The organism is Mesorhizobium sp. P2_E10, assembly GCF_056404235.1.
In genome coordinates this window covers 1-111,573 of the sequence record NZ_JBFUEK010000002.1, presented here as the reverse complement: position 1 = coordinate 111,573, position 111,573 = coordinate 1, and the positions used below count along the sequence as shown (strand labels likewise).

Annotated in this window: 112 protein-coding genes, 2 pseudogenes and 1 riboswitch (1 of these 115 only partly in view); of the genes and pseudogenes, 51 read left to right on the top strand and 63 right to left on the bottom strand. The window is 63.4% G+C overall.

Going from position 1 to position 111,573, the window contains the following annotated elements; genetic code table 11:
- Positions 1-401, bottom strand: partial view of a glycosyl hydrolase gene (locus AC1D0N_RS05175; protein ID WP_477242109.1) — the start only. 958 nt of this gene lie to the left of the window's left edge; 401 of the gene's 1,359 nt are visible here — the first part of the coding sequence; its start codon is at positions 399-401; its stop codon lies off the left edge, out of view.
- 485 nt (positions 402-886) lie between these two features.
- Here AC1D0N_RS05175 and AC1D0N_RS05170 point away from each other — a divergent pair, with 485 nt between their 5' ends.
- Positions 887-1,888 carry a YihY/virulence factor BrkB family protein gene (locus tag AC1D0N_RS05170; protein ID WP_477242107.1) on the top strand — a complete coding sequence of 334 codons (1,002 nt, stop codon included), beginning with the start codon at positions 887-889 and terminating at the stop codon, positions 1,886-1,888.
- 561 nt (positions 1,889-2,449) lie between these two features.
- Here the strand turns inward: AC1D0N_RS05170 and AC1D0N_RS05165 are convergent.
- Positions 2,450-3,343, bottom strand: a complete 894-nt coding sequence (locus AC1D0N_RS05165; protein ID WP_477242105.1) for a PRC-barrel domain-containing protein — start codon at positions 3,341-3,343, stop codon at positions 2,450-2,452.
- Between the two features lie 252 nt (positions 3,344-3,595).
- On the opposite strand from AC1D0N_RS05165, the gene AC1D0N_RS05160 reads away from it, so the two are divergent.
- The 3 genes and pseudogenes from AC1D0N_RS05160 (at position 3,596) to AC1D0N_RS05150 (ending at position 4,870) form a co-directional block, all read left to right on the top strand.
- Positions 3,596-3,847, top strand: a complete 252-nt coding sequence (locus AC1D0N_RS05160) for a GlsB/YeaQ/YmgE family stress response membrane protein (protein WP_477242103.1) — start codon at positions 3,596-3,598, stop codon at positions 3,845-3,847.
- Positions 3,848-3,921: 74 nt separating this feature from the next.
- Entirely contained in the window at positions 3,922-4,185 is a 264-nt protein-coding gene (locus AC1D0N_RS05155; RefSeq protein ID WP_477242101.1) for a YMGG-like glycine zipper-containing protein, read from the top strand.
- Positions 4,186-4,241: 56 nt separating this feature from the next.
- A pseudogene (locus AC1D0N_RS05150) lies at positions 4,242-4,870 on the top strand (LolA family protein).
- Positions 4,871-4,903: 33 nt separating this feature from the next.
- Here the strand turns inward: AC1D0N_RS05150 and AC1D0N_RS05145 are convergent.
- The gene (locus tag AC1D0N_RS05145; RefSeq protein WP_477243089.1) at positions 4,904-5,380 is read right to left on the bottom strand and encodes a YciE/YciF ferroxidase family protein; all 477 of its coding nucleotides are present in this window, start codon (positions 5,378-5,380) and stop codon (positions 4,904-4,906) included.
- Positions 5,381-5,673: 293 nt separating this feature from the next.
- Between AC1D0N_RS05145 and AC1D0N_RS05140 the strand changes: the two genes are divergently transcribed.
- A complete protein-coding gene (locus AC1D0N_RS05140; RefSeq protein ID WP_477242099.1) occupies positions 5,674-7,701 on the top strand; it encodes an ABC transporter ATP-binding protein/permease in 2,028 nt (675 codons plus the stop codon).
- A gap of 154 nt (positions 7,702-7,855) precedes the next feature.
- A complete protein-coding gene (locus AC1D0N_RS05135) occupies positions 7,856-8,176 on the top strand; it encodes a hypothetical protein (protein ID WP_477242097.1) in 321 nt (106 codons plus the stop codon).
- Between the two features lie 60 nt (positions 8,177-8,236).
- On the opposite strand, the gene AC1D0N_RS05130 is transcribed toward AC1D0N_RS05135, so the two are convergent.
- Positions 8,237-8,842 (bottom strand): DUF6456 domain-containing protein, encoded by a 606-nt coding sequence (locus AC1D0N_RS05130; protein WP_477242095.1) that lies wholly within the window; start codon positions 8,840-8,842, stop codon positions 8,237-8,239.
- A gap of 140 nt (positions 8,843-8,982) precedes the next feature.
- Here AC1D0N_RS05130 and AC1D0N_RS05125 point away from each other — a divergent pair, with 140 nt between their 5' ends.
- Entirely contained in the window at positions 8,983-9,270 is a 288-nt protein-coding gene (locus AC1D0N_RS05125; RefSeq protein ID WP_477243088.1) for a DUF982 domain-containing protein, read from the top strand.
- A gap of 22 nt (positions 9,271-9,292) precedes the next feature.
- Here the strand turns inward: AC1D0N_RS05125 and AC1D0N_RS05120 are convergent, their stop codons facing one another.
- Both AC1D0N_RS05120 and AC1D0N_RS05115 read right to left on the bottom strand, forming a co-directional pair.
- On the bottom strand, positions 9,293-10,006 hold the full coding sequence (locus AC1D0N_RS05120) for a GcrA cell cycle regulator (RefSeq protein ID WP_477242093.1): 714 nt from the start codon (positions 10,004-10,006) through the stop codon (positions 9,293-9,295).
- Positions 10,007-10,090: 84 nt separating this feature from the next.
- Positions 10,091-10,288 carry a hypothetical protein gene (locus AC1D0N_RS05115; RefSeq protein WP_477242091.1) on the bottom strand — a complete coding sequence of 66 codons (198 nt, stop codon included), beginning with the start codon at positions 10,286-10,288 and terminating at the stop codon, positions 10,091-10,093.
- A gap of 262 nt (positions 10,289-10,550) precedes the next feature.
- Here AC1D0N_RS05115 and AC1D0N_RS05110 point away from each other — a divergent pair, with 262 nt between their 5' ends.
- On the top strand, positions 10,551-11,213 hold the full coding sequence (locus AC1D0N_RS05110; protein WP_477242089.1) for a LexA family transcriptional regulator: 663 nt from the start codon (positions 10,551-10,553) through the stop codon (positions 11,211-11,213).
- 141 nt (positions 11,214-11,354) lie between these two features.
- Positions 11,355-12,404 (top strand): tetratricopeptide repeat protein, encoded by a 1,050-nt coding sequence (locus tag AC1D0N_RS05105; RefSeq protein WP_477242087.1) that lies wholly within the window; start codon positions 11,355-11,357, stop codon positions 12,402-12,404.
- Positions 12,405-12,494: 90 nt separating this feature from the next.
- Here AC1D0N_RS05105 and AC1D0N_RS05100 read toward each other — a convergent pair whose 3' ends face one another.
- The 4 genes from AC1D0N_RS05100 to AC1D0N_RS05085 form a co-directional block, all read right to left on the bottom strand.
- Positions 12,495-13,493, bottom strand: coding sequence for an ABC transporter substrate-binding protein (locus AC1D0N_RS05100; RefSeq protein WP_477242085.1), 999 nt, complete (start codon positions 13,491-13,493; stop codon positions 12,495-12,497).
- A gap of 2 nt (positions 13,494-13,495) precedes the next feature.
- Positions 13,496-14,227, bottom strand: coding sequence for an ABC transporter ATP-binding protein (locus AC1D0N_RS05095; RefSeq protein WP_477242083.1), 732 nt, complete (start codon positions 14,225-14,227; stop codon positions 13,496-13,498).
- Complete coding sequence (locus AC1D0N_RS05090) at positions 14,224-15,033, bottom strand: ABC transporter permease (RefSeq protein WP_477242082.1); 810 nt, start codon at positions 15,031-15,033, stop codon at positions 14,224-14,226. The genes AC1D0N_RS05095 and AC1D0N_RS05090 overlap by 4 nt, the downstream gene beginning before the upstream one ends.
- A 46-nt stretch (positions 15,034-15,079) precedes the next feature.
- The gene (locus AC1D0N_RS05085) at positions 15,080-15,688 is read right to left on the bottom strand and encodes a YkoF family thiamine/hydroxymethylpyrimidine-binding protein (protein WP_477242080.1); all 609 of its coding nucleotides are present in this window, start codon (positions 15,686-15,688) and stop codon (positions 15,080-15,082) included.
- A riboswitch (TPP riboswitch) is annotated at positions 15,679-15,792 on the bottom strand. It overlaps the preceding gene by 10 nt.
- A 168-nt stretch (positions 15,793-15,960) precedes the next feature.
- Here AC1D0N_RS05085 and AC1D0N_RS05080 point away from each other — a divergent pair.
- The gene (locus tag AC1D0N_RS05080) at positions 15,961-16,311 is read left to right on the top strand and encodes a hypothetical protein (protein ID WP_477242078.1); all 351 of its coding nucleotides are present in this window, start codon (positions 15,961-15,963) and stop codon (positions 16,309-16,311) included.
- Between the two features lie 147 nt (positions 16,312-16,458).
- On the opposite strand, the gene AC1D0N_RS05075 is transcribed toward AC1D0N_RS05080, so the two are convergent.
- From AC1D0N_RS05075 to AC1D0N_RS05065, 3 genes are all read right to left on the bottom strand, one after another.
- Positions 16,459-16,707 carry a DUF2934 domain-containing protein gene (locus AC1D0N_RS05075; protein WP_477242076.1) on the bottom strand — a complete coding sequence of 83 codons (249 nt, stop codon included), beginning with the start codon at positions 16,705-16,707 and terminating at the stop codon, positions 16,459-16,461.
- A gap of 107 nt (positions 16,708-16,814) precedes the next feature.
- Positions 16,815-17,021, bottom strand: a complete 207-nt coding sequence (locus AC1D0N_RS05070) for a hypothetical protein (RefSeq protein ID WP_477242074.1) — start codon at positions 17,019-17,021, stop codon at positions 16,815-16,817.
- 77 nt (positions 17,022-17,098) lie between these two features.
- On the bottom strand, positions 17,099-17,407 hold the full coding sequence (locus AC1D0N_RS05065) for a DUF1236 domain-containing protein (protein WP_477242072.1): 309 nt from the start codon (positions 17,405-17,407) through the stop codon (positions 17,099-17,101).
- Between the two features lie 212 nt (positions 17,408-17,619).
- On the opposite strand from AC1D0N_RS05065, the gene AC1D0N_RS05060 reads away from it, so the two are divergent.
- A complete protein-coding gene (locus AC1D0N_RS05060) occupies positions 17,620-17,943 on the top strand; it encodes a DUF982 domain-containing protein (protein WP_477242070.1) in 324 nt (107 codons plus the stop codon).
- Positions 17,944-17,968: 25 nt separating this feature from the next.
- Here the strand turns inward: AC1D0N_RS05060 and AC1D0N_RS05055 are convergent, their stop codons facing one another.
- Positions 17,969-18,271 carry a hypothetical protein gene (locus AC1D0N_RS05055; protein WP_477242068.1) on the bottom strand — a complete coding sequence of 101 codons (303 nt, stop codon included), beginning with the start codon at positions 18,269-18,271 and terminating at the stop codon, positions 17,969-17,971.
- A 154-nt stretch (positions 18,272-18,425) separates the two neighbouring features.
- On the opposite strand from AC1D0N_RS05055, the gene AC1D0N_RS05050 reads away from it, so the two are divergent.
- Together AC1D0N_RS05050 and AC1D0N_RS05045 are read left to right on the top strand one after the other, a co-directional pair.
- Entirely contained in the window at positions 18,426-18,686 is a 261-nt protein-coding gene (locus AC1D0N_RS05050) for a hypothetical protein (RefSeq protein ID WP_477242066.1), read from the top strand.
- Between the two features lie 95 nt (positions 18,687-18,781).
- Positions 18,782-19,771: a glycosyltransferase gene (locus AC1D0N_RS05045; RefSeq protein ID WP_477242064.1), complete on the top strand. Its 990-nt coding sequence runs from the start codon at positions 18,782-18,784 to the stop codon at positions 19,769-19,771.
- A gap of 360 nt (positions 19,772-20,131) precedes the next feature.
- On the opposite strand, the gene AC1D0N_RS05040 is transcribed toward AC1D0N_RS05045, so the two are convergent.
- From AC1D0N_RS05040 to AC1D0N_RS05010, 7 genes are all read right to left on the bottom strand, one after another.
- Positions 20,132-20,221, bottom strand: a complete 90-nt coding sequence (locus AC1D0N_RS05040; RefSeq protein ID WP_477242062.1) for a putative RiPP precursor — start codon at positions 20,219-20,221, stop codon at positions 20,132-20,134.
- A 195-nt stretch (positions 20,222-20,416) separates the two neighbouring features.
- Positions 20,417-20,638: a hypothetical protein gene (locus AC1D0N_RS05035; RefSeq protein WP_477242061.1), complete on the bottom strand. Its 222-nt coding sequence runs from the start codon at positions 20,636-20,638 to the stop codon at positions 20,417-20,419.
- A 295-nt stretch (positions 20,639-20,933) separates the two neighbouring features.
- Positions 20,934-21,158, bottom strand: a complete 225-nt coding sequence (locus AC1D0N_RS05030) for a hypothetical protein (RefSeq protein ID WP_477242059.1) — start codon at positions 21,156-21,158, stop codon at positions 20,934-20,936.
- 225 nt (positions 21,159-21,383) lie between these two features.
- Entirely contained in the window at positions 21,384-21,791 is a 408-nt protein-coding gene (locus AC1D0N_RS05025; protein WP_477242057.1) for a hypothetical protein, read from the bottom strand.
- Positions 21,792-22,046: 255 nt separating this feature from the next.
- Positions 22,047-22,805, bottom strand: a complete 759-nt coding sequence (locus AC1D0N_RS05020; RefSeq protein WP_477242055.1) for a hypothetical protein — start codon at positions 22,803-22,805, stop codon at positions 22,047-22,049.
- A 259-nt stretch (positions 22,806-23,064) separates the two neighbouring features.
- On the bottom strand, positions 23,065-23,310 hold the full coding sequence (locus AC1D0N_RS05015) for a hypothetical protein (RefSeq protein WP_477242053.1): 246 nt from the start codon (positions 23,308-23,310) through the stop codon (positions 23,065-23,067).
- A gap of 119 nt (positions 23,311-23,429) precedes the next feature.
- Positions 23,430-23,873, bottom strand: coding sequence for a MarR family winged helix-turn-helix transcriptional regulator (locus AC1D0N_RS05010; RefSeq protein WP_477243087.1), 444 nt, complete (start codon positions 23,871-23,873; stop codon positions 23,430-23,432).
- Between the two features lie 352 nt (positions 23,874-24,225).
- Here AC1D0N_RS05010 and AC1D0N_RS05005 point away from each other — a divergent pair, with 352 nt between their 5' ends.
- The 3 genes from AC1D0N_RS05005 to AC1D0N_RS04995 all read left to right on the top strand — a co-directional run bounded on the left by AC1D0N_RS05005 (position 24,226) and on the right by AC1D0N_RS04995 (position 26,609).
- Positions 24,226-25,047: an alpha/beta fold hydrolase gene (locus AC1D0N_RS05005; RefSeq protein WP_477242051.1), complete on the top strand. Its 822-nt coding sequence runs from the start codon at positions 24,226-24,228 to the stop codon at positions 25,045-25,047.
- A gap of 139 nt (positions 25,048-25,186) precedes the next feature.
- On the top strand, positions 25,187-26,428 hold the full coding sequence (dinB, locus tag AC1D0N_RS05000; RefSeq protein ID WP_477242049.1) for a DNA polymerase IV: 1,242 nt from the start codon (positions 25,187-25,189) through the stop codon (positions 26,426-26,428).
- 91 nt (positions 26,429-26,519) lie between these two features.
- On the top strand, positions 26,520-26,609 hold the full coding sequence (locus AC1D0N_RS04995) for a putative RiPP precursor (protein ID WP_477242047.1): 90 nt from the start codon (positions 26,520-26,522) through the stop codon (positions 26,607-26,609).
- A gap of 197 nt (positions 26,610-26,806) precedes the next feature.
- Here AC1D0N_RS04995 and AC1D0N_RS04990 read toward each other — a convergent pair whose 3' ends face one another.
- Complete coding sequence (locus AC1D0N_RS04990; RefSeq protein ID WP_477242045.1) at positions 26,807-27,997, bottom strand: hypothetical protein; 1,191 nt, start codon at positions 27,995-27,997, stop codon at positions 26,807-26,809.
- Between the two features lie 232 nt (positions 27,998-28,229).
- Here AC1D0N_RS04990 and AC1D0N_RS04985 point away from each other — a divergent pair, with 232 nt between their 5' ends.
- Positions 28,230-29,588, top strand: coding sequence for a sensor histidine kinase (locus AC1D0N_RS04985; RefSeq protein ID WP_477243086.1), 1,359 nt, complete (start codon positions 28,230-28,232; stop codon positions 29,586-29,588).
- Positions 29,585-30,232, top strand: coding sequence for a LuxR C-terminal-related transcriptional regulator (locus tag AC1D0N_RS04980; RefSeq protein ID WP_477242043.1), 648 nt, complete (start codon positions 29,585-29,587; stop codon positions 30,230-30,232). The genes AC1D0N_RS04985 and AC1D0N_RS04980 overlap by 4 nt, the downstream gene beginning before the upstream one ends.
- Positions 30,233-30,324: 92 nt before the next feature.
- Here AC1D0N_RS04980 and AC1D0N_RS04975 read toward each other — a convergent pair whose 3' ends face one another.
- Positions 30,325-30,726, bottom strand: coding sequence for a hypothetical protein (locus AC1D0N_RS04975; RefSeq protein ID WP_477242041.1), 402 nt, complete (start codon positions 30,724-30,726; stop codon positions 30,325-30,327).
- Between AC1D0N_RS04975 and AC1D0N_RS04970 the strand changes: the two genes are divergently transcribed.
- Positions 30,716-30,988: a hypothetical protein gene (locus AC1D0N_RS04970; protein ID WP_477242039.1), complete on the top strand. Its 273-nt coding sequence runs from the start codon at positions 30,716-30,718 to the stop codon at positions 30,986-30,988. The genes AC1D0N_RS04975 and AC1D0N_RS04970 overlap by 11 nt on opposite strands.
- A 37-nt stretch (positions 30,989-31,025) precedes the next feature.
- On the opposite strand, the gene AC1D0N_RS04965 is transcribed toward AC1D0N_RS04970, so the two are convergent.
- The 8 genes from AC1D0N_RS04965 to AC1D0N_RS04930 all read right to left on the bottom strand — a co-directional run bounded on the left by AC1D0N_RS04965 (position 31,026) and on the right by AC1D0N_RS04930 (position 40,070).
- Positions 31,026-31,955, bottom strand: coding sequence for a sugar-transfer associated ATP-grasp domain-containing protein (locus AC1D0N_RS04965; RefSeq protein ID WP_477242037.1), 930 nt, complete (start codon positions 31,953-31,955; stop codon positions 31,026-31,028).
- A gap of 292 nt (positions 31,956-32,247) precedes the next feature.
- Entirely contained in the window at positions 32,248-33,882 is a 1,635-nt protein-coding gene (locus AC1D0N_RS04960) for an outer membrane protein (RefSeq protein ID WP_477242035.1), read from the bottom strand.
- Positions 33,883-34,329: 447 nt separating this feature from the next.
- Positions 34,330-35,211 carry an EamA family transporter gene (locus AC1D0N_RS04955; RefSeq protein ID WP_477242033.1) on the bottom strand — a complete coding sequence of 294 codons (882 nt, stop codon included), beginning with the start codon at positions 35,209-35,211 and terminating at the stop codon, positions 34,330-34,332.
- A 166-nt stretch (positions 35,212-35,377) separates the two neighbouring features.
- On the bottom strand, positions 35,378-36,499 hold the full coding sequence (locus AC1D0N_RS04950) for an ABC transporter permease (RefSeq protein WP_477242031.1): 1,122 nt from the start codon (positions 36,497-36,499) through the stop codon (positions 35,378-35,380).
- Positions 36,496-37,245 (bottom strand): ABC transporter ATP-binding protein, encoded by a 750-nt coding sequence (locus AC1D0N_RS04945; RefSeq protein ID WP_477242029.1) that lies wholly within the window; start codon positions 37,243-37,245, stop codon positions 36,496-36,498. Before AC1D0N_RS04945 ends, AC1D0N_RS04950 begins: the two co-directional genes overlap by 4 nt.
- Positions 37,214-37,831, bottom strand: a complete 618-nt coding sequence (locus tag AC1D0N_RS04940) for a Tgt2/MlaC family protein (RefSeq protein WP_477242027.1) — start codon at positions 37,829-37,831, stop codon at positions 37,214-37,216. Before AC1D0N_RS04940 ends, AC1D0N_RS04945 begins: the two co-directional genes overlap by 32 nt.
- Positions 37,828-39,054 (bottom strand): sulfotransferase family protein, encoded by a 1,227-nt coding sequence (locus AC1D0N_RS04935; protein ID WP_477242025.1) that lies wholly within the window; start codon positions 39,052-39,054, stop codon positions 37,828-37,830. The genes AC1D0N_RS04940 and AC1D0N_RS04935 overlap by 4 nt, the downstream gene beginning before the upstream one ends.
- Positions 39,054-40,070 carry a type III polyketide synthase gene (locus AC1D0N_RS04930; protein WP_477242023.1) on the bottom strand — a complete coding sequence of 339 codons (1,017 nt, stop codon included), beginning with the start codon at positions 40,068-40,070 and terminating at the stop codon, positions 39,054-39,056. Before AC1D0N_RS04930 ends, AC1D0N_RS04935 begins: the two co-directional genes overlap by 1 nt.
- Before the next feature lie 342 nt (positions 40,071-40,412).
- Between AC1D0N_RS04930 and AC1D0N_RS04925 the strand changes: the two genes are divergently transcribed.
- Together AC1D0N_RS04925 and AC1D0N_RS04920 are read left to right on the top strand one after the other, a co-directional pair.
- Positions 40,413-41,117: a class I SAM-dependent methyltransferase gene (locus AC1D0N_RS04925; RefSeq protein WP_477242021.1), complete on the top strand. Its 705-nt coding sequence runs from the start codon at positions 40,413-40,415 to the stop codon at positions 41,115-41,117.
- Positions 41,117-42,286: an NAD(P)/FAD-dependent oxidoreductase gene (locus AC1D0N_RS04920; protein ID WP_477243085.1), complete on the top strand. Its 1,170-nt coding sequence runs from the start codon at positions 41,117-41,119 to the stop codon at positions 42,284-42,286. Before AC1D0N_RS04925 ends, AC1D0N_RS04920 begins: the two co-directional genes overlap by 1 nt.
- A 76-nt stretch (positions 42,287-42,362) precedes the next feature.
- Here the strand turns inward: AC1D0N_RS04920 and AC1D0N_RS04915 are convergent, their stop codons facing one another.
- The 13 genes from AC1D0N_RS04915 to minC form a co-directional block, all read right to left on the bottom strand.
- Entirely contained in the window at positions 42,363-43,496 is a 1,134-nt protein-coding gene (locus AC1D0N_RS04915; RefSeq protein ID WP_477242019.1) for a substrate-binding protein, read from the bottom strand.
- A 68-nt stretch (positions 43,497-43,564) separates the two neighbouring features.
- Positions 43,565-43,837: a hypothetical protein gene (locus AC1D0N_RS04910; protein ID WP_477242017.1), complete on the bottom strand. Its 273-nt coding sequence runs from the start codon at positions 43,835-43,837 to the stop codon at positions 43,565-43,567.
- Positions 43,838-43,928: 91 nt separating this feature from the next.
- Entirely contained in the window at positions 43,929-45,506 is a 1,578-nt protein-coding gene (locus tag AC1D0N_RS04905) for an HD domain-containing phosphohydrolase (RefSeq protein ID WP_477242015.1), read from the bottom strand.
- Between the two features lie 82 nt (positions 45,507-45,588).
- A complete protein-coding gene (locus AC1D0N_RS04900) occupies positions 45,589-46,464 on the bottom strand; it encodes an aldose 1-epimerase (protein ID WP_477242013.1) in 876 nt (291 codons plus the stop codon).
- Between the two features lie 5 nt (positions 46,465-46,469).
- Complete coding sequence (locus AC1D0N_RS04895; protein ID WP_477242011.1) at positions 46,470-47,270, bottom strand: FadR/GntR family transcriptional regulator; 801 nt, start codon at positions 47,268-47,270, stop codon at positions 46,470-46,472.
- Positions 47,271-47,272: 2 nt separating this feature from the next.
- A complete protein-coding gene (locus AC1D0N_RS04890; RefSeq protein ID WP_477242009.1) occupies positions 47,273-48,274 on the bottom strand; it encodes an ABC transporter permease in 1,002 nt (333 codons plus the stop codon).
- Complete coding sequence (locus AC1D0N_RS04885; protein WP_477242007.1) at positions 48,271-49,794, bottom strand: sugar ABC transporter ATP-binding protein; 1,524 nt, start codon at positions 49,792-49,794, stop codon at positions 48,271-48,273. The genes AC1D0N_RS04890 and AC1D0N_RS04885 overlap by 4 nt, the downstream gene beginning before the upstream one ends.
- 75 nt (positions 49,795-49,869) lie before the next feature.
- Positions 49,870-50,853, bottom strand: a complete 984-nt coding sequence (locus AC1D0N_RS04880) for a substrate-binding domain-containing protein (RefSeq protein WP_477242005.1) — start codon at positions 50,851-50,853, stop codon at positions 49,870-49,872.
- A 25-nt stretch (positions 50,854-50,878) separates the two neighbouring features.
- Positions 50,879-51,655, bottom strand: a complete 777-nt coding sequence (locus tag AC1D0N_RS04875; protein WP_477242003.1) for an SDR family oxidoreductase — start codon at positions 51,653-51,655, stop codon at positions 50,879-50,881.
- A 5-nt stretch (positions 51,656-51,660) separates the two neighbouring features.
- On the bottom strand, positions 51,661-52,833 hold the full coding sequence (gene dgoD, locus AC1D0N_RS04870; RefSeq protein WP_477242001.1) for a galactonate dehydratase: 1,173 nt from the start codon (positions 52,831-52,833) through the stop codon (positions 51,661-51,663).
- Positions 52,834-53,492: 659 nt separating this feature from the next.
- Positions 53,493-53,765 carry a cell division topological specificity factor MinE gene (gene minE / locus AC1D0N_RS04865; protein WP_477241999.1) on the bottom strand — a complete coding sequence of 91 codons (273 nt, stop codon included), beginning with the start codon at positions 53,763-53,765 and terminating at the stop codon, positions 53,493-53,495.
- Positions 53,762-54,577, bottom strand: a complete 816-nt coding sequence (minD, locus tag AC1D0N_RS04860; RefSeq protein WP_477241997.1) for a septum site-determining protein MinD — start codon at positions 54,575-54,577, stop codon at positions 53,762-53,764. The genes minE and minD overlap by 4 nt, the downstream gene beginning before the upstream one ends.
- Positions 54,578-54,626: 49 nt before the next feature.
- Positions 54,627-55,358, bottom strand: a complete 732-nt coding sequence (minC, locus tag AC1D0N_RS04855) for a septum site-determining protein MinC (RefSeq protein ID WP_477241995.1) — start codon at positions 55,356-55,358, stop codon at positions 54,627-54,629.
- Between the two features lie 264 nt (positions 55,359-55,622).
- On the opposite strand from minC, the gene AC1D0N_RS04850 reads away from it, so the two are divergent.
- Positions 55,623-57,368, top strand: coding sequence for an adenylate/guanylate cyclase domain-containing protein (locus AC1D0N_RS04850; RefSeq protein WP_477241993.1), 1,746 nt, complete (start codon positions 55,623-55,625; stop codon positions 57,366-57,368).
- 52 nt (positions 57,369-57,420) lie between these two features.
- Here AC1D0N_RS04850 and AC1D0N_RS04845 read toward each other — a convergent pair whose 3' ends face one another.
- Both AC1D0N_RS04845 and AC1D0N_RS04840 read right to left on the bottom strand, forming a co-directional pair.
- Positions 57,421-58,518 carry a polyamine ABC transporter substrate-binding protein gene (locus AC1D0N_RS04845; RefSeq protein ID WP_477241991.1) on the bottom strand — a complete coding sequence of 366 codons (1,098 nt, stop codon included), beginning with the start codon at positions 58,516-58,518 and terminating at the stop codon, positions 57,421-57,423.
- A 310-nt stretch (positions 58,519-58,828) separates the two neighbouring features.
- Positions 58,829-60,595, bottom strand: coding sequence for an adenylate/guanylate cyclase domain-containing protein (locus tag AC1D0N_RS04840; RefSeq protein WP_477241989.1), 1,767 nt, complete (start codon positions 60,593-60,595; stop codon positions 58,829-58,831).
- Positions 60,596-61,275: 680 nt separating this feature from the next.
- On the opposite strand from AC1D0N_RS04840, the gene AC1D0N_RS04835 reads away from it, so the two are divergent.
- The 3 genes from AC1D0N_RS04835 (at position 61,276) to AC1D0N_RS04825 (ending at position 64,062) form a co-directional block, all read left to right on the top strand.
- Complete coding sequence (locus AC1D0N_RS04835; RefSeq protein WP_477241987.1) at positions 61,276-62,484, top strand: DUF6161 domain-containing protein; 1,209 nt, start codon at positions 61,276-61,278, stop codon at positions 62,482-62,484.
- A 220-nt stretch (positions 62,485-62,704) separates the two neighbouring features.
- On the top strand, positions 62,705-62,851 hold the full coding sequence (locus AC1D0N_RS04830) for a hypothetical protein (protein ID WP_477241985.1): 147 nt from the start codon (positions 62,705-62,707) through the stop codon (positions 62,849-62,851).
- Positions 62,852-62,883: 32 nt separating this feature from the next.
- The gene (locus AC1D0N_RS04825) at positions 62,884-64,062 is read left to right on the top strand and encodes a multidrug effflux MFS transporter (RefSeq protein WP_477241983.1); all 1,179 of its coding nucleotides are present in this window, start codon (positions 62,884-62,886) and stop codon (positions 64,060-64,062) included.
- 122 nt (positions 64,063-64,184) lie between these two features.
- Here AC1D0N_RS04825 and AC1D0N_RS04820 read toward each other — a convergent pair whose 3' ends face one another.
- On the bottom strand, positions 64,185-64,610 hold the full coding sequence (locus tag AC1D0N_RS04820; RefSeq protein ID WP_477241981.1) for a globin family protein: 426 nt from the start codon (positions 64,608-64,610) through the stop codon (positions 64,185-64,187).
- A 599-nt stretch (positions 64,611-65,209) separates the two neighbouring features.
- On the opposite strand from AC1D0N_RS04820, the gene AC1D0N_RS04815 reads away from it, so the two are divergent.
- From AC1D0N_RS04815 to AC1D0N_RS04790, 6 genes are all read left to right on the top strand, one after another.
- Positions 65,210-65,377: a hypothetical protein gene (locus AC1D0N_RS04815; protein ID WP_477241979.1), complete on the top strand. Its 168-nt coding sequence runs from the start codon at positions 65,210-65,212 to the stop codon at positions 65,375-65,377.
- Entirely contained in the window at positions 65,377-66,534 is a 1,158-nt protein-coding gene (locus tag AC1D0N_RS04810) for an acyltransferase family protein (RefSeq protein WP_477241977.1), read from the top strand. The genes AC1D0N_RS04815 and AC1D0N_RS04810 overlap by 1 nt, the downstream gene beginning before the upstream one ends.
- Positions 66,531-67,637: a glycosyltransferase family 2 protein gene (locus AC1D0N_RS04805; RefSeq protein WP_477241975.1), complete on the top strand. Its 1,107-nt coding sequence runs from the start codon at positions 66,531-66,533 to the stop codon at positions 67,635-67,637. The genes AC1D0N_RS04810 and AC1D0N_RS04805 overlap by 4 nt, the downstream gene beginning before the upstream one ends.
- A gap of 3 nt (positions 67,638-67,640) precedes the next feature.
- Positions 67,641-68,675: a glycosyltransferase family 2 protein gene (locus AC1D0N_RS04800; RefSeq protein ID WP_477241973.1), complete on the top strand. Its 1,035-nt coding sequence runs from the start codon at positions 67,641-67,643 to the stop codon at positions 68,673-68,675.
- Between the two features lie 9 nt (positions 68,676-68,684).
- Complete coding sequence (locus AC1D0N_RS04795; protein WP_477241971.1) at positions 68,685-70,469, top strand: ABC transporter ATP-binding protein; 1,785 nt, start codon at positions 68,685-68,687, stop codon at positions 70,467-70,469.
- Positions 70,470-70,814: 345 nt separating this feature from the next.
- Complete coding sequence (locus AC1D0N_RS04790; RefSeq protein WP_477241969.1) at positions 70,815-72,203, top strand: FAD-binding oxidoreductase; 1,389 nt, start codon at positions 70,815-70,817, stop codon at positions 72,201-72,203.
- A gap of 54 nt (positions 72,204-72,257) precedes the next feature.
- On the opposite strand, the gene AC1D0N_RS04785 is transcribed toward AC1D0N_RS04790, so the two are convergent.
- The 4 genes from AC1D0N_RS04785 to AC1D0N_RS04770 form a co-directional block, all read right to left on the bottom strand.
- The gene (locus AC1D0N_RS04785) at positions 72,258-72,509 is read right to left on the bottom strand and encodes a hypothetical protein (RefSeq protein ID WP_477241967.1); all 252 of its coding nucleotides are present in this window, start codon (positions 72,507-72,509) and stop codon (positions 72,258-72,260) included.
- Positions 72,510-72,881: 372 nt separating this feature from the next.
- The gene (locus AC1D0N_RS04780) at positions 72,882-73,556 is read right to left on the bottom strand and encodes a BA14K family protein (RefSeq protein ID WP_477241965.1); all 675 of its coding nucleotides are present in this window, start codon (positions 73,554-73,556) and stop codon (positions 72,882-72,884) included.
- 103 nt (positions 73,557-73,659) lie between these two features.
- Positions 73,660-74,778 carry a KamA family radical SAM protein gene (locus tag AC1D0N_RS04775; protein WP_477241963.1) on the bottom strand — a complete coding sequence of 373 codons (1,119 nt, stop codon included), beginning with the start codon at positions 74,776-74,778 and terminating at the stop codon, positions 73,660-73,662.
- A 121-nt stretch (positions 74,779-74,899) separates the two neighbouring features.
- Positions 74,900-76,603 carry a BTAD domain-containing putative transcriptional regulator gene (locus tag AC1D0N_RS04770; RefSeq protein WP_477241961.1) on the bottom strand — a complete coding sequence of 568 codons (1,704 nt, stop codon included), beginning with the start codon at positions 76,601-76,603 and terminating at the stop codon, positions 74,900-74,902.
- Between the two features lie 137 nt (positions 76,604-76,740).
- Here AC1D0N_RS04770 and AC1D0N_RS04765 point away from each other — a divergent pair, with 137 nt between their 5' ends.
- The 5 genes from AC1D0N_RS04765 to AC1D0N_RS04745 all read left to right on the top strand — a co-directional run bounded on the left by AC1D0N_RS04765 (position 76,741) and on the right by AC1D0N_RS04745 (position 82,614).
- On the top strand, positions 76,741-77,406 hold the full coding sequence (locus AC1D0N_RS04765; protein ID WP_477241959.1) for a peroxiredoxin: 666 nt from the start codon (positions 76,741-76,743) through the stop codon (positions 77,404-77,406).
- Positions 77,407-77,518: 112 nt separating this feature from the next.
- Positions 77,519-78,661, top strand: coding sequence for an NAD(P)/FAD-dependent oxidoreductase (locus AC1D0N_RS04760; RefSeq protein WP_477241957.1), 1,143 nt, complete (start codon positions 77,519-77,521; stop codon positions 78,659-78,661).
- Positions 78,662-78,807: 146 nt separating this feature from the next.
- A complete protein-coding gene (locus AC1D0N_RS04755) occupies positions 78,808-80,466 on the top strand; it encodes an acyl-CoA synthetase (RefSeq protein WP_477241955.1) in 1,659 nt (552 codons plus the stop codon).
- 274 nt (positions 80,467-80,740) lie between these two features.
- A complete protein-coding gene (locus AC1D0N_RS04750) occupies positions 80,741-81,634 on the top strand; it encodes a hypothetical protein (protein WP_477241953.1) in 894 nt (297 codons plus the stop codon).
- A 131-nt stretch (positions 81,635-81,765) separates the two neighbouring features.
- Positions 81,766-82,614, top strand: coding sequence for a class II aldolase/adducin family protein (locus AC1D0N_RS04745; RefSeq protein WP_477241951.1), 849 nt, complete (start codon positions 81,766-81,768; stop codon positions 82,612-82,614).
- Between the two features lie 38 nt (positions 82,615-82,652).
- Here AC1D0N_RS04745 and AC1D0N_RS04740 read toward each other — a convergent pair whose 3' ends face one another.
- On the bottom strand, positions 82,653-83,297 hold the full coding sequence (locus AC1D0N_RS04740; protein ID WP_477241949.1) for a TetR/AcrR family transcriptional regulator: 645 nt from the start codon (positions 83,295-83,297) through the stop codon (positions 82,653-82,655).
- Positions 83,298-83,434: 137 nt separating this feature from the next.
- Between AC1D0N_RS04740 and AC1D0N_RS04735 the strand changes: the two genes are divergently transcribed.
- The 3 genes from AC1D0N_RS04735 (at position 83,435) to AC1D0N_RS04725 (ending at position 88,563) form a co-directional block, all read left to right on the top strand.
- On the top strand, positions 83,435-84,568 hold the full coding sequence (locus tag AC1D0N_RS04735; protein WP_477243084.1) for an alpha-hydroxy acid oxidase: 1,134 nt from the start codon (positions 83,435-83,437) through the stop codon (positions 84,566-84,568).
- Positions 84,569-84,889: 321 nt separating this feature from the next.
- Positions 84,890-86,428: a winged helix-turn-helix domain-containing tetratricopeptide repeat protein gene (locus AC1D0N_RS04730; protein ID WP_477241947.1), complete on the top strand. Its 1,539-nt coding sequence runs from the start codon at positions 84,890-84,892 to the stop codon at positions 86,426-86,428.
- A gap of 281 nt (positions 86,429-86,709) precedes the next feature.
- Positions 86,710-88,563: an ABC transporter ATP-binding protein gene (locus AC1D0N_RS04725; protein ID WP_477241945.1), complete on the top strand. Its 1,854-nt coding sequence runs from the start codon at positions 86,710-86,712 to the stop codon at positions 88,561-88,563.
- Between the two features lie 115 nt (positions 88,564-88,678).
- On the opposite strand, the gene AC1D0N_RS04720 is transcribed toward AC1D0N_RS04725, so the two are convergent.
- From AC1D0N_RS04720 to AC1D0N_RS04700, 5 genes are all read right to left on the bottom strand, one after another.
- Complete coding sequence (locus AC1D0N_RS04720) at positions 88,679-90,301, bottom strand: ABC-F family ATP-binding cassette domain-containing protein (protein WP_477241943.1); 1,623 nt, start codon at positions 90,299-90,301, stop codon at positions 88,679-88,681.
- A 194-nt stretch (positions 90,302-90,495) separates the two neighbouring features.
- Positions 90,496-90,657, bottom strand: coding sequence for a hypothetical protein (locus AC1D0N_RS04715; RefSeq protein WP_477241941.1), 162 nt, complete (start codon positions 90,655-90,657; stop codon positions 90,496-90,498).
- A 52-nt stretch (positions 90,658-90,709) separates the two neighbouring features.
- Positions 90,710-91,207: a YciE/YciF ferroxidase family protein gene (locus tag AC1D0N_RS04710; RefSeq protein ID WP_477241939.1), complete on the bottom strand. Its 498-nt coding sequence runs from the start codon at positions 91,205-91,207 to the stop codon at positions 90,710-90,712.
- Between the two features lie 67 nt (positions 91,208-91,274).
- Positions 91,275-92,438, bottom strand: a complete 1,164-nt coding sequence (locus AC1D0N_RS04705) for an extracellular catalytic domain type 1 short-chain-length polyhydroxyalkanoate depolymerase (protein ID WP_477241937.1) — start codon at positions 92,436-92,438, stop codon at positions 91,275-91,277.
- A gap of 120 nt (positions 92,439-92,558) precedes the next feature.
- Complete coding sequence (locus AC1D0N_RS04700; RefSeq protein WP_477241935.1) at positions 92,559-93,302, bottom strand: 2OG-Fe(II) oxygenase; 744 nt, start codon at positions 93,300-93,302, stop codon at positions 92,559-92,561.
- Between the two features lie 137 nt (positions 93,303-93,439).
- On the opposite strand from AC1D0N_RS04700, the gene AC1D0N_RS04695 reads away from it, so the two are divergent.
- Complete coding sequence (locus tag AC1D0N_RS04695) at positions 93,440-94,195, top strand: bestrophin-like domain (protein ID WP_477241933.1); 756 nt, start codon at positions 93,440-93,442, stop codon at positions 94,193-94,195.
- Positions 94,196-94,349: 154 nt separating this feature from the next.
- Positions 94,350-95,603, top strand: a complete 1,254-nt coding sequence (locus tag AC1D0N_RS04690) for a GGDEF domain-containing protein (RefSeq protein WP_477241931.1) — start codon at positions 94,350-94,352, stop codon at positions 95,601-95,603.
- 46 nt (positions 95,604-95,649) lie between these two features.
- Here AC1D0N_RS04690 and AC1D0N_RS04685 read toward each other — a convergent pair whose 3' ends face one another.
- Entirely contained in the window at positions 95,650-96,177 is a 528-nt protein-coding gene (locus AC1D0N_RS04685) for a carboxymuconolactone decarboxylase family protein (protein ID WP_477241929.1), read from the bottom strand.
- A gap of 24 nt (positions 96,178-96,201) precedes the next feature.
- A complete protein-coding gene (locus tag AC1D0N_RS04680; protein WP_477241927.1) occupies positions 96,202-96,627 on the bottom strand; it encodes an OsmC family protein in 426 nt (141 codons plus the stop codon).
- Between the two features lie 286 nt (positions 96,628-96,913).
- Between AC1D0N_RS04680 and AC1D0N_RS04675 the strand changes: the two genes are divergently transcribed.
- Both AC1D0N_RS04675 and AC1D0N_RS04670 read left to right on the top strand, forming a co-directional pair.
- Positions 96,914-99,349 carry a putative bifunctional diguanylate cyclase/phosphodiesterase gene (locus AC1D0N_RS04675; RefSeq protein WP_477241925.1) on the top strand — a complete coding sequence of 812 codons (2,436 nt, stop codon included), beginning with the start codon at positions 96,914-96,916 and terminating at the stop codon, positions 99,347-99,349.
- Positions 99,350-99,463: 114 nt separating this feature from the next.
- The gene (locus tag AC1D0N_RS04670; protein WP_477241923.1) at positions 99,464-100,126 is read left to right on the top strand and encodes a phytochelatin synthase family protein; all 663 of its coding nucleotides are present in this window, start codon (positions 99,464-99,466) and stop codon (positions 100,124-100,126) included.
- Between the two features lie 34 nt (positions 100,127-100,160).
- On the opposite strand, the gene AC1D0N_RS04665 is transcribed toward AC1D0N_RS04670, so the two are convergent.
- The gene (locus tag AC1D0N_RS04665) at positions 100,161-101,654 is read right to left on the bottom strand and encodes an AMP-binding protein (protein ID WP_477243083.1); all 1,494 of its coding nucleotides are present in this window, start codon (positions 101,652-101,654) and stop codon (positions 100,161-100,163) included.
- A 39-nt stretch (positions 101,655-101,693) separates the two neighbouring features.
- On the bottom strand, positions 101,694-102,509 hold the full coding sequence (locus AC1D0N_RS04660; RefSeq protein WP_477241921.1) for a p-hydroxycinnamoyl CoA hydratase/lyase: 816 nt from the start codon (positions 102,507-102,509) through the stop codon (positions 101,694-101,696).
- 123 nt (positions 102,510-102,632) lie between these two features.
- Here AC1D0N_RS04660 and AC1D0N_RS04655 point away from each other — a divergent pair, with 123 nt between their 5' ends.
- From AC1D0N_RS04655 to AC1D0N_RS04620, 8 genes and pseudogenes are all read left to right on the top strand, one after another.
- Complete coding sequence (locus AC1D0N_RS04655; protein ID WP_477241919.1) at positions 102,633-103,085, top strand: MarR family winged helix-turn-helix transcriptional regulator; 453 nt, start codon at positions 102,633-102,635, stop codon at positions 103,083-103,085.
- A 208-nt stretch (positions 103,086-103,293) separates the two neighbouring features.
- Positions 103,294-104,019: a 3-keto-5-aminohexanoate cleavage protein gene (locus AC1D0N_RS04650; RefSeq protein ID WP_477241917.1), complete on the top strand. Its 726-nt coding sequence runs from the start codon at positions 103,294-103,296 to the stop codon at positions 104,017-104,019.
- Positions 104,020-104,352: 333 nt separating this feature from the next.
- Positions 104,353-104,862 (top strand): Lrp/AsnC family transcriptional regulator, encoded by a 510-nt coding sequence (locus AC1D0N_RS04645; protein WP_477243082.1) that lies wholly within the window; start codon positions 104,353-104,355, stop codon positions 104,860-104,862.
- Complete coding sequence (locus AC1D0N_RS04640; protein WP_477241914.1) at positions 104,859-106,022, top strand: saccharopine dehydrogenase family protein; 1,164 nt, start codon at positions 104,859-104,861, stop codon at positions 106,020-106,022. Before AC1D0N_RS04645 ends, AC1D0N_RS04640 begins: the two co-directional genes overlap by 4 nt.
- Positions 106,023-106,118: 96 nt before the next feature.
- Positions 106,119-106,907: an ABC transporter substrate-binding protein gene (locus tag AC1D0N_RS04635; protein WP_477241912.1), complete on the top strand. Its 789-nt coding sequence runs from the start codon at positions 106,119-106,121 to the stop codon at positions 106,905-106,907.
- Between the two features lie 87 nt (positions 106,908-106,994).
- The gene (locus AC1D0N_RS04630; RefSeq protein WP_477241910.1) at positions 106,995-107,672 is read left to right on the top strand and encodes an amino acid ABC transporter permease; all 678 of its coding nucleotides are present in this window, start codon (positions 106,995-106,997) and stop codon (positions 107,670-107,672) included.
- On the top strand, positions 107,669-108,343 hold the full coding sequence (locus tag AC1D0N_RS04625) for an amino acid ABC transporter permease (protein WP_477241908.1): 675 nt from the start codon (positions 107,669-107,671) through the stop codon (positions 108,341-108,343). The genes AC1D0N_RS04630 and AC1D0N_RS04625 overlap by 4 nt, the downstream gene beginning before the upstream one ends.
- Before the next feature lie 25 nt (positions 108,344-108,368).
- Positions 108,369-109,040 (top strand): annotated as a pseudogene (locus AC1D0N_RS04620) (amino acid ABC transporter ATP-binding protein); the annotation flags it as partial.
- 302 nt (positions 109,041-109,342) lie between these two features.
- Here AC1D0N_RS04620 and AC1D0N_RS04615 read toward each other — a convergent pair.
- A complete protein-coding gene (locus AC1D0N_RS04615; protein ID WP_477241906.1) occupies positions 109,343-110,536 on the bottom strand; it encodes an IS91 family transposase in 1,194 nt (397 codons plus the stop codon).
- 4 nt (positions 110,537-110,540) lie between these two features.
- The gene (locus AC1D0N_RS04610) at positions 110,541-111,446 is read right to left on the bottom strand and encodes a tyrosine-type recombinase/integrase (RefSeq protein WP_477241904.1); all 906 of its coding nucleotides are present in this window, start codon (positions 111,444-111,446) and stop codon (positions 110,541-110,543) included.
- Positions 111,447-111,573: the final 127 nt, after the last annotated feature.

The following is a 111,573-nucleotide window of genomic DNA, read 5'->3' as shown; positions in this document are numbered from 1 at the left end:
GGCTCGTTGTTGCCCTCGAACGCGAGCAGCGCGCCGGCTTCGGCAAGCACTTTACCTGTCTCGACCAGCTTCTTCACATCAGTCCCACCACTGACCAATCCCCAATTCAGGCGCACGCCGGTTTCGCGATGCAGATCGAGAAAGGTTTGGACGGTTGTGGGGCCGTTGTCGCTCAGGCCTTCTATTCCCGCCCTCACCCATCGAAAGCCGCAATAGCGGACCATTTCGATCGTCCTGGCCAACGGCTGGCCTCGATCGGGGAATGTGGAAACGACGCCGATGCTGTTGAGAAAGTCGTTCGTCGCAATGGCGGTTTGGGGCGCCGCAAGCGAATGGCCAGGGGGCACCACAGCCAGCGCCAACCACGCGAGGGAGCAAAACATTTTGGAAGGGGTGATCATCGCCTGGGACTTCAAGCCTCTCACATCTCGCCATAGCGCATGAGCCAGTGCTCGCGAAAGCTCACCTTCTGGCTGAGCGATAGACGGTGGTGTGTGTGCTTGACTGAAAAGATGGTGGCTTCCGCGGCGCCCGCTTGCGCAGGTCTCGACGCTTACCGACCATTAGCGGGGGACAACCGTCCGAACGGGGTTATGTTACAGAGTTGCTAATATTAGGGTCAGCCTTGGCCGGCTTGCCCCCCGAAAGAGACCCCCAAGCCGGTCAGGCCCGATGGCCCGTCGAACATACCCCAACAGGCTGTCGGGCCGCTGCCGTCCAGCGACCTCCTGTTGTCTTGCCTTCGCCAAGACGAGGTCGCGCCATGACGCCGCATCTCAGTTTTGAGAGGGGCTGCGAAACTCTTGCCGCTCTCGCCAATGGAACATCAGAAGTGCTGGCGCATTGCTAGTGAACGCCAATGTGGCTCACTGCCCACGGTCCCAAAATGCGACGCGCGATCACAGATGTATGGGAGTTGGTGCGAGAAAGCGTAGTTGGCTTTGTCAACGACAATGCTCTTAGTCATGGCGCAGCAATGGCTTTTTACGCCACAACCTCGTTGGCGCCAATTCTCCTCATCGTGGTCGCAATCGCGGGTCTCGCTTTCGGTCATGAAGCTGCGCAAGTGGCATTGTCTGCCCAAATCTCAGGGCTGATGGGTCCAGAAAGCGCCAGTCTTCTTCAGACCGCGCTAGAGAGCGCATCCGGCAAATCATCCGGCACCTGGGCGGCGGTCATTGGCTTCGTCACCTTGTTGGTGACCGCGTCTGGTGTCTTTGGCGAAATACAGCAGTCGTTGAACACGATATGGAAGGTCCAACCGCAGGGCAGTTCGTTGTCACGCCTGGTGCGCGCCCGTGCGGCAAGTCTGGGACTGGTCGGGGCACTTGGTTTCATGTTGCTCGTCTCTCTCGTCGCGAGCGCGGCGATCTCGGCACTGGGCAACATGATCAACGCTCAGTTGCCGTTCGGCACAATCGTCCTCAGCGTGATCAATGCGGTGGTTTCGTTTGTCCTGATCTCGGCGATGTTCGCCGCCATCTATAAGATCTTGCCCGATCGAACCCTGGAATGGCGCGATGTCGTGATAGGGGCCGTTGTGACCGCTGCGCTGTTCACATTCGGGAAATCGCTTGTCGGTTGGTATGTCGGCTCCAGCGCGATCGCGTCTTCATACGGGGCTGCCGGTGGGCTGCTCGTCATACTGCTCTGGGTCTACTACTCGTCGGAGATTTTTCTTCTCGGTGCGGAATTCACCCGCGCCTATGCCGTTCGACACGGCAGCAGATCCGATCTTGACGCGCTGGTTCACAGTGCCTCGCCTGCACAACTCGTCGTGCCAAATCGCGCTGAGCAGTCGAGTTCGGCTGGCGTTGTCGCGCTGTTAGCTGTGGCATGCGCGAGCGCAACGCTGACCAACCTGTTGCTCGGTCTTCGCCGCCCGTGATGGAGGCGGAGGGAAACTCGATCCTGAAATCGACAGCGCTTTCCGGCAAGGTTGCGGCTAGACCACGATAAGCCGCTTCCCTGAAGAGAGAAGCCCGCCGCACTCACGAACGACGGGCTTCGGCCTGCGCCACTGGAAAGCGCGGCCCGCAGCGCTCCCACTCACTGCTCACAGCGTAAACGAATAACCTCGGCGCGGGTTTCAAGAAAAAGCCGGCAGCACGAGCCAGTCGGTTCTGTGGACTTTGGAAGTTGCTAGTTCTTAGAAGGCGGCGATGCGATGAACGCTACGACTTTTCCAAGCAGCTCGCGCTTCACCAGCGTCGGTCGTTCATATGTCTTCTTCATAAGGATTCCCCAATTGCCCGATTGTTCGGACATGCCTTCGCCGGATATCGGCTGTCAAGCCAACGCTGATGCCAAGCCGGCTGGCCAGCGGGCTTTGGACGCGCGTTGCGTTTCAATTCAAGCTGCTGCCGGCAGATGACGCGCGCTGCGCAATCGAAACGCCCAGATCCAAGAATTTGGCCCGCGCCGGCCTCGGCGCGGGCCATTTCAACCATTACTGGCTGATGACGATCCGCTGTTTGTCGCGGTTCTGGGCATAGGTGCCCTTGTCATATGCGGTCTGCGCTTCCAGTTGGGCTTTGGTGAAGTTGGTGTAGAGATAGCGATTTCCATCCTTATCGGACATGAACTTCAACTTCTCCAGGCCGACGGCCACTTCCTTTTCGCCCATGCCCAGGAAGCCGCCAACGTCGACCACCACGGCATCCACCTTCTTGTCGCCGCTTAGCACAACGTCGCCGATCTCGCCGACCTTTGCATCGTCGGCGCCATAGACCGTGGTACCGATGAAGTCCTTGGCGCTGATCTTATCTAGTGGCACCTCGGTCAGCGTCGCCTTGTCGATAGCGGCGGTTGCCGTTTTGTCCGTCGTGGCTGGCGCCGGTTCGTTGCTGGCCGTGGTGGCCGGAGCCGGTTCATTGGTGGCTGCTGGAGCGGCAGCATCGTTCGAAGCCGTCGTCGTATCGTAGACCTTCAGGTCGAAATCGGGCTGCGCCTGGAGGTCTTCCTTGGTGGTCTTTGCCACCAGCCAGCGTTCACCCTTCTTCTCGACCCATTCAGCCTTGCTGAAGTCATACGCGACATTCTTTTCGCCGATGCCCAGAAATCCGCCAACACCGATGACGATGTATTTGGCTTTGCCGTCGTTGGAGAGAACGATGTCTCTCACATCGCCGATCTTCTCTGCATTATCCGCGGCGCTATCGTAAACGTCGGCGCCGATGATCTTGGTGGCCAGGCTGCCGTCAACCATTTTCGCCGGCGCCGCCGTTGTTGTCTGAGAGGTGCTGGCAGGCTTGGCAGTGTCTTCGGCCGAGGCAACTGTGGCCCAAACCCCGGCGGTCAGAAGCGTCGCTACAGCTGTGGTAGCCAAAAGTTTGCGGATCATGATACGTTTCCTTGTGCGTTAGTGTTGATGCACGCCGCGTTCGGCTTGACCATTCCACCGGTGGCTGAACGCGGCACCGTTTGCGATTTCACAACGAGCCGTGCGGGACGAAGTTCCATCATTTCGCAAGCAGAATGAGATGCTGCCACGAAGTCAGCAACTCGCTGAGATTGATCGTTTTTTCGCGGAACCTGTTTGACTTATGAACGTTTCCTCGGCGAACCAATTGCGGTTCGAGGAAAGGGGAAAACCATGCAGAATCCTGGCGTCGGTTGGATCGCTGCGATCATCATCGGCGGTCTCGCCGGCTGGCTCGCCGAGATGTTCATGAAAAGCAACATGGGCGTGCTCATGAACATCATTCTGGGGATCGTCGGCGCCGTTGTTGCCAACGTCCTTCTCGGGGCGCTCGGCATTTCGTTGGCCGGCTGGCTCGGCTATCTGGTCGCTGGCTTCATCGGGGCGTGTATCCTGATTGCCGTGGCCAGGATGATCAAGCGCTGATCAAACAGCAGGACGGATCAAAAGACGCAGTGGCGCATTTTATCTCCGGCTAATTAGAGCCCAGGAGAGAACGAATGAAAAAGTCACTGCTTCTTTTAATCCTATTGCTTCCGCTTGGTGCATGCTCCCGTACGGAGCAAGGTGCTGCAGTTGGCGGCTTGGGTGGGGCCGCGGTTGGTGCGGCTGTGGCCAACGATCCAGTGCAGGGAGCTGTCGTTGGCGGTGCAGTAGGCGCCATCGCCGGGGCGGTGATAGGCCACGCCAGCGAGGCCGGCCAATGCCGGTACCGCGATCGCCATGGCCGCGTCTATATCGCCCAGTGCCCAGACGGCTACTAATAGTCGAAGGCGCGTGATCTTGCGATCACGCGCCTTCCATTGGCCAGGATAATTCCATGCGCTGTAACCCTAAAAAACTGATTGGCTTCTGGTTCATCCTGGTCGCCGCTGCCGCCATCAATGCAGAACTTACGACCTCGCCGTCGGCAGCACCTTTAGACGCGCAGGAGATTGCCGATCACTTCTCATCGGTCAAATCGATGTCAGGGGACTTTGTTCAGTCAGGCCCGAAGGGGGAAAAGACCACCGGCAGGTTCTTTTTCCAACGCCCAGGCAGAATACGATTCAACTATGCGGGCCAATCAGGCGTCAGCGTAATTGCTGATGGCAAGTCGTTGGTCGTTTACAACAAGAAGCTCAAGACATCGCGGCTTTATGCGCTCGCGAAGACGCCGCTGAAGTTGCTCCTCGATAACAAAGTCGACTTCTCCGGCAGGCGCCTCAAAAGCACTAAGGAAGAAGGCAACCTGGTAACTGTCAGGCTCGCCGACAAGTCAGCCTTCGGCAATTCAGCTATCGCCGGAAAACGCTCGATTTGCGCAAATGGAGCCTCACCGACGAGAGAGGACTGACGACGACGATAACAATCTCAAACGTGAAGCAGGGCGTTCGCGTTGCCGATGGAACATTCAAGATCGATTATGCGGCGAACCGTGAATACAACACCCCTGCGAAATCGCGTTGAATTGATCGTACCCCTTCCGTCGCGGCGGATTCGTCAATTTGGCTTGTTGATCGACGTGACCGCGAGGTTCGTCAGTTTGTTGTTGGTCGCCTTCTCCTGGTCGAGTATTTCGCTGAGCAGCTTGTGCGCCTCGTCATGCCCGAGGTCTTTCGCCCATTCCCGCAGAGAGCCGTACCGGGAAATTTCATAGTGCTCGACTGCCTGGCACGCTGCCAGCAAGCCTGCTTCGAGAGCCGTCCCCGATGCTTCTTCCATCAGCCCGTCGGCTTCCTTGATAAGGCCCTCGATGGCGTCACACTTCTCGCCCGAGGCCGTCTTGCCTATCGACTTGAAAACCTGCTCCAGCTTCTTGATCTGCCCCTTGGTTTCCTCAAGATGGTCTTCCGCAGCCTTCTTGAGCTTGGCATCCTTCGCCGCCTTGGCCACCTTGGGCAATGCCTTGGTAATCGCGTTTTCGGCGTAATACATATCCTGAAGGGTATGCTCGAAAATATCGGCTAACGTTTTCATAGTGATCCTCCTACGCCTCAACTGGCTCCAGGAGAAAGAGCGGGCGAGGCGAATGGTTCCGAGCTTTTGCGCGAACCGGAGGGGTCTTCCTGATGGGCCGCCAAGCTGGGAAAAGGGAAGCGGAACTTGCGCGATCGGGACGCGTTGGATTTCCATCAGTCGATTCGGGCTGACACTACGCCCGAGAGAAGAATGAGCACCTCGCGGCGAGACCACGTGAGGCCCAGCTGGCAGTGGTATTCTTCGTCAGCGACATCATGAAACCTTTTGTTTTTTAAGCCGTTATGGGCCTTATGTCGGGGGCTAAATCCAAGCCGAAATCGGTCGACGGCGCCAAACCAGGGGGCGCCGAAAAGTCGCGCCGGAAAAAGGCATCGACTGTTGAAGCCGCGCCTGAGGTGGACGGCCAGCCCGCGCCGCCGCCGGAGGCCGTCGAGCCCGATCCGGATTTGACGCCCGAGCAGGCCGAGCAGGCACGCAAGAAATACCTACTGCGGCGTTTCTGGATCAGCGCGCGTGGTTACTGGAGCCGGCGCGGCGACCGGCTCGCCTGGCCATTCACGATCGGGGTGCTGCTGCTGATCTGCATCAACATCGGCTTCCAGTATGGCATCAATGTCTGGCACCGCTCGATGTTCGATGCCCTCGAGCAGCGCAACGCCCGCAGCGTCTATTTCCTCAGTGCCGTATTCGTGCCGCTCGTGCTCTGCAGCGGCAGCCTCGTCGTCGCGCAGGTCTACCTGCGCATGACGATCCAGCGCCGCTGGCGTTCCTGGCTGACCACCGCGGTCATAGCGCGCTGGCTGGCAAACGGCCGCTACTACCAGCTGAACCTCGTCAGCGGCGACCACCAGAACCCCGAGGCCCGCATGACCGAGGATCTGCGCATCGCCACCGAGTCGCCGGTCGATTTCATCGCCGGCGTGCTCAACGCGTTCCTGTCGGCCTCGACCTTCATCGTCGTGCTGTGGACTATCGGCGGCGCGCTCACCCTGCCGATCGGCGGCGAGAGCATCACCATTCCCGGCTTCCTGGTCATCACCGCGATGATCTATGCCGCCATCACCTCGACCTCGATGGTGGTCATCGGCCGCAATTTCGTCCAGCTCTCCGAACGAAAGAACCAGGCGGAGGCCGAACTGCGCTACACGCTGACGCGCGTACGCGAAAACGGCGAGAGCATCGCCTTGCTGGGCGGCGAGGAAGAGGAGCGCAGCGGCATCGACCGGAATTTCGGCCATGTGCTGAGGCAATGGGCGCTGCTGACCGGCCAGCACATGCGCACGGCGGCGGTGTCGCAGGGATCGAGCCTGTTTGCGCCGGTCGTGCCGATCCTGTTATGCGCGCCAAAATTCCTCGAAGGCTCGATGACGCTTGGCGAGGTGATGCAGGCAGCGTCTGCCTTTGGCATCGTGCAAGGCGCGTTCGGATGGCTGGTCGACAACTATCCCCGTCTCGCCGACTGGAACGCGTCGGCGCGGCGCATCGCTTCGCTGATGATGTCGCTCGACGGGCTCGAGCGCGCGGAACAGAGCGATGCGCTCGGACGCATCAACCGAGGCGAAACCGACGACGGCGCCATCCTCAGCCTCGATAATCTCTCAGTCACGCTCGACGACGGCACCTCCGTGGTCAAGGAAACCGAGGTCGCGATCGAACCGGGCGAGCGGGTGCTGGTGGCCGGTGAATCCGGCTCGGGCAAGTCGACGCTGGTGCGGGCCGTCGCGGGTCTGTGGCCGTGGGGCGGCGGCAGCGTCAACTTCCATACCGACAGGCGGCTGTTCATGCTGCCGCAGCGCCCATACATTCCCTCAGGCACGCTTCGCCGCGCCGTCGCCTATCCCGCCGCAGCCGACAACTGGTCGATCAAAGAGATCAAGGCTGCCCTCGACAAGGTGGGCCTCGCCTATCTCGCCGCCAAGATCGAGGAAGACGCGCCATGGGACCAGACCTTGTCGGGCGGGGAGAAGCAGCGGCTGGCCTTCGCGCGTCTGCTGCTGCACACCCCCGATATCGTCGTGCTGGATGAAGCAACCTCGGCACTGGACGAGAAGAGCCAGGACAAGATGATGGAGACTGTCATCCACGAACTGCCTGATGTCACCATCATCAGCGTGGCGCATCGCGCCGAGTTGGAAGCCTTCCACAGCCGCAAGATCACGCTGGAGCGGCGCAAGGGCGGCGCCAAGCTGGTCAGCGATATCGAGCTTGTCCCGCGCAAGGGCAAACGGAACCTGCTCACGCGCGCCTTGTGGGGCTCCGGCGCGCCGAAAGGCAGCATGACCTCGAGCAAAGCGACGCTGTCCCACACAAAAGATTGAAGTATGCCTGGTCGCTCGCCGCCGTCTCACTGCCCGCTGGAGCAGGCAGCCCCCAGTACGGCTCTCACCCTAAGGTCCATCACATCTCACAAATCTGTGGAACGCGTCCGCGCCTCAGGGGTTATATTAGGTCAACCTTGAAAAGGAGGTAGCGATGAGAAAGCTCCTGCTTGCCTCGGTTATCGCCATTGCTTCGGCGGCGGCGATGATCGCCCCCGCCAATGCACGCGACCGTGTCGTGATCGGATTCGGCATCGGCGGCTTCGGGGACAACTACTACCGCAATGACTGTTACGCCTATGGCGACTGCTACGGCGATCGCTATGTCTATCGCCCCTATTACCAATACGATGCCTACGACAATGGCTACAGGCCGCGCTATCATCACCGGCACCACCGTTGCCACATCAAGTACATCAAGCACTGGCGCCATCACCACAAGGTCGTGGAGGTGGTCCGCGTGTGCAGGTATTGACGAACTGATCCGGCCGGCTTCGGCCGGCCGGATCGGGTTGGTCGGTCATTTTGGGCTCGGTCACCGCGGCTTGCGCATCAGCATCATGCCGTAGTGCACGGCCAATATGTCGAGGCCGATCTTGAGCAGCTTGGTCACCACATCGCGCGGCTCGCCGGTCTGTTCGGCCAGGCTTTTCACCGAGTCTCCGGCGCAGCAGATTTTCTGCACCACGCCCTCCACCTCCCAATGGCCGAGCGCACGGGTGGCATCGGCATAGGAGCGGCCGGCGGAAAGAATGCGGTCGGCAACGCCGCCACCGAAGCGGCCGCCGTCGACCCGCTCAGTCCAGGTCATCGGCTTGACGCCATCCTGCTGACTGCTGCGAAAATCCTCGCGGTAGCGTATGCCCGCCTCGCGCTGCTGGCGCGACAGCGAGGTGATGCCGGTCAGCGGGTCGACATTGCGCACGCGTACGATGCCACCGGTCGAGGTGTAGCCGTCATTGGACACCTCATAGACGCGCCGCGCCTCCTCAGTGCCCGCCGCCAGCCGCTTGCGGCCGAAGGCGTCGTCCTTCAGCGCGAATTCATGGCCGATCTCCTTGCGGATGCGCACCTGCTCGGCCTCGCCCTTGGGCAGTTTCGGCAGCTTGGGCTTGGCTTTCTGCGCGGTTCTTTTGCTCATGGGAACTCCTGCGGAATAGGGGAACAAGGCAGTTTGGGAAGGCAGCGCCCGCGCCGCTCGATGCAACCGCCCGGCCTTGCCGCGCGTTGTTGGGGCGACAGCAAATGAAATCGACAGCGAGGTGTAACCCCGTGGGTACGATGCGAACCGGACGTCCGATCACAGTGAGCTTCGACGGCGAGACCTGGGTGATCGACAGCGTCAACGATGCCGCCGACTTTCTGCAGCGCTGGCCGGTCGACCGGCGCGGCCATGTCTACCGCAGCGCGCTCAACGCCTGCAGTGCGGCGATCGCGGCGCAAATCTCCACAGTCGACGCGCTGAAGGCGTTCACCGGCTTTGCCCGGGTGACCGGCATCCTCGTCGCCAATGACGACCCGGCCATGGTGTTCGAGCCCAAGAGCGTTCAAAGCCGGATGCCGAAATAGCGTCGACTGCGCCAGCGCCCAGTCATACCGCCTCCGCGACGGGCATCGGTCGGCAAAAGCGCGCCTGGTGATAGGCGCAGTAACTCTTCAACGCCCGGGGGCGCAGGCCGCAGCACAGCATGTCGGCTCCCGGCCGGCTGCCCGGCGCGTCGTTTTCCGGGTCTTCCTCCAGCGTCAGATCGAGCGGCGCGCGGCAGCGGCCGAACAGGCAGTCGATGAAGCGCATGGCGGCGACATGCGGCTGGCGCCGAACGGCGAGCGGGCGCGGCGCCGGCAGCTTGATGCGGTAGATTTCGCCATCCACCACCAGCCTCCCCTCGCCCGGGGTCGAGCGCGCCAGCCGGGCCGGCGACGAAAGCTTGGCTCGCGTCTGCGTGGTTGGCCTCGCGGCCGGCCTGACCGATTCCGCCTGCTTCGAAACTTCTGCTCGTCGTGCGGACTTGTCCGACTGAACCGGCAGATTTTTCCGGACCGTGGTTTTGCTGGCCGCATTCTCGTTCGCCGCAGCCTTCCTTGCCGCAATCTTCCTGGGCCGCCCGCCGGATCTGCCGCCCTTGGGATTGGCAAAGCCGATGGTCTTCAGGGCGGTGTTCCGGTGGACGATGCCGATGATGGCGTTGCGCGAGACAGGGCTGCCGCGCAGCGCCGTGAAGCGGATGGCGATCCTGGTGGCCGACAAGCCATCCCTGAGCCAGACGGCGATCTCCTGCAATTCGGTATCGGTATAGGCAGTCATGTCGGGATCCATTGATTGCGCGCAAAGGCAGGCGCTCCGCCTGAAGGCCGGAGCGAAAGGTTCAGAGCGTCTTGGTTGGTGTCGTCAGGCGGTGCTGGCGATCGGCACGGAGCCGGCGGCGAGGCGCCGCAACGCGGCTTCGGCGGCCACCTTGGTGAGGGCGGAAACCGCCCTGCCCGTCAGCCGGTCGAACAGGATAACGGTGCCGTCTTCGGTGCGGACGCAGGAGATGCCCTGTCCGCCGGAAGCAGCTCCTGGCGCGCCGGCGGCGCCATGGGGCAAGCAGGTGGCCGGAGCCGCGAGAGGAACGGCTCCGGCCGTTCCGGTCGTCGCCCGCGGTGACGACGGGGCGACCGGATCCGGAGCAAAAGCTCCGGTTTGCGTCCGGACCGGGGAGGAGGACAGCCCGGACGATTGGAGAAAGCTGGCGATGCCTGCGGAAACGCTTGCGGTTTGTTCGATCATGCGCTAAGCGTACGATATGTACGAAGCGCATGCAAGCGAAATCGTACGTATTGGACGATTGTTCAGGCAGTTTGTACGAATGCAGGAACCGAGGCACAGATTGCAGCAGGCGCGGGCGGAGGCGGGCTATGCCTCACCGAGCGACGCCGCGCGGGCATTGCGCGACATCAACAAGAACACGCTGATCAGCCATGAGAACGGCAATCGGCCGCTGTCGCGCAAGGCGGCGGAGAAATACGGCCGCCTGTTCGGCGTCGATCCCGGCTGGCTGCTGTTCAATGGCGATGGCGGCAGCCTTGCGAGCGGCCATTTCGGCTTCGACGATACAGGCAGGCAGATCCCGATGCCGTCCCTGGCCACTGTCGACGTGCCCATCGTCTCCTGGATCAGCGCCGGCGAACTCGGCGGCCAGGACATGGTGGTCAATCTCAGCGACTATCCGACCATCCCCACCACCGACCTCGAGCAGGGCGAATGGATTGCGCTGCGCGTCGACGGCCCGTCGATGAACAAGATCTCGCCGCCGGATTCGATCATCTTCGTCAATTTGCGCGACAAGCGGCTGGTGACCAATGGCTGCTATGTCATTTCAGACGAAACCGGCCAGGCCACCTACAAGCGCTATCGCCCCAACGAGAGCCCGCCCTTCCAGCCGGCCTCCTACATGGACATCCCGCCGCCGGCGCTGGAAGGCGCGATCACCATCATCGGCCGGGTGAAGCGCTCGATGATCGATATGTGAGGGGCTACAGCCGCGGCACCGCTTTGCCTTCGGCCTCGAAATCTGAACATTGCTCTTTCTCGACGCCGCAATTTCTGCTTGCATGGCAAGCAGCCGTCGGTGTCGGCCGAGGTCAATGGTTTTCGGGGGAGAACCGGCGAAATGACGAACCGGGAAGGCGTGGGCGAAAGCCGGCTGATACGGCTGGTACGAAAATGGCGCCTGCCGCTGTTGCTGCTGCTGACCGGCCTCGTCGCGGTGGACGTCCGCGGCGCGATGGGGATCGCCGCCAATCTCACCTATGCGGCCTGCATCGGCAATGCGGCCGACCCCAGCCGGCGGATCGAAGCCTGCACGCAAATCATCGATAACCAGGCCGACGCTCCTGACAAGCGTGCGACAGCCTACTTCAAGCGCGCCTACGCCTGGTCCATGGAAGGTGATCTCGACCGCGCCATCGCCGATAGCGACCAGGCGATAGGCCTCAATCCTGAATACGCATCCGCTTACTACAACCGAGGCTACGACTGGGCCACGAAAGGCGATTACGACCGGGCCATTGCCGATTATGGTCAGGCGATCGCCTTCGACCCGAAAAGCAGCGCTGCTTACAACAACCGAGGCCTTGCCTGGTCGTACAAGGGCGACAATGACCGGGCCATCGCGGATTACAACCTGGCGATCATCGCCGATCCCAAGAACGCATCCGCATACCTCAACCGGGGCGGCGCATGGGCGGCGGAGGGCGCCTTCGATCACGCCATCGCCGACTACAACCGGGCCATTGCCCTCGATCCGACACTCATCGGGGTCTATGAAAACCGTGGCCTGAGCTGGGGCGGCAAAGGCGACTACAACCGCGCCATCGCCGATTTCAACGTGGCTATCGGCCTCGATCCGAAACGCGCCTACGCCTACTACGGCCGGGGTCTAGCCTGGTCAAACAAGGGCGACGACGACCGCGCCATCGCCGACTACGACAAGGCCGTGGACCTCGACCCGAAGTTGGCCGATGCCTACTACGCGCTGGGCCTCGCCTGGGCGCACAAGGGCGACCACGACCAGGCCATCGTCGACTACGACCAGGCAATCGCGCTCAATCAGAAATCCGCCGATTTCTACAACGCCCGAAGCGCCTCCTGGAAGGCGAAGGGGAACCGCGAACGCGCCGAGGCCGACCGGAAGACGGCGGCAAGCCTCGGCGGGAAGTAGGTTGCCAGAAAGGAAGGTCGCGTTCCTTCGCACCCCCTCTGGCCTACCGGCCATCTCCCCCGCAAGGGGGGAGATCAGCAGTTCGAGCCCTTACGTCAGATACTCATTGCTGAAATACCCCTCGAAATCCGGGCGTTCTTTCAGCGCCTTGCCGTCGGCGTCGCGCAGGATGCCGGCGGTGAAGAGATAGGCTCCCATCGCCTCGATCTTGGCCTTGTCGATGGTGCCGATGACACCGCTCTGGCTGCGGAGGAAATGGCCGTCGACCAGCATCTTCAGCGAAGCGTGGATCAGCGCCGGATCGGTCAGGGCGTCCTTGTTGGACGCTATCAGTAGGTCGCCGGCTTCCTGCGGGTGGTCGACGGCGAACTGATACCCGCGCAGCGTTGCCTCGATGAAGGCAGAAGCCGCCTTCGGGTTCGCAGAAAGAAATGCATCGCTGGAGGCGATGAAGGTGGTGTGCTCGTCGGGCACGCCGTAATCGGCATAGCGGAAGGTGCGCTGCTTGACGCCTTGCAACGCGGCCTGGACGCCTTCCCAGGTCGAGACCTCCAGCGTGAAATCGACCGAGCCGTTGGCCAGCGCCTCATAGGCGGAGGTGCCGAGCGTCACCGTCTCGAAATTGCCCTTGCCGCCGTCATGGCGGATCATGGTCGAGATCAGCGTGTTTTCCCAGGCGCTGCCGAAGCCGCCATAGGTCAGGCCGTCGAGGTTTTTCGGGCTCTTGATGTCGCTGCGCGCGGCGTTGAACACAAGCCGGCCGGTCTCGGCCTGGACCACGGCATAGACCGCCTTGAGATCGGCGCCGGCGGCGCGCTGGGTGAAGAAGCCGGCACCGGCGATGCCGAAATCGGCGATGTGGTTGGCGACCAGCGTGCCAGCGCCGGTATCGCCATAAGGCAGGATTTCAGCCTGCAGCCCGGCCTCGGCATAAAAACCTTTGTCGCGGGCGACGAACAGGCCGATGTGGTTGGTGTTGACGGTCCAGTCGAGCGCGACGGTGACTTTTTGCGGCGCCGCGAAAGCGCGTAAGGGCAGTCCGGCGACGAGCGTCAGCAGCAGGGCCTGGCGGCGTGTCAGTGAAATCATGGTCATTCTCCTTGTGCAGGGTTGAGAAGCGTGTCGAGGATTTCGGCTTCGAGGGCAGCAGTGTCCGCGCCAGAGCCGCGCGGCGGCACCTTGATTTCGCGCACGATGCGGGCCGGGCGGGCCGACAGCACATAGATGCGGTCGGACAGGAACACCGCCTCGCGCACGTCATGAGTGATCAGCAGCGCCGTCCAGCGGTGGCGCCGCCACATGGCCTCCAGCCAGCGCTGCATGGCCGCGCGGGTCAGCGCGTCAAGCGCGCCGAACGGCTCGTCGAGCAAAAGCATGTCGCGCTCCTGCACCACGGTGCGCAAAAGGGCGGCGCGCTGGCGCATGCCGCCGGACAGTTCGGAGGGATAATGCCGCTCGAAGCCGGCGAGGCCGAATTCGGCAAACAGCGGTGCGACGCGGGCGCGGGCGGCCTTGCGCCCGACGCCCTGCACCTCAAGGCCGAGCGTGGTGTTGTCGAGGATGCGCCGCCATGGCATCAGCGCGTCACGCTGCGGCATGAAGGCAAAATGGCGGCCATGGTCGTCGAGCGGCGCGCCGTCGAAGATCATCTCGCCCTCGCCTTTCAGCGCACCGGTCAGCAGCTGAAAGATCGTCGATTTTCCGGCGCCGGACGGCCCGAGAATGGAGACGAATTCGCCGGCGCCCACGCTGAGCGAAATGTCGGCGAGCACATCGAGGTCGCCGAAGCGCTTCTTGACGTGGCGCAATTCGAGCCGGGTCATTGCGCTCCCCCGGCCTGTCTAACCCGCTCCCACGGCATGGCCAGTCGCTGGATCAACACCGTTGCGCCGAACAGGATCAGCGTCAGCGCCGCGCTGACGGCGACGGCGGCCAGCACCAGATCGGGGCGGAAATTGTTCTTGGCGTTGAGCATGTAGATGCCCAACCCTTTTGCCGCGCCGGCATATTCGGCGAAGATGGCGCCGACCACAGCATAGGTGATGGAGATGCGCAGACCGGCGAAGAAATAGGGCAGCGCCGAGGGCAGCCGTGCCGAGAGGAAGACGCGCCAGCGCCCTGCCCCCATGGCGCGCAGCATCTGGCCGATCTCTTTCTCGGTGGCGTCATAGCCCTCAACCAACGCCACCAGCATCGGAAAGAAGGTGACCAGCGCGACCAGCACGATCTTGGGCATCAGGCCGAAGCCGAACCACAGCACCACCAGCGGCGCGATGGCGATGAGTGGCAAGGTCTGACTGACGATGAGCAGCGGAAACAGCGCGCGGCGCAGCGGTGGCGAGAAATCGACCAGCACCGACAGCACGAAGGCGGCGCTGAGCGAACACGCAAAGCCGAAAAGCGTGGCGCGGATGGTGGGGATGGCATTCTCGACCAGTGCGTCGCGGTTCAGCAGCGCCTGTTCCAACACACGCGACGGCGCCGGCAATATCGTCGGTTTGATGCCGGACCACCGGGCATACAATTCCCAGGCCAGCAGCAAGAGGCCGACCGAGGCGATCGCCGGTGCGACCGTTGCGATGGCGGCGATGAAGCCCGCGAGCGGGCGCGAAGGGGCGGATGGGACCACTGAAATAACCTTTGACGGACGGGCGCGACAGGAGCGCGCAAAAAGCTCAGACAGCGGACGGGCTGTTGGCCGATACCGTGACGTCGAGGGTTACGTGGCCGGCGCCCGGCCCGAAGCGGCAGAAGGCCTCGTTCAGCGCCGCAAACACCGCGCCGGCATCGCCGCGCAATTTGGTGCAGAAGTGTTTGGAGCGGTCGTAGACGCCGGACTGTTTGAGGAAGTCGATACAGCCGTAGATCTCGTCCATGTGATCGTCGGTGCCCATCACATAGAGCGAGAATTGCGCCGCTGTCGGCTGGCCGGTGGCGCCGGCCTTGCGCACCGCGGCAATGGCCGCGTCCTTGCGGGGCCCAAGCGGTCCGACGGGTCTGCTGAGCACATCGGTGCGGCAGATCGGGTCATCCGGCTCGCCAGGGCAGCCACGCGAGATCGCCGCCGACAGCACGCAGTGCTTGCCGCTTGCCGCTGCCGCCACGAACAGATCGCGCATCGCCGAAAACAACACTTCGGGCGGCCCCACCAGCAAGGTCGAGATGTCGTCGGTCTCGATCCTGAGCCTGTCGCGCCAGGGATCGAGCGCACCGAGCGCGCCAAGGATGACGCCGACGAAATCGTCGGTCATGGGATACAGGGAAATCTGTGCGCCAGAAAACATAGCCCGCCTCGCTCCGCTGGTATTACCCAGATCAGCTTCTAGGGTCTGTGGGCTTGCCGCCCCCGTCTCAGCCCCGACCGTACGGAGCACCCCTGTGGATTGGCGCGTTAAAGCACTGTTCGAAGGATTGCGGAAGGGGGTTTTTTCGACACGTGGCGGGAAAGCGTTGCGCCAGCTCGCTGCCACAACGTGTCAAAGGAGCCGATTTCGTACAAAATGTATTGACCGTCATTCGTACATAAAGTACTATTGCCAACCCATGGGAGATCCGGATGAGCACCGCAAACCACGCCGGCTTCGCCGATCTCTCCCGCCCGCTCATCTCGACAGCATCGATCGAACATCGCGAGCGTCTGGCCGGCGCATGGCGCATGGCCAGCCAGGACATCGCCGACGACATCCGCTTCATCCGCCAGTATCTGAAAGTCATTGCCGAGAAAGAGGAGAGGCTGTCGTCAGGCACCCTCGTACACAGCCGCGTTTACACCGAGGCCTGCGCCGGCTGGCTACCACAGACGGTGGCGCGCTATTTGCGCAATCTACGCCAGATCACCGAATGCGAGTTGGCGATGACGGCGGCCGGCATCCGCTTTGCGCTCTCCAGCTATGCCTGGGACGCGTGAGGGGCGCCCTTCCGGCCCGCTAATCTCGCCGAGCCCGTCCCGCGGTCGTCGACTGTCTCCCGACGACGCCTTCGCGGCTGCTCGGCGCGCGGGCGCGGCTCCAAGCCGAGGCAGAACGCGCCTCACTGCATCATGGGTGAGAGGCGGTTAGCCCTTGCCTGATTTGGGTTTGGCCGCCTTGGCGGCGGCTGCCGGCTTCGGCGCCGCTTTGGGCTTGCTGACTTTGGCGGCAGCAGGCTTCTTTGCGGCCGGCTTGGCTTTCGGCTTGGCAGCCGCGCCGTCTATTTCGGCCGTGGCCTGGTCCCAATGCTGCTGATGCGCGCCTTCGGGCCGGCCCGCCTTTTCCCAGATCGCGTGCGCCCGTTGGCGAATGCGTTCATGCCTGTCGTCCGTCACTCCTGCCTCCATCGGTTCGATTCGAATCCCGTGAGCAGGCACTGTTTTAGCTGAAATTTCGAGCGCCGTCTTTGGTGTCAACGCGAAGGCATCATATCCATCGGCAGTCAGGTCCTGTCGGACAACACCGCAACGCCAAGGAGCGCCGCCTTCTTGGTGATCAGGGCTTCCAGATCCGCATCCGAGCGCTCGGTTCCGGTGCGCTCCCGCACCATTGCAATCACTGTCCTCATCGACAACAGCGCACTGCTCCGCTCGGCGAGCAGTTTGTCGACGGATTTGGCCACATCGGGCGACTCGGCATGCCGCAACATGAGGGGCTCCTTCGATATCCCCAGCTGGCACTGCCCTGCCTGCCGCCCCCGTTCGGGGACGACAGGGAAGGCAAGCGTCAGTCGATGACCTCTACGATCTTGTGGGTGGCAGGGTCGACCAGAACGGTATGGTCGCCGACGACAGCGTATCTGTACTGAACGTCGGGAACCTCGATCGGCTGAAGTTCGACGGTGTCAGGCAGAGTGGAGCCGACATTCAGTTCGACGCCGAGGAGATTGATCGAAGCCAATGGGTGCTTGTGCACATATTCGCGAATGACCGTCTGCTGTTGGGGCGAAACGACCACCACGTCTTCGGCCGCGGCAACGCCAATGCCAGCCAGTAGAGCCAGGCCGGCAGCGGCAGGAATCAGAAGGTTTTTCATCGTTCTCTCCTGTTGTTTGCAAGCTTCGCCCTGCCCCGCCTGATGCGAGGACTTTCATGGTTCGAGGTGGCGAGCTCTATAGGGGGCAAACGTCGGGGGAAGCCTGTTGTTCCCTGAGAAATGGCTAATTGATCGGGACTCATTGATCCGGGGAACCGCATGGCGCCGTTGCGCATTGAAGGCGCTGCAACGCTTTCCGGGAGGTCTTCGACATGGATGAAATGCTGTTTCACGCGCCTGTGGCCATCGCTGTGGGGGCTGGCTTCAAACGCGACATCGCCTCACTGGCGCAGATGCAGAATTTCCTGAAGGAATGGCCGCCGGCGCGGCGCGGTGCGATCCATGCCACTGCGCTGAAGGCATGCGACGCGGCGCGCGCCGGTCATCTCAGCGCCGACCAGGCGCGCCGGGCGTTCATCGGCTTTGCCGAAGCCGCCGGCATTCTGTGGACCGGCGTCGACCCGGTGACGGCGCTTCGCGAGGCAAAGTTAGCCAGGAACGCGCGCGGTGGAACCAGCAACAGCCAGGAGAATTGACGCCCGCCCGACCTCGGGGCAGCGCTTACTGCTTCGGAGGCTGCGCCGGCACCTCGCCGGGTTTGATCACCGGCGTCTTGCCTTCGTCGGGCGGCGTGATGACGCCCTGGTCGCCGGTGGGCGGCGGCTGCAACACGCCATCGCAAGGATCGAGTGTCTCGGATAGGCTTTCGTTGTTGGACTTCGTCTGCCCGTTCCCGTCTTGCGGCTGAGCCTGGCAAGGGGTGGATGGGGCAGGCGCTTGACCGGTCTGACCGTTTGTCTCCGCGGCCGCCGGGCTTGCCAGCGTCGCCATCAGCAAACAGGGCAAAAGAGCGAGTGTCTTCATGTCCGGCTCCTTTCAAGCTCAAGTCATGTCCTTGCAAAGCAGATTGGCGCCTATTGGTTCCCCGCGTGCGGGACGCGACTCGCGTCGAACGGAACCGGCGGCATAGTCATGAGTTCAACATCGGAGACTTGTTTCATAGACAGGGAAGCCAACGATGGAACCGCGCGGAAAGCCACGAAGCGACGACGAGGTTGAAGCTCCGACACGGGAGCAGCAGGACTGGGACGCCATCAAAGGCGCGAAAATCCTGCCTGACAGTGCGGAGGAAGACGGCATCGAGAAGGACCGCGAATTGCCTGACGAGGACGATGACAATGCCTATCAGGACAGCGATGACGCCCTGCCCGACGACGCCGAGGAAGCCGCTATCAAGCGCGATCCTGCCAGGCGTGGCGGTCCTTTCGACGAAGTCTAAGCGGAAGTAGTGGTTCTGACAATTTTACGCGTAGAGGCTGCAAAAGTCTTCGCAGTCGGCTATGGCTGCGGCTTCAGGGCCGGGGCCAATAGGACATGGTGCGCGAAAGCTACTCGATCATCGTCGAGATGGAGAATGCCAAGGCGATCGACTGGCACGAGATCGGCGTCGGTTTCGCGGCACTTGCCCGCGAGATCAGGGCTGCAGCCGATCTCGGATATGCGGCAAAGCCGCAAGTCATCTTCGTCCATTCCGGAGAAGCCTTGGACACACCGCTTTTGCAGGATGAGATTGCCGCCAGAGTGCCGGAGCTAGGCATGGCCGCGGCGCTGGCCCTCGCCGCCTTGCCCGACGGGCGCTATTACGAGCTGAAGAACCGCGGCATTGCCGAGGCGACGGGCGAGATCGTCATTCTTTGCGATTCCGACTGTGTCGTCGAGCCGGGCTGGCTGCCGGCTTTGCTGAAGCCGTTCGAAAATGCGCGCACGGTGGTGGTGAACGGCTACACCTATCTTGGCTATGATGACTTTGCCTCGCGGACCTTCGCGCTGCTGTGGTTCTTTCCGCTTCGCGACCATGACCAGCGCTTTGCCGCCAAGCGCGCGCTGAACGCCAACAACTGCGCGTTCAGGCGAAGCTGGCTAGCCGGTCATCCGTTTCCGCAAAGCAACGGTTTCAAGGTCTCCTGCACGCTGCTGACCAGGCAATTGCAGGCGGAGGGCCATGACCTGATGAGGGTCGCGGCGGTGGCCAGCCACTATCCACCGCGCGGACTGGGGTTCTTTCTGTGGCGCGCACTGGTCACCGGCCGCGACGCCGACCGCAAATATGCGATCCTGACCACCGCCTCACGTCCCCGGCGCGTGCTCAAGGCGCTGCGGCGCTGGGCCTCCACATCCTGGCGCGTGAGCTTGCGCATCGCCACTCAAGCACGCCAGACGGGCATGCCGGTCTGGCAGGTGCCTTTGGCCGTTGCCGCCGGCCTGGCTTTCAACAGCCTGGTGTTCGTCGGCCAGTTCGGCCTGGCGACCGGCCTGATGAGGGACGATGTCGAGCGGGTTCCGGCCTTTGTCGGACACAGCTGACTACAAGCTGAAACCGACAAACAATCCCCACTGACTGGGTCAGCGGAGGTGAACATTCGGCGCGTCTTGCCTGCGTGTGTTGCGCCTCGTCGGCGCGACCGCGAATATTCGCGACCGCCAGATGTGGCTACAACCAATTGGTCTTGCGCATCAATCCTGGTGCATAGAACCAAAAAAGCGCGATGCGCCTATTGGGGGATAGGTGAAGATAGCGCGATTACGGTTGAAAGCTTCTCGCGCTTGATCAGCACAGGCTTTTCGTAGGTTTTCTTCATTGCAATCATTCCTGCCCTCGTTTTCAACAATGCAACATCTCGCTGCGGCGACCGCAGATATTCGCGACCGCCAGACGCCGTGCGCTTATTGAGGGGGAGGTGAAACCTGCTGCGCGATTACGGTCGACAGCTTCTCGCGCTTGGTCAGTACAGGCTTTTCGTAGGTTTTCTTCATTGCAACCATCCTGCCCTCGTTTTCAACAATGCAACATCTCGCTGCGATAAGCGCATTGTCAACCCACGGGGCAGAGATCAGCGACACGTTGGAGCGCCCCTGTGTCCAAATCGACGCAGGGGCGCTCCAACGGTGCCTGGCTAATCGAAGCTCGCGGGTCATGCGCTCGTATTTTTCAGTTGTGGTGACCGGCTATCAATTCGACGTGGGCTCGCCCAGCGCTTCGGTCACGAAGGACGCGGCGATCAGATCGTCGGTGTCCAGGCCTAGGGAGCCGTCGTTGCTCCCCATGATGGCAGCGACCTTGTGGAAGGTTTTCATTTCATGTTCGGTAATCTGGGCGTTTCGCATCCTGGCTTTCAGATCGGCGACACGCATCCCCAAGGCAGGGGATGTTCCGATTTCTCGTTTCGACATGGTATGTTGCTCCTGCCCCAACCCGCTCTTGTTTTGCCGCCCCACCCTCTTCGCATGCCCGTGCCTGCCTATAAATGAGGCATCGCGAATAGGCCCGAACGTGGGTTGCGATGGATGGTTCCAGCGCCAGACGATCACGAAATAATACAGATGACGCCCAGCAGCGACACAGTAATAACTTGCGCGACAACCATCGGCTGCAAGGCACTTCCAGATCAGCTCAGTTGTTCGAGAAGTACACTGCCCCCAGGCTCCAGCAAGGTACCTGCGATTGCTGAACCGAGGCGGTCAAGTCCTATTGCGCATTTGTGTCGGAGCGGGCGCGGGTGCGGATCGAGGCGATCAGATCGTCGACACGCTGCACTACCGGGGCCGGTGGCCGGCGAACCGATCGCGCCTCCAGGTGATTGTCGTAAATCCGCCGCAGCACATCGCGGGCGACCTTGGCGCGCTCCCATGTGCGGCCGAGAAGGGCGCAGCCTCCCAGGCTGGCTGGCGCGTCGGCAACGTCACCCCACACCGTCCAGGTACCGGACGGCTCCGGGCGACAGCGAAATCTCGGTTGGCGATCTTCCATAAGGAGAAACGGCCGGCACGCCCGTTGGTTCGGTCCGGCATGGCGACGTGGTTAACGCTGTTCACGCCATCGGTGCGGCCGCCTGCGAGCAAGGATTGGCCCGCGCCTCCGAGGGAAGCGCGGGGCAGACAGTTTCGGCCACGCGCCGTGGCGTGGCCGGCAGTGGCCTCAGTGCGAGGCCGCCCGCACTCCCGAGGCCGAGCGCTCCGCCTCGGACGAGAAGACCACGACAGCGAAGATCAGCACGGCGGCGGCGACGATGAGCGAGCCGACTGCGACGATCGGCTCAAGCGCCGGGTTGCCCTGCAGCATCAGGTACAGAGCCGGCAACATCACCACGATGCCAAGCGTGTAGAGGCCGTAGTGGATCATGGCGAGCTTGCGTTCGGCCTTTGCCGGATTGAGCGCGTAGTAGCCGCCGAAGATGGCACTGGTTACCCATCCCAGCAGGTTGATGTGCGCGTGTGCCGGGAAGGCGCCGTGATCGCCCGAGATCGCCATCTGCAGACCGGCGGCTATGCCCAGAATGAGAAACACGATGGCTGTTTTGAAGAAGAGTTCTGAAACCCTAGGCATGTCTTGTCCTCCCAATGCCGTTTAAACCCCGACATCTGGAAGCCTATATCAGCAAATGCAGATACTCCATGCCTTACCGAGGGTTAGCAGCGCCTTTCCCCTAATTGATCGCATGCAGGAACATTGACGCCGGAGGGACAACGCGTCCCACTGCCAGCCGGGGGGAGATTGGCAGTTCCAACATGCCGTCAAAAAAGCCGCCGGGCGAACCCGGCGGCTTGATCGTCGACTGGGTCGTTTCAGCCGCGATGAAACTTACGGCGTCGCCGGAGCCAGCTTGGCGGCCATCTGGTCGATCTTGTCGGCAAGCACGCCGTTGGCCCAGTCCTTGACCTCATCGTCGACTGGCTTGTTGGCCATGTCGGCAAGGGCTGTGTCGAGCGATGGGATGTCGGCAGCTGCTGCGTCGGCTGCAGCCTGGGGATCGACCGCCGCCGCAGTGGCTTCGTCGAGCGCGGCCTGCGCGGCATCGAGCTCCTCTTGGGTCGGGACATCTTCGGGCAGGGTATTCGGGTCAGCCGCTTTCGCCTCCAGCGCGTCGAGCGCGGCCTGGGCGTCGTCGACCGCCTGATTGGCGGCATCTGCCGCGGCTTGAGCGTTCTTGGCTACTGCCGACTGTGTCACAAAAGCCTGGATCCCAGCGAACTTCTTGCTCTTGGAATTCATATAGGCGTTGATGTTGCGCTGTAGCGAGTTCAACCGGCCGAGCTTGGCATGGATATTCTTTTCCTTCGACACAGAAGCCGTCTGCTCAGTGTCGTCAACGCTTGCAACAGACGTTTCGGCCTTGCCCACGTGCCCTTTGGCTGATGCCGACTTGCCGTGCGAACCGCTTTTGCCGGAATTGCCACCGGAGTTGCCACCAGCATTGCCGTTTCCACCGCCATTGCCATTGCCGTTTCCGCCGCCGTGACCGTTGCCGCCGCCATTGCCGTGGCCGTTACCGGCCAACGCCGGAGACGCCAGAAGCGCGAACGCTGCGAGCGCAGCAAAAAGGGTCTTTCGGGATGTCATGATATTCCTCCGAGAATCGCCACCGCCAGCAACCGCTATAGAGGGAAGATATGAGAAATCGCTAATGCTATCGGTAAACTTTGGATAAATGTGGTTTCAATGCGCGAGCGAAGCAGTCGCCAACGAACGTTCCGAATCGGAGAACTCCTTCAACCCTTTGAAATATCAGCACTTTGCTAAATCGAATTCGGGTTTGGAGCCTTTGGAACGCAAAGGTCCTATGCCGATCAGACTAAGGTCCTAACCTGCCGCGACCGCCTCAACTCGACCAGGGCGCCCACGTGATGTCGGCCCCGGCCTGTTCGTCGAACAGCACCGCGCAGCCGCACTCCAGCGCCACTGCCGACAGCGCATTCGCCGCCGCTTCATCCGACGAGACGAAATCCCCTGTCAGCACCCGCAATTCCTCCACCGCCTTGGCCATCGACACGACCCGCCCGGCGGAGCGGCCGGTCGTGCAGGCGTCGACGATGCAGACAAGATCGATCATTTCAAAGTGGCCCATGTCAGGCCTCCCGCAAACAGCGTCCCATCACGACTATCAACGCGGCTGCGATCGACAATGTTCCCGCAAGAGGCGATCAATGGGCGACTTTGTCGTGGGCGCTTACGCGGCACCCGCGTTCAGGCTTTGTGGTGGTCTTCCAGGGCCTTGCGCAGAGCGACGATCTCGTTGCGCAGCCGGCCGAGCTCATCGCTCTTGAGGCCCGACGCTTCCAGGATGCAAGCGGGCACCGCCCTCGCCTTTTCGCGGATCGCCCATCCCTTGTCGGTCAGGCGCACCCGCACCTGGCGTTCATCGTCGGGATCGCGGGTTCGGCTGATGTGGCCCAACGCCTCGAGCCGCTTGAGCAATGGCGTCAGCGTGCTTGATTCCAGGAACAGCCTGTCACCGAGGCTGCCGACCGTCTGGTCATCGCGCTCCCAGAGCAGAACCATCGCCAGATATTGCGGATAGGTCAGGCCGAGCTCGTCGAGCAGCGGCTTGTAGACGCGATTGAAAGCGTGGTTGGCGGAGTAGACGGCGAAGCACAGGAACTCGCTCAGTCGCAACGCATCATCTTGCATCGACGCGTCTTGCGGTTTCGGCGCGGTTTTCTGGTCGGCCATAACGAACCTCATAAAGCGCTCGTGAACATATATCGTGCGCGATCTTATCGCAAGCGCTTGACACCAGCACATGCTTCAGCCTTTTATATCGCGCACGATCTAATCGCGCGATACAAACAAAGCAACCACACAGGAGGAAGCCGTGCCAGTCACCTCGCCCGACCAATTTCGGCCCACCGGCTCCATCTCGCGGCGGCAGATCATGCTCGCCGGCGCGGGCATGGCGACGCTGCCGTTGATTGCCGCACTCCCTTCCACCGCCGCCGGCGGCCAAATTTCCGCAACCTCTCATCAACAAGGAACAAGCCCTATGAGCATCATCACCACCAAGGACGGAACCGAGATCTACTACAAGGACTGGGGAAAGGGTCAGCCGATCGTCTTCAGCCATGGCTGGCCGTTGAGCAGCGACGCCTTCGAAGACCAGATGTTCTTCCTGGCATCGCATGGCTATCGCGCCATCGCCCATGACCGCCGCGGCCACGGCCGCTCCAGCCAGCCCTGGCACGGCAACGACATGGACACCTATGCCGACGACCTCGCCGAACTGGTGCAGCAGCTGGACCTCAAGGACGCGATCCATGTCGGCCACTCCACCGGCGGCGGCGAAGTTGCCCGCTACATTGGCCGCCATGGCACCGGCCGCGTGGCAAAGGCGGTGCTGATCGGAGCGGTGCCGCCGCTGATGCTGAAGACGGCGGCCAATCCCCGCGGTCTGCCGATCGATGTCTTCGACGGCATCCGCAAGGGTGTGCTGAGCGATCGCTCGCAGTTCTTCAGGGATTTGACCATGGCATTCTACGGCTACAACCGGCCCGGAGCGAAGGTCTCTGAAGGCGTGCGTGATGCCTTCTGGCTGCAAGGCATGATGGCCGGGATGCCTGCCAGCTATTTCTGCATCAAAGCGTTTTCGGAGACCGACCAGACCGAAGATTTGAAGAAGTTCGACAAGCCGACGCTGATCCTGCATGGCGACGACGACCAGATCGTGCCGATTGCCGACTCGGCGCTGCTGTCTTCGAAACTGGTCAAGGGCGCGACGCTGAAGGTCTACAAGGGCGGTTCGCACGGCATCTGCACCACCCAGAAGGATGAGGTGAACGCCGACCTGCTTGCCTTCATCAAAGGCTGATTGCCCGGCGCCGCGCCAGTCAAGGTGCGGCGCCGCATCTCCGCTTGACAAAGGGCACGATTTGTTCTGTATTTGTTCGGTAAAACGCCCCTCAAAATAGACGCGGCTAATGCTGCAGCGCCGCAAGGAAACGGTCGGGATGGAACCCACCATTCTCCATGCGGATCTCGACGCATTCTATGCCTCGGTCGAGCAACTGCTCGACGCCTCGCTTAGAGGCAAGCCGATCGCCGTCGGCGGCGGCGTTGTGCTCGCCGCTTCCTACGAGGCCAGGGTTTTTGGCGTGCGCGGCGGCATGCCTGGACGGCGCGCCCGGCAGCTCTGCCCGCAGTTGATCTTCGTCGGCGGCCATTTCAGCGACTACCAGCGGCTGGGCGACGCGGCAATAAAAGTGCTCGACGATTTTACGCCGCTGGTCGAGCGCATTTCCATCGACGAGGCCTTTGCCGATGTCGCCGGCTGCACGCATCTGTTCGGCTCGCCGGCGAAGATCGCCGCCACGATACGCCACTGGGTGCGGCAAGAACTCGGCCTGCCGATCTCGATCGGCGTGGCCCGCACCAAGCACCTGGCCAAGATCGCTTCGCAAGTGGCAAAACCTGACGGGCTGGTGGTGGTCGATCCCGCCGGCGAACTTGCCTTCCTGCATGATTTGCCGGTCGGTCTGATGTGGGGCGTCGGCCCGGCGACCAAAGCGCGGCTGGCCGAGATCGGCGTCGAGACCATTGGCCAATTGGCGAAGACGCACAGCGGCGCGCTGGAGCGACTGCTCGGGCCTGCCGCCGGCGAAAAGCTTGCCGCGCTGGCGTGGAACCGCGACCCGCGAAAACTGGTGACGCATCGGCGGGCGCATTCGGCCGGGGCGCAATCGGCGCTCGGCAGGAAACCGGCCGAGGCAAAAATCTTCGTGCCGGTGTTGCTGCATCTGGCCGACCGTGTCGCCAGCCGGCTCAGAGCCAAAGCGCGGCCCGGCCGCACGGTGACGGTGCGCGTCCGCTTTGCCGACCTCAGCGCCGTGACCCGCTCGGTCACCCTCGACCAGCCGATTTCGGCAACACTGATGCTGGCTGAGATCGCCGAGGAGCTGGTGCGCGGCGTGCTTGCCGCCTACCCCGGGGAAAAGACCATTTCACTGCTGGCGATCTCGGTATCGCATCTGGAGGAGAGTGCCGAGCTGCAGCTCGAACTGCCGCTTGGCCTTGTCGACGAGAAGCAGAGGCCGGGCACCCAAAAGGGCCTGGCGCGCTTTGGCGCCGACCGCGCCGTCGACAAGATCCGCCTGCGCTTTGGCAAACAGGCGGTCGGTTATGGCACGGTGGCGCTGGAAGCGGCGCGTTCCGTGCCCGATGCTTTCAGGGAACTAGCCGAGAAGGAACTGTGATAGGGGCATGCCGGACTTGGTCGCCGGCGCGGTGAGGTTGACTGCACCGAGCCATCTGGCATTATCGTGTTGCGTTGGAGGGTGGGAACCCATGAAGAAGACCTATTCAAAACCCGTGCTTGTCAAAAAAGGCAAGCTTTCGCAGGTTACGGCGGAAAACGGGACGAATTCGCAGCGCTAAACGGCGGCGAACAGCTGTTTTGAGTCGGCTTGCGAGTGGTGTCTCGCGAAACGCTTCTAGGCACGAGCGGTGTGATAGCGCCGCACGCCATTGGAGAATAGGAAAATGAAGAAGGCCTATTCAAAGCCGGTGCTGGTCAAAAAGGGCAAGCTCTCGCAGGTCACGGCGAACGGCAACAACTCGATCAACGTGTAAGCTCAGCGGGCAACCACCAGGTCGTCGAGCACGAGTTGCCAATAGTGCTTTGTGGAAAGACGCACGCGTGTCACCTGCGCGAGCATCGGGGCGTAGTGAACGGGCGTCAGCGCCGACAAGGTGACGGCATCGCTGGCAATCAGCCGGTCGCCAAGCCAGCTCTCCACCAGGGCAACCTCTCCTTCGGACTTTAGCCACGCTGCGGTCATAAGCACGGAGTGAAAGCCGAAAGGCTTTTCGCTGCCGAACTCGGCCGGGTGGCCGCTGCTGGTGTAGCAAGTGTAGTCTCCGGAGACGTTGCCGTTCACATAGCCCTCGGCCTCCTTGAGGTAATCGCGCGAAATCGCATTCAGGTTGAACCAGTCGAACCCGGCATAGCCGGACGGCACCTTGCGGAACTCGCGCGGGGTGACATCGTCGAAGCCGATCGTCTGCAAGGGCGCTGTGTTGTCGAAGGCGGGGGTTTCGGGTGAGAGCAGGCCGAGATCGGTCGGATAGGGTGACAGGGCCAGCCTGCGCGCAAAACCGCGACCGGCGAGGTAGATGGTGTCGGCGTCATCGGGGAGATCGAAGCGGAAGTCGGCTGCATCGGCAAGCGGATGCACGGCCAGCACCTGCCCGTTCTTCTCCACCGACACGGTCGCCGCTGCCGCCACGCGCCCGCTGAGGCGCCGTATCGGGAAAAGACCGACCGGCCGCAGCATCGCTTCGCTGACCATTCCCGTGGGCGAGCCCGGCAGCGGCTGAAAGTGCTGCGACTGGACCTCGTTGGCGCTGCTGGCGCGCCAGCCGGGTGGCACCGAAACCGTGAACCGGTAAATGCCGGGCAAATGGATTGGCGACTTGCGATGTTTCCTCGACACCGGAAAATTGGCGAAGCCGCTGCGGTTGGTCCTCGCCTGCGACGCGAAGCGGCCGCTGCCGTCGTGCAGCCTGACCATGACGCCGGCCATGGGCCGATCGCCGAGCCCGTAGCTGCCGTCGCGATCGACATCGAAATAGACGAAGGACGAGTGGTTGAGGTTGCCGCGACTGCTCGACCAATCCTGGCGCACGGCGTAGTCGTTCGCCGGATTCTCACGATACCGGGCCTTGCGACGGCGACGCATCTGCCGCCAGAACCAGGCGAGAAGCGCCAGAATGGCGGCGAGCCCGACGACGACCGTTGTTTCGACCAGATAGGGGTCACGCACCGTTGTCGGCCTCTTTGCAAATCTCGCGCAACGAGCCTTGGCATATATCGATTCAGACTGTTTGTAGAGCCGTCGTCGCGCTTCGGCGGCCGAGGGCGCGATGGCGCCGGACTAAAGTCCAGCCCGGCCAAGACAAAGCAAGATGTCACAAACGCCGTTCTGCCTCTATAACAGGCGCAGGTGAGGATGGGTCGCGCGATTGCTTGAGGATTTCTTACGGCGTTGGAGCAAGCTGTCGCTTGCGTTGCAGTTCCTCGTTGCCGGCGGCGTCGGCCTGCTGGCAGTGATGCTGGTGGTCGGCCTGTGGGTGACATCGCAGATCCGGCAAGGCGTCACCCGCAACTCCGCCGCCACCACGGCGCTCTATGTCGACAGCGTGATTGCGCCACTGTTGCCGGACATGCGCAAGAGCCGCGAGCTCAGCGACAGCGTCAAGCGGGCGCTGGACGAGACGCTCGACCAGGGCGCGCTCGGCAAACGGCTGGCCTCGTTCAAGCTGTGGCGGCGCGACGGCACCATACTCTACGCCAAGGATACGACGCTGATCGGCAAGGTGTACGAGCCGAATGCCAACCTGGTCGCCGCCTTTGGCGGCAATGTCGTGGCTCAGTACAACAATCTCGACGACGATGCCGAAAGTCGGGACGAGCAAAGAACGGCGACTGGACCGCTGCTCGAAATCTACAATCCGGTGCGCGAACCGTGGTCGGGCGAAGTCGTCGCCGTCTCGGAGATCTACGAGGTCGCCGAGGACTTCGAAACGACGCTGAATGTTGCCCTGTGGCAAAGCTGGCTGGTGGTGGCCGGCGCCACGGCGGCGGCGCTTGCGCTCTTGTCCGGCATCGTCTTTCGCGGCAGCCGCACCATCGAGACGCAGCGCACGGCGCTCGAAGCAAAGGTCGCAGAACTGCAGGCACTGCTGTCGCAGAACTCGACGCTGCGCCAGCGCGTGCAGCACGCCTCGCGCCGTGCCACGGCCATCAACGAGCGCTATCTGAGGCGCATCGGCGCCGATCTCCATGACGGGCCGGCCCAGCTCGTGGCGCTGGCGGCGCTGCGCGTGGGCAGCCCCTTGCTGCTCGACCCCGCCGCCTCGGCCGAACAGCGCCAGGCCGAGGTTGCCGGTATCCACAGCACGCTTGGCGAGGCGATGAGCGAGATACGCGGCATCTGCAACGGCCTGGTGCTGCCGCAGATCGAGTCCGCGGCCGTGCCGGACATATTGCGGCTGGCCGTCGCCGAGCACGAACGGCGGACCGGAACCTCGGTTTCGCTGACGCTTCCTTCCCGCTTGCCTGAACTCGGCCCGTCGGAGAAGATCAGCATCTATCGTTTCGTCCAGGAGGGGTTGAACAACGCCTTCCGCCATGGAAAGGGCAGGAACCAGGCGGTGAAAGCCGGGATCAAAGCCGGCAAGCTTTTCGTTGAAGTGCTGGATGGTGGGCCGGGCTTCGATCCGGCAAGGACCGAAGGTCTTGGGCTCGCCGGCCTGAGGGAGAGGATCGAAAGCATTGGCGGGCATTTCGAAACACTGTCAGGGCCGCAAGGCACACGATTGGTAATCACACTGTCTGTCGAGGAGCAACCGTGACCGGTGTCATCCGCATAGCCATCGTCGACGATCATCCGATGTTTCGCGAGGGCGTCGCGCGCAGCCTTGGCGAAATCGGCGGCTTCGAACTGGTTGGCGAAGGCGCCAGCGCCGAGGATGCCGAAAGGCTGGTCCAGGCCGTGGCACCCGATATCCTGCTGCTCGACATCAGCATGCCGGGCGGCGGCCTTGTCGCCGCAGCGAACATCCTGGCGCGGTCCTCCGGCCAGAAGATCGTGATGCTGACCGTGTCGGAGGCCAATGCCGACATTGCCCAGGCGCTCAATGCCGGCGTGCGCGGCTATGTTCTGAAAGGCGTCGGCTCGAAAATGCTGGCCGAAATCCTGCATAACGTCGCCGCAGGCGAAAGCTACGTTTCGCCGACGCTGTCGGCCCGGCTGTTGTCCGGCCTGCTGCAGCCGGCCAGCAGCAAACCCGATCCGATCCGCCAGCTCACCAGCCGCGAGGCGGAGATCCTGCGCCTGGTAGCGGAAGGCTTGAGCAACAAGGAAGTCGCGACGCGCTTGGCGCTGCAGGAAAAGACGATCAAGCACCACATGACGCGGGTGTTGGCCAAGCTCAATGTCCGCAACCGGACCGAAGCGGCACTTCTGATGCATGAGGCGCGGGACCGCACCGGCTGAGGGCCGGGTTTCGAGCCGGGGACCACGACAAGGCACCCGCGCGGCTGAGACGAGACGCGAGCGACTGTTGAATTGCCGCACTCTGCGTGGCCTCACAATCCTTTCAGGCGGGCCAAATCGGCGGCGGTCGCCGCGCGCTCGACGATCCTGCGGCCAAGCGCATCCTTCATTTCAAAACGCCCGTTGGCGACCTCTTCCCTGAAGCCGTTGGGATGGACGACCTTGATGGCATTGCCGATGACGCTGACGGTGTCGCCTGTCACCGCATTCACGTGGCTGCTGGTTCCGGTGCTGCCGCTGTTGCCTTTGCCATTACCGCCGCTGTTGCCGTTGCCGTTGCCGCCACCATTGCCACCGCCGTTACCACCACCATTGCCGCCGCCATTGCCGCCGCCGTTACCGCCACCATTGTTGGCGTGGGCGACAGCGAGCACAATCTTGGCAACGCCAGCATCGTCGAACGTGACATGGTAGGGCGCGAACGTGAGCGCCAACGCCGTCGAGGCCCGCAGGACGAACCGGCAAAGTCGAGGCAATGACGGCGCCATCATTCCTTATCTTCCTGCCAGACCAGGGCGTAACCGCCGGTGGGGAATCGTCACCATTGTCGTCAGCGACATCGTGGTCCTCATCGTCGTCGATGCCATCATGACCCTCGCCGGAGCGGCCACCATCGCCATTGTACCACCTTCGCTCTCGGCGTGGGTGCAGGTGGAGACTACCTTTGCGACGCCGTCGCCGTCAAAGGCGAAATAGTAGGGTGCGACGGAGCATTCACCGGATCGCGAGGGCCTCACATGCGCATCTCTGCCCAAAAGGCCCGCTGCTCGGCCGTCTGTTTCAGGCTGCCGTGGCATTGATGGATGTCCAGGCCGGGGCTGGTGTTGGCCTCGACGATGACGATGCCGGCAGCCGTCAGGGCGACGTCCCAACCGACGAGGCCGGGAAACGGCAACAGGCCGGCAAGCTGCAGCATCGCCGATTTCACGAAACCCCAATTGGGTATGGTGGCGCCGCGAATCTGGATGCCGCTTTCGGGGTGTGTTTCCACGTAATCGCGCCGCCCAGCCTGCGCATTGTAGGACAGGCCGGCGGCCAGAGCGCCATTGTCGACGTCGACCAAAGCAGCGATCCCGCCCCAGCCCGATTTCCAGTTGTCGGTGGGATAGGTTGCCGGCCGGCCCATTTTCATCGTCGCCGCGAGAACGACCGGGCGATGGTCCGAAAAATGCGTGCCGGTCAGCACGCGAAGGGTGTTCAATGTGTTGGGAAAGAAAGCTTCGCTCCACGGTCCCTGCGCGATGATGTCCGAGACCAGATAGCCAGTGCGGTTCTGCCCGAAAAATCCGGCCAGCCATTGCCGCGGCTCGAAGCTTTTGCCGTTGGCAAGAATGCCGTCCGGCGTCTGGACCAGCCTCATGGCGCCAAATCCCTGGCCCTGGCCGGACGGTTTCAGGAACAATTCGCCCTTGCGCGCCAGCAGCACGAGGAGCGCATCCAGCTCCAGGATCTCGCCATTGCCGTCGAGGCTGACGAGCTTTCGGCCGGCAAGATAATGGGTGACCGGCGGCGCGACCGACGGCATGACGCAGTCGAGCCACACCTTCTGATCCAGCTTGCTGAAAAGCACCTGTGCGAGACGGGAATTGTAGGTTTCCCGCCGTCGCCTCTGCAAAGTGAAGTTGATGTAGTCGTGCTCGCGATAGGTTCGGTCGTCCAGCATCGCCAATGACCTGGATGGATGACCTCTCAACAGGCCGCGAAGCCGCCAGCCAGGCGTCGGCGCAGCTTCAGAAAATTCCTTCTGAAGATAGGCTTTGTAAGCCCCCCATCGACGCGCGATCGACATTGTCCCCCCTTTAGCCCATTGGGAGCCGATCTGGCAGGTATAGCGATTTTCGCAGGCAATTCACGCGCCATCGGCCGCCGGTTCGTCGACGGCAGCCGGCGCTTCTGTCGCAAGGCATAGGCCTTGCGTGCCGGACGTGCGACCCCCCTACCGCTCCGAAGTGTCGTCAGAACTGGTAGATGGCCGTGAGGCGAACGGTCTGGTTGGAGAGTTCGACCTTGTTGCCGGGGCTGACGAAGGAGTTGGTCGTGATGTTGCCGATGGTGCCGCCGAAGCCGGCGCCGCCGACAGCGATGTCGACCGACTTGTACTTGTCGTAGAGGTATTCGGTGCGCAGCCGCAGATGCTCGCTGACTTTGAGCTCGGCACCGCCGCCGATCGAAAGTCCATAGACGGTCTTCGACAGGCCCGCCCTGGTGACGGTTGCGGCGCCGGCCAGCGGCGCACTCGGCGATGAGGCGACAACACCGAAGATGCTGGCGCCGTAGACGTCCGAGCTCTTGCCGACGGCGAGGCCGCCGGAGACGAAGCCAAGCAGCGCCGGGGTGATCTCGCAACCCGCCGTCATGCGGACATGGCCGAGCGACTTGACGTCGGAGAAGAACAGCCTGCTGCCAATGCATTCGAAGTGGCCGACACCGAGCTGGACGAAATTGATCGGCGGTGTCAGGCAGTCCGGGCCGCCGATGGTCCGCTCGCGGCTGAAGGCGTTGTTGAACTCAAGGTCGCCCTCGACGCCGAGGACGACATGCCCCCATTGATGCGCATAGCCGGCGACGAGGTGGCCGCCCGTCGAATCGCCCTCGTATTCCTTGGAAGGCTTCACATCGAGGAAGCCAAGGGTCACGTTGTTTTGCATATGCAGTTGATTGACGGCGTTGGGAAAACCGACCTTGTGGCGGCTCATCGACAGGCCGCCGCCGAAATAGACGCCCGACCAGTCGCTCTGCAGATAGGCAGGCGCTTCGGCCGGCTGGTCCTCGGAGAATTGGTAGATCGCGGAAAGCCGGACCGTGTGGCTCGAATAGTCGACGCGGTTGCCCGGGCTGGTGAAGGAGTTGGTCGTCAGCTCGCCGATCGTGCCGCCGAAGCCGGCGCCGCCGACGGCGATGTCGTGGCCCGGATACCGATCGTAGAGATATTCGCCGCGCAGCATGAACCCGTGGCCGACTTTGACCTGCAGGCCGCCGCCGACCGTGAAGCCGTAGATGGTCTCAGCCATGCCGGACCGCTGTACGGTGGCGGCACCCACCAGTGGCGCACTCGGCGAACTGACGATGAAGCCGCCGGCGCTGGCGCCGATCACCTCGGGGCTCTTGCCAATGGCAAGGCCGCCGGTCGCGAAAGCAAGAAGCGTCGGCGTCAATTCGACGCCGACCACGCCGCGCACATGACCCAAAGTCTCGACGTCATCGAAGAAGGTGCTAAGGCCGACGCAGCCGAAATGGCCCGTCGTCGGCACCGGCACGTTGCCGCAAGCCGGGATGCCGGGCGTGCGACCGTCGGAGAAGGATGACCCGAACTCATAATCGGCCTCGCCGCCGAACACGTAACGGTCCTTCTGGAACAGATAACCGGCCAGCAGATGGCCGCCGACCGTGTTGCCCTGGTGTTCGAGATTGGGGACCTGCTGGAAATCGATGATGCCGGGCGCGGTGGTGTCGGTCATCCTCAGACTGTCGGTGCCGTTCGGAAAGTCGACCTTGTGCTTGCGGAAGGAGACGCCGCCGCCGACATAGACGCCCGACCAGTCGCCGGCCACTGCAGGATATGACGCACACGCCAGCAGCGCAGCGGACAATGCAACTCCAACAAACCCAGAATATCTCATGATGTCCCCCGACAATGCCGCTTGGTAGCATGCGCGCATTTGAGTCCGGTATGACGAAAATGCAACACGGGGCCGCAAAGACCCTTAGCGAACCTTGGATTCCTTTTACAAAATTGGAAAAGTTGCTCTGTTTGCCAATCGCAATATCAAGATAAGCTTAAAAATAATCGAACTATTTCGCTATGTATTTGGCAAACTGTATTTGATCGGCAAAGTAAAGAAGCATCCGCTTATTTAGAATTCTTGCATGTAAAGGGCGTGGCAGTTCATTGCAGTCACGCGGCGCCCATGTTGCCGCCCTGCATGGCCAGGCTTGCTGAAACAGGCCGTGGCAAAGGCCGCGCCGTCGAAATCACGACGCCGGGAGAAGTCCGGTCAAGACATGCAGTCTCTCGCGCCGAGGGCGCCGGCAAGCGCCTATTCGGGTGACGGCACCGGTGGTCTCGTCGTTATCGCCGCGCCGAAGGCGGCGACAACCACGGCGGCAATGCCTGCGCATTGCAGCCCGGTCAGCACCTCGTGCAGGAACACGAACCCGGCCAGCGCGCCCAGCGCCGGCTCCAGGCAGGTCAGCGTGCCATAGAGCCTGGCCGGCATGCGGGTCAGCGCCACCATCTCCAGCCAGAACGGCAGCGCGCTGGAGAACAGCCCGACGACGAGCGCGCCGACCAGGATCGACGGCGCGACCAGCGCTGGCCCCGCCTCGACCACGCCGAACGGCAACGCGAGTGCGGCGGCGATGGCGATGCCGTAGGCCGTGGTCTGGCCGCCGAGTTCGGCGCCTGCCTTTTGCGCGAAGACGATGTAGAACGCCCAGCTGCCGCCGGCGGCGAGCGCCAGCATGACGCCGGTCGGGTCGAGCGCCTGGCGCGAATGGATGAAGGGCGACAAAAGCACGATGCCGGCGACAGCCAGCGCCACCCAGGCAAAGTCGCTGCCGCGCCGCGACGACAGCGTCGCCACCAGCAGCGGGCCGGTAAATTCGAGCGCCACGGCGATGCCGAGCGGGATGGTGCGCAGCGCGGCATAGAACAGAAGGTTCAGCACCGCGAGGTTCACCCCATAGGCGATCAGCCAGGGCAGCACGGCGCGCGACGGCCTGACACGCCAGGGCCGCAGCACGGCCGCCAGCATCAATGCGCCGACGACCAGCCTGAGCGCCGTGGTGCCATTGGCACCGACCAGCGGAAACAGGCCCTTGGCGAAGGTGGCGCCGATCTGGATCGACACCATGGCGCCCAGCAGCGCGCCAATGGGCAAAGCGCCCGCGTCGGGTCTGGCAATCGGCGTCGACGTCACTTTGGTCTGGTCCTCCCCTGGCGGCTGAGCGTGGCAGCTATGGCTCTATCCGGCGCTTCTGTCGTGAGGCACGGCCGGCTGGTTGGGTGGGGCAAGAGGCTACGCGCCTCATGTCGGCCTGCCCCCACATGATCCGCTTCGTCAAGAAATACTCGACCCGCCAGCGTCAGATTCTGCGGAGCGCCTCGGCGGGGAGAAGGCGCGTGGCGCGCCAAGCCGGGTAGAGCGCGCCGAGGGGCCCAGCGATGAAGACGAAGATCAGCGCCTGCGCGATCGACCAGCCGGATAGGTAAGGCACGATCAGGCCCGCCGCGAACTTTGTCTTGGCCGCCATTTCCATGGTAAGGGCGCCGAGAATAATCCCGATAACTCCGCCGGCTGCGCTCATGATCACGCCTTCGATGAGAATGAGCCGAAGAATCCTCCGCGGTGACCAGCCAAGCGCTGCGAGAACTCCGATCTCGAACGTCCGTTCGTTCACGGCCATCAGAAGTGTATTGGCAACGGCGACAGAGGCCATCGCCATGACAACCAGTGAAATCGTCTGGGCAATCGCCCGAAGCAGATCGAAGATGCGGATGCTGTTGGCAAACTGCTCGGTGTCGCCGACCTCGAACCCCGGTGCGGCTGCGATGAGCCGGGTTCGGGCAACAGCGATGTCGTTCTTGTCGAGCGGGCGCTTCAACCTCACTTCGTACAAGGTAAACACGTCCTCGCGCGACAGGAGTTGCTGCAGCCCTTCGAGCGGAACGATCGCGCTGTTCTGGTTCAGCATGGACGAGAAGGACGCGATGCCGACAACCGTATAGGGCTGGAACTGCAGCTCGACCGTATCACCGACCCGCTTGTCCAAGGCGCTGGCGATCGACTCGCCAAGGATCACCGGCCACTGGTCGCCCGGTGCAGGGATTCGCCCCGCCACGAGGTGCATGTCCTTCCACAGGAAGCTGTCGCTCGGCCAGCCGGCCATGACGATATTTGCGGCGTCGTCAGCGGTGGTGATGTTCAGGAGAACGCCCGATACAGCCTCGACGTTTGGCACCGCGGAAAGCCCGGTGCCCAACGACCTGGGCACGGTGCTGCTCACCAGGTTGAACGCGCTGCGCTGGCTTACCACCAGGTCGGCGCCGTTCTCATCGATTCCCGACGCAAACGAGTGCTGGACGCCAGCGGTCAGGCCGGTAAGTGCCACAAACCCCGCGACCGCCAGAGCAATGCCGAGAACCGTAAGCAGGGTGCGAAGCGGACGTGCAATGAGGCCGCGCAAGGGAAGGGTCAACTCTGTCATGGGTTGGCGGATCGCGGCACCGGCGCCGTTCGGCTGTCCGAACGGATGCGGCCGTCGGAGATCTCGACGCGCCGCCCGCACAGTGCGGCCACGTCCTCGTCATGCGTCACCACGATCACCGCGGTACCGAACTCGCGATGCACGTTGCCAATGATGCTCATCACCGATTGACTCGTCTGCACGTCTAGGCTTCCTGTCGGCTCGTCCGCAACGAGGAGCTTCGGACGGTTGGCGAGCGCGCGGGCAATGGCAAGACGCTGGCGTTCGCCGCCCGAAAGCTCAGCCGGTCGGAGCGTGGCGCGCTCGGCAAGACCGAAATGTGCCAGAAGTTCGAGCGCACGAACACGACGCTGCCGCGCTCCGCCGAGGTTCCCCAACAAAGCCACCTCGATGTTCTCGCGCGCCGACAAGGACTGGAGCAGGAAGAAGTTCTGGAAAACGATGCCGATCCTGCTGGCCCGGACGGCTGCCCATGCAGCCCTGCCGTTGACGGCCCGTCCTTCGAACCGAACTTCGCCGCGCGTCGGCCGGTCGAGCCCACAGACCAGGTTCAGGATCGTAGACTTGCCGCTCCCGCTGCGGCCGACAATGGCGACGGTCTCGTCACTCCCGATTGTGAGCGACACATCATCGACGGCGACAATGCGGCCGCCGTCAAAGTCCCGGCCGACATTGCTCAATTCGACGAGGGCGGACATGAGCACGAGCGAGAAGTCATACCCGGCCTTTCCTGAGATCGGCGACAAGTGCTGGGATCGAGCCGCCATTGCCGGCGAGCAGCTGGGCAACGCGGTCCCGCTGCTGCACGGTCACCGAGCCGCCGTCGACAAAGACATCGCCGATGCACAGATGTCCGCGGCAGTGGCGCACACGCCAGTCCACGGAGGTTGGGCCGTGGAGCGGCCGGCGGAATTCGCTGCGCACCAGGATGTCGCCGTTGGCCAGAGCCTTTGTGCCGAGCACGGTGAAAGTCTTGTCCTGCGTCCGCTCCAGTTTGTCGGCCAGCCTGTGTGCAATGGCATAAAGAAGCGCATCGACCACCGAGGCGCGGTCGTCCGCACTCGCGCGGCGCCAATACGTTCCCAGCACGGCCTGGGCGATTCCCCTACCGTCGAACGCCGCGGAGATCGAGCGGAGCTGCCCTTCGGCGGATCCACCATGCCCAAGCACAATCGCCGCCTGGCGCACGGTCTCAACCAACCTGACTGCTTCGCTCTGCTCATCGGCGGATGCCGACAGCGGTGCGGCGCAGGTCGCGATCAACAGGGGGACGAGCAACAGCCGGGCCAAGGCTGCCCAGCTTGCGTGCGACCATCGGGCTGTCGTCATCATCCCATGTCATCCAATGCGCGGTTGGCTGTCAACATTGAGCGTCCCGGGGCCTGGGCCGGCGCATGCCCGAAAGCGGCTGCCAGGGGAGCGAGGCGAGCTACGCGCGCTTTCTGCCGTTCCGTCAGGTCGGGATGGTGGCTACGCACCTGCCTGCCGAACGTCGCGGCGACCTGCAGCATCCGCTCCTCGCAGCCGCGAGAAAATGGCAGGCCGAGTTCGCCGTAGATACGCTTCATCTCGCCCACAGGGTCGGCAGTGAGATCCTGCAGACGCACTTCCGCGAGGTCGGCGGCTGGAATCTGGGCCCTGTCCGCCAGATAGTGCATCTCCGTCGCAAGGTATTCGCGAGCGATGATCTCCTCCTGCTCGTCCTCGGGCAGTGGCGGCTGCAGGGCAAATGCACGCTGCAATTCGTGCGCCAGAAGGAGGTTGGACCGGAACACCACTTCCGGCGAACGGGAGATGTGGACAAACTTGGCGCCCGGGAACAGCTCCTGGAGGTAGCGGACGCGCGCCGTATGGCTCGGCGACTTGAGCAGAAGCCGCCGCCCGCCGGCAACCAGAGTGAGCTTCTGGACGAAGGCCAACTGATTTGAGCGCCAGCGGCTCAACTCGTCCGCCGAGAGCCCGTCGAGATCGTGGAAACGATTGAAGAAGGCTTGCCGGTGGGGAAGCACGGCGCGTCCAGCAAGGATGGACATTCCGCCCAGATTGTTCAGCGCGAAGTCGTCCTCGGCCGGCAGCTTGGCGCCCATGGGCACGACTGCGTCGAGGCGCGTCAACGGCAGCAAGGGGACGAAAAGGTAGCGCAGCAGTGCCCAGCCAAGGACGAATGTCTGAGGGGCCAGGACCTGCGGCCAGCTTGGCGATCTCAGGTTCGGATCGGCTGCCAGCAGGTTCTGCAAGAACGTCGTCCCGGATCGGAAGTAGCCGAGAACGAACACAGGGGCTTTGTCCCGCTCCATCCGGGGAGGTCGCAGCCGCAGCCATGCCCAAAGGATCACCCGCTCCGGCAGGGAGGCGACCGTGTTGATGCCGGAAAGCAGGAGCAGGAGCACCATGCGCGGCCAGTAAGCGGGAGGGATCTGGCCTTCCGCGCGCCATAAAACCCGCAGCACGGCGTCAAGCGGTGCCACGCCCATGAAGTGCGGATACGGCAAATAAGGCACCAGCCAGCGGCCTGCAAAAACTCGGATGCGGTGCCGGATAGTGTTCGATGGCATCAGGCAGTCCGGAACATCATGGTCTCTGTGGTCAAGCCCGGCCCAAACGCCATGCCGCAGCCGAGCAGGCCCGGCGGCTCCTTCAGCATTTCGGCCATCACGAACATCACGGTTGCCGATGACATGTTGCCGTATCGCCGGAGCACTTCGCGCGATACGTCGAGTGCGGTCGGCTCCAGTTTGAGTGCCCGCTCGACCGCGTCGAGCACGGAACGGCCGCCGGGATGCACCGCCCACAAATCGATCTCGCTCGCAGGCCTGCCGCCGAGGATGGCCGGATGGTCGTTGCGCAGTGTCTCACGCACTGCGCCGGGAACCTGGCCGGACAGCACCATGTCAAAGCCGTCGTCGCGGATGTGCCAGCTCATCAGCTCCTTGCGCTCCACTGCAACTATGGCGTGGAAGCTTTCGAGCAGGATGCCGTGCGGTCCGGCCGTTACCAGCGCGGCCGCGCAACCGTCGCCCCACAGGCAGAACGAGATCAGCTTCTCAAGTTCGGTGGCTTCCCTGAAATGCAGCGTGCACAATTCGATGTTGACGATCAGCACGCGGGCTTTCGGGTCGGAGCGCACGATATGGCGTGACAGCTTCAAGGCGTTGATGGCGGCATAACATCCCATGAAGCCGACGATGGTCCGCTCCACCGACGTTGGCAGGCCGCATCGCTGCACCAGCTCGAGGTCGATGCCAGGCGCCGAAAAGCCGGTGCAGCTCGTCACGATCAAATGCGTGATCAGCGAGCGGTCGTCGTCGGCCAGAAGCTTGTCTACGGCCTGTTGCGCGAGCTCCGGGGCGGCGGCTTCGTACATCTTCATACGGATTGCGGTGCTGGCGAACGAGCCCCTGACCGAGGTGCCGTCGCGATCGATTGCACCACCGCGCGGATCGTCGGCAGGCGCAAAGCAGGAATAGCGATGTTCGATCCCGGCGAGAGTGACCATTCGCTCGAAGAGTAGAAGGCGCTGGGCATCGTCTTCAAGCAGCAAAGCTCCATAGCGGAGGTAGAACTGATGCACGTCGTGTTCTGGAACTGACGTGGCAATGCGGTTCAGATACGCTTGAGGTGACAAAATTGCTCCGACAATGAGCCCAATCGGGTCTCACAAGAGGTCTAGGAATCTGGAAGCGTTCCTAAGGCAAACGCCGGCATGAAGTATTTTATTGCGCGGAGCCGATATTTCTCATTAGCAAGCTGTGATACCAGCCTCCGATCCTGTATGAAAGGGACCGACATTCGGCTTCGCCATCCGGATTAAAGTCACATGCGCGTTCTGCCATGAACAGCGTGCGGCCATGAAGGTACGACCGAATTCTATTTGACGGATTGCCGGCTGAAGCCCTAGATTCCGATCCATCGCATGACCGACATAAATATCCGGCATCTGGAGCCAGAGCTCCTCGACGGCCTTCCGGCCGATGATCCTCGTGCGATCGCATCCCGTCGTGATCTCGTCCGCATCAATGCATTGATGTTCCAGGCCAGGTTCATGGCATCGCTCTTGCGGGCGAACGTGCAAACGCCGCCGCTGCGCATCCTCGAAATCGGTGCCGGGGACGGAAAGTTCATGCTGGCGGTGGCGCGGCTGATGGCGCGGCGTTGGCCAAACGTCGAGCTCGTTATGGTCGACAGGATCGGCCTGATCGACAAGGATATGTGCAACGCTTTCGCCAAATTTGGTTGGCGGGCGCAACCCGTAACCGCCGATATTTTCGAGTGGACTGGGGACAGGCCCTTCGACCTTGTCTGCGCCAACCTTATCCTCCATCACTTCGACGACACGCGCCTGCAGGATCTGTTTTCCCGCATCACGGCGCTGGCCCCGATGCTCGTCGCGACGGAGCCGCTGAGGGCCAAGGTGCCGCTTGTCGCAACGCGGTTGCTGCCATTGATCGGCGCCTGCGCAGTGACACTGAACGACGCGGCGCAAAGTGTCCGCGCCGGTTTTCGCGGCACGGAACTTTCCCAATTGTGGCATCAGTCAGGGGGAACGCCGGTGATGGAGGGCCGCAAAGGCCTGTTCACTCAAGCTTTTGTCGGCGCCCGTATGCCCGGCACCAGCTGATGCACGACGCAATTGTCATCGGTGCCGGCCCTGCCGGCAGTTCTACCGCCATTGCGCTGGCCCAACATGGCTGGTCGGTGGCAATGGTGGAGAAAGTGGTGTTCCCGCGCCGAAAGGTCTGCGGCGAATTCATGTCGGGGACCAGCCTGGCCTTGCTCGACCGATTGGGCGTCGGCGACATCTGGCGCGCGGAAGCCGGCCCCGAAATCCGTCGCGTCGGGTTCTTTTCGGGCGATGTTTCGGCGCAAGCGCCAATGCCGATCGCCAGGACAGGCCTCGGCCGCGCGCTCGGCCGCGATCGTCTGGATTACATCCTGTTGCAGGCCGCCGAACGTGCGGGTGTCGAAATTCTCCAGCCTTGCAAGGCCGTCGCCATTGATCGGCGCGATGATTTGCAATTTGTGACCGTGGAGGCGGGCCAGCACCAAAAGGTGTTGAGCGCACCTGTCATCATTGCCGCGCACGGATCCTGGGAACCCGGGAAACTCCCAAGCCAACTTGAACGAACAAGCCAACCCTCCGACCTTTTCGGGTTCAAGGCACATTTTAGAGGCTCCGCGCTGCCGCCCGACCTGATGCCGCTGCTGGTATTCCCAGGCGGCTATGGCGGGATGGTAACGGCGGACCGTGGCCGGGTTTCGATTTCCTGCTGTATCCGCAGGGATGTTCTATCCGAACTGCGCCAGCGCTTTGGAAACATCGCGGCCGCCGATGCACTATCGCGCCACGTCCAGGCCTCGTGCCGAGGCGTTGCGACTGTGCTGGCCGGTGCCGAACTGGATGGACCATGGCTTGCCGCGGGACCGATTCATCCCGGCATTCGTGCCGGCTATGATCAGGGCATCTTCCGCGTCGGCAACATCGCAGGCGAGTCACATCCTGTCATCGCTGAAGGCATTTCGATGGCGCTGCAATCCGGCTGGCTCCTTGCGAGAGAACTGGTTGCATCGGGGAAAGGTCGCGAGGGCGGCGGCGGCGTCGGACGCCGCTACGAACGCGCATGGCGTCGGCAATTCTCGGCTCGTCTGCGTGCCGCGGCCCTGATTGCCCGAATAGCGATTGGGCCTGGTGGCGCGACGGCCATGCGTGCCGTAATCAAGAATTTTCCGGTGGCTTTGACGCTTGGCGCTCGATTGAGTGGAAAGACCCAGCCTCTTCCGGGCTTTTGACGTTTAGCGGCGCTGCGGCGGTGGCGAGGGCAACTTCCCCTCGCCCCCGCCTCTTCAAGGACCAGTTGTCGCCGGCTCAGCCTGCTTTGCTGAGCTGGAGTTCGTCGGCAATCACCCGTTCGTTGGGATCGATTGGGCCCAGGTTCTTGACGACCCTGAAACGACCGCCCTGCGCCTGCGCGATGTACATGTTCATGCGCACATGGTGCTGGCCGGGGACCATTTCGGCCGGGCCACCCGGCCCCTCGCTGATCCTGGCGTGATCGAGCGCCCGGATGACCGCGCCCTGCTCGAGCGTGCCGGCTTCCTTCACCGCGGCTTCCCACATCTTGATCGCCCGGTAGTGGCCGGTGCAGCCGCTGCCCGCGGTCAGCATGGCGCTGCCGGGGAAGCGGTCCTGGTAGCGACGCAAGAGCGCGCGGCCGAACGGATCCTCGAGTTCCTGATAGTAGTCGAGGCAGCTGTAGAGGCCTTCGATCTGCGCGGACGGCACGAGATTGAAGAAGTTTTCGTCGAAGTAGGTACAGATGATCTTGCCGCCCCGTTTGCTGAAACCGGCCTTGTCCAGTTCGTCGAGGAAAGGCATCAGGCCCGGCGGAACCAGCGTGTTGAAAACCACGTCGGCGCCGCTCGCCATGATCTGCTGCACCGTGCGCCGGAAATCGACGGTATCGAGCGGGAAATACTCCTCACCGACGATCTCGCCGCCATTGGCGCGCACCACCCGGCCCGCCGCCTTGTTCAGCAAATGGGGCCAGATGTAGTCGGCCGATGGCAGGTAGAATGTCTTCGCCCCGGTGCTCTGCATCAGCCATGGGATCAGCGGTTCGACCTGCTGCGCCGGCACTGGGCCTGTGCAGAAGATCAGCGGATCGTTTTCCTGTCCCTCATACTGTTCGGTGTAGATGTAGAGCGTCCTGCCGCGCGCGACAGCCTCGCTCTTGATGGCCTGGCGGGTCGAGCTGTAGATGCCGCCAACGACCAGGTCGACCTTGTCAACGTCTATCAGTTTCGCAGTCCTTGCCTTGGCGACGCTGTCGGTGGCCTCGCCGTCCTCGATGACGACCTCTACCGGCCGGCCCAGCAGGCCGCCTTTGGCATTGATGTCGTCGACGAGCATGGTCGTCAGGTTGGCGTTGGCGATGCCCATGAAGGACAACGCACCGGTGAGTTCGGCTACAAGGCCGATCTTGATGGGTTTCGGGTCCATTTCAGTTCTCCGATCTCGGGGTTTTGGTGGGCGCGCCGCTGCCGGTGGCAGGCGGCGCGCGGCGCACATCAGGCCTCGTAGTGGCCGAGCAGCATCGCCGCCTGCGGCTTGCCCATGTGGCCGGCTTCCTGCAGGATCGCCGGCACTTCGGGGTCCGAGACGAAGTTCTTCCAACCCTCGGCATCCCAGTCGAAGATCGCCCAGATGCGGTCGGGCTCGCTGGGGTCGCGGAACACGGTTGCGCCGTTCGAACCGTGCAGCCGGCGCTTGTCGGCGCCCTTGGTCGAAAAGATACGGATGAAGCGGTCGACGTCCGCCACTTTGGTCGTTGCGAGAAGCATCTGATTATCCTCCTGTCGGTCGCGGCCACCATTGGTCCGTCGACAGGATCACGATGCGCGCCCCGAAGCGGGCGCACATGGGGTGGATTCCCTATGCCTGCGTTTCGCCGGGCCGGACAAGGCCGTGTTCGACCGCATAGAGCGCGGCGGCGGCGCGGGTTGTCACGCCGATCTTGGCATAGACGCTCTGGATATGGTGGTCCGCGGTCTTGGGCGAGATATCCAGCTTGCGCGCCGCTTCCTTGACTGTCAGGCCGGCGGCGATCAGGCGCAGCACCTCGATCTCGCGTGGCGTCATTCCGGCCAGTGGCCGGGGCGGCGCCCGGCGCGACGGCTGCCCGGCGAAGGACAGCACGGCCTCCGCCGCGTCGGGGCAGATACAGCCCTCACGAATGGCGGCGCGCAACTGCGTTGCCGCCGCCTCGCTGGACAGCGCCCGGCGATGAGGACGTTCCTCTCGCGACGTCTGGAAGGCTTCGGCAGCGGCAAGGATCCTCGCCGCCGGGGACAGGTCGGAGCCGTGGACCTTGCGATGATAGCCCGAACCGTCCAAGCGTTCGTGATGGCGCAGGACGAGTGCTGCCATCGCCTCACCCTCGCGACCGAACGAGGCCAGCGCCCGCTCGCCGTAATAGGCGTGCAGTTGTGCTGCGTCGCGCTCGCGCACCGACAGCGGACCGTTGCGCATCCAGGTTGCTACCGGCACCACGAGTTCGCCGATGTCATGGATGCAGCCCGACCAGCGCAACGCGCGGACGTCGGCGGCTGGCAACCCCATCTGTCCCCCCGCTCCCTCGGCCAGTTCCGCCACCATCCGAGAATGGCCGTAGGTAAACGGCATGCGCATGTCGATCATGTCGGCAATGGCGAGGAACGCCTCGTCGCAGGCCGCCTCGTCGAGCGTCACCGGCGGGTCGGGCTCGAGCGCCAGGATGGTCTCGCGGTCGACCGTCGCCCCGATGCCTTCCATCAGCGCCGGCGCGTTGGCCGAGACGAGCCGCGCCAGATCCGCTTCGTATGGGCCGTCGGCGCGGCTAGCGACGATTTCGGCCATCCCTTGGATACCGACGGCATCGCTGAGCGCTATGGCGTCCTGCGCCAATGTGATCAGTCGCACAGCCGGCAGGACATCCTCGCCGCTCAGCCCACGCGGCAGACCCTTGCCATCCCAGCGTTCGTAGATTTGTCCAAGGTTGCGCCGGATGTCCTCGGACAGGCCGAGCCGCTCGCCGATCCGCTGCGCGACCTCGCAATGCGCGGTCAGGACCGGGCGGGCCACCGCGATCGCCTGCGACAGCCCGGCCTCGATCGCCTTCGCCTGGGCGTCAGGCTCGAGATCGTAGTAGAACCGCTTGAAGGCCTGGACGAAGACCCTGCCCAGTTCCGCACGGTTGCCCATGTCGAGGCCGACGAGATCCTGACGGAGCGCGATTTCGTCGCCAAAGGTGGCCGACATGAGGTCGGTATCGGCATTGCAACCGGCATAACGGAGCATCGATTGGTGGTAGGCGTTGCGCCGATCCTGCTCGGAAACGCCGGCAAGATCGGCGATCCGCATCGCAAGCACGCAGGATTTCAGCGCGAAGTCGCGAGAATGGCCGGTGGCAAGGTCCGACGCATAGGCGAGGACCATCATGAAGTCCGCCCGGCGGATCGCGACGTTTGTCATCCCCACCTCCCAGTGACCCTATGCTAGCCCCGGGTGTCGCTAATATATAGGGCAAAAAATCGCGGGTCGGCGCAGTGGCCTGCTAGGTGACAGCAAAGCTGCAGCGCGCTGTCAGGCCCTCCTCCGGGCCAAGCACTACCAACCCATTCCATGGGTCGATCGAACCGCGGTTATGAGCATCCACGACATGGCTGACCGGCTCGAAGCAGAAGAAATCGCTTGCCTGCGATGGCGAATAGACGAGGTAGAAATTCAACGGCGGGGACGCTTCGACCCTGACACCGCACTTTTGCTCCGGCCAGGATATGGTAGCGACGCGGTCCCAACCTGCAAAGGCGCTGTTGATCCATCCGCCGGGCAAGGCGGTCGGCGTGCTGAAATCCCAATCGGGACGGGTTTTGACGTCGACGAAGCTGTCGGGGAGATGATCGGGCCGTTCGAGACAAACCTGCGACGCCGGGGCGTGAAGCGTTGTCCGTGCCGTTCGTGGCAACCAGGGATGGATGCCAAGCCCGAACGGCAGGCTGACCGGCGCGCGGTTGACGATCTGAAGTTTTAGGTCGAGCGCCTGTGCGGTCAGCGTGTAGCTCACCTCGGCGCGATAGCGGTACGGGTCAGGTCCGTCGCTGACGAGCGACAGTTGCGCCCTGTCCTGTGTCACACTGTCGACATCCCATTCGCTCGAAAATCCATTGCCGTGAATGGGATACGGCTCGCCGGCAAGGTTGGGAAGCAGTTGGTGGAATTTGTTCTCGAAGGTGAAGCCGCCGCCCGAGATGCGATTTGACCATGGCAGCAGCAAATTGCAGGCGAGATCGAACGGGTTCGAACTTCCGCCATCAGGCCACGGCCTGAACAGCGGCACGCGGCCATGGTCGAACCGCGCCAGACCGGCGCCAAGCGACGGGACGATTTCGGCGGACAGGTCGCCGCTTCGAATTTCGAGCGTCTCGATCATCGAACTCAGATGGGATCGGCCCTGGCAGCGGGAGCCGACTGTTGATGACGGCCCTTGCGGGCGACGGCGAGAAGGTCGTTCGAGGCGATGCCGATCAGCGCCTTCATCTGGTCGTGGGCCTCGTCGACCCTGCGCATGCGGATTGCCTCCAGCACGTCGCCATGGGCGCTCAGCGTCTGCTGATAGTTGGCGGTGGCCGATGTGGTCAACCGGAACGAGAAGCTGAGGGCTGCAGCAAGCATGTTGCCGAGATTGGCGAAAACCGGGTTGCGGCTGGCGCGCAGGATGGCGGTGTGAAAGCGGACGTCGGCGTCGAGACAGGCGGCGAGGTCATCCTCCGGCGCGATGCGCATGGCCTCATAGGCGGCTTCGATGACTGCGAGATCGCCCGAGGTCGCCATCTTCGCCGCAAGCTGGGCAGCAGCCGGCTCGATGACCAAGCGCGCCTCGATCAGGCCGCGGACGAAATCGAGATCAGGCTCGATATCGCGCATCCATTCGAGAACCTGCGCATCCAGCCGGTTCCATTCGCTCGACACGCGCACACGGGTGCCGGCGCGCTTGCGCGCCTCGATCAGTCCCTTGGCCGAAAGCGTCAGCAGCGCATCGCGAAGCGCGGTGCGGCTGGCGCGGTAGATGATGCACAGTTCAGCCTCCGTCGGCAGCACCGCGTGCTGTGCGTAGGTGCCGGCGAGAATGCGCTGTCCGAGATCGCGGGCGATGCGATCCTTGAGCGACGACGTCGCGCCCTCCCCGGAAGACGGGTCCGGTTTGCCTTGATCGATTGCAGCGGCCGCCGCTTCCATCGTCATGTCCTGTTCAAGTGATACTCGGCAATTACGACAGCCAGTATCAGCAGCGAGCCTTTTGCAAGCAATTGATAGAAGGTTGGCACCGACGTCAGTATCATTCCGTTGTTGAGCACGCCAATGATGGCGACGCCGAGCAGCGCGCCGACGATCGTGCCCTTGCCGCCCTGCAAGGCGCAGCCACCCAGCACGGCGGCGGTAATGGCCTCGAGTTCCAGGCCTTGGGAACCCGATACGGGCTGGCCCGAACCGGTGCGGGCGGCCAGCAGGATCCCGGCCAGCCCGGCGGCAACGCCGCTCATGATGTAGATGCCGACGCGGTAGCGGTTGATGTTGATGCCGGAGAAGCGGGCGACAACCGGATTGCCGCCGAGCGCATAGATGTTGCGGCCGACGATCGAGCGCGCCAGGAAGAGGTGGAACACGATCGCCGTCAGCACGAGAATCCAGATCAGCAGCGGCAGGCCGAGGATCCGCCCGATGCCGATGAAGCGGAACGTGTCGCTGAAGATGGCGATCGACTGGCCGTCGGACATGATGAAGGCGATGCCGCGGAAAATGGCCATGGTGCCGAGCGTGGCGATGACCGCGTTGACCCGGCCGTAGGTGATGATGATGCCGTTGACGAGGCCGGCAAGACCGCCAAGCACCAGGCCGGCAACGATGCCCGCCGCCGGCGACCCGGTCGCCTGGATGGCCATTGCCGTCGAGACGGTGGTCAGGCCGACAGTGGCGCCGACGGCGATATCGAGACCGCCGGCGACAATGACCACGGTCTGGCTCATCGCCAGCACGCCGAGAATGGTGATGCCGAGGCCGATGTTGAGCAGGTTTCGGCTGGAGAAAAACACGTCGCCGCGCAGCGAACCGAAGATGAGAACGAGAATGGCGAGCGCCACCAGCAGGCTGATGTTGTGAACGCCAAGGCGCTCCACTAGGCGCGCGGAGGCGCCCCTGGCGTCGGTCTGCGCTTTCGCGGCGCGAAGCTCGAGGCTGTTCATTGGATGTGGTCTCCGGGCGCAGATGTGGATTGCGGCATGGCGTGTTTGAGGATCGTCGCCTCGTCGATGTCGGGGCGGGACAGTTCGGCGGTGATGCGGCCTCCCGCCATGACCAGAACCCTGTCGGCGAGGCCGATCAGCTCCGGCATTTCCGAGGAGATCAGGATGATGCCGATGCCGCTTGCCGCGAGTTCGTCGATCAGCCGATAGATTTCCGCCTTGGCGCCGATGTCGATGCCGCGGGTCGGCTCGTCGAGGATGAGCAGCATCGGCTGCCGGGCCAGCCAGCGCGCCAGAACGACTTTTTGCTGGTTGCCGCCCGACAATTTCGAAACCTGCTCGTCGAGATTAGGTGCCTTGATCGACATCTTGGCGGCCAGCGGCGAGACAATCTCCAAAGCCTTGCGCCGGTTGAAGAAGCCGAAGCTCGATGTCTTGTCGGGCACGCAAAGTGCTGCGTTGTCGAGAATGCTGCGAAACAGGAGCAACGCCTCGTGCTTGCGGTCTTCCGGGGCAAAACCAATGCCGGCGACGATCGCCGCATGCGGACTGTTGGGGAGAACGGGCACGCCGTTCATGGCTATGGTTCCGGCGAGGCGCCGGTCATAGCCGACGATTGCCTTTGCCAGTTCGGAGCGGCCCGCGCCCATGAGGCCGGCGATGCCCAGCACTTCACCGCGACGAACCCTGAGGCTGACATCGCTGACGCGATCGGTGGTCAAGCCCGTCACATCCAGCAATTGTTCGCCCGACCGCCAGGTCTCGCGGGTGAACAGATCGGCAATGTCGCGGCCGACCATGAGCTTGGCTATGCCCTGTTCGCTGGCACCCGCCGCCGGAGAATTATCGACCAGCCTGCCGTCGCGCAAAACGACGATGCGGTCCGCCAGTTCGATGATCTCGTTCAGCCGGTGCGAGATGTAGATGACCGACGTGCCCGCCTCGCGCAGCCGGCGGATGACGGAAAACAGACGGCGCGCTTCGTCATCGGTCAGCGACGAGGTCGGCTCATCGAAGGCGATCAGCCGGCCGCCGGCACGGATGGCGCGCATGATCTCGATCATCTGGCGTTGCGCCGGCCCAAGCGTGCTGCAGAGTTGCCGCGGTCGCATGTCCTGCTGCATGCCAAAGGTCGCAAGCACGCGGTCGGTCCGCTCCTCGAGCTTGCGCCAGTCGAGCAGCACGCCCGCCAGCCGCGGCAGTTCGCCAACGAAAATGTTCTCGGCCACCGTCAGGTTCGGCACGATCTCCGGCTCCTGATGGATGACGCGTATGCCGGCTCTGTGGCTGTCGCGCGGTTCGCCGAAGACGATCGGCGTCGAACCGTGCAGCACAGTGCCGCTGTCCGGTCCGAATACGCCTTCGAGAATGCGCATCATCGTCGATTTGCCGGCGCCGTTCTCGCCGACCAGAGCGAGCACCTCGCCTGGCCGGAAGGCGACCGAGACGTCGTCGAGCGCCTGCACGACGCCGAAGCGCTTCGAGACCCTGTCCAGCGAGAAGAATTCCGGTTGCGTCAAAGCTCACTCCCCGAGGATAGATCCCTGCGACTGGAAAGCGTCATGCACCCCGGGGGCGCATGACGCCTGTCCGGTTCACTTGCAGAGCTTGGCTTTGTAGTCCGAGGCAAAGTTGTCGGCGGTGATATATTCCGGGTCGGTGAAGGACTGAACCGGCAGCGGCGTTCCGTCCTTGATCGACGCCAGCAGGATCTTCACCGCCAGCGCGCCGTGATTTTCCGAATTGAGCCACATCGTACCACGGAATGCCGAAGGTTTGCCGGATCCGAAGGCATCGCAGGCGCGGCTGCCGTCAATGCCGATGCCCATGCCCTGGTCCGGGCTGTAGCCGGCGTTTTCCAGCGCACGCGCTCCACCCAGCACGCCGTCATCATTGCAGGAATAGAAGATCCAGTTGGTGACGCTGGGATTGGCGGTCAATGTGGTGGTCATCACGTCGATGGAATTGACCATCGTGTTGTCGTAGGGGACGCGGACGATGTTTGCCGGCTTGAAGTCGGGCACCGCCTTCAGGAACGCTTCCTCGGCGCCCTTGTTGCGCTGCATGCAGGTGTCGGCCTTGCGGTCCTCGATCGAGGCGATGCGCACCTCCTTGCCGGCCCAGCCGTCGGCCTTGTAGAGCTTGGCCAGCTCTTCGCCGACCCGCGCACCGATATTGTAGGCATTCATGCCGACATAGGGGACCTGGGTGCCGTCCTGGTAGTAGATGTCGTCGTCGACCGCCACCAGCGGGATTTTCGCCGCCTTGGCCTTCTCGGCGATGACCGGTCCCAGCGCCTTGTCGGGAACGACGATGGCGATGCCCTTGACGCCGTCGCCGACCATCGTGTCGAAAGTGGTGATGGTCAGATTGGCGTCGAACTGGACGTCCTGCGACACGAAGCTGGCGCCGGCCGCCTCGGCCGCTTTCTTGGCGCCGCCGACTTCGGCGACGAACCATGGATGGTCGCCCATCTTGTTGATGTAGCCGATCTTGATGTCGTCGGCGCTTGCCGCGCCGGCCATCAGTCCGGCAGCCAGTATCGCCAATGTTGCCAATGCCTTGGTCGTCGTTTTCATGTGGATCCTCCCTGCTTGGTGGTTATCAGTCGTGGTAGAGAACCGAGCGTCCACCATCGATGGTGATCGTCTCGGCATTGATGAACGGCGCTTCGTCGGAAGCGAGGAAAACGGCCGTCATGGCAACTTCGTCCGGCCGGCCAATGCGCTTGGGCGGATGAAGGTCGTAGGCCCGCCGCTTCTCCTCGGCGGGGTCTGGAAATGTGTTCCAATAGGCTTCCGCGATCGGCGTCTCGACGTAGCCGGGGGCGATCGCATTGACCCTGATACCGCGCGCCGCATATTCGATGGCGAGCGAGCGGGTCAGGCCGACAAGCGCATGCTTGGCGACCGGATAGGGGAATGTGTGCGGAATGATCTTGAAGGCGTGGCAGCTTGCTATGTTGACGATCGACCCCGAGCCGTTGGCCAGCATGGTCGGCAGAACCGCTTTGGCGCAGAACCACGCGGCCTGCAGGTCGAGCCTGAGGCAGCGGTCCCATTCCTCGTCCGGCATCGACAAGGGTTCGTAAAAGACGTTGGCGCCGGCATTGTTGACGAGGACATCGACGCCGCCATAGGCCGCGATCGTCTTCGCCACCATATCGGCGACCGCCGCTGCGTCGGTGACATCGGTTTCGACGAAAAGCGCGTCGGCGCCGGCAGCACGCAGTTCATCGGCGATGGCCTTGCCGCTTGCCGCATTCAGCTCGGCAATGACAATCTTCGCCCCCTGCCCGGCAAAAGCCCGCGCGGTGGCGGCGCCGATGCCCTGCCCGGCGCCGGTGACGATTGCGATCTTTCCCTGAAGCCTGCCTGTCATGGCGCTCACCAGTCGACCACGGTGCCGTCGGGCATGACGGCATTGCGGGCATGCAGCACTTCCTGCTTGAAGGGGTGGCGGGCGATGACGTCCTCATTGACGGTGACGCCGAGGCCCGGCAGCTCGGGCACATCCCAGCGGCCGGGTTTGCGCTGGATCGGCCAGGTGACGACGTCGTCGTACCAGGCGACCGCGCCGGACATCTCTTCCTGGATGATGACGTTGGGGGTCGATACGCCGAAGTGAAGGGCGGCGACTCCGGCGATCGGACCGAGCGGGTTGTGCGGCGCCAGTCCAATGCCCGCAGTTTCCGCCAGGGCCGCGATCTTCTTGGTCTCGAGCAGGCCGCCGGTGTGGCAGATATCGGGCTGGGCGATGTTGAAGGCGCGCGCGGCGATCGAGTGGGTGAATTCGCGCCGCCCGATAAGCCGCTCGCCCGACGCGATCGGTATCGTCGACCGCTCGGTGATGTGTGCCAGGCCGGCGACATCTTCGGGCGGCACCGGCTCTTCGGCGAACATGATGCGGGCCGGTTCGATGGCCCTCAAATAGTCCATTGCCGCGTTGACGGAGGCCGGGCGGCCGTGAAAATCGACCATGATGTCGATATCGGGACCGACGGCCTCGCGCAGGGCGCCAACCATGTTGGCGACGGAGTCCACAGCCTTCGCCGGCGAGACGTAGTGGGTATAGGGAATGCAGACGACCTTGACGGCGTCGTAGCCGGCCTGCGTGACGATGCGCCCGCGTTCGACGATCGTGTCCGCCGATCCGCTCTCATAGACCGCCTTCATGTCGCCGAGGCCGAGATGCGTGTAGGTGCGCAGATAGTCGCGAACCTGGCCGCCCAGCAGCCGCCAGACCGGGACGCCGAGCGACTTGCCCAGAATATCCCAGAGCGCGATCTCGATGCCGCTGACGGCCGACATGCCCTCGACGCCGAGACGCCAGAAACCGTGGCGCGTCAGGATCTGGTAGCACTGTTCGACATTGCGCGGATCCTGGCCGACGAGCAGCGCCTCGAGATCCTGCAGCGCGCCGACGACGGCGCGCGTCTTCCATTCCAGCGTCGCCTCACCCCAGCCAAACAAACCGGGCTCGTCGGTTTCGACCCGAACGAAAACCCAGTTGCGCATTTCCGCATTGCAGACCAGCGCCTTGATGGCCGTAATTTTCATTGGTCCTCCCAGACACGCCGTCTTTTTTCACGGAATTATGTATGATTTATTACTGTTAATATGAACAAGTCAAGGGGGACGTCACGGTTGCACCCGGCATCGTGTGGGGTCTGCATGTGCGAGATGAGGGCGTTCGGGGGGCGCGGAGCGGACGGGATGGCTCCCCACCTCCCCCTTGTGGGGAGGTCGGACCGCAGGTTCGGGTGGGGGTGGGGGTGCCGGCGCCGACCCCCACCCCGATCCGCTTTGCGGATCGACCCTCCCCACAAGGGGGAGGGTGAGAAGCGCTCTGCCCCCAGAGGAACACCGCTTTTTGTTGAGGAGATGAATACGCGAAAGGCTCTGGCTCCCTACCTCCCCCTTGTGGGGAGGTCGGACCGCAAGGTCCGGGTGGGGGTGCCTGGCGCCTACCGTGCGGGAGGTCGGCGGGACAGCGCCCCCCTCTGTCCTGCCGGACATCTCCCCCACACAGGGGGAGATTGGCTGCCATGGCGGGCTTCGCCTATCGCCAACGTTGCAGAAATGAACGAAGCGCCGAACCTGCCGATCTCCCCCCAAGTGGGGGAGATGTCCGGCAGGACAGAGGGGGGCGCTTGGCGCCGACCCCCACCCCGATCCGCTTTGCGGATCGACCCTCCCCACAAGGGGGAGGGTAAAGCTCACCCCGCCATGGCCAGCGGCACGGCGCTCTTATTCGGAATCTGGATATCAATCTCCAGCGTCGACATGGTCTCGCCGCGGTCCATCGAGACTTGCAGATAGTCCTGGTCGATCTGCACATGTTTGGCAATCACCGCCATGATCTCCTCGCGCAGGATGGAGACGAGGTCGGGCTGGCTGCGGCTGCGGCGCTCATAGGCAAGCAGCACCTGCAGCCGTTCGCGCGCCACCGGCGCGCTGGAGCGCCGCTTGAAGAGGTCGAGCAGGTTCATGCCGCCCTCCTTCCCAGAAGACGATCGAGGAAGCCCTTGCGCTCGAAGGGCACGATGACAGGCAGTTCCTCGCCCTCGAGCCGCCTGGCGGCATCGATATAGGCCTTGGCGGCGGCGTTGAGCGGATCCGACAGCGTCACCGGCGAACCGAGGTTGGAGGCGCGCAACACATCCTGGCTTTCGGGAATGATGCCCAACAGCGGCGTCGACAGGATTTCCAGAACGTCGTCGATCGACAGCATTTCGCCGCGAGCCGCGCGGGCGGCATCATAACGTGTCACGAGCACGTGTTTGGCGATCTGCTCGCCCCGCTCGGCCCGCAAAGTGCGGGCATCGAGCAGGCCGATAATGCGATCGGAATCGCGCACCGAGCTCACTTCCGGGTTGGTGACGATGACCGCCTCGTCGGCAAAGCGCATGGCGAGCTGGGCACCGCGCTCGATGCCGGCCGGGCTGTCGCAGAAGACGTAGTCGAACACCGAGCGCAGCTTGTCGATGACCTCGCCGACGCCCTCCTCGGTCAGCGCATCCTTGTCGCGCGTCTGCGAGGCCGGCAGCAGGAACAGCGTTTCCACCCGCTTGTCGCGGATCAGCGCCTGCGAGAGTTTGGCCGAGCCCTGGATGACGTTGACCAGGTCGAACACCACGCGGCGCTCGGCGCCCATGATCAGGTCGAGGTTGCGTAGGCCGACGTCGAAATCGACCAGGGCCACCTTCTTGCCGGTCTTGGCGACCGCGGCACCGAGGGCCGCCGTCGAGGTCGTCTTGCCGACGCCCCCCTTGCCCGAGGTGACCACCACTACCTTGCCCATCAAACTGCCTCCATTATTGTTCGTTGAATTGCCTGATATTTTCGTTGAATCAGCCAAGCGGCGCGATGCGCAGCATGCCATTGTCGAGAAAGGCCTGGACCGCCTTGCCGCGCACCGACGGGTCCATCTCTTCGGCCGTGCAATACCAGCCGTCGACCGACAGCAGTTCGGCTTCGTTCTTGCGGCAGAAAATGCGCGCCGCCGCATTGCCGAGCCCACCGGCCGAAGCCCTTCCACGAAGCGTGCCGTAGACATGGATGGAGCCGGCGGCGACGATCTCCGAACCGGAGGCGACGGAGCCGAGCACGATGACATCGCCATGTTGATGAAAAACCAGCTGTCCCGAGCGGATCGGCGCCTTGATCATCAGCGTGGCAGGAGCCTCCTGCGGCTTGCCCTCCACTGCCTTGCCGGTCGCTTCCGCGACCTTGCGCCCAGGCTGCGCGAGCAGGCCGTCGGTGGTCGCCTCCTTGGCGCCGATGAGCACCGGCGGCAGATTGGCTCCGAGTGCCGGATTGCCGTCGAGCTCAATGGCGTAGATGCGAATGCCGCGCTGGCCGAGCACGGCGACCAGCGAACCGATCGCGGCGACATCAGGCTTCAGCGTGTTCAAATCGAGCAGCACCGGCCGGCCCGAGAAATAACCCGGCGAGTTGCCGATCCAACGATCGAGGCTTTCCAGCCAGGCATCCAGCGGCGCCTCCGGCGTCAGCGTGAAGGCGACGAAGGAGCGGGCGCGAAAGCGAATGGATTTGGTCTCGACGGGGGCGGCGAAGGTCACGGACAGCGATTCCTTACTGATAGGTAAACGCTAGCCAGCCATGGTTAATGAAAGGTTAATGAAGGGGGGATTGGCGTCCTGGGAGAGGCGGTTCCTGACAGCGCCGGCCGGAGAAATGCGAAAGTGTGCTAGGCGCCAGAAGCGGACATCCGCCGCCAGTTTCTCGAATGACGGCAGCGGGCCGACAGCGGAATGGCGGCTTGTGGCCGCGAGTGCTACGCTCCCAGCAAACCCATGTGACGTCTTTGTAGTTCAGGAGGCATCGTGGCGCGCCCGGAACGAAAGCTTGTGGCTGTTTTGGCAGCTGACGTAGCTGGCTACTCGCGTTTGATGGGGGCCGATGAGGCCGGGACTCTCTTCCATCTAAAGGCACTGCGCGCCGAAGTGATCGATCCAAAGATCGCGCAATTCAATGGTCGGCTGGTCGGCACGGCGGGTGACAGCCTGCTGATCGAGTTCCCCAGCGCTGTCGATGCGTTGCAGTGTGCAGTCGAGACTCAAGTGCGGATAGCGGCACGCAATGATGACCTTCCCGAAGAAAGGCGCATGGCCTTCAGAATGGGTGTCAACGCCGGCGAGGTTATCCTGGATGATACGACCATCCACGGTGACTGCGTAAACGTCGCAGCCAGGCTGGAAAAACTGAGCGAGGCCGGGGGCGTCGTCATTGGCAGCAGTGTTTACGAGCACGTGAAAGGAAAACTTGCTTACGAGCTCGTCGATCTCGGTGAGCACGCGATGAAGAACATCACTGGGGCTGTTCGTGCTTACCAGGTCCAAATGGGACAGCGGGAACAGGAAGCGCCTCGCTCTATCGCCTCGGCGGAGGATTTGCCGCTTCCGTTCAAGCCGTCGGTGGCCGTGCTTCCCTTCACCAATATGTCGGCGGACCCCGAGCAGGATTACTTCTCGGATGGAGTAACCGAGGACCTCATCACGGAACTTAGCCGTAGCCAGACCCTGTTCGTAATCGCTCGCAATTCCTCGTTCGTTTTCAAGGGGCGGTCCGTAAGCACTACCGAGGTCGGGAGGAAGCTCGGCGTACGCTACGTCGTCGAAGGAAGCGTTCGGAAGGCCGGAGCACGGGTAAGGATCACGGCTCAGCTGATAGAAGCATCATCCGGCAATCACGTCTGGGCTGAGCGTTATGATCGAAGCATCGACGACCTCTTCGCCGTGCAAGACGAGGTGACCGAACGGATCGCCTGGGCGTTGGTCGGTAAGGTTGGAACTGCGGAGATCGCCCGGACCCGACAGACGAAAACGAGCCTCGGTGCCTATGACGCATTCTTGCGCGGGATCGAGGCTACGCACCGATTCACCGACAAGGACACCGTCGCTGCTGTGGAGTTCTTTAAGTTGGCTCTGGGCTGGGAACCTGATTCGGCGCGGGTGCATGCATGCCTCGCGGACGCCTACGCGACGCTCTCTGCCTTCAGGGCCGACGGAGGTCTGAAGGCGTTGGCGATGCAGTCGGCCCTGCGGGCGATTGAACTCGGCGATGCCAGCGGACTGGCAGAGGCGGTTGTTGCCGCTTTACATGCATGGAAAGGCGACTTCGAGACTGCTGAGACCCATGGACAACGCGCGCTCGTGCTCGGACCCACAAATGCGATGGCACTCAACTGGGTTGGCTACATCTCCCTCTGGGACGGTCAACTCGTCAAGGCCCGCGAGATAGGCGAGCGGCTGCGAAGGCTCAATCCACTAGAAGACCGCGATATCCACGAGTTGCTCGCATTTACGCATTATCTTCTCGGCGACTATGAGGCGTCACTGCAGTCGTTCCGCCGCTGGGATAACAACAACTATGATCGGGGATTCGCCAATCTGGCTGCGTGTTTGGGCCAGCTAGCACGCGCCGAAGAGGCAAGATTGGCCTGGGGCAGATGCCTTGAACAGAAGCCAGGTTTCACTCTGTCTGATTACAAGCGCGACTCCCCATATCGTCGGCAGGAAGATGTCGAGCACTGGCTCGACGGGCTGCGGAAAGCAGGTATTGCGGATTGACGGATGACCGATGACCAATCAGCCGGTTCGTCGGAGGCGCAACTGCCGTCAATTACTGACCCGTGACGATTTTGGTCCAGGTACGCGTCGCCACGCGCTGCGTCTTCGGGTCGTATGGAAAGACGGTGAAAAGCTTCTTTAGAGTTGCATCGTCAGGATAGATCGACTGGTCGCCGAGAATGCTTCTTTCAACGAATTTTTGCGAGGCCTTGTTGCCGTTGGCAAAGAATACATAATTTGTGTTCTTGGCGGCGACTTCAGGCTTAATGAGGTAGTTGATGAAGGCATTAGCTTCGTCCAAATGCGGTGCATCTGCGGGGATTGCCAGTTGATCGAACCACATCACAGTGCCTTCCCGAGGGATCGAGTAGGCGATTGTCACGCCGTTACCGGCTTGAGCGGCACGGTCGCGCGCCTTCAGGACATCGCCCGACCAGCCGATCGCCAGGCAGATGTCGCCGTCCGCCAAAGCATTGATGTACTCGGATGACTCGATTTTGCGGACGTCGGGGCGGATACGCATCAATGCCTCTTCGGCCTTGCCGAAGTCTTCCGGCGAGGTGCTCTCGGGGTTCAGCCCAAGATAATTCAGCGTGATGGGCAGGATTTCGGTGGGCGAGTCGACCACGTAGACTCCGCAATCAGCGAGCTTCTTCAGCTTCTCGGGATCGAAGAAGAAGTCCCAACTGTCGAGCCTATCGACACCGAGCGCAGCTTTGATCTTCGCGGTGTTGTACCCCAAACCCACCGTGCCCCACATGTAGTTCACCGAATATTGGTTGCCCGGGTCGTACTTGGCGGTGCGCTGCTCGATGACGTCCCACATGTTGGCAATGTTGGGCAACTTCGCCCTGTCCAGCTTCTGGAAGACGCCGGCCTTGACCTGGCGGGCCAGGAAACTGGCGCTTGGCACGACGACGTCGTAGCCGGAGCCGCCAGTGAGTAGCTTGGTGTCGAGGATCTCGTTGGAGTCAAAGACGTCGTACACGACCTTTATACCGGTGTCCTTGGTGAAGTCGTCGATGACCGAGGGGTCCAAGTAGTCCGACCAGTCGTAAAGATTGACGACCTTGTCGGTAGCGTGCGCGGACGGGGTCATGGCCCCGGCGAGCAACGATGCAACCGACCAAAGAAGCGCCTTGCGGATCATATGCTCACCATTGGCTGCAGTCCCAAGCTGCGAACGCCGTACTTTGTACATGGTACACGGCCGCACACGGTTGCAATATTAGCACATCCTGAAAGGGAATAAGAGTTGAATGGGCAAACTCAGTCGTCGAATGCGGCAGGGAGATTTTCCCGGCCTTGCACCTACCGTCGGTTGCGGTTTTGGGCCGGAACCGGGATGGCAACTTTCAGGGATGGACCGGTCGATAGTACGCTTTTCGCAGGCCTCGCTCCGGTGCCACCACATCGGCCACCTCGCGGCGTGCGGATATTTCACCGCCGCCCAAGTACGCCTAGTCTGGCAGACCCGCCAGACGCCAGCCATCAACAAACGGCTGCGCATCACTCGGGCTCTTGAAAGGTGAGTTCGCTACCAAATCGCCGACCCTCCAATTTGGATTGCTCGCAAGAAATAGGCGGGCTTCCTCCTGTGCCTCAGGAACGCGACCGGCAAGGGCAAGCGCGGGAACCAGGTGCTCCCTCGAACCCGTCCCGTACGTTTCTTCCCGGCTCAAGGACGCAACAGCTTCTTCATAGTGACCGGAGGAAATCTGCGCCATTCCCATGATCCAGAAATACCAACCGGGTGGACGAGGATTTATGCGGAGCGCCGCGCCACAAGCTATCAGCGCCGCTTGCGGATCGCCTAAGTAGATTTGAAGCTCACCCATCCATGCAACCGCATCTGCATTGTTGGGATTAAGCCGAACGGCAGCATCGAATTGGGATTTTGCTTCGTCCCAATTGCGCTCATAAAGCTGAACGCAGCCCAGGATCCTGCGAGCGTGAGAATCATCGGGGTCGATTTCCACGGCCCGTTGCGCGTGTATCAGTGCCTTTGCGCGGCCGGGTTCCTGTGGCTCTCCCCAGACAATCCAGCCAAATAACAGTGAGATGGCAAGATTGCTGTGCCCCTCGCAGTAGTTTGGTTCGATCTGAACGGCACGTTCCAAGTCAGCACACGCCTCACTGTTGTCCGATCTGGAATTGTTGCACTTGCCTCGTGACCGAACACAAAGATCATAGGCTTCGAGATTTGACGGTCGGGAACGGGTAAGAAGTTTCCTTTCACCAAGCTTGCCAGAAATCGCTTCAACAACGCGTCGCGTGACCTCGTCCTGAACGTCGAAGATGTCGGCGATGTCGCGGTCGAAGCGCTCGGCCCACACGTGATTGCCGCCTTCCGCCGCATTGATTAGCTGCACGTTGACACGCAACCGCTTGTTGTATCGTCGAGCGCTGCCCTCGAGAACATATTTGACGCCCAGATCGCGAGCGATCTGACGGACGTCAGTGGGCTTGCCTTTGTAGGCGAAGGTGGAGTAGCGGGCGATGACGAAGAAGCCGGACACATTCGACAGATCGGTGATTATGTCCTCGGTCAGCCCGTCGGTGAAAAATTCATGTTCGGCATCGCCACTCATGTTGACGAAGGGTAGCACGGCAATCGAAGGCTTGTCGGGCAGCGCGAGCGGCTGCGAAGACATCTCCGGCAAGATGGCCCCCGCCGATGCCACGGGTCTAGCGTTGGCCGGGATGCCGACCTGAAGCGAATAAACCCGGACCGGCTCGGCGATGTTCTTGAGCTGAACCGCACCGCGATCGTTGATCGCGATATCGAGCCTTGACTTAACCTGCCAATAGGCTTGTTCGGAAAGACAGATATTGCCGGGTTCGCAGATGCCTTCTAGGCGCGCGGCGATATTGACGCCATCGCCCATCAGATCGCCATCGCGTTCTTGCACGACGTCGCCCAAGTGAATGCCGATCCGGAACTCGATGCGGCGATCGTCCGGCACCCCGGCATTGCGCTCAAGCATGGCGTTCTGCACTTCGATCGCGCAGCGCACTGCTTCTACCACGCTGCTGAACTCGACGAGGCTCCCGTCGCCTGTACGCTTGACGACGCGACCACGATGAACGGCGATGGTGGGATCGATGAGATCGCTGCGCAGCGCCCGCAGCCGTGCCAAGATGCGATCCTCATCCGCGCCGGCTAGCCGGCTGTAGCCGACCACATCCGACACCAGGATTGCTGCTATTTTGCGGGTCTCCCTCATGTCGTGCTCCCTCCATCCAGTCTGGCACTACTGCTGAGCCAAAGGAAGACAGCTCGGAGCCATTGGTCGGATGGTCCGCGTAGGATCGACTCCAGTCGTTCGAGACAAATGTCGGGCGCACACCTTGGCCGTGGCTTTTGGTGAACGGGCAAGGGCCGCAGGGTTGAATGGGTGGGCGAGACACTGATTGCCGAACTGCGCAAGGTGGTGGGCACGGTCTGGGACCATGCCGAGCTCGCCGGGACGGATCGCCCGATCGTCGATTAAAGGAGGCTGCCAGATCCCGTTGCTCCTTCTGCCTCTGACGACCCAAACGCCTCCCGCCGTGCCGTCCGAACGGCAGCTGCTGACACCGACGTGGGGTGCAAGCCCCTGTGGTTCGAATCCCATTCGGGCGTCGGCTTGCGCTGGCACGGCAACGGCTGGCGCTGTTTAGGGAGGCCGCCCACCAAAGATAGGGCTGACGGGCTTGCCCGGATAGATGGCGCGGCGATTGAAGCGGATGGGATTGGGCTGCGGTTGGAATGGGCATTGAACAACAACCCAATGTTTGCGCCGAGCCTGTCCAAGTAGCTCAGTAGTGACCCCGCTTGCGCGCACATGCACGTTGCGTGAAACTACCCTCTAAAAAGTCGTGAGGCGGAATAGCTTCGTGACCACTGAAAATTGGGGGGTCAAGCATGCCGGTCAAATCCAAGGACGGGGGATATCCGATTAGGTTCAGTGTTCCGGACCAACGTTGGAGCAAGACCTTTCTCAACGCGGAAGAGTTGAATTCTTTTCTGAAAGCGGAGATCAAACATTGGCAAGAACTGAACCAGCCCAAAAGTTTTCCACTTCCTCAGGGGGCTCAGGGGCTTGCCTTCTTAGACCCCCTTACAACTACAATATTCGTAGACGCGCAGAACGCGGTTCCCAATCCAGAAGAAGCCCTGAAGATTGTTGAGGAACGAGGCGCCATATTGAGCGAGGGGTCGTACGGTCGATTTCTCACAAAATTGAAGGCGGAGAAGCCCAAGCTCTATCCAGGCGCTGTCGCCGCCATTGCCGCCAGTCTTGGGCCCCAAAATGCTTGGCCTGACCAGGGCGGCCGGCAGCAACTTCCGTGGGCGGTATGGTTATCGGGTTTGGCGGCAATTCTGGAACTGGTGCCGACCAAGGCCGCAAAGCTTGAGGCCGACCATTTGGCCAACCTTGTCTCGGATGCCCTCGCCCATAGAGACGAGGTCGAGGAAATGAAGCGAGCTTTTGAAGCTTGGCGTGAGAAAACTCAAAGCGAGACCGGAAGCGACATCGACAAATTTCAAAGAAGCGCAGCTGAGGCTGTCAAATTTGCCCAGGCGCAGTTTGCCTTGGCTCTGGACAGCTCTAACACGCGGATATTGGAACTTGAGGATAAGGTGCGGAATCGCCTCGTTTTGGAGGCACCAACGACATATTGGTCGAACAAGGCAAACGGCCACGTAAAAATTGCGCTCGGGTTCGGGGCGATATTTCTACTCGGTCTAGGGGGCGGAACATACTGGCTCACGCACTACGGCGTTGACCTCGTGGCAGATGCCCATCAACGCATAGTTGGAAATGTTCAGGACCCAGGGCTGCTGGCCCTTGTTCCGCTCGCGTTCATAACGCTCCCAACACTGGCCTTTGCATGGCTATTGCGGCACGTCAGCCGGGTTATCGTGCAGAACCTAGCGCTTGGTGCAGACGCGCGGCTCCGAGGAACAATCGCTGCGACTTATAGCGCACTAACTGCGGATCAAGCTGCAACGTCGGCTGAGTTGGCGATCGTTTTTAACGCGCTGTTCCGCCCGGTTGATGGCAGTACTCACTCTGAGATCGCACCGCCCAATTTGTCAGACCTTTTGGAGATGGCTGGAAAGAAGTAGGAACTGCTATTTTTCATCTCGCCACACCACCCGCCTCTCCCACCTGATCTCGACCAGCCGCACGAACTGGATGGTCTCCAGTTCGTGCCCGACCGGGTGGAATAGCTCAGCGCTCATTGACTCCTTGTTTCCGCGCTTTTCCCAGCAGATGCGCGCAAATCCTTGTTCGGCGTCGCCCGGGCGTGGTAGCCGTGCGCCGAGGACCATGGAGTTCAAACGCGTGAGCAACGAGACACTGATCACCGAACTGCGCAAGGTGGCCACCACGGTCTCGGGCCAGGCCGATCTCGCCGGCCGCGATCCCGGGACGGCGGCAATCAAAGTCTGGGGCAGGCTTGAGGACCCAATGAAGAGATCGGGGCTTTGAGCGGCGACAAGGCTGATCCAGGCGGGGTCCGATTGCTGGTCATCCTGGCCGTCCTCCTCGGCTTCGCCTCCATCTCGACCGATCTCTTCCTGCCCGCTTTGCCAACGATGCAAACAGCCCTTGGAGCCAGCGAGGGCACGCTGCAATTCGCCATCTCCGGCTATCTTCTCGGCTTCGGCTTCGGCCAGCTTTTCTGGGGACCGGTCAGCGACCGCTTCGGCCGGCGAGGGCCGGTGGCGCTTGGCATCCTCGTCTTCATCATCGGTTCGGCCGGCTGCGCATTGTCGACCGATGGCTGGCAGCTCATCGGCTGGCGGGTGGTGCAGGCCCTGGGTGCAAGTGCCGGCGTCGCGCTGGCCCGCGCCATGGTGCGCGACCTTTACGAGCGAGACCGGGCCGCCAAGGTGCTGTCGACCCTGATGACGGTGATGGCGGTCGCGCCGCTTTTGGGACCGAGCGTTGGAGCGCAGATCCTGGCCGCCGCATCATGGCAGGCCATCTTCTGGACCCTCGTGGCGATCGGCGGCGTCACCGCGATCGCGATATTGACGGTTCCCGAGACACTGCCGCCCGAGAAGCGGCATGCCGACACCGCCTGGCAAGCCATCGCCGGCTACGGCTCGGTGCTGGGCAATCACATTCTGCTTGGATACGCAGCGGCCGTCGGCTGTTTCTATGTCGGCGTGTTCGCCAACATTGCCGGGGGTGCCTTCGCGTATATCAGCTATCACGGCCTCAGCCCGCAACTCTATGGTCTGGTGTTCTCGTCGGGGGTGCTCGGCCTGATGGCGACCAACTTCCTCAATTCGCGCATGGTCACCCGCTTTGGCAGCGACCACATGCTGCTGGCGGGAGCACTGGGCGCAGCCGTGTCCGGCATTGCCCTGGCGCTGGTGACCATCACCGGCCTGGGTGGAGTTGCCAGCCTCATCGTCACGCAATTCCTGTTCACGGCGATGAACGGGCTTATCCTCGCCAATGCCGTCGCCGGTGCGCTCGCCAGCGTCCAGCAACGCACGGGCGCGGCCTCCGCGGTTGTCGGCGCCATCCAGTATGGCAGTGGAATGGTCGGCTCGGCTCTGGTCGGCCTGTTCGCCAACGGCACGCCGGTGCCAATGGGCGTGGTGATGGCTCTTGGTGGCACGGGATGCCTGCTGTGCGTCGTGCTCGCCCGGCGCATCGCTCGCGAACATCGTGGGCCGGCCAGGTAGTTCGGGATTGGTCGTACCCGCGCAGCGCCGGCAACGGGTCAGCCTTTCAGTCGAGTCGCCGCACCGGCCTGGCTATGGTTGCTTTCGGGGGGTAGGCTGCGGCGCAACGTGCCTGCCTGCCCTCACGCCGCGAGCTGCACCTCGCGGGCGGCGGCGATCATGACACTGGCGAGCAAGCCGTAGGCTGCCTCCCAGGCCTCGCGCACCGACGGCGTGAAGGCGGGACCGAGGCCGGCGTCCAGGGTCTCGATCAGCGCCTGGCCGACGATGGGGTAATGGTGCTCCTCGACGCCGTAGCCGACGTGCCGTTTGGCGAGCTCGCGCACGGTGGGCAGGATGGTCTCGGCACGATCCAGCCCATGCACGACGAAGCCGAGGGCCGCCATCAGCTTGGCGCCTTGCTTGGTCATGTCCCGCACCGGAAACAGCGCCCGAAGGCTGCCGTCGATCGCAAACAGGCGTTCATAGAAAATGGCGGCGGCAGCCGCGCGGATCGGGACGACCTCGCGAAAGCTGTCCTGGACAAGTTTGATCTGGTCAGGTGTCATCGGTGACGCTCCTCGTGTTTCTGGTGAGGCTCGACCATCCCCCCGGGGCGTTTCGCCGGCATGTCGCCTGTCGCCGCGGATGTTTCAATCTGGTTTCAGGTTGCATTCGGTTGCTTTCACACTCCTTCTGCCCTGACGACCCAAACCGCCCGGCGCACCGTCTGCCTGCTTCCCAACCGCCTCTTGTACCCTCGCCTTCCTGGCCCGCATTCAACCGCCAAACCGCACCTGCAGCAGCGAATCATGCTGCAGCGCCCAAAGCCAACAGCTCAAATTCATTCGTCATTAGGTAAGTGTGCAATCGACCCGCCTGAAACATATTTCTGTATAACTTCTCGCTATTTATCAAATGTTGGATAATTTTCGACCACCAATCCTGGGATGTTCTGAGCAACCACTTTCAGTCGAAACCAGTGCAACTTATGCGACAGGAGTAAGTCCGCAAAAATCGCCGTATCGGCGAAAACGGAACTGTTTTCGTTGATTTTTTAGCACCTGCTCACGCAAGTATTTCAGCGGGGTAGATTTTTTGTGTTGCGCTGCACAATGCCGTGGCCGAAGCATTCCCGGGGGACTCGTCTTGCGACTGGAAATATGCCGTGAAGGATCCCGCCAGGTTGACTGCCTGTCCGTTCGTCGATTGCGAGCCCGGCCCGCCTGCAAAGCGCGGGTTTGAAGGTGGCACCGGCGTGCTGGCGAGCCACGCCTCCCCTCGCCTGCTGCTCGAAACGACCGGCTGGCGGCTCGGACATGGCGGATGCCGGTGATGGAAAATACCCGCGACACCCAACTGGATGCGCTGAGGGCCGTCGCGGTGACGATGGTGATGTACTCGCATTTCTTCGCCGCGGGCGGATCATCGTTCTGGGGCCATATCGGTGTGCGGCTGTTCTTCGTGCTGAGCGGCTTCCTGATCACGCGCCTGCTGCTGGAGGCGCGCGCAGCCGCCGCGTTTGAAACCGGCCCGGCGCTGCGGTCCTTCTACATCAGGCGCGGCTTGCGGATTTTCCCGCCCTATTTTGCTGTTCTGGCTTTCGTCTGGCTGGTCGACCTCGAGCAATCCAGGGGATCGCTGGTCTGGCATGCGCTTTACCTCTCGAACTTCTGGTATGCGCTGCACAATGACTGGAACCCCTGGGTGCTGTGCCACTTCTGGAGCCTGAGCATCGAGGAGCAGTTCTATATTGCCTGGCCGCTGGTCGTGCTTCTGGCGCCGCGCCGGCGCTTCGAACAGATCTGCATCGGTGTCATCGCGCTGTCGCTGGCCTATCGCTTCTACTGGCCGCTCACCGCCAACACGGCGCTGGCGCGCGACCTGCTGCCGCCGGCATCCATGGATGCGCTGGCGACGGGCGCGCTGCTTGCCTGCTGGCGCTCCAGAGGCGCGGCCGTGCCGCAATGGATGCGGCTGGGCTGGCCTGCTTTCGCGGCCGCATTCCTTGTCATCGAGTGGTTTATCCCGGCGCCGGCCGATCCGATGCTGGAATGGGCCCATTGGCTGGTGCGGCAAATCCTGCCGCTGGTGCCGCTGATGGTCATCGTCGCCGCCTGTTCGAACGGCGTTGGCGGCACAATCGGCAAGCTTCTCGACCTGCCGCCGCTGCTTGGTCTCGGCCGCATCAGCTACGGCGTCTATCTCTATCATCCGATATTGCTGTCGCTCGCCGTCAAGTCGCAGCCGTGGATTCCGCTCAATGTCTCGGAGCAAGGGCCAGGCCGGTTCCTGGTTGCGGGCGCTGCCACGATTGTCGCGGCCTCGATTTCCTGGGTGGTGTTCGAAAGGCCGCTCAACAGCCTCAAGCGCCACTTCCCCTATGTCGCGCGCGCCCCGAAAGCAGGCGCCGGCCCTGTCGGCAGGTTCGCGATGACACCCGACGGCCGCGCGCCAGCGCTCGACCTGCAGCGAACGGATGCGAGACGATGACCGCCGCACCGCTCATCTCCGTCGTGCTGCCGGTCTTCAATGCCGGGCCGTATCTCGCCGCAGCGCTTGGAAGCATCCTGCGGCAGGACTATAGCCGCCTGGAGGTCATCGCCATCGATGACGGCTCGACCGACAATTCGCTTGAGATTCTCGAGCGATACCGGAGGGACGACAGCCGCATCTCGATCATCTCGCGCGAAAACCGCGGCCTCGTCGCAACGCTCAACGAGGGGCTCGGAAAAGCCCAGGGCGAGCTGGTGGCGCGGATGGACGCCGACGACGTCGCCTATCCGTGGCGCCTGTCGCGCCAGGTGGCGCTGTTCGAGCGACGACCCGAGCTCGGTTTTTGCGGCGCCGGCGTCGACATGCTGATCCGCGGCCGCATCGCCAGGGGCAGGCCCGATCCGGTGTTCCAGTTCGGCCAGCTGCCCATATTGGCGAAGTTCTTCACGATCTTCATGCACCCGACCGTCGTCTACAACAGGAAGGTCATCGCAGACGACGATCTCTTCTACGACAAGACCTACAGGCACGCCGAGGATTTCGATCTTTTCAGGCGGCTGGCCAGCCTCTACCCGGCGGCCATGATGCCCGAAAACCTGGTCATCTACCGCACCCATGAGGGGAGCGTGACGCAGCGGCACAGCAAGGAGATGCGCCGGACGCATTTACGGATCGTGGCCGAGAACCTCGAGCGCGAGGGCCTTGCGGACTCCACGCTGGACCTGCGCGACATCGGCGAGGCGGTCAGCCTCGACACGGTTACCCGTGCGGCCGACTTCATCGTCACGCTGGAGCGGCGGATTTGCTCGCTGCCGGCCGAGACGCAGCCGAGCTTCGCGGCCGGCGCGCTGAACCTGTTCTATTTCCTCTACCAGCTCGTCGCCGATGAAAAGCAGCCGCCGCTGACGCATGAACTGCTGACGCGGACCGGGAAGTGGAACGTCATCCGGCGACGCGAGAAATATGCACTGCGGCCCGGCGCCTGGGCACCCTGGCTCAGCCTCGCCTCGCTGGAGGCCGGCAAGCAGGCGGACGCGGTGGAATATTTCTTCAAATCCGCGCCCGCTGCGGCGGTTCTCGCACCTTATCAGTTGAGCTAGGAGATGACCGTCAAAGCCCACCACCCCCTGCAGCGCGCTCGCTTGACCTCGCTTGAGCCCGTCCCGGCCGATCCGCGGCCGGAGCGCTCGGCGCCGGAAGTCAGCTTCATCATCTGTACGCGCAACCGCGTCGCCGTGCTCGAGGCCTGCATCAAGTCGGTGCAAGCCGCGTGCCGCGCCCATGCCGGCTTCGCCGCCGAGCTCGTGGTCGTCGACAACGGCTCGAGCGATCGCACGGCGGAACGCCTGGCCAGCATCGCCGAAGCGTCGGATATTCCGTTCACGGCCGTCAGCGAGCCGCGCCCCGGATTGGCGGCGGCCCGCAATGCCGGGTTGCGGCGGGCGCGCGGCCGTGTGCTGGTCTTCGTCGATGATGATTGCGCCGTCCATTGCGATTATCTCAGCGATCTGGAGCGACACTATGCATCCGGGGAACAATGGCTGATCCGGGGCGGCCGCGTCGAACTTGGCGATCCCAGGGATCTGCCGTTCACGATCAAACGCTCGCGGGTGCGCGAGCGGCTGACGCCGGATGTTCATCCCGGCGGCTTCGTGCTCGGCTGCAACATGACGATGCACCGCGATGTCGCGGCCCGCATCGGCTGGTTCGACGAGCGCTTCGGCGCCGGCGGGCCATTGCGGTCGGCGGAAGATACCGATTACCTCGTGCGAGCGATGCTGCTCGGCATCGCGGTCGAGTATGTGCCTGACATGACGATATTCCATCACCACGGCAGGCGGGATCGCAAATCCATCGAAAAGCTCCACCGCGACTACAGCCTGGGCAATGGCGGGCTTTGCCTGAAACATGTTCGCCATGCGCCCTGGCTGCTGCGCCATTTCTACTGGGCCGCGAGAGGCGCTTTGCGGGAACGGGCGGGCGGGCCTGCGTTCGATCGCGAGCTGAAGCTGTCGCACTGGCCGATCGTCACCATGAATTTGCTCGGCGCGGCCAAATTCGCGGTTCTCGTGCTGGCGAGACGGCCGCAGCGGGCGCCGGTGCGGCAAGATCAACACGCAAATGCCCAGGCGAGGTAACCCACCATAATGCCATTGCTACCGCCAAGCCTGCCCATGCTGTTCCGGGCGTTCGGAAAGCGGCAACTGCGCCTGCTTCCGGCGGTGGTGGTTCTCGGCCTGGCCAGCGCTGTCCTCGAAGGGTTCGGCATCGGCCTGATCATCCCGCTGCTGGGCATTATCATGGGACATGGGGATGCGGCCGGGATGGCCGGCTTCTCCGCCGTCCTGCAGCACGTCGGATCGGGCTTGAGCGAGCGCGACCGGCTTATCGCCATTTCGGTCGCCATCCTCGGCTCGATCATCCTGAAGAATGTTGTCGCCTTCGCCAACACGCTGTTGACGACCTTCATCTATGGCAAGGCCAGTCACTCGATCCGCAGCGCGTTGTCGGAGCAGCTGCTGAGAGTGGGCTATCCATTCTTCCTGCGGCAGAGTCCGGGACGCCTGCTCAACATCATCTCCAACGAATCCTGGCGGGCGTCGGATGCGATTCAGATCATGCTGTCGGCCATCGTCAGCGCATCGGCCGCCATCATCCTGCTGGCTTTTCTGCTGCTGCTTTCTTGGCGCATGACGCTGCTGGTCACGCTGGGACTAGCGCTCGTCCAGATCGCGCACGCCATCCTTTCGGCCAATCTGAAAGAGCCCAGCCGCAGCGTCGCCTCGCGCAACAGCCACCTCGCGTCACAGATGCTGCATCTGGTGCATGCCGGGCGCCTGATCCGCATCTTCGGACAGGAGAGCCGGGAGAAGGCGATATTCGATGGGGCATCGGACGGGGTTCGCCGCGCCGCTTTCGTGCTGCTCGTGCGCCAGGGAGCGCTGCCGCCGCTGACGGAGGTTCTCCACGCCATGCTGTTTCTGGCGGTGGTGATCGGCGCCTGGCTCGCGCAAGTGAGTTTCCCGCTGATCATCGCGTTCGTCATACTGCTCTACAGGCTGCAGCCGCACATGCGGGCCCTGCAAGGCTCATGGAGTCAGCTGCAAGGCCTGAGCGGATCGCTGGAAGAAGTGACATGGATGCTGGATCCCGCCGGCAAGCCCAAGCCGCCGCAAGGCGACGGGCCGTTCCACGGTTTGCGCCAGGGCATCAAGTTCGATGACGTGACGTTCACCTATTCCGGCACCGACCAGCGCGAGGTGGTGCTGCATGCGGCGACGTTCGAAATCCGCAGCGGCCGCTCGACGGCACTGATCGGCCGTTCGGGCGCCGGCAAGACAACGATCGTCAATCTTCTGTGCCGCTTCGTGGAACCGGACACCGGCAGGATTCTCGTCGATGGATCGCCGCTCGATCAGATCGACGCCAGCCAGTGGCGGCGCCACATCGCCCTGGCCAGCCAGGAGCTGGAACTGGTCGACGGCACCATTTTCGAAAACATCACCTACGGGCAGGACGCAGCGACCGCCGGCGACGCCGAGCGTGCCGCAAGACTGGCCGAAGCGCATGAGTTCATCGAACGGCTTCCTTTGGGTTACGACACGCTCGTCGGCTACAGGGGCGTCAATCTCTCGGCGGGGCAGAGGCAGCGGATCGCACTGGCGAGAGCCCTGGTGCGCGATCCCGATCTGCTCATCCTGGACGAAGCCACCAATGCGGTGGACGGCCTGTCGGAGGCGGCGATCGTCGAGACCCTGAAGTCGAGAGCCGGCCGCCGCACGACCATCGTCATCAGCCATCATCACAGCACCATCTCGTTTTGCGACGACGTGGTGATCCTCAGTGGCGGCCGGGTGAAAAAGCAGGCACCCTTCGGCGCCCTGGCATCGCTGAGCATGGACGAGCTTTACCAGCACGAGCCACTCGACTGAGGGCCTGAGTCGCGGTCCTGCGGCGCGGTATTCGAGATCGCCGCTGCGGGCATCTTCCGCGATCGCACCAATGCCATGCTGGTCGGAAACGCGATATCCACCCTTTGCGGCGGACCTGTCGATCCGCCCTGGCCGGCGCCCCATCAGGTTACTCTCCAAGGGTGAGGCGCCGGCTTCTCTTTGCTCTCGTCGCTTGCCCGCCGAGCCGTCACCCCTCAGGACGAACCAAGTGGCATCCGGCTTGCCAGCACCGTGCAGCTGCCCAACACCACCGCGCAAATCCATTTGTTCGGCATCGTCCGGGCGTGATAGCGGTGCGCCGGCGCGATGATGGAGGCTGAAAGCGTGAGCGACGAGATACTGATTGCAGAACTGCGCAAGGTGGCCGGCACTGTCTGGGACCAGGCCGAGCTCGCTGGCCGCGATCCCGGCTTCGACCGGCGCAATTTCGGCGCCTCCGCCCTTGTGCGCCCCACCGATACCGCCGAGGTGGTGGCACTGGTGAGGTTCTGTGCCGCGCATGGATTGAGCCTCGTCGCCCAGGGCGGTCGCACCGGGCTTACCGGCGCGGCCAGCACGGTGCCTGGGCAGATCATTTGCGACCTTGGCGCCATGGCCCGCGTCGAGGAGATCGACCCGTTGGCGCGCGTCGCGATCGTGCAGGCCGGCACCCCGCTCGGCACGCTGCAGGAGGCGGCGCTGGCGCAGGGCCTCGATCCGGGCATTGATCTCGCCGCGCGCGGCAGCTGCACCATTGGCGGCATGGTTTCCACCAACGCCGGCGGCATCATGGCTTTTCGCAACGGCACGATGCGCCATCGCGTACTCGGGGTCGAAGCGGTGCTACCTGATGGAAGCGTCTTTTCCGATCTCACCCGCGTGCTCAAAACCAGCGCCGGCTATGATTTGAAACATCTGTTCATCGGCGCCGAGGGCACGCTCGGCATCGTCACCCGTGTCGCCCTCAGGCTCGATCCGGTGGCGGGCGCCAGTGCCACGGCGCTGGTCGGCGTACCGGATGCGGCGAGCGCGCAGCTTATCGTGCGCCATTTCCTCGGCTCGACCGCCACCAGCCTACGGGCCGCCGAGATCCTGTGGCACCGCTTTGCCGTGGCCATGAACAGGATGCTCGGCTTCGCGCCCGGCCAGCTGCCGCTCGACGCGCCATGCCTCTTGGTGCTGGAACTTGGCGCCGACAGCATCGAGGGCGCAACAAATGCGCTGGAGGAAGGGCTGGCGGCGATCTGGGAGGAGGCCGGCATCGTCGACGGGCTGGTCGCCAGCTCGGTCGCCCAGGCCGAGGCGATCTGGCGGCTGCGCGAGGAGACCGAGATGATCGAGCGCATGCACCATTTGCCGCCCTCCTTCGACGTGTCGGTGCCGGGCGGCGCCATCGATGCCTATGTCGCGCGCATCGAAGCCGGTCTCAAGCAAATCGACGCGTCGTATGCGCCGTATGTGTTCGGCCATCTCGCCGATGGCAATTTGCATATTTCGATCAACACCGACGGGCCGGTTTCGCACACGCTGCATGAGGCGATCGAGGACGTGCTCTATGCGGGTCTGCGCGAAAGCGGCGGCTCGTTCTCAGCCGAGCACGGCGTCGGCATCGAAAAGCTGGGGGCCTGTGGGCGCTACGCCGATCCGGTGAAGCAGGCGCTGGCAAGGGCGATCAAGGGCATGATTGATCCGGGCAATATGATGAATCCGGGCAAGGTTATTTCCGACAAGTGATGTTGCCGGCGGAAGGCAATTCCAGGCGGCGGTCCGCCGCCTGGAAGTCTGATGTCAGCGGCCCCAGATGCCCTGGCCATAGCCCCATACCGGGATATCGTAGGTCGAATTTCCCGCTGCCTTGCTGTCGGTAGCGATGCTCTTCGTGGTCTTCATGTCGACCGCCTTGGCGCCGGACACCATGGAGTGGGTGTTCGGATGGTTGCCAGCGGCAGCGATGGGGTCCGAGCCAAAGTGGTCGCTGCCGGCAAAAGCCATGCTGGAGGCAAACAACAACGAGGCAATGGCAAGTACGATCTTCTTCATTTCAGTTTTCCATCTTTGAAAGTTGACATCTGGCCTCAACGCGCCGCCCACCGCGTTCACGAGGCCGTCTCTTGTTGCTCCTGGGCGAAACCGGCCGGCCACATCCTTCTAGATACGCGGAGGCCGGTTGCTCAGCGCACGGTCGTCTTGGTCCGTCCGTTCGCTGTTGGGCCGCTTCATAGGGCCGTGGTGTTTGGCCGAGCGTGGGAGCCGGCGTGGGAAGAGGTGCGAAAAGTGTGGGATTTTGCATTGAATGCGGCCGGAAGTGCTGCGAAACGCGCCATCGCGGGCCTGTTCGAGCCCAGGAATATGCTCAATTGCGGAAAGGTTGTTCCCGGTCGCTGAAGTCGACAGGCGGCGCCGGAGCCCGCCTCATTGGCACTGCCTGCGCGGGCCGCCGGAATAGGGCTGGTAGGTGTTGTCTTCCGGCCGATAGGAGCGGTAGCGGCTGAAGCAATAGTCTACGTGGTCGGGCGAAAGCTGGGCGCCGCCCTCGTCTATCGCTCTCTCATCCGTCGAGGCGTAACCATCCATCGAAGCGTCGTCTGCCTCGACGTAGTTGACGGCATCGAGCGGCTGCGAGGCGCGCCCGGCGGCGGCGGCGTCGAGATAGGGCGAGATACAAGGGCGCTGCTGCCCGCTGTAGGACATGTAGCTGTTGTCGTCCGGACGGTAGGATCGGTAGCGGCTCGCGCACCAATCGACATGGGCGGCCGGCAGTTCGGCCGAGGCCTGTACTTCGCCTGTCGAAGGCTGGATGGCGGAAGTTGCAATCGCGTCGGTGGCAGCCGGGGTCTCCCGCGGTGCAACACCCGCCTCCGCTTTGGCCTCCGGCACGTCGGCTTGCTCGACCGGGATGCGCTCCAGGGTCTGCGCCGCCTTGTTCACCGGCCGCGCGTCCCTGGTCCAGAGTTCCGCGACCCCGATGCCGGGTGTCGCCTGGTGCACGGGCTTGGCGACGAGAAGCCAGGTGGCGAAGGCAAGGCCGCTGGCGAAGACCGCAAGCGTCAGTACAAAGCCACCGACTATTCCCAACAAGGCCTTCACGCTGCGCTCCTCCAGCGTTCCATCCAAGAGAGAATGCGGAGCGTTGAATCCGGTTCCAAGAAAGAGTTCTGGGGTGACCATGAACGCCGCTTGGCGCCCTGCCTTATTCGCCAACAACCTCCGTATACGCCCTCACCTCGCCATCGAGCCCGCGCATCCGCCAGCTCTCCCCGTTCTGCGCCTCGACATAGCACGGCCCGATCGGCACTTTCCCACCGCCTTCCGGCAGGTCCAGCACATAGACGGGGTTGCAGATGCCCGACAGGCGGGCGCGCAGCGCGGCGGCCAGTGCCTGGCCCTGTGCAATGGTGGTGCGCCTGTGCGCCATGCCGCGCGCGAGGTCGCCGTGGTGCAGGTAGTAGGGTTTTATCCCGAGGCGGTACATCAGCTCGCGGCAGAGCTCCTCCAGCACCTCGACCGTGTCGTTGACGCCTTTGAGGAGAACGCTCTGGTTGAGCAGCACGAAGCCGGCTTGCCGCAGCATGCGGCAGGCCGCTTCGGTGGCGTCGGTGATCTCGCGCGCGTGGTTGAAATGGGTGACCACGGTGACCATCAGCCGGCCCTGCAAGGCGGCGACCAGCCCTGAGGTGATGCGTGATGGCAGCGCCACCGGCACGCGCGTGTGGATGCGTAAGAGCCGCACATGCGCGATGGCCTCGAAGCGCGTGAAGATTTCGGCCAGCGCCTTGTCGGGCAAGGACAGCGGATCGCCGCCGGTCAGGATCACCTCGCGGATCTCGGGATGCTCAGCGATATAGGCAAAGGCCGGCTCCAGCGCTTCGCGCGTATAGCCGCGGCCAATCGCGGTCAGCGACTCCTTGCGAAAGCAGAACCGGCAATAGACCGCGCATTGATAGGTCGGGAACAAAAGCACCCGGTCGGCATGGCGATGCGTCAGGCGCGGCACCGGGCTGAAGTCATGGTCGGCGATCGGGTCGTCGAGCTCGCCGTCCTGCTCCTGCAGCTCGTCGGGCGACGGGATGACCTGCGCCCGGATGGGGTCGGCGGGGTCGTTCCAGTCGATCAGGTCGAGATAGGCTTTGGGGATGCGCACCTTGTGGTTCGCGGCAGCAGCTTGCGACGCCGCGCGCTCGGCTGGCGAGAGCGGCAGCGAGGCGAGATCGCGCACGTGGCGCACGCCGGCGCGGACGTCGTCCTGCCAGGCGGCGTCGGGGGACGGGATGCACTCCATTGCGTCGTGAAGGTTGGAGTCTGAAGTCATCGGGGTTCTCGGGGGCAATTTCCGGCGGAGCTATCGGCCGGATGGCAAGTTGGGTCAACCATCTGCTTGCCGCAGAGTGCCAACCTCGTTCATCCGCAACCAAGCTTGGCGCGGCTGCCCCCTACCCTTCTTGGCCCATGCGGGCCAGGCAGCGGGCCTGGTCGCGCGGGCGGCCAAGCTCCTGGTAGCGCGAGGCCGCCTCGTCGAAGGCGGCGAGCGCGCGGATCTCGTGGTTCTGCGCCCGCCGCTGCACGCCGCGCGCTTCCCAAAGGGCCGCCGCCCAGGGACCGCCATGCCACATGCCGGCGATGCGCTCGGCGTCGTTCAGGCGGCGGTCGACCTGGTCCAGCTCGCCGGCCTCGGCGAGCGCGATTGCCGAGGCCGTGCGCAGCGCCATCGAACAGGGCTGGCAGGCACCCGGGGTTAGCAACCGGTCGCCGGCCAGGATTTCTTCCGCCACCATCTTGGCTGTCGTCGCCGCGCGCACGGCCAGCGCCTGCATGCGCATGATCAGGTGCGGCGACAGCCATGAGCGTTCGGCGTCGGCGAGACCGCGCTGGATGAGCCGGCTGGCGCGCCATTTCTGGCCGCGCTCCAGCGCAATCTCGGCCAGCCGCTCTATTGCCAGCACGCGGCCGGCCACCGCATCCGCCTCCAGCAGCAGCCGCTCGGCCTCGGTCAGGTGGCGCTCGGCCTCGTCGAGGTCGCCCGAAAACAGCGCCGCCTCGCCCAGAAGCAGGCAGGCAAGCCCGCGGCCGGCTTGCGATCCGGCCTGCTCGGCCACTGTGAGCAGCTCGCGGGCGAGGCCTGCGACTTCGGCATGGCCCGAGGCGCTGCACAGGCAGAATTCGGACAGGCACAGGTGACCATCGAAGACATGCTGCACGAAGGCCGGCTTGGCGCGGACCCATTCGATGAATTCGGAGCGGAACAGTTGCGGCCACTGCGCCCGCATCATTGAGGCGAGGCCGAGCAGCGCGCTCGCCTCGCCGACTTCGCGCGGCAGGTCGGCACCGAGCGCCAGGTCGCGCGTGTGCCGGGCGATCTCGCTTGCCTTGTCGAACTCGCCGCTCTGCAGATGCACCAGACCCCAGGCAAGCGAGGTGCGGATGCGCTCCGACGGGCTGACGGTCTCGGTGCTGGAGAGGGCCAACGCCTTCTCGTAGAGGGCGATGGTCGCCGCACTCGGCCCGACGCCGAGCTCGGCGTGCAGGTTCTCTCGCAGCTGGTTGAACTGGCGAATGGCCTCGACGCGGTTGCCGGCATCGAGTGCCACCTGCATGAGCGCGCACTGGGCCTGCTCGTCGGCGGGGTCGAGCGCGATCAACCGCTGCCACAGGCCGCCGGCGCGCAAAAGGTCGCTGTAGCGCTGCTGCAGTTGCGCGCGCGGCGTGTCGAGCCACTCGACGAAAAGATCGTCCGGCAACAGCGTGCCGCCATAGAAATCGGCGGCACGCTCATAGGCGCTCTTGTCACCACCGTGTAGCGCCGCCTTGGCGGCGGCCTCGAAGCTTTCGGCGTCGATCTCGAGCTCGGCATGCGGGGCAAGCGAGACGATGTCGTTGCTCACCTCGATCAGGTCGTGGACGCCGAGCGTGCGGCGCGCGAAATGAATGGCCTTGCGCAGATTGGCGCCGGCTGCCTCGGGATCAGCGTCGGGCCAGAAAATTTCCATGGCCTGCTCGCGGTGGATGCGATGGCCAGGCCTGAGCGCCAGCAGCTTGACCAGGGCCGCGGCGCGGTCGCGCCGCCATTCGGCCGCCGGGATCGGGCGGCCATCGACGCTGACGGCGAAGCGGCCGAGCAGATGGATCGAAACGCGCATGCAGGCACCATCAGGAAAGGTCCGGCCATGGCGGCGCCAGAGCCGTCACCAACGAGGGGGCGTCGGGGAACGCTGGCGGAACATAGATTTCCTAATATGCCCCCGCAATCGAATTCCAACCGGAAAGGAAAGCAACCATGTCACTCCGTATCGCAGACATCGCCCCCGACTTCACCGCCGAGACCACTCAGGGCAGCATCAGCTTCCACGAATGGCTGGGCAAGGGCTGGGGCATCCTGTTCTCCCACCCCAAGGACTACACGCCGGTGTGCACGACCGAACTCGGCTACATGGCGCGCCTCAAACCCGAGTTCGACAAGCGCGGCGTCAAGGTCATTGGCCTCTCCGTCGACCCGGTCGAGAAGCATGCCGGCTGGGCCAAGGACATTGCCGAGACGCAGGGGATGGCGCCGAACTTCCCGATGATCGGCGACCCGACGCTCGCCATCTCGCAGCTCTACGACATGCTGCCGGCGTCGGCCGGCAACAGCGCCGACGGCCGCACCGCCGCCGACAACCAGACGGTGCGCAACGTCTACGTCATCGGCCCGGACAAGAAGATCAAGCTGGTGATATCCTACCCGATGACGACGGGCCGCAACTTCGACGAGGTGCTGCGCGTGGTGGACTCCCTGCAACTGACAGCCAAGCACCGCCTGGCGACGCCGGTCAACTGGAAGCCCGGCGACGACGTCATCATCGCCGGGTCGGTGTCGAACGACGAAGCCAGGCAACTCTACCCGCAGGGCTGGAAGGAGCCAAAGCCCTACATCCGCATCGTGCCGCAGCCGGTCCTGACCTGACATCCAAGGCGGCGAGGCCAGCAAACAGGCATCTCGCCGCCCGCCTTTTTCCGAGCAACCCGGCGACTTCAGCCTCCGGCAAGGCGCCAAGACAGATCCGAGGGGACTTGAGATGAACACCGCAAGCAAACCGCGTATCGTCGTCCTTGGGGCAGGCTTCGGCGGCCTCGAATTGACGACGCTGCTTTCCGAGGCGATGGGCGACAGCATCGACGTGACGCTGATCGACCAGAGCGATTCCTTCGTGTTCGGCTTTTCCAAGCTGGACGTGATGTTCGGCCTGAAGACGCCGCAGGCCGTGCGCCTGCCCTACAAAAGCTATGCCAAGCCGGGCGTCAGGATACTGAAGCGCACGATCACAGGGATCGATCCCGAGAGGCGCCGGGTGACCACCAATGACGGCGTGTTCGAGGCCGACCACCTCGTGGTTGCGCTCGGTGCGGAATATGATTTCGACGCCACGCCAGGGCTTTCGGGAACCAACGAGTTCTACACCGTGGCGGGAGCGGAGCGGCTGCGCGACGTGCTGCCCACTTTCAAAAAAGGCAAGGCGATGGTCGGCGTCTGCGGGGCACCCTACAAGTGCCCGCCGGCGCCCAGCGAATGCGTGCTGATGCTGCACGACTATCTGGTCAGGCAAGGCGTGCGCGCGGACTGCGAGATATCATTGGTGCTGCCGCTGGGCAGCCCGGTGCCGCCCTCGCCCGACACCTCGCGGGCGCTGCTGGCGGCCTTTGCCGAACGCGACATCAAGTTCATCCCGAGCCGCCGCGTCGCCTCCGTCGACAATGCCCGCAATTTGGCGGTGCTCGACGACGGCACGGAAATGCCGTTCGATCTCTTCCTCGGCGTTCCCAAGCATCGCGTGCCGCCGGTGGTGCTGGAAAGCGGCATGGCCGAGAACGGCTGGATCCCGGTCAATCCGCGCACGCTCGAAACAAAATACGAGAACGTCTATGCCGTCGGCGACGGCGCCAACACCGGCACGCCCAAGGCCGGGGTGTTCGCCGAAGGTGCGGCGCGCGCCGTTGCCACCGGGCTCATCGCAAAACTGCGCCAGAGCGGCAGCGGCTCGCTCTATGACGGCTTCGGCACCTGCTATATCGAGTTCGGCGGCGGCCGCATCGGCAAGGTCGAGGTCGATTTCTTTTCAGGCCCCGCGCCGACCGGAAAATACCACGAGCCCTCGGTAGCGCTGCGCGCCGACAAGGAGACTTTTGGATCGAGCCGGCGCTCGCGCTGGTTCGGCCTCTGAGGCCGGAGGATGAAGACCGCTCAGGGGGCTGAGAACCCCCGGGGCGGTCCTGGCTCCTCATCGACCACGAGCGCGATCTTGGGTATCCTGCCGGCCATGACGATGGTCCACAAGGAGGTGGACGCCGCTACGGGAGGAATGCCGCGATGGTTGGAGCTTCGACCGGCTTGCCGCGCTATGAGGATGCCGTTCAACGCTTTCGCATCGAGGATGAAGTCGCGCGCCTTGATGGCGACCCTGCGACCGGCATCAACGCCTATCTCGAATGCTGCGGCCGCTACACTGGCCAGAATCGTCTGGCGCTGCGCGCCATCTCGGCCGGCGGGAGCCTGAGCGAATTCAGCTTCGACGATCTCGCCGACATGTCGGGACGCGCAGGCACCCTGCTGAAGGATCTGGGCGTCGGCCCCGGCGATGTCGTCGCCGGCATGCTGCCGCGCATTCCCGAACTGGTGGCGTTCATCCTTGGCACCTGGCGCATCGGCGCGGTCTACCAGCCGTTGTTCACCGCCTTTGGCCCGAAAGCCATCGAGCACCGGCTGGGCTACAGCGGCGCGAAGCTGGCGGTGACCAATCCGGCCAATCGTGGCAAGCTCGACGAGATCGAAAAGAGCCCGCGCGTCGCGACCATCCTCGGCGCCGGCGACACCGTGCCGGCAGGCGACATCGATTTCCGCGCCGCCCTTGCCGCCGCCTCGCCCGATTGCCAGCCGGTGCTGCGCAAGGGCGACGACCTGTTCATGATGATGTCGACCTCGGGCACGACCGGCCTGCCCAAGGGCGTGCCGGTGCCGCTCAAGGCGCTGATGTCGTTTGGCGCCTACATGCGCGAGGCGATCGGGCTGAGGCCCGGCGACGTGTTCTGGAACATTGCCGATCCCGGCTGGGCCTATGGCCTCTATTACGCCATCACCGGGCCGCTGCAGCTCGGCATCGCCACCACCTTCTATGAGGGCGCCTTCAACGCCAAAAGCACCTACGACATTATCGAGCGGCTGGGCGTCACCAGCCTCGCCGGATCGCCTACCGCCTATCGCCTGCTGATGGCCGAAGGCGCCGCGGCCGCTGCCCGCATCAAGGGGAAGCTCAGGGTGGTGAGCAGCGCCGGCGAGCCGCTCAACCCGGAAGTGATCCGCTGGTTCGACGCCCACCTCGCCGCCCCCATTCATGACCATTACGGCCAGACCGAGAACGGCATGATGGTCAACAACCATCACGGCCTGTCGCACACGGTGCGGCCGGGCTCGGCAGGTTTCCCGATGCCGGGCTATCGCATGGTGGTGCTGGACGAAGCGGGCCGGGAGCTTGGCCCCAACCAGCCCGGCATTCTCGCCGTCGACATCGCCAATTCGCCGCTGCGCTGGTTCGACGGCTATCACCAGGCGGAGACGCCGGCGATAGCAGGCGGCTATTACCGCACCGGTGACACGGTCGAGTATGAGCCGGACGGCTCGGTCTCGTTCATCGGCCGGGCGGATGACGTCATCACCTCGGCCGGCTATCGCATTGGCCCATTCGACGTCGAAAGCGCACTGATCGAGCATCCGGCGGTCAACGAGGCGGCGGTGGTCGGCGTGCCCGATCCGCAGCGCACCGAGATCGTCAAGGCCTTCGTGGTGCTGGCGTCGGCCTACCAGGGCAGCGAGGCGCTAGCCGAGGAACTCGCGCAGCATGTCAAGAAGCGGCTCTCGGCACATGCCTATCCGCGCGAGGTCGATTTCGTCACCGAATTGCCAAAGACGCCGAGCGGCAAGATCCAGCGGTTTTTGCTGCGCAAGGCGGAGGTGGAGAAGCGCAAGGGCTGACGCTGCGCCTGAGCGCCAATCTCCCCCCTCGAGGGGGAGATGGCCGGCAGGCCAGAGGGGGTCGCTGCGCGTGAAGCGCCGGCGTCCTCGGCGGCGATAGACGACGCTGGCGAACTATGTGAGACGACCCCCTCTGTCGCCTTCGGCGACATCTCCCCCTCGAGGGGGGAGATCAGCGGCTCCAACGTCGGCGTTTCCAGCCTTGTTTTAGCCTGATCTTGTCTTCAAACGTTCGTATTGTCCTTGGATACAACGTAGAGCGGAGAGCTACATCATGCGGCTGGTCTGGACATTTCTGTTCGCGCTCGCGAGCAGTGCTGCTTTCGCGGCTTCGCCGGAGGACGACTATATCGCGGCGCGCGACAAGGCGATTTCCGCAATCGCGGCGCTGGCAAGCTCGAACGCACCGGTGGAAACGCTCGATGCCGCCGGCGCAAAAGCGCTGGCCGATCTCGAAAGGCGTCTTTCCGCCCTTGTCGGCCCCGTGACGGTCAAGGATTTTCCGGCAACCGGCACGATCAATCTCGAAAGCCTCAGCGATGCCGATATCGGCTTCGGCATGCTCGACGGGTTGAGATACGCCAAAGGCGACGACGGCCCGAGCCTGGTGGCAACGACCCGGGGCCTGCTCGAGCGCTGGCTGCAGTCCAGAGCCGCCGAGACCGACGAGAGCTTCAAACTGCCCGCCGGCATCGATGCGGCGCTGAAACTCGACGCCTTCTACACGCAGGCCATCAACAGCGACGCCGCATTCGAGGGGACGCTCGACTTGCCGCTGAAGAAGCCTGAAGGCGCCGACCTGGCTTTTGCGCGGCTCGGCGGCTGGACGCAGGATTTGGGGCCGATTGACGACCAGCAGGTCATCGTCACCCTCGTCAAGGGCAACAGCGTGATGATCGCCTCGGCGTCTGCGGCACGCCCTGTTCCGAAGATCGCGGCCTGCGACGCCGTGTGGACTGCTGCGAACGCTGCCGCCCAGAAATTCCAGGAGGCTTACCAGGCTTCGGACCTCAAGGACGAAACGGCGTTCGATGCCGCCAACGCCGCCATGGAAAAAGGCGACGCCGACTATCGCACCTGCATGGGCGAGCACCTGCCTGATGACCCGGCCTTCCCGGCGCTGCTCAAGCAGGTTCAGGAGCTTGCCGATCACATGGCCGGCAAGTAGGCTCTCGCTGATCCTGGTCGGATCATCGCCACGGCACCGAACAGTTTCGCATCTATTCGGAAGAATTCGGAAGTATTGATGCCGCCTTTGAGACGCTGTCTCGAGGCTTCTCCAATCTGGAGCCTGCCGTCATGCAGACGGTGCAGGACTTCAAGGAGGACGCCATGAACATCGTCACGTCAATTCCCGAAAGCGATTTGGCCGTCAGCAAGCAGGCGGCGTATGAGCCTCTTTTCAAACGGCCACCCAGCTTCGAAAACCTGGAACAGGAGCGGCAACACCGGAAGGAAAGACTTGCCGCCGGCTTCCGCATCTTCGGAGCGCTGGGCTTCAGCGAAGGCGTCGCCGGACATATCACGGCGCGTGATCCGGAATTCACCGACACGTTCTGGGTCAATCCGTTCGGCATGCATTTCGCGCATGTCACGGTCTCCGACCTCATCCGTGTCGACGCCACGGGCGCGGTGGTCGAGGGCACGATGCCGGTCAACGTCGCCGCCTTCGCCATTCATCATCAGATCCACGCGGCACGGCCGGATGTGGTGGCGGCTGCGCACACGCATTCCATCTATGGCAAGGCGTGGTCGGCGGTCGGCCGGCTGCTCGACCCGATCACGCAGGACGCCTGCGCCTTCTACGAGGATCACGTCTTCTTCGATGACACACGGGTGATGGTCACGGAGGCGAGCGAGGCGGCGCGGATCGCCGAAAGCCTCGGCGGCCACAAGGCGGCGATTCTGCGCAATCACGGTCTGCTCACGGTTGGCCAGACCGTCGACGAAGCCGTCTGGTGGTTCATCTCGATGGAACGCTGCTGCCAGGCGCAGTTCCTCGCCGAGAGCGTGGGCACGCCGCTCCAGGTAGACCCGGAAAACGCCCGTGCCACCCGCGCCGTGAACGGAACGGCACAAGCTGGCTGGTTTCAATGCCAACCGCTGCACGACCGCATCCTCAGGCAACAGCCTGATCTACTTGGATAGGTTCGCGTGCCCGCACCTGGCCAACGAAGGCATGATCGTCAGCCCGCAACGTCGGGTCCATTCACGATCAGCCTTTTGGCTGCGGCGGCCGCGGCAGTGCAATAGTTTCGGTCGCCATGGATCAGGATCATGACCATCGCACCCTCGACAAGCAGGAGCAATTCGCGTGCCCGCTCACCCGGCGATGCCACCTTCGCTTCTACGAGAAGGGTTGCCAGATGCTGTTCCATCAAGGCTTTGTGCTGGCGCGCCATCGAGCGTGCGGGATGCCCCGAGAGATCGGCAAGCTCGATTGCCAGCCGGGTGAACCCCGACCCCGCCCACCGTGGCTTGGCCGACCATGTTGCCAGTCCACCGAAGAGCTTGTCGACCAGTTTCTCCGGACCACCTGACAGGTCGATGCCGTAGGTCTGGAACTCGGCGAAAGCCCGTTCATGCTGTGAGGCAAGCACAGCGGTCAGCAACGCGTCCTTGCTGTCGAAGTGATAGTAGAGCGTCTTCTTGGTGACGCCGGCGGCGCTTGCGATCTCATCCATGCCGACGCGAAAGAATCCCCGGCGGCGAAAGAGCTTATACGCCGCCTGCAATATCACTGGCCTGGTGTGGTCGGACGATCTGGGCACGGGGCTGAGGCCGATGAATGTATACTCGCTAGTGAGTTTACATCCGCGCGGTCGCGACATTCAATGGACTAGAATTGGCTAATATTCGTTGGGAGCCGACGATGGACAGGCTGATCACCGCAGTGCCCGATCTCCAACAATTCAGGGAAGCCACAACCTTGGGCGACCGGGCCAAGGCGCCACCGGCGCCTTCGCTCCTGAAGACCATGACCTGCATCGAGGATCTGCGGCAGGCCGCCCGCCGCCGCGTTCCCCGGGCCTTTTTCGACTATGTCGAGGCAGGCTCCTACTCGCAACAAACCTTGCGCGCCAACAGCGCCGATCTGGCGCGGCTCACTTTCCGCCAGCGCGTGCTGGTCGACGTTTCGCAACGGGATACGGGGACGATGATCCTCGGCGAGAAGGCTTCGCTGCCGATCGCGTTGGCACCAATCGGCATTGGCGGGATGCAGTGGGCCAATGGGGAAATCCTCGCCTGCCGCGCCGCACAGGCGGCCGGTGTTCCCTACACACTCGGGACAATGGCGATCTGCTCGATCGAGGACGTTGCCGCGGCGGTCGAGAAGCCGTTCTGGTTCCAGCTCTATGTGATGAAAGACCGCGGCTTCGCGCGTTCGCTTGTCAAGCGGGCGCTCGCTGCACGCTGCAGCGCGCTGGTGCTAACCGTCGACCTGCAGGTGCTGGGACAGCGCCACGCCGACGTCAGGAATGGGCTGTCGGTTCCGCCGGCGCTGAAAGTACGAAATCTTCTCGACATGGCGACCAAGCCCGCCTGGGCCTGGAGGATGCTCACTGCCAAGCGCTGGACGTTCGGAAATCTCGCCGGCCATGTGAAAGGCGAGCAAGGCGTCAAGGAGCTCGCGGACTGGGTGTCGCATCAGTTCGATCCCACACTCAACTGGAATGACGTCGAGTGGATCAGGAGCATCTGGCCAGGCAAGCTGATCATCAAGGGTATTCTCGACGTCGACGATGCGCGCGCCGCCAGCAAGGCTGGCGCAACCGCGATCGTGGTGTCCAACCATGGTGGCCGGCAGCTGGACGGTGCGCCATCGACGATCTCCAAGCTGCCGAAGATCGTTGAAGCGGTGGGCTCCGAAATCGAGGTACTGTTCGACGGCGGCGTTCGGTCAGGCCAGGATGTGATGCGCGCGCTCGCCCTTGGCGCCAGAGGCTGCCTGGTCGGGCGAGCCTATATTTACGGCCTCGGTGCCGGCGGAGAGGCTGGTGTGGCGACCGCCATTGAGATCCTTCGCAAGGAACTGTCCGTCACCATGGCGCTGACCGGCACGAGAAGCATCGACGAAGTCGATGAGCGGGTGCTGAACTAGCCGAGTCGTCCTGGATGGGGCTGTCGTTGTGGCATTGGGCGCCGCTGTGGTTTCCGTTGCCGCGGCGTTTCTGGCAGGCGATGTAGTCCGCCACATAGCGCTCGAGGGCGGCGCGGAATACTTCGTCACGTGGGCACGTCCTGCTCGCTGGAACGGCTTGCTCGGTCTCCGTCTCTAACTCCACACGGTCAAAAACAACAGCAGACATTTCCGGCTCTCCTGTCTCAAAACGTGGTGACAGGGTGAGCCCAGCGGGCGGTGGCGTCGCGGGCGCCTGCCCGAATACTTCCGAAAAGCTCCGAAAAGATGTTAGTTTGCGCCATGGTGGGGAAGCGTTTTGCCTTCGGTCCGTTCGAGCTCAACCCTGAAGCGGGAACGCTGCTCCGGCAGGGCCTGCCCGTTCCGGTCGGCTATCGCGGCGTGCTGCTCCTGGCGGCGCTGGTGGAACGACCCGGCGAAGTCCTGTCCAAGGCGGCGCTGATGGACGCGGCATGGTCGCAAGCGGCGGTCGAGGAAAGCAATCTCTCGGTCCAGATCGCATTGCTGCGCAAACTGCTTGGGCCGGGACCCGACGACGCCGAGTGGATCGCGACAATCCCCCGGGTCGGCTACCGCTTCGGTGGCGCCGTGGAGTGCCTCGACACCGCTGCTGCCCCATCCGACAGTGCCGAGGCCGGGCCGTCCATCGCCGTGCTGCCCTTTGCCAATCTCAGCGACGACGCCGAGCAGCAATATTTCGGCGACGGCCTCGCGGAAGACATCATCACCCGACTGGCGCGGCTGCGCTGGCTGTTCGTGTCCGCCCGCAACTCATCATTCACCTATGGCGGCAAGGCGGTCGACGTGAAGCAGATCGGGCGCGAGCTCGGCGTGCGCTATGTGCTCGACGGAAGCGTGCGCCGTTCCGGGCAGCGGCTGCGCATCAACGCCAGGCTGAGCGACGCAGACCACGGGCGCCAGATCTGGGCCGAGCGCTACGATGCGGAAATCGCCGATTTCTTCGCGCTGCAGGACGAGATCGCCCAAAGCGTCATCGGCGCCATCGAGCCCAGGCTCTACATTGCGGAGCAGGAGCGTTTCCAGAGCCGGTCGCCCGGCAACCTCGATGCCTGGGGCTTCGTGATGAAGGCGATGCCCTATGTCTGGACCTGGGCTTCGCTGCCGGATTTCGAGATCGCCGAGCGGCTGCTGAAAAAGGCTGTCGACATCGACCCCGACTATCCGCGCGCCAACTGCCTGATTGCCTGGGGCCTCGCCGCAAAGTCGATGCTTGGACTGGCTGATTCGGAAGCCGCCCTGCCTGCTGCCCACGACATGGCGCAACGGGCGATTCGCAGCGACCCGGAGGACCCGTGGACGCACTTCGCCACGGGCTTCGTGCATATGGCCTCGCGCCGCTTCGACCCGGCCGTGAAGGCCCTGTCCGAGGCGATCACTCTCAATCCGAGCCTCGCCTACGCGCATATGATCCTCGGATCGACCTATGCCTATGCGGGCATGCCCGACGACGGCCTGCACCATGTCGCGCTGGCCGACCGGCTCAGCCCGCGCGATTTCACGCAAGCAGGCAGCCTTTCCGTCGCTGGGCTCTGTCATTTCATGGCCGGGCGTTACGCCGAGGCGGCCGAATTCGAGCGGCGGGCGGTGGATCTCAGGCAGAATTTCGGGACGGCGTGGCGCACATACGCCGCCTCGGCCGGCATGGCTGGCGACCGCCCCACCGCCGCCCACGCGTTGTCGCAGACACGGCGCCTGCATCCATCCGTGTCCGTGGACTGGGTCGAGAAATACCACCCCATCGTGCACGAAAGGGATCGGGCACGCTACATCGAGGGGCTGCGCGTCGCCGGGCTCGACTGATCGAGGAGGCCGGGTCAATACCGGTCATGGCGAAGCAACCTTGGTAGACCGAGCTCCCATCCGCTTCCCAATCCGTCAGCTCCGCAACCACGGCGCTTCCAGCGGTTTTTGCTGCGCGAGACGCAGGTGAGACGCGCAAGCAAGGCTGACGTTTGAGCGCGCGGGTTGCGATCTCGCGCCCGACTTGGCATAATTGTCCGACCATTCGCAGCAGGAGAGTGAGATGAGAACCTTCATGTCCAACCGGAAAGGAGAGATCGATCAACAGGACATGAAGCTTTATGCAACGCCACTTTTCCCGGGCGAGGACGCATGCCGACGCGCGCCATAGCCAATCCCTAGGTAAACCTTCACCGCCTTCGGCCGGATTTTCCGCGCGGGCTGAGCGTAGCCGGCGGTTCGCACACGCGCGCAAATTCCTGTCGTACTACAAGCCGCATCTGGCTCTGCTGGCGGCGGACTTGGCGTGCGCCGTGCTCATTGCCGCGACGGCGCTTGCACTGCCGGTTTTCGCCAACCATGTCACCAGGGGTCTGCTGGCTTTGCCGCAGGCAGCCGAGACGCTCAGCCATATCTACGTCTCGGGCGGACTCATGCTCGCCATGGTGGCCATCCAGGCAGTCGCCGTGTTCTTCGTCGACTATCAGGGCCACGTCATGGGCGCCAGGATCGAGAGCGCGATCCGCCAGGAGCTGTTCGAGCATTGCCAGAAACTGTCCTTCAGCTTCCATGACGGGCAGCGTGTCGGACAACTGATGAGCCGCATCACCAACGACTCGCTATCGCTGGGCGAACTCTACCATCACGGCCCCGAGGACCTGTTCATCGCAGCGCTCAAGTTCCTCGGCGCCTTCGTCATCCTCACCATCATCGACCCGGTGCTGACCGCGCTGATTGCCATCATGACGCCGTTCGCGGTGATCTATGCCCTGCACTTCAACCGCCGCATGAACGGGGCCGTGCGACGCAGCAAGGAGCGAATCGCCGCCATTAACGAGCGGCTGGAAGATTCTCTGACCGGCATCAGGGTCGTCCAGTCCTTTGCCAATGAAGATCTGGAAATACAGCGTTTCGCGCAGGCAAACGCGATGTTCCTGGAAAGCCGCCGGGACGGCTATCTGAGCGAGGCCTATTTTTCGCTGGGAACGGCGACCTTTGCCCAGATGATCACCGTGCTGGTCATCGTCGCCGGCGCCGTTCGCGTGCTGAGCGCTGAGCTCAGCGTCGCCGACATGCTGACCTTTCTGCTGTGCGTAGCGGTGCTGGTCGACCCGGTGTCGCGCCTGGCCAATCTGGCGCGGCTCTGGCAGGAGGGTCACACCGGCTTTGTCAGGGCGATGGAACTTCTGGATACCGCTCCCGACATCGAGGACCGGGACGGCAGGGTCGAACTCGGCCGCCCGATCGGGGCGGTCAGCTTTCGCGATGTCGGCTTCCGCTACGAGGCCGAGGGCGCTCATGTACTGAAACGCCTGGCCTTCGACATCGCGCCGGGCGAATTCGTCGCGCTGGTTGGCTCGTCAGGCGTCGGCAAGAGTACGTTGTGCGCGTTGATCCCCCGCTTCTACGAGGTCAGTGCCGGACAGATACTGATCGACGGCATCGACGTGCGCGACATCAGCCTCGCATCGTTGCGGCGCAGTATCGGGGTGGTACAGCAAGACGTCTATCTGTTCAGCGGCACGGTGGCGGAGAACCTGCGCTATGGCCGCTTCGACGCGACGGACGCCGAGATTGCCGCTGCCGCCGAGGCGGCCAACGCGCATGATTTCATCATCGCCCTGCCCGACGGCTACGACACCGACATCGGGCAGCGCGGCGTGAAACTGTCCGGCGGGCAGAAGCAGCGGTTGACCATTGCGCGCGCCTTCCTCAAGAACCCGGCCATCCTCATCTTCGACGAGGCGACAAGCGCGCTGGACAATGAGAGCGAGCGGGCCGTCCAGCAGGCGCTGCTGGAACTGACTAGGGGACGCACGACCATTGTCATCGCGCATCGCCTGTCAACGGTGCGCCATGCGGACCGCATCCTGGTGCTGACCGAGGACGGGATCGGCGAAGAAGGAAGCCACGACGCGCTGATGGCGGCCGGCGGACTCTATGCCGCGCTCCACAGAGTGCAAGCCAGCATCTAACACACCAGCGGCCCGCTTCCCTCTTGCGGAGACGGGCCGAGTGTTCCGGAAGTCGAATAGCGGAAGAGAGGATGAAATCGGAGCTGAATGCTGGGACGCGATGCCGAGGCTTCCCCTACCCCCTGAGCCCCGGCGCTTCCTGCCCTGTGCGCTCGACATATTCGGTATAGCCGCCGCCATAGGTGTGGATGCCCTCCGGCGTCAGTTCCAGCACGCGGTTGGAGAGTGCGGCCAGGAAATGGCGGTCGTGCGAGACGAACAGCATGGTGCCTTCATACTGCGACAGCGCCGTGATCAGCATCTCTTTGGTGGCGATGTCGAGATGGTTGGTCGGCTCGTCCAGCACCAGAAGATTGGGCGGATCGAACAGCATCAGCGCCATCACCAGCCGTGCCTTCTCTCCGCCCGACAGCACGCGGCATTTCTTGTCGATCTCGTCGCCGGAAAAGCCGAAGCAGCCGGCGAGTGCCCGCAGCGGCGCCTGGCCGGCCTGCGGAAACGCGTCCTCCAGCGTCTGGAACACCGTGCGCTCGCCTTCCAGCAGCTCCATGGCGTGCTGGGCGAAATAGCCCATCTTGACGCTCGGGCCCCGCGCCACCGTGCCATTGTCGGGCTCGGAAGCGCCGGCGACCAGTTTCAGCAGCGTCGACTTGCCGGCGCCGTTGACGCCCATGATGCACCAGCGCTCGCGGCGGCGGACCTGAAAATCCAGCCCCGCATAGATCGACCGGCTGCCATAGCCTTTGTGGACATTCTTGAGCGTGACGACATCCTCGCCGCAGCGGGGCGCCGGCTGGAAATCAAAGGAAACCGTCTGGCGGCGCTTGGGTGGCTCGACGCGATCGATCTTGTCGAGCTTCTTCACCCGGCTCTGCACCTGGGCGGCATGCGAGGCTCGGGCCTTGAAGCGCTCGATGAAGGCGATCTCCTTGGCCAACATCGCCTGCTGGCGCTCGAACTGCGCCTGCTGCTGCTTGTCGGCGATGGCCCGCTGCTGCTGGTAGAATTCGTAGTTGCCGGAATAGGCGGTGAGCGAACCGGCGTCGATCTCGACCACCTTGTTGACGATGCGGTTCATGAACTCGCGATCGTGCGAGGTCATCAAGAGCGCGCCGTCATAGCCCTTGAGGAAGGATTCCAGCCAGATCAGGCTTTCCAGATCGAGATGGTTGCTCGGCTCGTCGAGCAGCATCACGTCGGGACGCATCAAAAGGATGCGGGCCAGCGCCACGCGCATCTTCCAGCCGCCGGAGAGTTTGCCGACATCGCCGTCCATCATCTCCTGGGAAAAGCCGAGACCGTCGAGCACCTCGCGGGCGCGGCCGTCCAGCGCGTAGCCGTCGAGTTCCTCGAAGCGGTGCTGCGCTTCGCCATATTTCTCGATGATCTCGTCCATCCGGTCGGCCTGGTCGGGATCTCCCATGGCGTGTTCGAGCTCACGCATTTCGGCGGCGACGTCGCTCACCGGCCCGGCGCCGTTCATCACCTCGGCGACCGCGCTGTGGCCGGCCATGTCGCCGACATCCTGGCTGAAATAGCCGATGGTGACGCCACGATCGACCTGGACTTGCCCCTCGTCAGGCTGCTCCTCGCCATTGATCATACGAAACAGCGTCGTCTTGCCGGCGCCGTTGGGGCCGACGAGACCGACCTTCTCGCCCTTCTGCAAGGCGGCCGAGGCCTCGATGAAGACGATCTGGCGACCGTTCTGTTTACTGATGCTTTCGAGACGTATCATGCCTGTTCGCGAGCCCTGGAGGATTTTCCCCGGCCTTACGCGATAGGCGGCGTCAGAGGAAGCGCACAAGCGCTACCCGCGCGAAAAAGCCGCTGCGGAACCCTGCCTCCTGAAGGCAGAAGCCGACGGCGGAGGCGCGGAAGCGCCAGTCACAAAAACAGGGCAACCAACCGGTTTTGACGGGTAACCGGCCGTCAGCCCTCGTCCTTGGTCTTGCGGGCTTCCTGCTCGCCCTTGGTCTTACCATGCTCTTTGGCGAGATCCTTGGCCTGCTGCGGTGAAACGTCGGTCTGCTCGGCGATACGCAAAGCTTCCTTGTCGGAAATGCGGTGGTTCTTGGACGGTGTGTCGGTCATGGCGAAGCTCCAAACAGGCGGCCCGCCGGAGACCGGCGGGCCTGGGTATTCGTCAGGCTGCTTCGGCCTGCTGGTTGACGACACTCGTCGCGATACCGGTCAGGGCCTCGTCGGTCGCCTTTTCTTCCTTCAGCGTCGCTTCAAGAAGCGCAACCGCGTCGTTGAGGCCAAGCTCCTCGGCCCAGGTCCGCATCGTGCCGTAACGGGAAATCTCGTAGTGCTCAACCGCTTGGGCGGCTGCCAGCAGGCCCGCGTCGAGCGCCGGCGAACCCTTGTATTCTTCCATGATTTCCGCACCCTCGTCGGTGATGCCGACGATGGCCGCGCAGGTCTTGCCCTGCGGCTTCTTGCCGATAACGGCGAACACTTTTTCGAGGCGGGCGACATGGCCTTCCGTCTCGCTGCGATGCTTCATAAAGGCCGCCTGCAGCTCCGCGCTCTGGGCTGCCTTGGCCATCTTGGGCAAGGTTGCGAGAATTTTCTTCTCGGCAAAATAGATGTCTTTCAGCGTGTCGTGAAAAAGGTCTTCGAGAATTTTCTGTTTGGCCATTGTCTACTCCTGTGGGTTCTTCCCTCGAGTGGACAATGAGCGGCTGGGCGAATTGTTCCGCGCTTGGCTAGCGCATCAACCCGGCTGCGCGTAACGCGTCCTCGATCACTTTGGTGATGCCGGCAGCCGAGCCGCGCGCGTCAGGTCGCGGTTCTCCGGTGTGGTCGATGCGTGCCGCGCGCGGCTTTTCAGGGACGCTGTAAATCTTCAAGGCGGCGCCGGAGACAGGCGCCACTGAGGCGGCGTCTTTTTTCGCGTCGCCCCGTGCAGCTGGCTTCGCGAGATCCCAGAAGCGAGCTATGTGGCGTGTCGAGGAAATCCCGACATCCAGCATGAACGGCCCTGCCCTGCCCAGGCCATCATCGCCAGTCGTCTGCAGTGGCGTGCCATGGCCCATGCCGGCCACGCTGTACTTTTCGATCAGCTCCCGGCCACTGCCGTCGCACCAGACCTGTCGTGTCTGGCCATCGACCGTCTCGACGCGCGTCGGGCTGGTGCCAACGCCATGCACCCCTTGCCATTGCGCGACAATGGCATCCGCGTTGGACTGCACGACGGTGTTGTCGGCCGAGCCCTGCCAGACCGAAATCGTCGGCCAGGGACCCCTATGTGACGAGGCCCCGCGCAAGAGCCGTTGCAGGTCGGCCTTGGACGGGCCGCCATGGCCCCGCATACGGTCGAAGGCTTCGGGGATCGTCACCGCACTGCCGTAGGCCACTCCGGCAACGATTGCGCCGCCGGAGAACAATTCCGGATAGGCCGCGAGCATCGCCGTCGCCATGGCGCCGCCGGCGGAAAGGCCGGTGATGAAAATACGCTTGCGGTCAACACCATGAGTGGCGACCACCGCCTCGATCATCTGGCGGATGGAGAGCGCTTCGCCACTGTCGCGGATGATGTCTCCCGGGACGAACCAGTTGAAGCAGAGATTGGCATTGTTGGCGCGCTGCTGCTCCGGGAAGAGGACTGCAAACCCCTGCTCCGCCGCGAGTTGCGACCAGCCGGAACCGTGATCATAACCAGCTGCGCTCTGGGTACAGCCATGCAGGACCACGACCAGTGCTGCATCTTCCTGCAGGTTTGCGGGCACGTAGAGGCGTGCACGCAAGGCGCCAGGATTGGAACCGAACCCGGTCACATCGGACAGCCGATCGTCATGGTGCTGCCCGGAAGCGACGGGGCGGCCGCGCATCGCGCTCAGCCGCGCGATCGTATCTGACATGTTTCGCAAATCGGTATCCTTGCTTGCCGGGATGGCGTCGCACACAACGCGCTTGCAGCAATATCGTTGCTGCACTGCACAATAACAAGCTGTGACGCGACGGCGGCGCTGGACGCCTTTGCCGCCTCGCTACTTCGCGTCGTGAAAAATGATGCCGACGGTATGCCGTATCCCCGAGCGCAGGCGGCTGACGCCGTGGCGAAGATTGACCCGGTAATTGCCCTTCGTCCCCTTCACCGGGCGATTGTGGACGGCGAAGACGACCGCGTCGCCCTGGCTGAGCGGCACCACCTCGGCGCGGCTTTGCATGCGCGGGCGCTGCTCGGTCAGCACGAACTCGCCGCCGGTGAAATCCTCGCTCGGCTCTGAGAGCAGGATCGCCACCTGCAGCGGGAAAGCGAGATCGCCGTAGAGATCCTGATGCAGGCAGTTGAAGTCGCCGGGCACGTATTGCAGCAGAAGCGGCGTTGGCCGCGTCTGGCCCTGGTCGTGGCATTGCCTGAGGAACGCCGCGTGTTCGGCGGGGTAGCGTTGGGCGATGCCCATACGTTCGTTCCAATCATTGGCGACCGAGGCCAGGCGCGGATAAAGCGCGGTGCGCAAGGCACCGATCAGGTCGGGCAAGGGATAGCGGAAATAGCGGTACTCACCCTTGCCGAAACCATGCCGCGCCATGTGGACATGGCTGCGGAAATGGCTTTCGTCGGGATAGAGGCCGGCAATCTGCCGGCACTCCTCAGGCGTCAGCAGCTTTTCGATGACCGCGCAGCCATGGTTGCTCAATTCACTGGTGAGCGCCGCCCAGTCATGGGCTGCGACGCGCGTCTCGGCGGCACGAGCCGCTTTTGCCGTATCGAGGGAATGGATGGTCATGGGTCTTGCCTCCGATGCTACCATCAGGGTCGGCGAAAGCAGGCGCGCCAGCCACCCGTTTCCTGCCAGGGTGGCTTGCGGGGCGGGTGAGCCGGCCGCGCGGTTGGCAATTTCCGCGTCTCGTGCACAATGGCGCCATGCGCGAGGCTCTTGTCGGAGTGGCGATCTTTGTCTGTCTGGCCGGGGCGGCATTGTGCAGCCTGGCGATTTACGATCGTTTCCCCGACAGGCACCGCCAGGACGACACCAGTGCCATCGTGCGGCTTATAGCCAATCTGTTCGTGGTGATGACCTCGCTGGTGATCGGCCTGATGATCAACTCGGCCAAGAACACCTTCGAATCCATCGACCACAATGTGCACGCCTATGCGACGCAACTGATCCTGCTGGACAGGACGCTCCGGCAATATGGCCCCGAAACCAACGCTGTCCGCGAGCCGCTTGGCGCCTATGTGCAACGGGTGGTGAGCGACGTCATGCCCCCGGGTGAAACGCCGGTTATCGCCAACAGGCTGTCGGAGCATCTGCTCACCGAAGTCGGCGACCGGCTGAGCACGATGACCCCGGCGGATGCCGCCCATGGCGCCTTGCTGCAGGATGCCCGCCAGCACCTGCAGAAGGTTCTGGAGCAGCGCTGGGTGCTGATCGAGCAGTCGGAGGGTACCATTCCACTGCCACTGATCGTCATGCTGGTGCTGTGGCTGATGCTGATCTTCGGCAGCTTCGGCTTCCGCGCACCGCGCAACGCTGTCGTCGTCGGCTCCTTCATGCTGGCGGCAGCGCTGATCGCGAGTTCGCTCTATCTGATCCTCGACATGGACATTCCGTTTTCCGGACCGATCCAGATATCGCCGGCGCCGCTCGAGCGTGCGCTGGCGGAGATCAGCCGGTAGGCTGGATTGCCGCGACATCGTCAAGCGCCTCGGCCGCAGGCGGCAAACCAAGGCCCTCGCGGCACCGATTTGTCGCTTTACCGAATTTTCAGCAAGGACTCGGATGCTCGCGACGGCGTTGACGCGCCGCGAAGCGGTATAGAGGCAGAACGCGATGCACCGGAACCTTATCGACGCACCGCCATCGGCGATGGATGCAGACAGCATCGAGGCGGGACGCCTTGACGCGCTCGACCGTTTCGACGTGATGGATACGCCGCGCGAGGAAGCGTTCGACCGCATCACGCGCCTGATCAGGAATATCTTCGACCTGCCGATCGCCATCGTTTCGATGATCGATGGCCACAGGCAGTGGTACAAAGCCTATGACGGGCTGGGCAACCGCGAAGTCGATCGCAACGAGACCTTTTGCAAATACACCGTGCAGGAACTGCTGCCGGTCATTGTTCCCGATGCGCGCGACGATATGCGTTTTGCACACAATCCGAGCGTCACCGGCGATCCACATATCCGCTTCTATGCCGGCGTGCCCTTGCGCACAGGCGATGGCCACAACATCGGCACGGTGTGCGCCATTGGTTACGAACCGCGTCAGTTCAGTGCGCGGGAAACCGCGATCCTTTCTGATCTCGCACAGCTGGCGATGGATGCGCTCGAACTGCGCCAGCTTGCCGCCGTCGACGGCCTGACCGGCGTCCTGTCGCGTCGCGCCTTCAAGGAACAGGGCGCCCATGCCCTGGCGCTGGCGCAACGCCACAAGCACAATCTGGCGTGCATCGCCTTCGACCTCGATCATTTCAAATCGATCAATGACCAATATGGCCATGCCACCGGCGACAAGGTTCTCACGGCCGTTGCCAAGGCATGCCGGGAACACCTTCGCGGCAGCGACCTGTTCGGACGCCTGGGCGGCGAGGAATTCGCGCTGTTGCTGCCGCATACCGATCGCCACAGCATGATCGGCGTCGCCGAAAAGCTGCGCACCGCCATTGGTGAGATCGTGGTCACCCAGGGGCTGTCGAAGATAGGCGTCAGCGCCAGCTTCGGCATGGCAGGGCTCGATCCACTGACGCCGGAAATCGACACGCTACTCGCCAACGCCGATGCAGCGCTCTACGAGGCCAAGGCCGCCGGCCGCAACAGATGCGTTGCCTGGAGCCCGGCAAACAACGCCCCCAAAAGCCCGCGCCGCCGCGTGCTTAAGGCGGGACGCATCGTGTTCAACAACCGGATGTCGTCGATCGACTGCACGGTGAGGACGCTGGCCGAAGATGCCGCCGGCCTCGACGTGACCAGCGCCGTCGGCGTGCCCGAGATCTTCAACCTGGCGATCCGGTCGGACGGGTTCGAGACGCGCTGCCGCGTCGTCTCGCAGACCGAACGGCACATCGAGGTGGAATTCTGCTGAGCCGACTGTGAGAGTGATCTCGGGCCAGCGGTCAGAGCGCTGCCGCTCATACCTTTCTGGGATAAGGCTTCAACTCCGGGTCGAGTTCGACCCGGACCGCATTGGTGAACACTGTCGTCGCCACCATGATGCCGGCGAAGGCGACGAGGTTGACCAGCACCGTCTCGTCGTAGCGGTCTTTCAACGCGTCCCAGAGCGCGTCGGGAACGGCGTTGGAATTGGTGGCGATGGCCTTGCCGAAGGCGATCAGCAGCGCCTCGTCTTTCGTCGGCGCGACGGCATCGGGATCGACACCGGCGCCGATCAGTGCACGGCGAAAGAAGGTAACCGGTATCTCGGCATGGGCGCTTTCCGAGATCGCCAGTGACAACAGCCACACCGCACGATCGTCGAGCGCAGGCCGCAGCAAGTCGCGCAAGGTGAACCATTCGGCATAGATGCGATGCGCCACCGGCGAATGCAGCAGGATGCGCTTCATGTTGGTCATCCGGCCGCGAAGGCCGATCTCCCGGTCATGCTCGGCGCGGATTTCGGGCGAAGCGGTGGCGTAGTCGATCGGGGAGATGCGTGCCATGGGGTGGTCCTGGGTTGTCGGGCCTCAGCCACCGAGGGTGGTGTGGAGCTCCGGCGGCGTTCGCAGGGTGTTGCTCACCGTGCAGATCGTTTCGGCGTCCTCGACAATTCGCCTTTTCGTCGCCTCGTCGAGATCGCCCGCTATGTCGAGCGTGATGGTGAAGCGGCCGACGCGCGAGAGATCGCCTTCCGCTTTTTCGCCGCTCACATCGGCGCGAACCTCGCCGAGGCTGGCAGCGACGCCGAGGCGCGTGGCGGCGATGCGGGCGCTCAGCACCATGCAGGCGGCGACAGAGGCATAGAGCAGGTCGAGCGGATTGAAGCCGGGCGCGTTGACGCCGGTGACGACATCGACACTGCCGCCGGTCGGCGTGGCAACGACAGGCAGACCAGCCGGTTGCAGCACGGCAAGCGCGCCGGTTACTCGGGTCCTGACCTTGAGTTCACTCATCTCATATCCTTCCGGCAGCCGGCAAACTTTGCGGCGCAAACCGCATTGCGGTTATATGGTATCGCGCTCTTTGGACATCATCGATCTCTTTCCTGCTTGCTGTGGAAAATGGCCAAGCTGTTGCGCGGCTGATCGATCGCGAGCTCGCGCCCGAGGCGGCCGAACTCCCGCTCTTGCTTCGGTATCGCAAGCGACCATCGGCTGATCCGGCAAATAAAGGCGCTCTCATTAGCGCTTCCTAAACCGTACCGCGGTATTGCTTGCCGATTGACGGTGGGAACCGCGGATGAACGCCTTCAGGCGAATGATCGGATTTGTTCTGATCCTGCTTACCGGAACGGTGATGCTGGGGGCGCTGCACATCGACGCTCAGCGGGACTTCGCGCTGGCCAAGGAGCGCTATCTCGAAAATTCCCAGGCGACATCCAAGGCGACCGCCAAGACTGTCGAAGACGCCTTGCGGGCCATCTACGAAAACGTCCGGACCCTGGCCTATCTGCCAAGCGTGCGAAACCTCGACCGGCATGGCACGAACCTTGGCGACGAAGGCCGCGCCACGATCCAGCAGATCTACAACAACCTCGCCAGCAATGTTTCCATTTCCGAGGTCTATTTCCTGCCATTGGATTTCGACCCCGATCGCTTCGATCCGGCGACGGGCAAGCTCGAGGAGCCGATCCTCCAGTTTGACCAGCTGATCGTGAATGCCAGGGCGAGGTCCGACGCCGCTGGCGACGCAAAACCTCGAAAGCTGGATGAGAATACGCTGGTCCGTCCAGCCGAAGAGGTTGAAACCTATGAATATCATGAGCTGGCCAAACAGCTTGCCTGGTTGAAGGCGAACTATCCGAATTCGAGCAACATCGACGGGCTCAACGTGCCGATCATCGGCACGAAGGAGCTGATCACCTGCGACAACACCGATTTCATCCACAGCGGCAATGACGCCGACCGATCCGGCTTTATCCTCTCGGTCCCGGTGTTCGGGCAAGATGGCAGCCTGCGTGGCTCCGTTTCGGCGATCATGCTCACCTCGGCGCTGAGGAAACTGCTGCCTGGCAATGACTATGTCATCGTCAATTCGGGCTACGGCTTCGAATCCGACCAGCATCGGCTGTCGACGTCGCTGGCGGCAGATTCTCGCTCGTTCACGGCGCCCGACCCAAAGCTGATCTATTCCGAGGTCATCCCGCTTTCCATCAACGATCCAAGAAGCGCATGGCGGCTCTGGGTCGGTTTTCCCAACAGCAGATTCGAAAGCAACATCGACGCCCAATCAGTGCGGGAGTTCGAGCTGGCGGGCTATGCCGCGGTCGCGATCGTCACCCTGCTGGCGCTGGCCTGCTGGTATGCGATCGGGCGGACGATGACGATGCAGGTCGATGCCGCCGAGACCCTGGAGCGGCGGGTGGAGGAACGCACCGCCGAGATCCAGCACCTCGCCACGCATGACATTCTCACCGGCCTGCCCAATCGCGGCCTGCTGGCCGACACGATGGACGAGGCGCTGAGGAGCCTTAGGGACGGCGAGAAGCTGGCGGTCCATTGCGTCGACCTCGACCGTTTCAAGCCGGTCAACGACACGTTGGGACATCCGGTCGGCGACGAGCTTCTCGGCGCCGTAGCCAAGCGCCTGAAGCAGCAGGCCGGCGAAACCGCCATGGTGGCGAGAGTGGGCGGAGACGAGTTCGTCATCCTCCAGCTGCTGCTCGATGGCGACGAACAGGCCGGCGTGCTGGCAAGCCGGGTCATTCACGCTTTGGCAGCCGAATATTTTATCCAGGGCCACAAGGTCAACATCGGCAGCAGCATCGGCATCGCCGTTTTCCCCGACGACGGACAAAGTTCCGAAATCCTCATCCGCAATGCCGACCTGGCCTTGTACAAGGCCAAGATGGAGGGACGCGGCACCTGCAGGTCGTTCGAGCCGGGAATGGACGCGCGATTGCAGGAACGTCGCCAGCTCGAAGCTGAACTGGCGCTCGGCGTGCCGAACGAAGAATTTGTTCTGCACTATCAACCGCTGCACGACGCAAAAACCTCGAAACTCACCGGCTTCGAGGCGCTGGTGCGATGGAACCATCCGCGCCTTGGCCTGCTGCCACCGTCGGAGTTCATCCATCTCGCCGAGGAGACGGGCGTCATCGGCGCGCTGGGCGAGTGGATCATGCGGCAGGCCTGCAGCGATGCGGCGAAATGGCCCCTGCCCGTCAAGGTCGCGGTCAATCTCTCGCCGGCCCAGTTCAAGCAGCAGGCACTGCCGCTTCAGGTTGCGTCGGCACTCGCCGCTTCAAATCTGCTACCGTCGCGGCTCGAGCTGGAGATCACCGAGTCGGTGCTGCTGGCGCACAATGAGAACACCATTCAGACGCTCTACAGCCTGCGCGACCTCGGCATCAGCATCGCCATGGATGATTTCGGCACCGGCTATTCTTCGCTCAGCTATCTCAGGTCGTTCCCGTTCAACCGCATCAAGATCGATCGCAGTTTCGTCAGCCTGATGTGCGAGAGCAGCGAAAGCCGGGCTATCGTCAAGGCGGTTGCCGAACTCGGCACCACGCTCGGCATGACGACAACGGCGGAAGGTGTGGAGACCGAGGACCAGTACAGGCTGGTCAAGGAGAACGGCTGCACCGATGTCCAGGGATGGCTGTTTGGACGTCCAATGCCAGTATCCGAGGTCTACGCACTTTTCGAACAGCCGAAAGCCTTGTTGGCGTAGAGCAAGGCAGCCCGCCCCGAGGACGCTCTGCCAAGCAACGCCAACATATGGTAGTCTTGGGGCCAACACCGCAACATCGACCGACGGACAAACCGTCTGCTTCGAGGTGCAGCAATGAGGCGCAGTCTCGGTTTGAGCTTGATTGCCGGCGCTGGCCTGCTCTGTGGCGTAGCGTTTTTGACTGTCGGTCAGTCCGCAGTCTCGCCAGACGCAATCCAGTCGTCGGTTACCCGTACCCCTGAATTGATCGGCAGCGCCTGGAAGCTGCCCGTGGCTGCCACTTTCGGTGCCGACGTCACATGGCAGTCGAACGGCTCACGCTGCGGTCCGGCAAGTGTTGCAAACACGTTCCGCTCGATTGGCGAAGAGGAGACAACCGAAGCCGAAGTGCTCAAGGGAACGGGAAAGTGCTGGACCGGCTTTTGCATCATCGGGCTGACGCTGGACGAGCTTGCCGACGTCGCACGAACGAACACCAAACGGAAAGTCTCCGTGCTGCGCAATCTGACCGCCGACGAGTTTCGCGAGCACATGAAGCATGCCAACGACCCCGGCCGCCGCTACATCATCAACTTTACCCGAGAGACGATATTCGGCGCCGGCGGTGGTCATTTTTCACCGATCGGCGGCTATCTGGAGGCCGAGGACCTGGTTTTCGTTCTCGACGTGAATGAGCGCTACAAGCCTTGGCTGATCGAGCGTGAACGACTGTTCTCGGCCATGGACACCATCGACAGCGATGGCGACAAGAAGCGGGGGTTGCTGCTGATCGAGTAACACGGTCGGTTTCGTAGCAAACGCGGTCCCGGCGCTACCACCCGCGCAAAATATGTTTCTGGATCTTGCCCGACGACGTGCGCGGCAGCGCTTCGGTGAGCAAAAACTCCTTAGGCACCTTGTAGCGGGCGATACGCGCCGCGCAGTGACCGGCCAGCGCCGCCGGGTCGAGGATACGGCCGGGTCTTGCCACGACGAAGGCACGGCCGACCTCGCCCCAACGCTCGTCGGCCATGCCGATGACGGCTGCTTCGGCGATGTCGGGGTGGTCGAGCAGCACCATCTCGATCTCGACCGGATAGACGTTCTCGCCGCCGGAAATGAACATGTCCTTGCGGCGGTCGACCAGGGTGACGAAGCCGTCCGCGTCCCGGCGGGCGATATCGCCGCTGCGCAACCAGCCATCGGCGGTGAAGGCGCGCGCCGTCTCTTCCGGCCGGTTCCAGTAGCCGGGCGTGACATTGGGGCCGGACAGCCATAGCTCGCCCGCCTCCCCCGGCGCGACGTCGCGGCCTTCGTCATCGACGATGCGCAGCAAGACCGATGGTCCCGGCAGGCCGGACGAACCGGCCTTGCGGGCAATCTGGCCGGCGTCGACCGGCATGCAGAGCACGGTGCCGGCCTCGGTCATGCCAAAACCGTCGGCCATGCGGATGCCTTGCTCCAGCCACCAGAGAATATCAGCGGCTGGATTGGGCGCGCCGCCGGTGAAGATGGCGGTGAGCGTAGTCCAGTTCGCCGGCGCGAAGTCCGGGTAATCGCGCAGCATCCTGGCCATCTGCGGAACGCCGAAATAATGGGTAATGCCGAGTGAGGGATCGGCCAGCCGGCGGTTGGTAAGGCCGGCGTCGAAGCCGGGCGAGATCAGCACCGTGCCACCCTGCAGCAGCGGCGGCCGCAGGCAGGTGATGAGACCGATGACATGGAACATGGGCGCATCGCAAAGAAAGATGCTGGCATTGCCGACCTGCCCCAAAACGCTGAAATTGACCGCGGTGGCCAACGCGTTGCGCTCGGTAAGGATTACACCTTTCGGCCGGCCCGACGTGCCCGAGGTGTAGAGGATGATCGACGGTGCATCGCCCGCAGGCAAAGCGCGTCGCGGCGCCGGCGTTTGCGCCTCGACCGCCGCCGCGAAGGCCGTGACGTCCAAAGGAGCGCAGCCTTCCGGCAGCGCCACGCCAAGTGCCGCATCGTGCAGCAGCAGCGCCGGATCGCAATCGGCCAGGATCGCCTGCTGCTCAGGCCCGGCCAGGCGCCAGTTGACCGGCACGAAGATGGCGCCGAGGCGCATGGCGGCCTGCTGCGCGATCAAGAGATCGGCGCCGTTGCGGGCAAGCGTGGCGATCCGCTGTCCCGGCACGATGCCATAATCTTGGAGCACGGCGATGGCGCGCTGGATGGCCTCGTCGAGCCCGGCATAGGTCCAGCGCCGCCCGGAGGCGAGGTCGACACAAGCGATACGCTGCGGCTGCGCGCTGGCGTGCAGCGCCACTGGGTCTGAAGTCGTCCAGGCCGGCATTCGCATCTCCTCCCCGGATTGTGTCATCACCGTCGGCTCAGTCGGTCATCTCGCCTTGTCGTAGGCAGCCAAGCCTGGCTTGTAGCTCTTCTCATCGATGAACTGGCGGATGCCTTCCTTGCGGCCGTCATTGTCGTAGGAATTCGCCGCCTCCTGCGCCCGCACAAGATAGTCCTCGGCATTGTCGTAGGTCATCTCGGCGACGCGGCGGATGGCATCCTTGGTGGCTTTCAGCGCAACCGGGTTCTTCTTCAGCAAAATGCTGGCGACCTCGGTGACCCGCGCCTTCAGATCCGCCAGGGGCAGGCTTTCATTGACCAGTTTCCAGGCGGCCGCCTTTTTGCCGTCGATGAGCTCGCCGGTCAGCGCGTGATACATGGCGTCGCGCATCGACAAGAGGTCGACCACTACCTTGGTGGCGCCGCCGCCGGGCAGGATGCCCCAGTTGATCTCGGACAGCGCGAACTGCGCTTCGTCGGCGGCGAAAGCGAGATCACAAGCGAAGAGCGGGCCATAGCCGCCACCAAAGCACCAGCCATTGACCATGGCGATGGTCGGCTTGCGGTACCAGCGCAGGCGCCGCCACCAGCCATAGGCTTCCGCTTGCGCCTTGCGCACGGCGCCAAGTCCTTTTGCTTCGGTCTCGCGAAAATATTCCTTGAGGTCCATGCCCGCCGACCAGGCGCTGCCCTCGCCCGACAACACAAGCACGCCGACATCGTCGCGATATTCGAGCTCGTCGAGCACTTCCATCATGCGCCGGTTGAGCGGCGGGTTCATGCAATTGCGCTTGTCCGGACGGTTGAAGCGCACCCAGGCGATGCCGTTCTTGACGTCGAAGGCGACGGTCTCTTCTGTCATGGTCATGTCCTCCCGTTCAGCCGCCTGCACGGTTAATTGCTATGCGGCATAGCTATCATATCCGCTATGTCGCATAGTCTTTTTCGCTTGACAAGAGCCTGGATCGCAGGGATCGGTGTCAGCATGGACGAGACACAGCTTCGCATCGATCCAGACGACACGCTCGACGCGCAGATCGGCTATAATCTGAGACGAGCCTCGGCCTTTGCGCTCAACGATTTCGCGGTCGAACTGGCCGATGCGTCGCTGCGCCCGGTGACCTATGGCATGCTGGCGCTGATCGATGAAAAGCCCGGCATCCGCGCCGCCGAACTTTGCCGCCTGCTCGGCATGAAGAGCGCCAACATGGCGCCGCTGCTCTCCGAACTCGAAGAGCGCGGCATGGTTGAGCGCGACGACCATGCGCAGGACAAGCGCGTGCAGGTGCTGACCCTGACCAAGGCGGCAACGGAGGCCATGCCGGCATGGCGCCGGCAGGTGCGCCGGCACGAGGACCGCTTCCTGCACCGGCTGACGAAAAAGGAACGGGCGACGCTGCTGCGCCTGCTGCGCCTGATCTGGACGGATGAAGACTGAGTTTTCCGACAAGCGTCGTCACTGGCCATTGTCGTGCCGCCACCGATCTCACAGAAAGATTCTTTTCGAAGAAGACGATAGGGACGCATCCTGCCAGACTGATTCAGGTTGTTTCACCTCCATCTGTCAGGAGCCTTCGCTGGGGCCGATTCCGGTTTTCATCGGCCCGCGCTAGACTGGCAGCAACCGCAACCGGGCTGCCCCTCACATGATTGTCCAGACCTGCATCAATGGCGCGCGCAGTGCCGACTTCCACCCTCGCCTGCCGCTCGACGCCGACGCCATGGCGCGTGACGGCGCGGGTTGCGTGGCCGCCGGTGCGGCCGAGCTGCATGTCCATGCGCGCGGGCTTGACGGGCACGAAAGCCTGGCGCCGGCGGCGATGGACCGGACAGTGCTGGCGCTACGCCGCGCCTGCCCGGGCACGCTGATCGGCGTTTCCACCGGGGCCTGGATCGAGAACGACGACCTGAGCACGCTTGTTGCCATCGCCGGCTGGCGCGAATTGCCGGACTACGCCTCGGTCAATCTCAGCGAGCAGGCGGCGCCACTGGTGATGGAGAGCCTGCGCCAGCGCGGCATCGGGGTTGAAGCCGGGCTTGCCTCGGTCGCCGACGCCGAGCGGCTGGTCAGCCTCGACCATGGCGGGCGTGTGCTGCGCATCCTGATCGAGATTTCCGAGCAGACACTGGACGAGGCATTCGCAGTGTCGAACGGCATCGAGGCGGTGCTGGAGCGCGCCGGCATCCGCCGCGTCATCCTGCTGCATGGCGAGAACGCCACGGTCTGGCCGTTCGTGCAGCGGGCAGCGGAACGCAACTGGTCGACGCGCGTCGGGCTGGAAGATGGCAAGGCGCTGCCGGACGGAACGATTGCAGCCGGCAATGCCGCGCTGACGGCTGCGGCGGTGACGATCTATCGGGCTGGGCGGTAGCGGCGGCGCACGCCAAGGTCAGCCATGCCAAGGCTATCCCACTGCCCAGACACTCGCTTGGGCGACGATCCCTGAACACGGGCGCGAAAAGAGTCCGATCAACAAGATAGCCGCCTTTGCTGCCGCAATGATTCAAGTGCCGGCGCCCATTCGAGGCGACCGCATCCGCGGCCCGACCGATCCGCAACCATGCACTAATCCCGTGCCCTCAGGGGCCTGCACCGTCAGCAATATGCGACGACGCTCTTGCTGTTGTTAAAAATTGTCCATATAGTATTTTCATATCAGAAAGAAATTCGCATCAATTTTTCTCTTTTATGAAAGTTTGTGCCTTTGCGGGAACATCTCGATCAGACCGACCGGCGACTGGTCAAACTGCTGTCGCAGGACGCGCAGCTTGGCGTTAACCGCATCGCCGAGACGATGGCGATCTCGGTGCCGACGGTGCGCACGAGGCTGCGCAATCTGCTCGACCGCAACCTGCTGAAAATCGTCGGGTTGCTGAACCTGACCGAGCGCCCGGAGCTGATCTCAGCCATTGTCGGCATCAACGCGCAAGGGCGCGGCCGGGCTCGGGAACTGGCGCAGCGCATCTCGGAACTGCCCTTCGTCAACTCGGCTTCCGTGGTCACCGGGCGCTTCGACATCATCGTCGACGTCACGGTGGCCGGCGATGTCGCCGACCTCTACCGCGTCACCAGCGAGCTGATCCCGGGTGCCGGCGAGCCCGGCGAAGTCATGCGCAGCGAGACCTTCGTCGTCATGGCGTCGTGCAACAAATGGGTCAGCCTGCCGGAAGGCTGCTGGTCCGAAGACGTCCCGGCGCGCAGGGAGCCCGCATGAAGATCGCGGTTCTCGGCGGCCTCGGCCTGCAAGGCCGGGCCGCCATCGCCGATCTCGTCGCCAGCGCCAATGTCGAGGAGATCATCTGTGTCGATACATCAGCCGATGGCCCTGCCCGGCTCGGCGGCCTGACCGATCTATCCCGTGTGCGTTTCGTCGTGCCCGAGGGCGCCATCGGCCCGGCGCTCGCCGCTGTGCTCGCGGATGTCGACGCGGTCATCGACCTGCTGCCGCAGCCGCTGATGCGCGAGGCGGTGCAAGCGGCGATCGCGACGCGCACGCCGCTGGTCACCACCAATTACGGCAAGGCCATCGCCGACCTCGCCCCGGCTGCGGAAGCGGCCGGCGTTTCGATCATGGCCGAATGCGGGCTCGATCCCGGCATCGACCTTGTGCTCTATGCGCGCGCCGCAAGGCAGTTCTCTTCGATCACCTCGATCGACTCCTATTGCGGCGGCATCCCTGAGCCGAAGGCGATGGCCAAGCCGCTTTGCTACAAGGTGAGCTGGAATTTCGACATGGTTCTGGTCAGCCAGAACCGCGACAGCGTGATGATCGAGGACGGCAAGCGCGTCGCGGTGCCGGCCGCACAGCAACACGACAACCATTTCATCCACGAGATCGAGGTGGCGGGCCTCGGCCGGCTGGAAGCCTTCCCCAATGGCGATGCGCCGCATTATGTCGAGATGCTGACCGCCGCCAAGGGGCTGCAGCGCTCCGGCCGCTACACGCTGCGCTGGCCAGGCTGGTCGGCATTCTGGGCGCCGCTGAAGGAACTCGGTTTTCTCTCCGAAGACAAGGTTTCCGGCACCACCGTGAGCCCGCGTGAATTTCTCGGCCGGCTGCTAGGTCCGCAATTGCAGTATGGCGCCGATGAGAAGGACCTTTGCGTGATGCGCAATGTCTTTTCCGGCCTCGAAGGCGGCCGGCGCAAGACGGTGACGTCAGAGCTGATCATCGAGCGCGACCTTGTGTCGGGCCTGTTCGGCATGAGCCTCGGCGTCGGCTATCCCGCCAGCATCGTGGCGCAGATGCTGGCGCGACGCGAGATCACCACACCCGGCCTGCTCAACCCGCTGCTGCATGTGCCCGATATCAGCTTCTTCGAGGAACTGGCCAGGCGCGGCATCAAGGTGACCGAGACGGTCGACTGGGACTGAGGATTTTCGAACGGTGGTCGCCGCCGGCAACGGCGCCGCTGCTCAAAAAGCACCCCTAAGGGTGAAAATAACAACGATAACAAGGAGGAATGCCCAATGAAGATTGCCAAGCTTTTCATCGCAGGACTTGCACTTGCCGGCCTCGCCGCTACCGCCAGTGCCGGAACGCTCGACGAGATCACCAAGCGCGGCGAACTGCGTGTCGCCGTGCAGACGCAGGGACCGCCCTTCTCGCTGGTCGGCGCCGCCGGTGAACGCACCGGCAGTTCGGTTGAACTTGCCGAGCTGATGGCCAAGGAAATGGGCGTCAAGATCACCTTCCTCGATTTTGACTGGGACGGGCTGATCCCGGCGCTGCTCTCGGGCAAGGCCGATCTGCTGGTCGCCGACATGACGCCGACGCTGGCGCGCGGCATGAAGGTCGCCTTCACCACGCCTTACATGTACACGGGCAGCACCGTCTTCACCAAGGCAGACAGCAAGTTCAAGACCACCGCGGACTGCAAAGCCAAAGGCACCAAGATCGCCGTTCTGCTGGGCGCCACTGGCGAGAAGGAAGCCAAGACCGCTTTCCCCGATGCCGACATCAAGAGCTACAAGGGCGGCGGTCCGCTGCTGCTCGACGCCGTCAACAATGGCCAGGCCGATTGCGGCGTCAATGACGTCTCGGCGGTCAAAGGTCAGTCGACGGCTTATCCAGCCGGCACCTTCACCATCATGCCGGACCTGTTGTCGAAGGAGCCGCTGGCCTTCGCCACCCGCTATGACGAGCCGGACCTGCTGGTCTGGATGAACCTGTTCCTCAACCAGGTCAGCATCGACGGCCGCCTGCAGAAAAACCTCGACTACTGGGTCAATTCCGACGCCTGGAAGAAAGACCACTAAGCAGCCATAGATCCGAACGGTTTCGCGCGCCTCGGGGCGCGAGACCGTTCGGAATTCGCTTCGTCCGTCTCGAGGACATGCTCAGCGATGCTCGAAAATTTCAGCTTCCGCACCATCGTCGAATATCTACCCTTGTTCGGGCAGGGCCTCGTCACGACCGTTTGGCTGTCGGCGCTGTCCTTTGCCGGCGCGCTTGCCGTCGGCATCGTGCTCGCCGCCATGAACCTGCAGCCCAGCCGGTTTTTCCGCGTGCCGGCCAAGGCCTATATCGATGCCGTGCGCGCCACGCCGTTGCTGGCGCAGCTCTATTTCCTCTATTTCGGCCTGCCACGGCTCGGCTTCGTCCTGCCGGAGCTGGTCGTCGGCATCCTGGCGCTGTCGCTCAACAGCGGCGCCTATGTCGCGGAGATCATCCGCGCCGGCATCCTGTCGATCCCGCGCGGCCAGGTGGAAGCCGGCGTCGCCTCGGGGATGACCTATGTCCAGCGCATGCGCTTCGTCATCCTGCCGCAGGCGTTCAAGGTGACGATCCCGCCGCTGCTCGGCCAGGCGATCGTGCTGGTCAAGGATTCCGCACTGCTGTCGCTGATCTCGGTTTCCGAACTGACCCGCGCCGGCCAGCTGCTCGCCTCCGACCGCTTCATGCCGGCGGAGGGTTTCATTACCATCGCCGCCTTCTACCTGCTGCTCTACTACTGCCTGAAAGGATTGGCGGCGCTGTCCAGTCGCCGGCTCGGCTTGCAGCCGGCAAGGAGCAGCACATGATCTGGCAGCAGCTGCAAAGCCTCGCCGGCAGCTATCCGCTGGCGCTGCGCGGCCTCGGCATGACCGTGATGCTGTCGGCGATCAGCCTGGTGCTGGGCACCCTGCTCGGCTTTGGCCTCGGCATACTGCGCACCGGCGGCAACCGGATCATCTCAAGCGCCATCGGCGCCTGGGTCGACCTGATCCGCGGCACACCGTTCCTGGTGCAGATTTTCCTGATCTTCTTCATCCTGCCGGAGTTCGGCATCGAGCTTGACGCCTTCACCGCCGGCATCATCGCGCTGACCAACCTGGCCGCCTGCTTCATCTGCGAGATCGTCGCCGCCGGCATCCGCTCGGTGCCGACCGGCCAGGTCGAGGCGGCGCTGGCGTCCGGCCTGTCGCGCTGGCAGCGCATGCGCCAGGTGGTGCTGCCGCAAGCCATGCGCATCGTGCTGCCGCCGCTGGTCGGGCAATATGTGCTGCTGATCAAGGATTCCTCCGTGGTCTCGGCCATCGGGCTGACCGACCTCACCCGGGTCGGTTGGCTGGTGGTGCAGCGTGTGCCCAACGGTCTGCTGGTCTTCTTCCTCGTCGGCCTCGGCTATTTCATCGTCTGCTACCCGCTGATCATGCTGGCCCGCCGGCTGGAACGCCGCATGGGTGCGGCGCATGGCGAGGTGCAGTTGTGACAGCGAACGCAAAGGGCCAACAGCTATGACAAAAGCGGGCATGATCGACTTTCGCGGCGTCAACAAATGGTTCGGCACGCTCAATGTGCTGAAGGACATCACGCTGAGCGTCGAGCCGCGCGAAGTGGTCGTCGTCTGCGGCCCGAGCGGCTCGGGCAAGAGCACGCTGATCCGCTGCATCAACGGCCTGGAGACGATCAAGGACGGCGATCTGGTGGTCGACGGCCAGCGCCTCGGCGACCCCGCCACCAACATGACGCAACTGCGCACCGAGATCGGCTTCGTCTTCCAGTCGTTCAACCTCTATCCGCACAAAACAGCACTTGAGAACGTGACGCTGGCGCCGATCCATGTGCGCAAGATCGCGCGCGCGGAAGCCGAGCAGGCCGGGCGCGACTTGCTGGCCAAGGTCGGCCTCGCCGACAAGGTGAACGCCTACCCCTCACAGCTGTCCGGCGGCCAGCAGCAGCGCGTGGCGATCGCGCGCTGCCTCGGCATGCGACCCAAGATCATGCTGTTCGACGAACCGACCTCGGCGCTCGATCCCGAGATGATTTCGGAAGTGCTCGACGTCATGGTCGCGGTCGCCGAGGAAGGCATGACCATGATGGTGGTGACGCACGAGATGGGGTTTGCCCGCAAGGTGGCGCAGCGCGTGGTGTTCATGGATGCCGGCGCCATCGTCGAAAGCGGCACGCTGCTGAAGGGTTTCGGGTGCCGTCAGGCGTACGAAAGTCTCTCATGCAGGAACCCGCGGGCCGCGGACGATTGCCTATGGGGATTTGTGCCTCGGGGTGTGCCAGCGCCTGTCGCGAACTTCCGCATAGGACGCGGTGGGCATGTCGTGGAAGCGGCTTCCGGGCCAGGTCGCAGAGCCTGTAGCGTTGATTCCGACGGGACTGGTGTGCGTGACGACCGGCGCCACGGCAACGTGCACATAACATCCCGTTGACCGGCGCCGGCGTGGCGCGGTCGTACGAGCAACTTGGCCATGCCGGGTCATGGAGCGCTCTCCCGGTTCGGCGCTCTTGAGGCAGGCGGTGCACGAGGCTGGCACCACCGTTCGAACCTCTCGATGACGACCATGCGTCCGCCGCAGCAAGGGCAAGGCGGGCGGACGTCAGCCTGTTCTTCCGGGGTGTCGTCTTCGGGCGGCGGAGCGACGTTCAGCAGTTCGCGCGCGAGTGCGAGGCTGGCCTTGCGGGCGGAGCTGGCGAGCAGCCCATAGTGACGGATGCGGTGAAACCCACGCGGCAGGACATGGAGCAGGAAGCGGCGGATGAACTCGTCGGCGGCAAGCGTCATGGCGCGCTGGCGCTCGACACCATCGCGGCGATAGTCCTTGTAGCGGAAGGTGACACCAGCCTCGTCGAAGGCGATCAGGCGGCGGTTCGAGATGGCGACCCGGTGAGTGTAGCGCGACAGGTAGGCGAGCACCGCTTGGGGTCCGGCGAAGGGCGGCTTGGCATAGACCACCCATCGCTTGCTGCGAACAGGCTTCAGATGCCGCAGGAAGGCCCGACGCTCGGCCAGGTGCGCCATTGATCCGAAGAAGGCGAGCCGTCCGGTGTCGTGCAGCGCGACCAGCCGGGTCAGGAACAGACGGCGGAACAGCTTGCCCAGTACTCTGACTGGGAGAAGGAAGGCCGGCCGCGACGATATCCAGCGTGACCCGTCCGGCGCGATGCCGCCGCCCGGCACGATCATGTGGACATGGGGATGGTGGGTCATTGCCGAGCCCCATGTGTGGAGCACGGCGGTGATGCCGATGCGCGCGCCGAGGTGCTTGGGATCCGCCGCGATCGTCAGCATCGTCTCCGATGCCACCTTGAACAGCAGGTCATAGACCAGCGCCTTGTTGTGGAACGCGATGACGGCGACCTCGGCGGGCAGCGTGAACACGACGTGGAAGTATCCGACCGGCAGCAGGTCGGCTTCGCGCTCGGCGAGCCATGTCCGCGCGGCCGCGCCCTGGCACCTGGGACAGTGCCGGTTGCGGCAGCTGTTATAGGCGATCCGCCATTGGCCGCAGTCCGCACAGGCTTCGACATGACCACCCAATGCAGCGGTGCGGCAGTGTTCGATCGCCGACATGACCTTGAGCTGCTGCAGGCTCAGATGCCCTGCGTGGGCGACCCGGTATCCGGGGCCGGCAGCACGGAAGATATCGGCGACCTCCAGGTCCGCGCGCACCGGTTCAGCCGGGAGGCGTCTTGCCTTCCATCAGCGCCATCAGCCGGTCGAGCGGCCCTGCGACCGCGTGGATCGTCCGGGTCGAGACCTTGGTGTAGAGCGCGGTGGTATCGAGCTTGCTGTGCCCGAGCAGCACCTGGATGACGCGGATGTCGACATCCTGTTCAAGCAGGTGGGTGGCGAAGCTGTGACGCAGCGTGTGCGGACTGACGCGCTTGCGGATGCCGGCGACTTCGGCTGCTTCCTGGACCGCGCGATGCAGTTGCCGCGACGAGATCGGCGCCGTGCAGCCGCGCCCCGGGAACAGCCAGCCATGGGGGAGCATCACCCCGCGCCGCTTGCCTTCGCGCCACCACAGCCGCAGCAGTTCCAGCAGTTGCGGCGAGAGCATAGCGTTGCGGTCCCTGCGTCCCTTGCCCTGTTCGACGCGGATCAGCATGCGTGTGGAGTCGATGTCGTCGACCTTGAGGTGCGCGACCTCGGACACGCGCAGGCCCGCGCCATAGGCGACACCGAGCGCGGCCTTGTACTTGATGCCTGGCGCCGCTTCGAGCAGCCGCGCCGCTTCCTCCACGCTCAGCACCTCGGGCAGCTTGCGCGCATATCGCGTGACCACCAGCGCGCGCGCCAGATCGCGCCGCCTCAGCGTCACCGTGAACAGGAATCGCAACGCCGAGACCGCGCCGTTGATCGTCGCCGGGCCCAGGCCGTTCTCATGCTGGCACAGCTGGAAGCGTCGGATGTCCTCGGTTGTCGCGGTGTCGGGAGCGCGACCAAGGAACGCGGCGAAGCGTCGGACATGACGAACGTAGTCCTGCTGCGTATGCGGTCCCAGGCCCCGCATCAGCATGTCCTGCTGCATGCGCTGGCGAAGCGGCGTGATCGGAGCATCGGTCGACAGGGTAGCCATGGCAAGTTCCTCTCGTTGAAGGGAACTCCATGGTCGGATCGCGGTCTCTACCCGCTCAAGGCCTATGAATACCGCGCCATCTCAGAACAGGCGACACTCCCGCGAAGCGGGTTCGTGCATGAGGCGC

What these genes read in the sequence shown, in the direction of transcription:
- AC1D0N_RS04675 (WP_477241925.1), top strand. Translation starts at nt 96,914, where the DNA reads ATGAACGCCTTCAGGCGAATGATCGGATTTGTTCTGATCCTGCTTACC.
- AC1D0N_RS04800 (WP_477241973.1), top strand. Translation starts at nt 67,641, where the DNA reads ATGACCGTCAAAGCCCACCACCCCCTGCAGCGCGCTCGCTTGACCTCG.
- AC1D0N_RS05010 (WP_477243087.1), bottom strand. Translation starts at nt 23,873, where the DNA reads ATGCAAGATGATGCGTTGCGACTGAGCGAGTTCCTGTGCTTCGCCGTC.
- AC1D0N_RS05095 (WP_477242083.1), bottom strand. Translation starts at nt 14,227, where the DNA reads ATGACCCGGCTCGAATTGCGCCACGTCAAGAAGCGCTTCGGCGACCTC.
- AC1D0N_RS04940 (WP_477242027.1), bottom strand. Translation starts at nt 37,831, where the DNA reads ATGATGACGACAGCCCGATGGTCGCACGCAAGCTGGGCAGCCTTGGCC.
- minD (WP_477241997.1), bottom strand. Translation starts at nt 54,577, where the DNA reads ATGGGCAAGGTAGTGGTGGTCACCTCGGGCAAGGGGGGCGTCGGCAAG.
- AC1D0N_RS04895 (WP_477242011.1), bottom strand. Translation starts at nt 47,270, where the DNA reads ATGGAAGCGGCGGCCGCTGCAATCGATCAAGGCAAACCGGACCCGTCT.
- AC1D0N_RS04625 (WP_477241908.1), top strand. Translation starts at nt 107,669, where the DNA reads ATGATCTGGCAGCAGCTGCAAAGCCTCGCCGGCAGCTATCCGCTGGCG.
- AC1D0N_RS05120 (WP_477242093.1), bottom strand. Translation starts at nt 10,006, where the DNA reads ATGACTGCCTATACCGATACCGAATTGCAGGAGATCGCCGTCTGGCTC.
- AC1D0N_RS04695 (WP_477241933.1), top strand. Translation starts at nt 93,440, where the DNA reads ATGCGCGAGGCTCTTGTCGGAGTGGCGATCTTTGTCTGTCTGGCCGGG.
- AC1D0N_RS04610 (WP_477241904.1), bottom strand. Translation starts at nt 111,446, where the DNA reads ATGGCTACCCTGTCGACCGATGCTCCGATCACGCCGCTTCGCCAGCGC.
- AC1D0N_RS04660 (WP_477241921.1), bottom strand. Translation starts at nt 102,509, where the DNA reads ATGACAGAAGAGACCGTCGCCTTCGACGTCAAGAACGGCATCGCCTGG.
- AC1D0N_RS05050 (WP_477242066.1), top strand. Translation starts at nt 18,426, where the DNA reads ATGGAACCGCGCGGAAAGCCACGAAGCGACGACGAGGTTGAAGCTCCG.
- AC1D0N_RS04690 (WP_477241931.1), top strand. Translation starts at nt 94,350, where the DNA reads ATGCACCGGAACCTTATCGACGCACCGCCATCGGCGATGGATGCAGAC.
- AC1D0N_RS04715 (WP_477241941.1), bottom strand. Translation starts at nt 90,657, where the DNA reads ATGACCGACACACCGTCCAAGAACCACCGCATTTCCGACAAGGAAGCT.
- AC1D0N_RS05155 (WP_477242101.1), top strand. Translation starts at nt 3,922, where the DNA reads ATGAAAAAGTCACTGCTTCTTTTAATCCTATTGCTTCCGCTTGGTGCA.
- AC1D0N_RS04740 (WP_477241949.1), bottom strand. Translation starts at nt 83,297, where the DNA reads ATGTCGCGACCGCGCGGATGTAAACTCACTAGCGAGTATACATTCATC.
- dinB (WP_477242049.1), top strand. Translation starts at nt 25,187, where the DNA reads ATGGAACCCACCATTCTCCATGCGGATCTCGACGCATTCTATGCCTCG.
- AC1D0N_RS04925 (WP_477242021.1), top strand. Translation starts at nt 40,413, where the DNA reads ATGACCGACATAAATATCCGGCATCTGGAGCCAGAGCTCCTCGACGGC.
- AC1D0N_RS05165 (WP_477242105.1), bottom strand. Translation starts at nt 3,343, where the DNA reads ATGATCCGCAAACTTTTGGCTACCACAGCTGTAGCGACGCTTCTGACC.
- AC1D0N_RS04900 (WP_477242013.1), bottom strand. Translation starts at nt 46,464, where the DNA reads ATGATCGAGACGCTCGAAATTCGAAGCGGCGACCTGTCCGCCGAAATC.
- AC1D0N_RS04770 (WP_477241961.1), bottom strand. Translation starts at nt 76,603, where the DNA reads ATGCGCGTTTCGATCCATCTGCTCGGCCGCTTCGCCGTCAGCGTCGAT.
- AC1D0N_RS04905 (WP_477242015.1), bottom strand. Translation starts at nt 45,506, where the DNA reads ATGACAAACGTCGCGATCCGCCGGGCGGACTTCATGATGGTCCTCGCC.
- AC1D0N_RS04755 (WP_477241955.1), top strand. Translation starts at nt 78,808, where the DNA reads ATGGTTGGAGCTTCGACCGGCTTGCCGCGCTATGAGGATGCCGTTCAA.
- AC1D0N_RS04720 (WP_477241943.1), bottom strand. Translation starts at nt 90,301, where the DNA reads ATGATACGTCTCGAAAGCATCAGTAAACAGAACGGTCGCCAGATCGTC.
- AC1D0N_RS04725 (WP_477241945.1), top strand. Translation starts at nt 86,710, where the DNA reads ATGCAACGCCACTTTTCCCGGGCGAGGACGCATGCCGACGCGCGCCAT.
- AC1D0N_RS05015 (WP_477242053.1), bottom strand. Translation starts at nt 23,310, where the DNA reads ATGGGCCACTTTGAAATGATCGATCTTGTCTGCATCGTCGACGCCTGC.
- AC1D0N_RS04750 (WP_477241953.1), top strand. Translation starts at nt 80,741, where the DNA reads ATGCGGCTGGTCTGGACATTTCTGTTCGCGCTCGCGAGCAGTGCTGCT.
- AC1D0N_RS05130 (WP_477242095.1), bottom strand. Translation starts at nt 8,842, where the DNA reads ATGAGCAAAAGAACCGCGCAGAAAGCCAAGCCCAAGCTGCCGAAACTG.
- AC1D0N_RS05145 (WP_477243089.1), bottom strand. Translation starts at nt 5,380, where the DNA reads ATGAAAACGTTAGCCGATATTTTCGAGCATACCCTTCAGGATATGTAT.
- AC1D0N_RS05055 (WP_477242068.1), bottom strand. Translation starts at nt 18,271, where the DNA reads ATGAAGACACTCGCTCTTTTGCCCTGTTTGCTGATGGCGACGCTGGCA.
- AC1D0N_RS04795 (WP_477241971.1), top strand. Translation starts at nt 68,685, where the DNA reads ATGCCATTGCTACCGCCAAGCCTGCCCATGCTGTTCCGGGCGTTCGGA.
- AC1D0N_RS05085 (WP_477242080.1), bottom strand. Translation starts at nt 15,688, where the DNA reads ATGTTTTCTGGCGCACAGATTTCCCTGTATCCCATGACCGACGATTTC.
- AC1D0N_RS04785 (WP_477241967.1), bottom strand. Translation starts at nt 72,509, where the DNA reads ATGAAGAAGATCGTACTTGCCATTGCCTCGTTGTTGTTTGCCTCCAGC.
- AC1D0N_RS05170 (WP_477242107.1), top strand. Translation starts at nt 887, where the DNA reads ATGCGACGCGCGATCACAGATGTATGGGAGTTGGTGCGAGAAAGCGTA.
- AC1D0N_RS04685 (WP_477241929.1), bottom strand. Translation starts at nt 96,177, where the DNA reads ATGGCACGCATCTCCCCGATCGACTACGCCACCGCTTCGCCCGAAATC.
- AC1D0N_RS04910 (WP_477242017.1), bottom strand. Translation starts at nt 43,837, where the DNA reads ATGCTTCTCGCAACGACCAAAGTGGCGGACGTCGACCGCTTCATCCGT.
- AC1D0N_RS04995 (WP_477242047.1), top strand. Translation starts at nt 26,520, where the DNA reads ATGAAGAAGACCTATTCAAAACCCGTGCTTGTCAAAAAAGGCAAGCTT.
- AC1D0N_RS04915 (WP_477242019.1), bottom strand. Translation starts at nt 43,496, where the DNA reads ATGGACCCGAAACCCATCAAGATCGGCCTTGTAGCCGAACTCACCGGT.
- AC1D0N_RS05140 (WP_477242099.1), top strand. Translation starts at nt 5,674, where the DNA reads ATGTCGGGGGCTAAATCCAAGCCGAAATCGGTCGACGGCGCCAAACCA.
- AC1D0N_RS04840 (WP_477241989.1), bottom strand. Translation starts at nt 60,595, where the DNA reads ATGAGGGAGACCCGCAAAATAGCAGCAATCCTGGTGTCGGATGTGGTC.
- AC1D0N_RS05160 (WP_477242103.1), top strand. Translation starts at nt 3,596, where the DNA reads ATGCAGAATCCTGGCGTCGGTTGGATCGCTGCGATCATCATCGGCGGT.
- AC1D0N_RS05070 (WP_477242074.1), bottom strand. Translation starts at nt 17,021, where the DNA reads ATGTTGCGGCATGCCGAGTCGCCCGATGTGGCCAAATCCGTCGACAAA.
- AC1D0N_RS05135 (WP_477242097.1), top strand. Translation starts at nt 7,856, where the DNA reads ATGAGAAAGCTCCTGCTTGCCTCGGTTATCGCCATTGCTTCGGCGGCG.
- dgoD (WP_477242001.1), bottom strand. Translation starts at nt 52,833, where the DNA reads ATGAAAATTACGGCCATCAAGGCGCTGGTCTGCAATGCGGAAATGCGC.
- AC1D0N_RS04630 (WP_477241910.1), top strand. Translation starts at nt 106,995, where the DNA reads ATGCTCGAAAATTTCAGCTTCCGCACCATCGTCGAATATCTACCCTTG.
- AC1D0N_RS05110 (WP_477242089.1), top strand. Translation starts at nt 10,551, where the DNA reads ATGCAGGAACCGAGGCACAGATTGCAGCAGGCGCGGGCGGAGGCGGGC.
- AC1D0N_RS05045 (WP_477242064.1), top strand. Translation starts at nt 18,782, where the DNA reads ATGGTGCGCGAAAGCTACTCGATCATCGTCGAGATGGAGAATGCCAAG.
- AC1D0N_RS05065 (WP_477242072.1), bottom strand. Translation starts at nt 17,407, where the DNA reads ATGAAAAACCTTCTGATTCCTGCCGCTGCCGGCCTGGCTCTACTGGCT.
- minE (WP_477241999.1), bottom strand. Translation starts at nt 53,765, where the DNA reads ATGAACCTGCTCGACCTCTTCAAGCGGCGCTCCAGCGCGCCGGTGGCG.
- AC1D0N_RS04665 (WP_477243083.1), bottom strand. Translation starts at nt 101,654, where the DNA reads ATGCGAATGCCGGCCTGGACGACTTCAGACCCAGTGGCGCTGCACGCC.
- AC1D0N_RS04845 (WP_477241991.1), bottom strand. Translation starts at nt 58,518, where the DNA reads ATGATCCGCAAGGCGCTTCTTTGGTCGGTTGCATCGTTGCTCGCCGGG.
- AC1D0N_RS04700 (WP_477241935.1), bottom strand. Translation starts at nt 93,302, where the DNA reads ATGACCATCCATTCCCTCGATACGGCAAAAGCGGCTCGTGCCGCCGAG.
- AC1D0N_RS04875 (WP_477242003.1), bottom strand. Translation starts at nt 51,655, where the DNA reads ATGACAGGCAGGCTTCAGGGAAAGATCGCAATCGTCACCGGCGCCGGG.
- AC1D0N_RS04890 (WP_477242009.1), bottom strand. Translation starts at nt 48,274, where the DNA reads ATGAACAGCCTCGAGCTTCGCGCCGCGAAAGCGCAGACCGACGCCAGG.
- AC1D0N_RS05005 (WP_477242051.1), top strand. Translation starts at nt 24,226, where the DNA reads ATGAGCATCATCACCACCAAGGACGGAACCGAGATCTACTACAAGGAC.
- AC1D0N_RS04775 (WP_477241963.1), bottom strand. Translation starts at nt 74,778, where the DNA reads ATGACTTCAGACTCCAACCTTCACGACGCAATGGAGTGCATCCCGTCC.
- AC1D0N_RS04935 (WP_477242025.1), bottom strand. Translation starts at nt 39,054, where the DNA reads ATGCCATCGAACACTATCCGGCACCGCATCCGAGTTTTTGCAGGCCGC.
- AC1D0N_RS04635 (WP_477241912.1), top strand. Translation starts at nt 106,119, where the DNA reads ATGAAGATTGCCAAGCTTTTCATCGCAGGACTTGCACTTGCCGGCCTC.
- AC1D0N_RS04950 (WP_477242031.1), bottom strand. Translation starts at nt 36,499, where the DNA reads ATGACAGAGTTGACCCTTCCCTTGCGCGGCCTCATTGCACGTCCGCTT.
- AC1D0N_RS05025 (WP_477242057.1), bottom strand. Translation starts at nt 21,791, where the DNA reads ATGCCTAGGGTTTCAGAACTCTTCTTCAAAACAGCCATCGTGTTTCTC.
- AC1D0N_RS04670 (WP_477241923.1), top strand. Translation starts at nt 99,464, where the DNA reads ATGAGGCGCAGTCTCGGTTTGAGCTTGATTGCCGGCGCTGGCCTGCTC.
- AC1D0N_RS04920 (WP_477243085.1), top strand. Translation starts at nt 41,117, where the DNA reads ATGCACGACGCAATTGTCATCGGTGCCGGCCCTGCCGGCAGTTCTACC.
- AC1D0N_RS04835 (WP_477241987.1), top strand. Translation starts at nt 61,276, where the DNA reads ATGCCGGTCAAATCCAAGGACGGGGGATATCCGATTAGGTTCAGTGTT.
- AC1D0N_RS05125 (WP_477243088.1), top strand. Translation starts at nt 8,983, where the DNA reads ATGCGAACCGGACGTCCGATCACAGTGAGCTTCGACGGCGAGACCTGG.
- AC1D0N_RS04730 (WP_477241947.1), top strand. Translation starts at nt 84,890, where the DNA reads ATGGTGGGGAAGCGTTTTGCCTTCGGTCCGTTCGAGCTCAACCCTGAA.
- AC1D0N_RS05060 (WP_477242070.1), top strand. Translation starts at nt 17,620, where the DNA reads ATGGATGAAATGCTGTTTCACGCGCCTGTGGCCATCGCTGTGGGGGCT.
- AC1D0N_RS04745 (WP_477241951.1), top strand. Translation starts at nt 81,766, where the DNA reads ATGCAGACGGTGCAGGACTTCAAGGAGGACGCCATGAACATCGTCACG.
- AC1D0N_RS05080 (WP_477242078.1), top strand. Translation starts at nt 15,961, where the DNA reads ATGAGCACCGCAAACCACGCCGGCTTCGCCGATCTCTCCCGCCCGCTC.
- AC1D0N_RS04965 (WP_477242037.1), bottom strand. Translation starts at nt 31,955, where the DNA reads ATGCTGGACGACCGAACCTATCGCGAGCACGACTACATCAACTTCACT.
- AC1D0N_RS04810 (WP_477241977.1), top strand. Translation starts at nt 65,377, where the DNA reads ATGGAAAATACCCGCGACACCCAACTGGATGCGCTGAGGGCCGTCGCG.
- AC1D0N_RS04760 (WP_477241957.1), top strand. Translation starts at nt 77,519, where the DNA reads ATGAACACCGCAAGCAAACCGCGTATCGTCGTCCTTGGGGCAGGCTTC.
- AC1D0N_RS05040 (WP_477242062.1), bottom strand. Translation starts at nt 20,221, where the DNA reads ATGAAGAAAACCTACGAAAAGCCTGTACTGACCAAGCGCGAGAAGCTG.
- AC1D0N_RS04710 (WP_477241939.1), bottom strand. Translation starts at nt 91,207, where the DNA reads ATGGCCAAACAGAAAATTCTCGAAGACCTTTTTCACGACACGCTGAAA.
- AC1D0N_RS05105 (WP_477242087.1), top strand. Translation starts at nt 11,355, where the DNA reads ATGACGAACCGGGAAGGCGTGGGCGAAAGCCGGCTGATACGGCTGGTA.
- AC1D0N_RS04640 (WP_477241914.1), top strand. Translation starts at nt 104,859, where the DNA reads ATGAAGATCGCGGTTCTCGGCGGCCTCGGCCTGCAAGGCCGGGCCGCC.
- AC1D0N_RS04765 (WP_477241959.1), top strand. Translation starts at nt 76,741, where the DNA reads ATGTCACTCCGTATCGCAGACATCGCCCCCGACTTCACCGCCGAGACC.
- AC1D0N_RS04655 (WP_477241919.1), top strand. Translation starts at nt 102,633, where the DNA reads ATGGACGAGACACAGCTTCGCATCGATCCAGACGACACGCTCGACGCG.
- AC1D0N_RS05020 (WP_477242055.1), bottom strand. Translation starts at nt 22,805, where the DNA reads ATGACATCCCGAAAGACCCTTTTTGCTGCGCTCGCAGCGTTCGCGCTT.
- AC1D0N_RS05100 (WP_477242085.1), bottom strand. Translation starts at nt 13,493, where the DNA reads ATGATTTCACTGACACGCCGCCAGGCCCTGCTGCTGACGCTCGTCGCC.
- AC1D0N_RS05035 (WP_477242061.1), bottom strand. Translation starts at nt 20,638, where the DNA reads ATGTCGAAACGAGAAATCGGAACATCCCCTGCCTTGGGGATGCGTGTC.
- AC1D0N_RS04805 (WP_477241975.1), top strand. Translation starts at nt 66,531, where the DNA reads ATGACCGCCGCACCGCTCATCTCCGTCGTGCTGCCGGTCTTCAATGCC.
- AC1D0N_RS04820 (WP_477241981.1), bottom strand. Translation starts at nt 64,610, where the DNA reads ATGACACCTGACCAGATCAAACTTGTCCAGGACAGCTTTCGCGAGGTC.
- AC1D0N_RS04650 (WP_477241917.1), top strand. Translation starts at nt 103,294, where the DNA reads ATGATTGTCCAGACCTGCATCAATGGCGCGCGCAGTGCCGACTTCCAC.
- AC1D0N_RS04880 (WP_477242005.1), bottom strand. Translation starts at nt 50,853, where the DNA reads ATGAAAACGACGACCAAGGCATTGGCAACATTGGCGATACTGGCTGCC.
- AC1D0N_RS04680 (WP_477241927.1), bottom strand. Translation starts at nt 96,627, where the DNA reads ATGAGTGAACTCAAGGTCAGGACCCGAGTAACCGGCGCGCTTGCCGTG.